The organism is Sphingobacterium nematocida (genome assembly GCF_900168125.1).
Lineage (GTDB): Bacteria > Bacteroidota > Bacteroidia > Sphingobacteriales > Sphingobacteriaceae > Sphingobacterium > Sphingobacterium nematocida.
Window position 1 is genome coordinate 403,700 of sequence record NZ_FUZF01000001.1, and the last position, 115,343, is coordinate 519,042.

The following is a 115,343-nucleotide window of genomic DNA, read 5'->3' on the forward strand; positions in this document are numbered from 1 at the left end:
GAAGAAACCTCGGTACGCAAAAAGTCGTATACCTCTCATCGATATTTTAGCTAACAAGGGACAATCAAAATCAGAGTATGCGCAGTTTGGGCCGATTTATGAGTTATTTATATATTCTTTTGTTTTAGGCTTGAAAAGAAAATCCTTTTTGCCATTACCAGGAAACAACCTTACCAAGGATTTTGTAGAAATAGCTAAATGGAAAGGAGGTAGTTCATTAGTCGATTTTCTCTTAATGACCGTACTTATTCACACAGATGAACTGGGTTTTACTTGGAACGAATTAGAAGATATGCAAGAAAAAGACCTTGATAAAGCTGTCAGTCAAATCATTTCTTTCTTAGAGGGCTATGCTAATGGTGGATTAGAGTACCTACAAGAACTATATAACACTAACCAGTTAATCAATAGTCCGTACTTATTTGTGGACTTATTAGCCGAAAACAGTACTCTTAAAGAGGTATTGGATGAAGATAACATTAGCTTAGAGTCTCAGGAGGCAACGGAAGATACTATTGTAAACACCAAAAAATTAATCGAAGGAGGAGAATCTCCAAATGTAGAGTTTAAGTCTACACTTAGAGTAAATATGCATACTATCCAAGCTGATGACAAAATGGAATTATCTTGTATTAAAACGATAGCAGGATATATGAATACCAAGCCGGGCACTTTATTGATTGGCGTTTCTGACCAAAAGGAAATTTTAGGACTTGAAAAAGACTTGGCTTCGTTTGGAAATAAACCAGACCCCATGGATGAGTTTCAAAAGCATCTTGACAATCTTATTGAAAGTTATTTAGGAAACTCTGCTTATTCATTAATTACATTAACGTTCCCAGAAATTGACGCTAAAAAGATCTGTCGATTAGACGTGCAATTCAGCAAGAAAGGACCTGTCTACGCAAAGAATAAGTCGAAGAAAATAGAGGAATTTTACATCAGGAGAGCTGCTTCTACTGTTGCATTAAATGCAAGCGAAATGATTGGATATATAGAAAACCATTGGGGGTAAGCTCCTTAATTTATAATGACAAAAAGATCCAAAATTTAAGCTAACTTTGTCTATGGCATTTTACAAAAAAGAGCTTATTGAAGAGATAAAAGAACAATTCTTGGAAGACGATAATCGTCGGCCATGGATTGTCGCTTTTAGTGGAGGGAAAGACTCTACAGCTATGCTGATGCTGGTCTGGGAAGCCATAACCCAGCTGAATGAAATTGAAAGAAAGACGCGACAGATATATGTAATCTGTAATAATACATTGGTCGAAAACCCGCGTGTATTACAGTTCGTAAACAAACATCTTAATAAGATCCAAGAGAAGGCTCTTGAGCTAGACCTACCATTTAAAGTGGACCATACAACGCCTCAGCTTGAGAATAGTTTTTGGGTCAATCTCATAGGTAAGGGATACCCTGCTCCGAATAACATGTTTCGCTGGTGTACGGAAAGATTGAAGATCTCTCCTACGACACAGTATATCAAAGATAAGATATCTGACTACGGTGAAGCTATAATATTAATAGGAACCCGCTCGGACGAGAGCTCTGCAAGGGCAGCGTCTATAAAAAGACATGAGGTGAAAGGTGAGCGCTTACGTGCCCACCCCCTACCGAATGCAAATGCTTATGCGCCTATTAAGGATATGACTACGGATGAAGTGTGGACATACCTGCGCATGGCTCGTAACCCTTGGACGGAAGACAAGAACCTAGAAATCCAGACGTTGTATACCAATGGTAGTGGTGGTGACTGCCCTATTGTGATGGATGTCACTACGCCAAGCTGTGGTAATTCACGATTTGGCTGTTGGGTCTGTACTGTGGTAAAACGTGACCGTTCTATGGAAGCTCTTGTGGAAAATGGCGAAGAATGGATGCGGCCGCTAATCGTAATACGTGATTTCTTGTATAAGACTATTGATCGCGATCGAGAAGACTATGACCCTACGGAATTCAGAATGCCCATCCGTCGTAACAAGGCAGAAGGTATAGGTCCGTATTGGCCAAAATGGCGCTATCATGTTTTAAAAATGGTATTGGATGCACAAAAAGCGGCTTCCAAGGAAGATGAAAATAATCAATTAATATCGCTACAGGAACTAGCCGCGATACAGGTGATCTGGAATAGGGATTATATCTATGAGTATTCGGTATCTGATGCCTATAAAGAGGTGTACGGACAGGCGGTAGAGTTTGGTCAAAAAACGCTGGATACAAATTATGAAAAAGATCTCCTCAAGGAGGTGTGTGGTGAGAATACGAAAGATGTGATGTTGATCAATCAATTATTGAAGGCTCAAAAGATGAAAGGTTTGTTGGTTAAGAAAACAGGCCTTCAAAATGATATAGAGAATATATTGCAAGAGGCTGTACGACCGACTTTTACAAACTTTGATAAATACAACGAGAATGCTGATCAGTAAAATTTCCCTTTTTAACTACAGAATATATAAAGGGGAAAATCAGATCGTATTTGATGAAGACCCTTTTCGTAATATCCATATCGTATCAGGCTACAATGGATTCGGCAAAACTACTTTTCTCACCTCGCTGGTATGGTGTCTATATGGCGCCCAAATGCAGGATGTAGATGAGAGCTTCAAAAAGCGTATTAAAGATATAGGCGGATATCCTAGATTTTTAGAGGATTCTTTAAATAGAAATGCCTATCTAAGCCTTGAAACGAAATACTATGTAGAGATTTCGTTTTCGGGTGTAGATGTGCCTGGAATCATAGCTGAGGAACTGAAGATACGTCGGTCCTTCCATAGTGGAGACAAAACAGATACGGTCCAAATATGGCTAGATGGACAGCCGAATGAACTCGTACAGGAGGTCGGCTTCGACTTGTTTATCCAAGATTTTATTCTTCCTAAAGAAATAGCCAAGTTCTTCTTCTTTGATGCGGAAAAAATCACGGAACTAGCTGAAATACAAACGCTGGACCAAAAGCGTCAATTGGCAAAGGCGTACTCTGAGGTACTGGGTATAAAGAAATATGCGGATCTAAGAGCTAATCTCCATGAACAGCGTCTTAAATATAGACGTGAATCTGCTAATGCGACCGAGGTTAAAACATTTGAAGAACTAGAAGGCCAGATTGAAACACTGGTAGATCGTATACAGCAAGAAAATGAGCTGCTGAATGAAGTGAATCTAGATATCGATCGCTCTAACGAGATCATCGATGAGCTCCAAGAAAAGCTTATCAGAGCGGGTAATGTGATATCCGTAGAGGACCATCAGAAGCTGAAAGATAGGAAGGCTCAGCTGCTAGTACAAACGGAGGAATTGAAAGAAAAATTCAAAAGACACCTCGATCTAGCGCCATTTGCTATTGCTGGCAAACTATTTCATAATATGGTGGCGACTGCCAAAGAGGAGCTTTCTCTAGCGGAAGACAATCATCTGGAACATATCTTGCCACTGATAGGTGAATTGGGTAAAAAGGCGGCATTGCTAAAAACGAGTATCAGCAAAGAACAGCTCGGGGAGTTGATTCGTCCATTATTGGGTGAGTATGAAAACCTCATCGAAAATAAAGAATCTAAAGAGAATGCTAGTAAAATAGGCTTCTCTCCTAAATCGTTTCATATTATCGAGCATCTCGAAGAACAGCTACATCATGTGTACCAAGATGAGGTGAAAGAGGTAACTCGTGACATGAAGCGCAATCGATATGACATGAATGAGGTCAACCGATTGCTGTCTCATGCGGAAGCTAAAGGTAATGATGTAATCGTAAATAGAAATAGGGAGAATCTCCACCATAAACAGGCGGAGCTTAATAATCATCTAGTCTCGAAGGGAAAAGTAGAAGAACGGATTTCTACATTCACGAATGAACTGAACAATAAGAAGAAGGTTCGTGAAGAATTACAGAAAAAGGTACACCTACAGGAAGACTTACTAGAGAAAGACGCTACTGCGAAGAGACTGATCGATCAGCTGGATGAGTTTATATTGAAAATACAGCAGCAAAAGAAGACGACGCTACAGAGTCGTATTCTGGATACGCTACGTAAACTGATGCATAAATCAAGTTTTATACATGATGTAAAAATCGTTATCGAAAATGAGATTATAGACATTGACCTCGTAAATAAGGCTGGTAAGCTCATCAATAAAGAGGGATTGTCTATGGGTGAAAAGCAGCTTTACGCTACTGCTATCCTACAGGCACTGGTGAAAGAGTCTAATTTTGATTTCCCGGTATTCATTGACAGTCCAATGCAAAAGCTGGATGCAACGCATGCAACAAATATTATCAAACACTTCTACCCTAATGTCTCCAAGCAGGTGATCTTACTTCCTCTTTTGCAAAAGGAAATGTCTGAACAGGAGTTTGATCTTTTGGAGTCTAATGTAAAAAGTACGCATTTGATATATCATAAAGCGGATGAGTCCTCGTCTACGTTTATCCATGTAGACAATAAGGAGCTCTTTAATACGGTAAATTCTTTAAACGCAGATAGTCATGTTTAACTCGGTAACGACCTCGGAAAAAAGTAGAGAGATAATAGTTCAGCTTACTAATAAACTGGCTTTGGGTACGGAGAATGTGATCGCTCGTATTGCTTTTGCTTATTCGCTATCTAAAAATGAGAAATTAGACCTTAAGAGTATTGCAGACGGTAAAGGTAAGTTGTATCCCGCTAAGGTATTGTTTGGAGACTATCAGGAAATCTATCTGGGTATGTTGTGCGAACTGTACGGTATAAAGCTTATCGATATTAATCTACCTAAGTATGTAAAGCTACATATCGATCATGGACTCGAAATTATGGCTCCTTATGCCAATAATGATGGTTATGATTTCTTGATAAGATGTATACAAGAAGGATTAGCAGAGGTATAGAACCTCTGCTATTTTTTTTATTGATAGGCTTGTAACTCTTCTAGGGCTTCTTCGAAAGCTCGTATAATTTCATTGACTTCTGCTTCTGTAGTGAATCTACCAATACTGAGACGTAATGTGGCGTAAGCAATATTGGAGTCTCCTTTCATAGCCATAAGTACATGGGAAGGTTTTATTTCTTTGGAGGTACAGGCTGAGCCATTTGACAGGGCTATGCTATTTTTTGACTGAATGATGATCGCCTCTGCATCGATATCCCCAAAGCGGAAACTAATGATGTTTGGAAGCTTATCGACAGGATCTGTATTCAACGTAAAGTCGGAGATCTTGCTTAAGCCTTCTACAATACGTTGGGTTATGTTAGAAATTCTGGTTGCCTCCTCTCCCATTTCTTTCTTAGCTATCGAACATGCCGCACCAAAACCGACTATGCCTGGGGTGTTTAAGGTGCCTGAACGGAAACCGCCCTCGTGACCTCCGCCATGTATGTGTGCCATGAGTTGACTCTTGTTTACGTAAGACCGGTTGATATACAAGGCTCCAACACCATTGGGCCCATACAGCTTGTGCGCGGAGCAAGCAAGAAGGTCTATTCCCATTTTACGGACGTCGATCTCAATCTTGCCTAAAGCCTGCGTAGCGTCTGTAAAAAAAAATGCTTGGTGTATGTGTGTTAACGCGGCAATCTTTTCTATAGGTTGTATGATACCTGTCTCGTTATTAGCGAACATGATGGAGACTAGTTTTGTATTGGGCTTGAAGCTATTTGTCAACTGCTCCAAGTTGATCAATCCATTACTATCAACTCCTAAATAGGTAACCTCTGCTCCCTGAGATTCGATGTAGGCGCAGGTATCTAGTACTGCCTTATGTTCTGTCAGTGCAGTAATCATATGGAAGTCCTTGCGGCCGCATGCCTCGAAGGAACCGATTATGGCTAGATTAATGGCCTCTGTAGCACCTGAAGTAAAGATGATATCTTCGCTTTTCTCGGCGCGAATGAGATCTGCAACCTGCTGTCTGGCTATTTTGACAGCATCTGATGCTTCTTGCCCATAGAAGTGTGTACGACTAGCTGCATTACCAAATCGCTGTGTAAAGTATGGTAGCATAGCTTCCACCACCCTCGGGTCTGTAGGTGTGGTGGCTGCGTAATCAAGGTATATTATCTCTCTGTCTTCGGTCATCTTTATACTCCCTTTTGGAAGTATAAAGATAGCCTAAGATTAATGATTATGAATGTAAAAGTTTTCAACTTAAAACTTTTACATTGAGATCATAAATAATTATTATAAATTTCTACTACATTATTAAAAGCTTTCAATTGCATCTGAAACCTATAAAATTGAGATTTTTTTTCTCATATGTTCTGGATCAATGACTAATTTTCTTTTCACTATCTATTTTCTTAAAATATTCAAAGAAATCATCAATCACTTCGTCATTTATATAGGGATGAATAAGGTTAAAATAAAGAATGGCTTGACCACTTCCTAGATGCGAATTAAAGTTCTCAAACTCGTAACGGTTTTTATAATCACCAAAAAAATTCACATCTTTTAGTACGTTTAAGAATTCTGTTGATTTAGAAGTACAAATCAATCTACTCCAGTTCAGCTTATCTTTATACTTAATTAATATTTCTGATTCCCATTTGATTGACTTATTGTCGCTTAACCTTTCCCAATCCCAATAATTCTCGTATTTAACAATCAACTCTGTTGACCATTTAACATTTGAAAGTTCACTATAAAACATTAAACAAGTTAAATCATTACAATAGCGCAACGTATACAGGGATATGTCAACATGATCGTAAATTGAACTTAAACGACCTAATTCCCACCAGTTTAACTTATATCCAAATTTAGATAAAAGATCTTCAGACCAAAAAATAGTTGTATTTTTACTTATGCTCTCCCAATTTAATTTATCGTGATAATTTTCTAATAACTTAGGAGTAAGTTGAATGCTATTACCCAAACTTATAATTTCCCAATGTACATTCTCTACGAACTCTTCTAATAGTTCTTCTGTCCAAACTATGCTTTCATTTCTACAAATTCTTTCCCAATCAACTTTATCCCTAAATCTTTTCAAAAGTGATAAATCCCAAGGAAAATTAAAGTTTTCACTTAATACATCCCACTTTATTTTATTTTCAAAACAAAGTATCAATTCCAATCTCCAATTAATGTTAGACGAAGAACTTAATATTTCCCAATCAATAAAATTATCAAACTCTGTTAGCAAACCTTCCGTCCAGACGATAGAATTGCTAGAACATATCTCTTTCCAGTTTAATTTGTGTTTATATTTTCTTAGTATATTAATATCCCATTTTATCTTAAGGTTATCCCAATCAATATAACTCTCAAAAATAGCTAACTCCTCAAATTTGAATTGATAATTTAAAGACACCTCCTTCCAGTCCCATTTTTCTGCGTAATTTAACAATATCTCCGGAGATATATTTTCAACATTTCTACTCAACCAATAAAAGGAAATTTCCTTATTTATATTGTTCAATAATTCGGTGTTCCAATCAACTAATCGGTTAAGCGTTAAATAACGTATAGCCTGTGGTTCATTAATGCTTTTCCAGTAGAGTTTATCTTTAAACGTAATTATAAATTCATTAGACCAACACATTTGTCTATTTTTGCTCAACTCTTTCCAATCCCACTTATTCTTAAATTTAGAAACCAATTTGATGGACCAAGGTAATGAGGTGTTTTGACTTAAAGATTTCCAATCCCATTTGTTCTCAAATTCTTCAAGTAAGTCTATATACCAATTATTGTATCTATTTGTCGTCCATGGTATTGTTTTACATTTACTAACACCTTGCCATATGTAGTCTCCATCAATTACTTTTAGTATGCTCTCGAATTTCAAAACATCATATTCATTCTCGAACATCAAATTCTCGAGATTTATATATTGAAAATAATAATCGTCTATTCTTGACTGGAGTCTAAATATAGAATCTAAATCCCACACATATTTTTCGTTTTTCCATATTGCTTCCCTCCAGTTTAACTTATCGCAGTATTTAATTATAAATTCAATGGGCAACACATTTTTTGAATTAATAAATTCATATTGATTTGCAAAGATTATTTCTGCTATCTCAAAATTTATTTTTAAACTGTTGTTCTTTTTTATTATACTGGGAAGTAAGGTCAAATACTTTTTAAGCTGGCTTTCAGAAAAAGGGTAATATTTAGCCAACATCGAAGTAATCATATATATATCAGTATTCTTAAGAAAATCTATCACATTTTTTTCCATTTTGCAATATACAATATTGACTCAATCATTTGTAATCCTTTTGTTTAAAACGAACCTATTCATATGATAATCAGGCTTTTTGAAACAAACCACAACATAATATTGAAGCATTTAATATTTAGAAACTCCGGTTCCTAATTACATATCAAAAGAAAATCTAAAGTGGTAATCAACTTATTATAGTGGATGGAGAGTTCTGGGATGACTGTATAAACCGCGCGCTACGAGATATGAGCTATACGGTATTCCGATTCTTGTCGCAGGATGTGCTGAAGAAACTACCTACAGTGCTGAACCAGATTGAACTGTTCTTGGAGACGAGAAGATTGTGGAGGTAAGATTTTCATTGTTTTTTGTATCGTGCCTTTTCTAGTGCTTTTATAATCTTGAGGGAGCAAGAATCTCCTTTTTTTAATCTACATTAGGAGCAATGAAAGATATCGCTATAGACTTTAACTCCACTTCCTCTATTGAAAAAGGCATTGAAGCCATCAAAGACTACTTAAAAAGCCATGCTTTAGTAATAGGTAATTCTAATTATGTAATTACAGAATTTGAGTTTTATATCATGACGCCTGAAAATGGAGTTCATCATGATCAATATACCTATAAGCATGAGCGGCATCTAACAAAAGGTAAACTTTTCTTGCATGCATCGGGACTGGATATCACCTTTGGGAATGATACTACCTACGCTGGTGTGCTATTAAGAGGAGCAATAAAGCTTTCTTCTATTGATACTCCGACAGAAGACGCGATAGAGAAATACATCAACGGCCCTATCAACCTGGCTGACGAGCTGGTACATCAGATCGATATAGAGAACGGTATCACGATTGGATTCCAACCTGTAAATCTAGAAAACATCTCATTTGTAGATACTTGGGGCCCACGTGTGGGATTGAAAAAAGGCAAATTTGAAGGTTATAAAAACTTTATAGATAGAAATCTTCGGTATCTACGCTCGCTATCTCCTGAAACTATGCTGCGCATTGATCCAGAGAAAAAAATAAAGATAAAGAAGATAGTAACAGTCTAATTGTTTTGCTAAATAGGCTCCACAAAGCCTATATCGGCATCCAAAGCCGCTTCAATAGCGACTATGGTCTTGGTTGTAAAAGTATGTTGGCCAGAGAGCCATTTGGAAATCTCTGATTTTTGCTTGTCCATCAATGTCGCTAAATCTGAGGCCTTCATCCCTTTGCTCTCCAAAATAGCGGCAATCTTGTCCGAAATAGCCAAATTTTTCTTGACTAATCTTTCGACTGTGGGATCTCCATGTTGCTCCAACCACTGGTCTATCATATTCGCTTCCAATAGACCCTTTTTCTCTTGATTGGCTTTTCTTCGTGAAAGTTTCATATGTGAATAATTACTTCGTGAGCTCGCAAGCTCGGTTTTATTTTTAATGGTCGTTTATAAGTACAGCATCAAACATACAGAAATATACTTTCACAACCAACAACAACTATCTATCAACTAACGCTTTAAGCGAATAACCTACAGGACCTTTTACTTAACAGGCAGTACCATCCGATAATCCGGTAGTTTCAACAACTCCTCTACCCTAGACCTCTGCAGGTCGACACCTACCAATAGATCTATAGAGACATGAAAGTAACGCGAGATACGCTGCAACAGCTCTATAGGTGGCTCGGAAGCTCCCTCCTCGTATTTGGCATACCTCGACCGGGTGATAATGAGATCATCGGCCACCCGCTGCTGGGACAAACCCCGTCGCCCACGCAGAAAACGCATATTATCAGCTAGTAATGACATACCCTTTTATATTGCTACAAATATTAGCAACAAATATACAATTCTTGGCTATAGTTTATACTAATTTTGTTAGCAAAATTAAATAATTGGTGATGGAGAGGCATATCGTACATTGTGACCTGGATACATTCTTTGTATCGGTAGAGCGGTTGGTAAATTCGGATCTGGTGGGCAAGCCTGTACTGATCGGTGGTAATGGCGACCGTGGCGTGGTGGCTTCCTGCTCGTATGAGGCGCGTAAATATGGGGTACACTCGGCGATGCCGATGAAGCTGGCGCTACGCATGTGCCCCGAGGCGGTAGTCGTACGGGGTGACCATGACCTGTACTCGAAGTATTCGGGCACGGTGACGGAGATCATCGAGGAGGTGACGCCTATCGTGGAGAAGGCATCTATCGATGAGCACTACCTCGATATCACGGGGATGGACAAGTTCTTCGGTTGCTGGAAATGGACGCAAGAGCTGCGCGGAAAGATCATCAAGGAAACGGGACTGCCTATTTCTTTTGGCCTATCGGTCAATAAGACGGTATCGAAGATAGCAACGGGCGAAGCAAAGCCCTGTGGGGAAAAGCAGGTGGTCGGCGGTACGGAGAAGCGGTTCCTCGCACCGCTCTCTATCCGTAAGATCCCTATGGTAGGCGAAAAGTCATACCTGACGCTGCGCAATATGGGGATCTCGCAGATCGAAACCCTGCAGCAGATGGAGGTATTTACCATGCGCAGGGTACTGGGCGAGAACGGGGTGTCGATATGGACCAAGGCAAACGGGGTAGACAACAGTGCAGTGGTACCCTTTCGGGAGCAGAAGAGCATGAGCAAGGAGAATACGTTTCTAGCGGATACGATCGATATGGATATCCTGCGCAAGACGCTGGTGGCTATGGTGGACGAGCTGGCTTATGATCTGCGTAGCCAGCAGAAGCTGACGGGCTGTATCACGCTGAAGATACGCTACTCGAACTTTGACACGCATACGCAGCAGCTCGCGATACCCTATACCAACTCGGATCGGGTGATAACGGACCGCGTGCTGGAGCTGTTCAAAAAACTATATAGCCGTAGGATGCTGATACGCCTGATCGGTGTCAAATTCAGCAAGCTGATCCATGGCTCGTATCAGGTGGATCTATTCAACGATACACTGGAAGAGATACGCCTCATGCAGGCTGTAGATCGGATAAGGAACCGCTACGGGGTGGATCTGATAAAAAAGGGTATCTGTCTATTGGATAAAAAAGGAGGTGCGGATGATGCTCAACGTGCATAGTTATTTCAGCCTGCGCTACGGGACGCTGAGCCTAGAAGATCTAGTGGAGGGGCTACTGGCTGCAGGGCATGATACCGCGGTGCTGACGGATATCAACAATTCGTCGGGCTCTTTGGATTTTCTACGGCTGGGTATGAAGGTGGGACTGAACGTACTGGGTGGTATGGAGTTTAGAAATGGCGACCGCCTGCTGTATATCGGTATAGCGCGCAATAACGAAGGATTTCAGCAGTTGAATGAACTGATGACTGCGTCTAATAAGGCGGCTACTGCCCTGCCTGAGGTGGCGCCTTATCTTGATCAGGTGTATTTTATCTATCCCTACGGCAGTAGGTCGGTGAAGGAGCTACGGGAGAATGAATATATCGGTATCCGCCCGACGGAGCGTAACCTGATACGTCTGGAAGCTGCGGCCAACTGGGAGCGCTATGTGATCCTGTCGCCGGTCTCCTTCATCCCTGAGGATTATAAACTGCACTGCCAGCTGCGGGCTATCGATCATAATATCCTTTTCTCGCAACTGGACAAACAGATGGTGGCGGATAAGGAGGAGGTGCTGCTACCTAAGGTGAAGCTTCTGGAGCTATACCGTGACTTCCCGATGCTGATGCGCAATACGAACCGCCTGCTGGCTTCCTGTTCGTTTGATCTGGATTTTAAGAAGATGAAGAATAAGGCTTCCTTTACAGGTAATCCTGTGAACGATAAGCAGCTGTTGCACAAGTATACGCTTGACGGATTCAGGCACCGCTATGGCCGTACGGACAAGGTGGCTATGGAGCGTATCGAAAGGGAACTGGAGATTATCGAGAATCTTAACTTTTCGAGTTATTTCCTGATTACGGATGATATATGCCGCTATGCACGCGGCAGGGATTTTCACTATGTGGGGCGTGGCTCGGGGGCCAACTCGGCGGTGGCGTACTGTCTGGGGATCACAGATGTGGACCCTATCGAGCTGAAGCTTCCGTTTGAGCGATTTCTGAATCCGAAGCGGCAGTCGCCCCCGGATTTTGACATCGACTTTAGCTGGAACGAGCGCGACGATATCTACGACTATATCTTCAACCGCTACCAGACGGGGCATACGGCCCTGATGGGCGCTATGAGTACCTTCCGCTCGCGGAGTATCCTACGGGAGCTGGGTAAGGTGTATGGCCTGCCCAAGGCGGAGATAGACCGCCTGGTGCACGAACCGGAGCATATGCTGAATAAGAATGAGGTGACCAATACCATACTGTCTGTATACAACCGCATGGCGGACTTTCCGAACCAGCGCACGATCCACCCGAGTGGGGTGCTGATATCGGAGCTGCCCCTCACCTATTATTCGGCGCTGGACTATCCGCCCAAGGGATTGCCGACGATGCAGTTTGACATGTATGTGTCGGAGGATATCGGCTTCGAGAAGTTTGACATCCTCTCGCAGCGCGGTATCGGGCATATCAAGGATTGCCGGGAGATCGTAAAGCAGAACCGGGGCGTCTCGATCGATACCTCGAACCCGAAGCGCTTCTTTGAAGATCCGAAAATCGCGGATCAGCTGCGCTCGGCAAATACGATAGGCTGCTTTTATATTGAATCGCCTGCGATGCGGCAGCTGATCACGAAGCTACGCTGTGATGACTACCTGACGCTGGTGGCAGCATCGTCGATTATACGTCCGGGGGTGGCTTCGTCGGGCATGATGGCGGAGTTTATAAAGCGCCACCATAACCCGGAGACGGTGGTATACCCGCACCCGGTATTCAAGGAGCAGCTGGAAGAAACCTACGGGGTAATGGTCTACCAGGAGGATGTGATGAAGATAGGCCACGCCTATGGTGGGCTGGATATGTCGGATGCGGATGTGCTGCGCAGGATGATGTCGGGCAAGTACCGCAACAAGGAGCATCTACTGGAGATCGAAGATAAATTTTTTGACCACTGCCGGGCGCAGGGCTATCCCGAGGCGGCCAGCAGGGAGATATGGCGGCAGATGGAGAGTTTTGCGGGGTACTCGTTCAACAAGGCGCACTCGGCCTCCTTTGCGGTGGAGAGCTACCAGAGTCTGTTCCTGAAGACGTACTACCCCAAAGAGTTTATGGTGGCGGTGCTGAACAACTATGGCGGCTTCTATAACCGAAAGGTGTATGTGAATGAGGCGAAACGGGCGGGCGCAGTGATCAATCTGCCTTGTGTGAACAGGTCGACATTCGTGGCTACCATCTATGGGGATGATATCTTCCTGGGGTTTGACTGTCTACAGAACCTGAACGATAAGCTGGCACAGTGTATCCCGTCGGAGCGTATGGCTAATGGTGACTACACGAGTCTGGAAAATTTTGTACTGCGCACGGGTGCCCGGTTGGAACAGCTGATCATCCTAATACGGACGGGGGCTTTCCGCTTTATGGGGCTGGGTAAGAAGGAGCTCCTCTGGGAGGCGCACCTATTGCTATCGAAGGATAAGCGGGCGGAAACTGTTCCGCTGCTGTTTGAAACGACTAGCCGCAAGCCGGTACTGCCGAAGCTGTCGAGCTCGGTACTGGAGGACTATTACGATGAGATAGAGCTGATCGGCTTTGGGGTGTCGGGGTCGCTATTCGATCTGGCGCGGAGTGACTATCGAGGGGATGTGAGGGCTGCGGAGCTGATGGCGCACGAAGGGAAAACGATACGTATGGTGGGCGATTTTGTGGCGGAGAAGTACGTGCGTACGAAGAACGATAAGCTGATGAAATTTGGGACTTTTCTGGATATGGAGGGGGACTTTTTTGATACGGTGCACTTCCCTCCTTCGCTGGCCAAATCACCACTGCGGGGCAATGGCCTGTACCTGATCGAGGGCAAGGTGGTGGTCGAATTTGGATGCCCGGCCATCGATGTGAGTCGATGTGGCAAGATGGCGCTCAAGGCTGATCCAAGGAGTATTTAAAACGGAATGAAATTGGAATACGCAATTGTAGATATTGAAACGACGGGCGGTAATGCCCGTGGGAGCCGTATGACGGAGATCGCTATCCGTATACACAATGGCAAGGAGGTGATTGACTCGTTTGAGTCGCTGATCAACCCGGAGAAGGATATTCCGCTGGCGATATTTGCGCTGACGGGAATCGATAACGAGATGGTGCGGCATGCGCCTGTATTTGGCGACATCGCCAAGCGTGTTTATGACATGTTGGAAGGCCGGATATTTGTGGCGCACAACGTGAACTTTGACTATTCGTTTGTGAAGCATCAGTTGGCGGAATGTGGCCTGAAATGGACGGCAAAAAAACTATGTACGGTGCGGATGGCGCGTAAGATAAAGCCTGGCCATCGGTCCTACAGCCTCGGCTATCTGTGCGACGATCTAGAGATACCGATAACCAACAGGCACCGTGCTGGTGGCGACTGTGATGCGACGGCTATTCTCTTCACACGTTTGCTGGAATGGGACGAAGATGGCGTAATCGCTGAGATGGTGAAAAAGTCTTCTAAGGATCAACGCCTCCCGCCTAACCTTCCGGCGGATCAATTTGAGGCTTTGCCGGAACGCACGGGTGTCTATTATTTTCACGACAAGAAGGGTAAAGTGATCTATGTGGGCAAGGCGCTAAATATCAAGAAGCGGGTGGGTCAGCATTTTTCGGGACATAATATCAATCCGCAACGACAGAACTTCCTACGGGAAATACATGCGGTGTCTGCGGAGATATGCTCGACGGAATTGATGGCGCTCCTGCTGGAATGTGCGGAGATAAAAAGGCTATGGCCTGCGCACAATCGCGCACTGAAGAAATACGAGCCCAAGTTTGGTGTGTTTGTGTACGAGGATATGGCGGGCTACAAGCGTCTGGCTGTTGGGAAGATTTCTAAAATGCACACTTGCTGTATGATGGTAAACCGGCAATATGATGCCGTGAAGTTACTGTCGGGACTGGTGGATCGGTATGGCATAGATACGCGCTTGTGTTCGTTTACCAATACGAAGCTGTCACGCCAGGATATCGCACAGACGGCCATCGCTACTCACCTGCCTCCTGTAGCTGAACATAACGCTATGGTGGAGTCGGCTCTCGAGGAGCTGCAAGGTTGTCGACCTACCTTTGCTCTATTTGATAAGGGGCGCGACGGCAACGAGAAAAGTTGTGTATTTATGGAAAAAGGTAATTTCTACGGTATGGGATACATCGATAATGGGTCTCAGCTCAGCGATATCCAGGATGTACGCGACAACCTGACCCGCTATGCCGGAAACCACTATATGGCGCAGCTGATCATCAACTATGCGGAAAGGTACCCTAGGAAGGTGATGAAATTGGGATAGACGCTATGGTCTAAAAACATCCTGACTACATTCAAGGAGATTACGATTGTTCTAGGCTAAAACATTTTCCGAAAAGGTTTGTTAGTTAAATGACGCTGTTGGTAGCTCAAAACAACGGAGAATATCAATCAATATTTACATACTGTGATATGAAAAGTAAAAGCCCAAATAAAAAAACGGAAATCATCGACAACCATGTTGTCGACAACAGTCAACAAAAAATGACAACTAACGACGGCGTCTATATCCATGACAACAACAACACTCTGAAAGCGGGAGAACGAGGGCCTTCACTATTAGAAGATTTTATATATCAGGATAAACTCGCCCACTTTGACAGAGAACGGATCCCAGAAAGGGTGGTACACGCCAGAGGATCCGGAGCGCATGGAGTTTTTGAAGCCACGGCAGATATGTCGGCTTACACCAAGGCTCAGTTTTTACAAAAAGGAACTAAAACTCCTGTATTTACTCGGTTTTCGACAGTAGCCGGTTTTAAAGGCTCTACGGATCTAGCGCGCGATGTGAGAGGTTTTTCAGTAAAATTCTATACAGATGAGGGTAACTATGATCTGGTAGGAAATAATATTCCTGTATTTTTTATACAAGATGCTATGAATTTTCCAGATGTAGTACATGCAGTTAAACCAGAACCTAACAATGAGATGCCCCAAGCAGCATCAGCTCACGACACTTTCTGGGATTTTATATCTTTAATGCCAGAGGCCGCACACATGTCGTTATGGATAATGTCTGACAGAGCCATCCCAAGATCTTTACGCATGATGGAGGGATTCGGTGTGCACACCTTTAAATTTGTAAACGAAAAAGGAAAAGCCACTTTTGTAAAATTTCACTGGAAACCGAGGTTAGGGGCTCATCAGGTGGCGTGGCAGGAGGCGCAAAAGATATCGGGATACGATGCAGACTTTCATAGAAGAGATCTGTGGGAAGCTATCGAGAAAGGAAACTACCCACAATGGGATTTAGGCGTACAGCTTATACCTGAAGAAGATGAGTTAAAGTACTCGTTTGACATACTCGACCCTACCAAACTCATCCCAGAAGAACTCGTCCCGGTAAAGTTGATAGGGACCATGACACTGAATAGAAATCCAGAAAATTTCTTTGCCGAAACGGAGCAGGTTGCTTTTGACCCAGGCCGCCTCGTACCAGGAATCGACTTCAGTAACGACCCTTTATTGCAAGGACGGATATTTTCGTACGCAGATACGCAGAACTATCGTTTGGGCGGTCCCAACTTTCACGAATTGCCCATCAATAGACCTGTGAACGGCAAATTCAATAACCAAAAAGATGGCTTTGGTAGACAAGATATATTAAAAGGTAATGTATCGTATTTTCCGAACAGTCTGGGCGGAGGATGTCCCTATCATGCTATGCTAAAAGGTGAAACAGGTTTTGAATCTCATAACGAAAAAATCGATGCTAAAAAAATACGGGGAAGAAGCTTATCATTTGCTGATCACTTTACACAAGCCCGGCTTTTCTTTCAGTCGCAGACACTTCCTGAAAAAAAACATATAATCAGCGCCTTTAGCTTTGAGCTATCTAAGGTAAAAGACGTCAACGTAAGACGGAGAGAACTAGCGATACTATATCAGGTGGACCCCGACCTCGCGTATGCGGTCGGTAAGAACCTACAACTAGAACCCTCAAAAACCTTGGATGATCTGACTCTGCAATTTGCTAAATCCAACCACGCTGAATACCCCATCGAAGCTCCAAAGCCGGAAGTGACAACATCTAAAGCACTCAGCATGGCTACGCCTCCTGGACAAGGGACAATAGCGACAAGAAAGGTTGCTTTTTTAGTTGCCGATGGTGTCAGTAAAAAAAGCGTGGACGAATTAAGATTACCTTTGGAAAAAGAGGGCGCAGAGGTGGTATTAGTGAGTATAAATGTAGGAATGCTTACTTATAAAGAGGGTGGACAGGAAGAAATACAACACACCTATCTCACTGATGCATCGGTATGCTTTGATGCTTTCTATACACCAGCGGGAGATTCTGTAGAGATATTGGCCAAAGAACCTGATTATGTCCAGTTTATAAATGAGGCTTTCAGGCACTGCAAAGCTATCGCTTTCGCAAAACAAGCCGAAGATCTAATAAAGATGACATTAATTACACCGAAGAAAATAGATAAAGGAATTGTTCTGGAATCAGAGGGAAAAATGGCAGAGCGTTTCATCACCGTCATGAAAGGTCACCGTATATGGGAACGTGAAGACGAACGTAAAGTTGCTGTTTAATACTTCTACGAGCTGAACAATCTGTACAAGTCGCTTCACGGCGAAGAGTTTGATGAAGACTTCGTTGAAGAAAATGACTGGTACGACTACTATAGCAGTCTAGACGAAAAGGCATTGAAAATCGAGATATAGAAACTAGAAACGGAGATTAGCGCAGATTGCTATGAAAACTTCTATCGCTTGATAAGAGATGAGCTGATCGAAATTCTTTAGATTGGTAACTCATCATCCTCGATGAGGAAACGGTAATGGCGGCTATCCCCACTCACGTAACAAGAAGCTAGGATGTGTTTATACGCGGTCATTATGAGAGATGGGCCGTAATGGGATGGCTATATGAGTGAGGTATACCTACGTGATATGGATCTGGCTGTGGATGTAAATCGATAAGAGCTAGATTAATAGTATTTTTTGCTACTATAAATACAAACCTTATTTTTAATCCAACATTGTATACACTAAAGTATGGACGACTTATTTGGACATGAACTCCCAGAATGGGACAATGATAGATTTCGGAGAGATGACGATGAAGACTGGAAAATACGACCGAGATGGGAGACGGCAGAACGGCTCTATGCGCAGTGTAGCGAGATTTTCAACTTATGCAAGTTGCTGACAGATTCCCTATCGGGAGAATGGCAAATAGCAGAACAACAAATGATTATGAGTAACATCAGCATTGTGGGTGCAAAGATCGTGGGAGCAGCATCGGCTGACCTTTATATCCTACATGTGGAGAAGGCTGCCATTATCCGCCAGAATATGCGAGAACTCCGTGAACAGCTTATTATGCTTGAAATGATGCAGACGGGAAATAGCCGTTACTGCCAGCTGATACTACAGGAGATTGAAAGATTTAAGGGAGTGTTCAAAATATGGGTTTCCCATTTCAAACGGGACGACGTCGAAGATGACTGGGGGTTATTTTAACTTTAAAAACTCCATTACGTACTACAAAATCTTTTTGTATTTGCGCGATACTGAACTTGAATGACGTAGGCAGTCTAATACAGCCTCAAGTTCTGCTGGAAGTAGGCAGTCGACTACATTGTAATGAACGCCTTGGATGGGATATTGATGCGCGATAGAGGCCCGATCGTAAGTATCGATCTGCTGGCCATAAATAGCGGTGAGTACAGGAAATGAAAAACCTTGCTGACCGATAACTTGATCCCGAACAAAGAGATAGCAGTTGATGCAGCCCTCGGGTACTTCGATACAGCCGTGATCTTCGGCAATACGGTGTGGTAGATAAATCTTGCTGGAAGGTAGTGAGGCCAAAATCAACTGACCATCTACGTCTTTGAGTACGATAAAGTATTTGTTCTTGCTGGGAGAACCATTTTTGAAATAGAATGGTGTAAAATAAAGTATGTTGCCTGCGGTAAACATAAGGAAACTACTTTAGTGATCTTGAGGCATGCAAATACTCTAAATGCTGAGCATAGGCTTCTTGCCCTGCCTCATCAAGGAGGGTATTAAAGTCTATCTTATAGTCTGTGGTAAGAACACTACCATCAGACAAGCCTTCTAGTATGCCTTTCTCCTGTGCTAGAATCGTCCAAGGGGAGTGTGGGCTATGGGTGATATCTACCAGTTGTTTCGCAGAAAAATGCCCAAACTGTTTGATGACATCATCCAGAATATTCAATTCTGCATCCGAAAACTCGTCATCATTGAATTCTCTGACTGCTGATATGTATATTCTCCCCTCCTCTTCGGGACGCGCAGCTATATAGTCTTGAAAAATATATTGTTCGGTAGAACTGAAATCAAAATAGAGATCCTTGGCGACAGGACCTAACCGCCATACCTCAAAGTCTAAATTCAAGAAAGGTCTGGCACATCGACGAATCGTAGTCTCTTCTAATAGATAGACTAGCTTCAATAACTTGGTCTTGGAAAGATCAGACACCCGCTCGGCTATATATACCAGTGTATTGCCAATTTTGGCGATATCATCTTTCGTATAAATGTGGGGCTGACTCATGGTGTCTGGAATAAATAGTGTTTGCTGATACAAAATACGGAATTTTAAATGATAAAACAATGATTTTGATAATAAAGCCCCTCCTAAGCGAAGGGGCAGTCAGATTGCTTTCATGAAATTGGGTTTAAGAACTAACCTACGAGGTATGGCATGATGGACTGCAATATTTACAGCCATTGGACTGGCGATAAATAGTTCTAGCCCTGGCTACCGCTGTATAACATGCACTATGCTCTCCTAAATAGGTCGTGCTTGCTGCTAAAGCTAACCAACTACATTCCTGCTTGTGCACCTCATGGTCCCCATTAGTCTGTGCACGATTGTTAACGTAATACTTTGTCATTCTTACTTCTCCTTTCGAACACCCTTGAATGGTGTTCCATCTTTTTTAACATCCATAAATCTCCCTGTGTCAGCATCGCGCTTGACCCATTGTCCTGTCGTCGGGTTCTGTACCTGACTACGGCTTCGTACTGCTCCATTACGATGTCCATCTCCTTTTGGCGGATTTGTTGCCATATGCTATTGTTATTAATGATAGCCTCCATTGACTATCTATATCCAAAAGTAGAACAGCTGTATGCAGTGTATCTGCACAGTAATTTATATCTTTAGAAAACTTTGATTTCGACTGCAATATGGCTACTAATAAACAGGCTTCGATTCGCTATAGAATACTGGATAACTGTCTCTCTAACCCTCAGAAAAGATTTTCTTTTCAGGATCTCCTGGATTGCCTAGATACTGAGCTTTCGGAAATCAATGCCAACCATAAAAAGATAAGCGTACGGACCCTACGGGAGGACATAAAGTATATGCGTAGTCGGGAAGGCGGTTCTGCTCCGATAGAGGTATACAAGCAGGATGGTAAGTCTTACTATCGATATACTGATAAGGGGTTTAAACTCTATAATCAAGGTCTGAACTCGGCAGAGGTGCAACAACTGAAAAGTGCCATAGATATGCTCTCTAAAATAGAGGGATTGCCGCAGATGGGATGGCTCCAAGAAATGGGGGCTAAACTGGAAGAGGTGTTTTTTTTGGAGAAAACGGAGCAGCTGATCATGAGCCATGACAACAACCGCTACCTGAAGGGAATTGAATATCTGGGGACATTATTTCATGCTATACTCTACAAGAAATGTGTGCTGATAAGGTACAAATCTTTTAAGGCAAGCAACGAAACGGTATTTGAAATTTCTCCATACCATTTGCGCGAGTTTAATAATCGATGGTTTTTATTTGGTAGAAATTCTGAATATCAAAACCTAACAAATCTTGCTTTGGATAGGATTATCGCTATTGAAGAGACTTCACTTGATTATATTGAAAATACAGAATGGGATTTCTCGGATTACTTTGAAGATATTGTAGGTGTTTCATTTAGCTCTTCTACACTAGAAGAGGTCCATATTTGGTTTAATGAAAAAGCTGCCCCTTATGTGCTGTCTAAGCCTCTACATGGTTCTCAAAAAGTGGTGTCAAATGATGCGAATGGACTGGTCATAAAGCTCGATATCATCCCTAACTATGAACTGGAAACCTTAATTCTATCCTTTGGCGAACGAGCTAAGGTACTATCTCCTGATTCTTTTAGGGAGTCCTTGTATGCTCGTGTGAAAGCTATGTATGAGGGCTATGCTAATAAATAATCTGTAAATACTTGAATGACGGTAAAATGAAAATAGAATACACAAAGGGTGATGATACGTAGATAGCAAACATGATCGGGCAGCATAAAATATATAAGGATGAAATGGGCAATCCACCTATCCGCTATGAAGCTGTAAGATCTGCCTTAGAAAAAGTGGCTGATCATGCTCTACAGTACGATGCTTCAATACATATGCCCCGTATAGGCTGTGGCTTGGCGGGCGGCACCTGGGATAAGATAGAGCCGCTGCTAATGGAATGTTTGTCCAGTAAGGGTGTGCAGGTGACTGTGTATGATTTTTAGTATCTTAGGTAAGAATAAGGATATAAGAATATGGATAGACGTAGGATTTTAATCTTCTTGGTCTTGATTTTAATGCTACTATTAGTGGAATTTGTTATTCCATTTCAAGATCTGGTGATACCAGCATGGAATACGCTGATAATCCCAGCGAATGTAGTAAAATCAATAATAGCCCTTATTCTCCTTATGCTGATAGGAATATATCTTTACGTACAGATCAAGAAGATTCCGAAAAGGTAGATAGCATAATAATAAGTGAAGGTAACCTTTATGACGACTTAGTGTTATAGGCGATCTAGATACTTACCTAGATAACTAGTGGACATGAGCCTTCGATTTCATCTGTACTAACACTGGATCCAAGAGTTTCTTTGTCTTTGTATGACCATACGCTCGAACTGCATACTTTAATTTATTAGAATCCATCGATTTAGCTTTGACAATAACATTTTTCAGAACCATCTCCCGATCTTCTGCAAGACTATCTAGATGATTGACTAAATCAACCAAGAGAAATTCGGGAGTAGCCTTTTTAGGGAAATACGGTGTTTTGCAAAAAAAGAATTTCTTCCCATTTAAATCGACTTCACCATGCCGTTTGTGGTTGTAAACTACACGTTTGTTATATAGCTGAGTGGTACCTACACGTAATGCATTATAATTCCATATCTATACCCTTTACGGTATAAATACACGTAAAATAATTAAAACAATACCCTTAAGGGTATAAAATATGGATTAAACCGACGTTTATACCTTTTGGGGTATAATACCGGCTCTTGGATGGTTTCATAGCTCATCATCTAAAGTCTATTCTGTATCTGTTATGGCTTTCGCTTTTGCAGTTTCGTCTCTCTGATAGTTCTTATACATCCAAGGGATACCTAACCTCCCCTGATAAGTCAAGAACTCGACACGTTGGCTGCTTTTCTTAATTTCTCCCCAATTCAGAAAAAACAATCCCATGTAATGGCTGCCCCATTCTTTGTTGTCAAACTCGACAAAATCGGGATCGGAACCTGGCATGATGAATAATAAGAGTGGTGCCTCTGCTGTGGCTTTCTCCCATACGGATGGTTGTTCTGAAAAGACGATATTGCCAACTTTGAGAAATGCTCCACTAAATAAACTAAGGAGCACAAAATAAGTTAAGAAAATGCCTAATGTAATCCCGCGGTCTAAAGTTAAAACCCTAGGTCTATAGAAATAAACGAACACGAATATACTGAGGGTCAAAACAGCACCAAATACTATCCCGCCTGTAAAAAAGAACTTTTCGTCCTTGAAGTGTACATTATCAAACATAATGAAGGAAAAGGCTACGATCGCAATAATGCAGGTCGCGATTTGCTTTAAACTATTTTGAACGGTCAATAAATCCCAATATTGTACGCTGATGGCCAACTGTATGGCCACGATGATGCAGATGGCTAATGCTATGGGTGGAGTAAAATAAAACATATCGAAAATAACCACATAGAGGACTAGCAGTACCGTGGTGATCCTAAAAAAATAATAGGCGAGGTATAACATATTCCACTTGTTGTTCGTAAGAAATCGGTAATAGGCCTGTCTGCTTTGTTCTATTAGTCGGGTGTGATCTATCTCTTCTAATAGGACATGCTTTAATTGTCTCTTGACTAGAAAGGCGACCTGTGAATCCACGATCTGTTTATGGCCTATCAACCATTTACTGATCTTAAAGCCACTGTATGTCCTGCTCATTCGCTCGGGCGAGCCGTAGTGACCTTTTACCATACACAGATTGAATGATTCTATTATAACGATATCTGTATCCCAATAATAATCTAGTTGGCCCTTTCGTGGATCAAAAATACGAAGCCCCTGATCGCTGAGCGAGGCATACCACTGGAGTACATAACGACTGTACTGTATCAATCGATAATAAAGGAAGATAGATAATCCAATTAGGCTGATAAGGATAGCGAAGGGTACGTCGAGTGCGGGAGTGCTAATATATAACCTGTTGCATAAAAAAATAATAATGGCTAGCAATAGTAGATTCAATATCCCTAAAATAACTTTATAGGCTATTGAATACCTTAGCTTCTGTACAAGTGGTTTAATCATAATCTGGTATTCTTTCAAAAAATAATGGTAACTAAAGTTAGGGAAGATAAATTACAATATCAAATTGTATTGTAGATGTAAAGGAATGGCTGCATTAGAGCAAATAAACTGCTGTAACTTTTATGTTATTATCAGAATATTGTATACTATCGGCATAGGTTTTGCCGTTATATCAGTATTCATAATTTAGGTTAATAATTGGTTAGTTAAGAAATACCTGAAGCTCCCCGCTTCAGGTATTTTTTGTATGAACTTTGGCTATCTGCCTAGTTTGTCAGATATAGACCCTGTTATAAAAATCTACTATCTATTGAACACAAAATCTTGTTCTAAAGCAAAGCCATATTTATCTGTGGCCTTAAATCTGAGTTTGACAGGTCGCTCTTTTTGAAAATGCAAACCATCGAGCCGCCAAATATGTGTTGATTTTCTAGCGCGTAAGGGCAAAACGGTACTGCCTATGGTAGGATAGGTTTTTAGCTTATTCTTTTCGATGATATCGGCTACTAGGGGGTCTATATCATCTACTTTGCGCATAGTAACCCAGTTGCCTCCGTCGATCTGGACATCTACAACACTGCTGTCGCTGCTCCCGTATATATTGGCAATGAGGGATGTGCTATCGAGTACTGCATGCATCTGTCTTTTTTCATCTTGCCCAACTCCTTTAAACTTGAAGGAATAATCGTCTCCTTTAAAACTAACTTTAAAGTATCCTCTAGGGGCACCACATTGCATCAAGGCTAGGGGAATACCGTACATGTCTTTCTCCCCCCTCCACCAGGTGCCACAGGTGGCTCCGGCTCCCAGTTCGTGAATATTGCCATTTGCATAGAAGCTACGGCTCACGACATGGGTGTGTCCGGATAAAATCAAGACATTGGTGTAGCCTTCTAGAAGCTCAAAGATTTTATCTCGATTTTTGGTAGCGAACATGGGGATATGCTGACATATTACTATGGGTGCAGATTTCTTGAGGTACTGTAGATCGTTCTTGATGAAAATCAATTGATCATCATCAATCCTCCCCTCGTAAGATTTTTCGCCTGTAGAAAAAACGTTGTTAAGAACAATGAAGTGCGCTTTACCATGATTAAAAGCATAGGTAGAAGCTCCCATAAATTCGTTAAACTGATCTGTCAAATTTAGTTGATTGGCTGTATTCCGATCGTGGTTGCCCACTAGTGTAAAAGATGGAGTTGATGTCAGATCTATGTTGTCACGAACTCCGGCCATGATATCCATTTCATCATTTACCAAATCTCCTAAAAAGATATTGAAAGCATGGTCGTGTGTATTTGCTAACTCGCTAAATATACTCTGTGCAGCATAATCTAACTCTTGCTCATTGTCGACCTGTACATCGCCTATGGCTCCAAAGCTGAAGTTGTACTGTACCGACTGTTTACGGACTGGAAAATCTATTTTGGAAACTCTCTGCAGACTATCTGCAGTAGGAACTGTGGTATAGAGTGCATTGATGATTTTTGTCGAACGTGAACCTATATGTTCTAGGTTATTGGGCAGAATCGGGAAAATAGATTGGCCTACACGAACGACAATTGTAAAATGACCTTTGTTGTCGGTTTTGACTATGTCAACTCCATTGGATACTAAGATGTCCTTTAGTCCTCTTTCTTGCTTGTTGTATATACCGTCTTCGTTGCGATCAAGAAAAATGGTTCCTGTAATCTGTTTGGATGCTAAATCCTGCCCAATGGCCCGAATTGAAAGGAAAACTAAAAAAACAACATAATATATGTTTCTCATCTGTGGAATATCTTTGATAAAGGCACCGTGTTCAATACGGTGCCTTTGTTAATATTTACTGACCTGGTATATCGTACTTAAACAATGCAGGTTTACTATCTATGATGGTGATCAGATAAGGTATACCCTGTTCGGATATTCTTAACTCAAACTTATTTCCGTTGGCAGTGGTCAACTGACTTGGCGTATTCCAGTTGCCGGTATCGGTATTGAAGGTAGTCACCTTCACTCCGTTATTGGCATCGCCAAAAGCAACAAAAATTCTTCCATCTGGGTGTATACGTATGGCGACATTGTCCCTATTAGCAGAAGATGAAGTGGTCTGCGGAAATCCGTCTCCGAGCTGAGCCCACCGCTGTCCGTCCCAGTGCATGACATAAGTCACATAGGCTGGATTGTTCGATTGGTAAATTAGATATAATTCGCCATTCTCATCTGCATCAAGATCAATGTTAAAGCCTCCGGAGGTCGAGTTATTGGGGCCAACTAAAACTTGTCCTACCAATTTCCAAGTACCATTATCTAGCTTGTAAACAGAAGGCTTGCGCACGCCTGCTCCGGCAGTCAAATCCATGGTTACGTAATATAACTTTCCATCACGACCTTTGACCATCTTACTGTAATAACCTGTAGTCGATTGAGGTAAAGTAGTTCCTTTCCAGACATTATTACTAAACGACTCAATATATGTCCCGCGATTTGGATAAGGTGAAGCAGCGCGAGGGAAAAGGTAGCCTAAATAAGGTATATTATTTTCATCCAATTGAAGAGATAGGTAATTGACACGGTTAAAAGTCCCTTGCTGTGGTCCTACATAGTTCCACTGATTGTTCGAGTACTTTAACAATGAACCGTACTGCTCATTAACTCCTGGAGTATAATCTTTATATGCTGCGTATGGTTCTCCACTATTTGAAAATGTAAACGATACGCCATCTATCCTACCTGCTGAAAATCCGCTTTCAGCACCTACGGCTTTCCAGGTCTTGTCTTCAACATCATAATATCCCATTACGGCCTTACGATCTCCTCCTGACTGTTGAAGCATCACATAAGGTTGATAGCTTATAGGATTAATCTCGAGAGTAGCTGCGCTGGAATTAACGGATAAAAAGTCTGGCAGGTTCATCTCACTCCATACAGGAGCCGTAAGTCGGCCAACTGTCACTGTAAATATCTCTGGCTGTGTCATCTCATCGTCTATCAATTCGAGTTCGATAGGTTCGGAATAGTCAGCTACAGACTGGCCTGATACAAAGGCTGCACCTTTATACTTGACACTGGCACCGTTAGAAAGGGTAAAACGCGCTGTCAGTGCGGTAATATCTGCATCGACAGGTAAATCGACTTGAACGTCAAGTTTGGTTATAGTACCTGTATAATCTTTAAACAGCTTTCCCTCATTGTCCTCAGCATAGAAGCCAAAGGTCAGAATAGATGCATTTTTTAAACCAATAAGGTTGTATTCGGAAATTGAATTGGGACTATTGAGACGTAGAACGGAAGGTGACTCCAGATTAATACTGGTCAATCCTGACTCTACCACTTGTGTACCAATAAAACCGACGACCTCTTGTCTATCTGTTGTAAATGATGGTACTGCTGCTTTGATATCGATGGAGTTGGGTACACGTATATACACGTCCTTTCCTTCGATAATCGCTGGCGTGCTCTTGGCTAACCCTGGATTGGCGCTCGGCTCCAAGCTAAAAGAAAGCAGGGAGATATTATCCGCTAATTCATACTTGTCTTTTTTACAGGCAAAAAAGACGGAATTGCATAAGATGAATGCTATAAGAAACAATAATCTTTTCATAATTCTATTTTTTTAGGTTTTCGGGCATTAATACTGCCTTGATATTTTTAGCTTTTAAAATTTTGTCAGCAACCATATGGCTTACATCTTGAGCTGAAATGCTTTGTAACATATCTGTATAAGAGGTGAAGTAGTTCCAGTTTGAAAACTTGTAATATACATGGTTCCTTAACTCGGCACTCCAAAATGTATCTTTATCATACTGTTTGTCATAAGACTGCTGCATTTGTTTTTTGATGTTATGCAGCTCTTCGCTGAAATAACTGCTGTCTTGAGCAATTTTTCTAAGCTCTGCATAGGCTTGTTCGATCAAAAAATCTTTACGGGCAGGCTCGCAAGTGAAGTTGATCCGGGTACGAAGCAAAGTGGTCGGTTCTGAAGTAGCACTGACACTGACTCCGACCCCGTAAACTCCCGAATTCTCTTCGCGAAGATTCTTTCTCAACTTAATCTTGATAATATTTTCGACAACCTCGTTAAGTAGGATACCGGGATACTCGTAGCGGTAGTCGGTAGTCTGAAAGAAAATATTAACGGTAGCCTTATCCGCTTTGCCAGCGAACATGAGTATATCCTGATTCTCGACATGATCGTACGAAGGTAGACGCTGAGCTGTCTTATCTTCCTTGGACTGCGGTAGACCTCCGATGTATTTTTCAACTAAATACTTTAAACTATCGTTGGTGAAATCTCCTACAATCACAAAGTCGAAACCTTCTGGAGAACCGAACCTACTGTTGAAAACGGGAATAATCCGGTCGATCTGTAGGTCTTTTTCTATCCGTTCTGCACTCAACGTGTTTTCATCAAAACTATCAGCTCCGATTGCTTTGCCCAATGCTTCGGAGTACGTGCCAGTGACATTATAGGTTGCATTTTTCGCTGCATCTATACTTTTCTTCTTAATGCTACTAAATACGCGTTCATCAACTCTTGGTTGGGTCCACTTGGAATATAGCAACTCAAACATTGTCTGTACGTCTTTCATATTGGCACTAGCGGAAAGCCCCTCGCGATGATTGGAAATCATAAAAGTAGCTGACGCTGAATTTCCATTTAGATATTTGGTCAAAGCTTGTCTTGAAAAATCGCCGGTACCACTCGCCCCTAGAACATTTTTGACAAATACACCAGTCACATAATCTGCGGTATCCAATGCCAAATATCCTCCTTTACGAAATCCTGTGAGTTGGATATACCCTTTGCGTGAGGTGCTATTTTTCAGATAAACATTGACTCCGTTGGACAGCTCCCATTTCTCGACTCCAATAGCGGATAAGGTGGAGCGATTCGTCACACTGCCTGATACGGGTTCCTTTGCCAGGAGCTTAGACGGGATATGAAGTTCGTCTTTCCAGGCTAAAACAGGAGTCTGCTCAAACTTGCTGAATAGTTCCTTTAACTGTGCCTCGGTAGGCAACTCGCCTTTCAACCGCTCGGGTGCTGATAATAGAACAACGGTATTGCCCGGTTGGAAATACGTAGCCAGATGTTCTCGTAATGTTATAGAGTCAATACTATTAAGAAGTTTAGTGGTCAACTCTCTACGTTCCACCTTGTCCAATACGCTATGTCCGGAAAAGAAATCGTCTTTCAACTGGCCTAAGAGTAGCGCTGGATTTAGATTGTTCTCTTGATTTACCGAGCGTGCCAGCTGCGCATTGAATTGCTCCTTGTAATCGTCTATTTCGGATGATGTGAATCCAAAACTTACTAACCGTTCTTTTTCTGTCAAGAACTTGCTGATGCCCTCAATGATATGCCCATCGAACAAAACAGCTCCCCCAATGGAAAGTCCATTGTTGATCAGTAAATCGGAAAATGACATAGAAGCACTTTTGTAACTGTCGTCCAACTGTGCAATGCGATCGAACCGTTTCTTGATCAGCGCATTTGTTAAGCTACGTGACAGTTGGAATTTAAAATCGGCCTCAGTCACTATAGGGCGCATAGCTGGCAGCTTGGTGATATATGAAAAATCTATGCTCGTCGCCTCCTTGTCTGTATAGATGTTGAACAGGGTGTCTTGATGCGCTGCAAGACGGTAGGATACGCGCTCCTTGGCACCTTTTACTTTTTTCGCTCGTGAAAAAAGTCTTTTTATAGTTTGCTCAGTACGCTTTACATCTTGGTTTGTCACTATAGCTATACCCATCAGATCTGGACGATACCAAGTTTGATAGAAGTCTACTATGGTAGGTCTCTGAAAATGACGCAGAATATCTAAACTTCCGATAGGTCGACGATCGGCGTATCTCGAGTTATAAAATATCAGGGGTAAACTCTGATCGCTCATACGGCTAGATACTCCTTGTTTGGTCCGCCACTCTTCGATGATGACACCGCGTTCTTTTTCAATCTCAAGAGAATCAAACGACAAGTGGAAACCCCAATCATACACGATATCTAGTGCTTTATGGAGGTGCTCTTCGTCTTTGGTATCGATCGTTATTTTGTAGACTGTCTCGTCGTAGGACGTGTGTGCATTCAAATCGGCCCCGAATTTTAATCCTAAAGACTCTAAATAGGTAATAACTTCATTCTTGGGGTAATTTTTACTCCCATTGAATGCCATGTGCTCTACAAAATGTGCCAGTCCAAGTTGGTCTTCGCGCTCTTGTAGGCTACCAGCATTTACAAATAACTGTATGTAGCTCTGATGGTTGTTGCCATTATCCGGATAGATATAGTATCTGAAACCGTTTTTTAGCTGCCCTTTCACCAATTTGGAATCTTGAGGCAATACCTGTCCATTGACAGAGGTTACACATGCCACCCACAACGCAATAAGTACTAAAAACTTATATTTCATCCACCTCAACATGTTTTAGATTTTATTTATTTTTAACTCTGTCTGTTTTTTGTCCGGTCCTGGCAAACCAACAGTAATTCCTTTGTCGTTGTTCAGCAATCTAATAATTACATAATTATTAGCAGATGGGTTCAATGGATTTGCTTTCCACCTAATCGTAATCGGTAATTCAAAATATCCCGGTTTGAACACAAGCTCTGATCTATTGGACAGCACCTCGAAATCTACTCCTTCTTTCAAACCATCTCCAACAATGATTTCATACTGAAGCTTGATTGGTTCATACTGGAGCTTGGTACTGAAAAAGACTTTATAATCGACAACCTCATTGCGACTAGCCTGTACATTGATCTCAGATGCCTGCGCTACATGTATATAGAAAAAGGGGTGATCATAGGGTTTTACTAACTCTTTGTTACAGCTTATCATCATCACTGATAATAGCAACACAACTATAACGCGACTTATTTTTTTCATCTTATTAATTATTTACGGTAGGGTTAGGTATTATTAAATCATTAGCATCCAACTCTCTCTTTGGAATCGGCATGATAAATAGATCATTCGGATAACTCAGCTTACAAACCGGAGAAGTACAACCTGTGCCACGATCTAATGACTCTTTATAACGCATAATGTCAAAGATACGCTGTCCTTCAAACCCTAGTTCTTTTCTACGTTCCAACTTGATCTGTTGTAAAAGTTCGTCCGGAGAAGTATAACTTATTGTGACAGACTGAGGCGAAACATTGTAGGCACGAGCACGTATCTGCTTGATATCCGCGACAGCTAAGTCATACTGTTTGCTGTGGAAATAGGCCTCAGCCCTATTCAGGAACATTTCTGAAGAACGAACGACCTTAAATACGATAGGAACATTAGCTTCAACAACGCCATCATATTGGGCATATTTCAGTGATAGATAGGATTTAGATCTTTCGTCAAATCCAAACATAGACTTACGAATATCCTGATCATCAAACAAATCAATATAAGAAGGTCGAACGGCACCTATGGACTCTACACCGAAATAGAAAATGTTTATCGAGTTGGGGCGTAATTTGGTCAGATTGAATTGCCAAATTACCTCTGCATTAATACTCGAAAAATCTTTCCGTTGCGCTGTAGCTCTAAACATATCCATATACTCACTTGGTTTAGCTAGTGGGTATTTTCCTCCATCCAATACCTCTGTAGCATATTTGATAGAATTATCATAATCGCCCATGTAAAGGTATATACGGGATAATAGCGCTTTGGCTGCATCTGCAGAGGCAAATACGCGCTCTTTCTTGGTCGAGCCCAGGGCTTCGATTCCAAATTTTAAATCGGAAATAATCTGTTCGTAAGTCGCTTTCATTGAAGCTCTAGACATTTTCACGCCAGGTTTGGGGGTAACTAAGGGTATGGGGATGCCGAGATGGGAAGCATCAGCTGTATAGGTATAATGCTGGGCATAAATATTTGATAATGCAAAAAACATTAAACCCCGAAGTATATGCGCCTCTCCTTCTATCATTTTTATACGAGCTAAGTCAACTCCCCCTTTGTCGCGAATGGGGTCTGCTGCGTTAATAACATTATTGATATTATTGATAGCTGCGTATCCTTCACGCCACAAACCTAGCGTCGGCCCTACGTTCTCCTGATCGTAACTGTAATTGTATTCATTTAACAACAGATTGGACCCCGTAACGGTATTTCGAATCACGTCGTCCGCCCGTAAGTCTCCGTATATCGAGTATTCGGACTCGAAGTAATCTCCTGCCAAACGATAACTGCCTATTAAGGCATCAGACATGCCCTGTACATCCTGAAACATCTGCTCCGCCCCTAGCTGTCCGATAGGTTCGACCTCTAAAAAGCTTTTGCCACAAGAACTAAGGCTTAGTGCACAAGCTAAAATGGTATATTTTATTATTTTCATGAATTTATCTCCTTATTTAAAATCTAACACTAACCGAGAACGAATAATTTGAGATACGAGAATTGGAATCAAACATCTCCGCATAGGTATTATATAGGTATTTCGTGTCTTTTAGGAATTCGAAACCTTCCATGTTTTGAAAACTCCTCGCTGTCCCTTTTTTTCCAGAATAGGGACTCCATAATGCCAGTTTACTAGCCATGGCTGTAAATGTCATATTTGACAGCTTTATTCTCTCTACGATATGCTGAGGCAATCGGTAACTCAATGATACATTATCTAAGGCTAAATATGTCTTGTCCAACAAATAACGCGACGAAGTCATAATAGAGGAATTGGATATATTGGACAATCGAGGTTCTGAAGACAAATAACCAGGCAAATACCAAGCGTTAAGAACATTGATGGATTGATTGCCATCTAAAATATTGAGTCCATCCTGACCAATACTTCTTCCCATCTGATCGAGGGTATAGCCTCCTTTACTGTATTTGATAAATATTGAAAGAGCGAAATCACCATATGTGAAATTATTGGTCAAACCTCCATAAAAATTGGGGGTTGGATTGCCAACAATAACGCGGTTATTGGTATTAAATGTTTTTGTAATATTACCGTTGGCATCGTACCACATAGGATCCCCAGTTGAAGGGTCTACGCCCGCCCATCGAACTAGATAAAATGACTTTGAGTTGTACCCCTCACGCATAATCGAATTACCGGAAGAAATATCAACGCCTTCAGAAAGCTTCAATACTTTATTTCTATTTGAGGATATAATTGCTGTAGCATTCCAACTAAATTTCCCAAAATTAACGCCATTAGACTTTACCGTCAACTCTAGCCCCTGATTTTGTACCTTGCCGACATTCTGATATACGCTTCGGAATCCGCCAACCATTGATACATAGCTGTCGTCAATCATATCGTGTGTAATATTGTTATAATACTCTAGCGCTATATTGAATTTATTGAATAGACCAAAATCAAGTCCGGTATTGAACATATTGGTGTTCTCCCACTTTAACCCCGGATTGACACCCCGTGTCATGATGGCACCTGCATGCCCGCCATAGCTATTATCTTCTTGATAAGCATAAACCCCATTAGCATAAGAAGAAGAAAACCGGGAATTCCCGTTATTACCATAGGAAGCTTTGATTTTCAGAAAGTCAACTATTTCATTTTCTGGCCAAAAAGATTCGTTATGCACCGTCCATGCCGCCCCTAAAGATTTGAAAGTTCCCCATTTGACATCTCTTCCAAAATTGGACGAGCCATCTTTACGCATAGTCACATCTAGCGCATAACGACCTCCGTAAACATAACCGACACGTCCAAAATAACTTAATTCTGTGTTCTTAGCTCGGGAAGTGGTACCTGTACGATTGTCTTCAGCAACAAAACTGACCTGGCGTATATTATCGTTAGGAAAACCACTGCCTTTGGCAGATACTGAGTTTCGGTCTACTTGCCGTGCCTCTGTACCTATCATAACGTCAAATTCGCCGCCAAATATAGATTTATTATAGCCCAGAATATTAGATGACATCAAATTGATTACTTGGTTTTGATTTCTATAAGCTATCCCGCTGGACGAAGCCCCTGTATGATTATACATGGAGAGATATCTATCTTCATTGACGGAAGAAATGTCAAAACCATTGCGATTTACAAAGCTTAGCCCATCTAACAGGCGTAGACTAAACCCGAAATTACCCATGATCCAAACCGCTTTTTGTTTATGATCATTTTGATCGGCCAATCCTGGCATATATTGTAGCAATCGGCCATTAGGGTCGCGCTCTATGTACTCACCACGGCGTCCAAAAGGTTCAATCAAAGGGGAGTATTGATAGAAGGATGATCCAGGATTAAACAACTTGTCGGCAGTATATGCCGCTGTCACCCCTCCATTAAGACTTAATATACGACTGATGTCGGTAGATATTGTTGTACGTAGTGAATACCGCTTTGTAGTATTACCTATGGTCATTGATTTTTGATCGAACACATTTCCTGATAAGTAGTACGATGTGTTCTCTTTGGCCCCTGACACGCTGATATTGTGCTGCAAAGTCGTTCCGGTACGGTAATAGTAGTCTGGCCAGTAGGTATTCACCCTAGGGTCAATATTACCTAACTGGTCTTCTAGTCCCATCCTTTTGACAATAGAAAGATACTGAGGACCATCTAAGTACCTAAAGTTTGTTTTAGACCGGTTATCAAAACCGCCACGAAAAGAATAGTTTAATTGAGGGGTTCCTTTACCTCGTTTGGTCGTTACCAAGATAACACCATTGGAACCATTTGCCCCATAAATCGTCGTAGCACTCGCATCTTTTAATACGGTGACCGACTCGATATCATTCAGATCCAAATAGGTTAAAGGGCTAATACTGACTTCTACACCAGGTATAGCATTGGTCGTGCTTCCTGTATACAGAGGTACCCCATCGATAACCCAGAGTGGCTCATTAGAAGTCGCGCCACCTAGTGCTGAAGCATCACCACGTACACGAGTGCTGAAACGAGGCCGAGCGGAACTATTGGTTCCTCCATCCTGAGATTGGAACTCTACCCCAGGTACTATCCCCTCTAGTAGGGCATCCAAACGCAATGCTGGTTTGTTCTCGAAATCTTTGGATGTAACCATGTAGGCACTACCTGTTTGATTTTCCCGGACTTCTTTTTTGCCGTAAGCTGTGACGATAACCTCATCCAAATAAGAAGTACTTTTCTCTAATACAATCTTACCATTCGAAAGTAAAGTCTCCGCTTTGATTGTCTGAGAAACATACCCTACATAGGAAATAGTAATCGGTGTTCCTTTGGGAACGACCAATTTAAACTCCCCGTTATTATTGGTAGTAACGCTTTTATTGCGTGTTTTGGCTAAAAGAGAGACTCCTGATTCGGTTCTTAAAGCTCCGCCTTCTAAATCATCCAAGTAAACTTTACCAAAGACTGTGATGTCTTCTAATTGTTTCTCTTTTTTATTTGTCAAGGTCACGGTTTTATTGACAATGGAGTAGTCTACATTTAATTGTGTAGCCAGGTTTGCCAGAGCCTTGTCTATGTTTTCAGCATCTAGGTCTAAATTAATAGACCGACCGTTGGCCAAGATTTTTGAATCATAGATAAACGAGTAACCGGACTGTTCTTCAATCTGTTGTAACACAGTCTTGACGGGCTGATTTCGGACATTCAACTGAATCCGTTGGGCAAATGTGCTTGCCGATGTAAGGGTGACCATACCTATCGTCAACAAAGTCGTGACTCGGATAGGTAAGAGATCTGCTTTAAGAAAGGTTGATCGCTTTCTAAAACAAGAATTATTCATACGTGTTAAAATATTGGAAGTTAATTATTATTAAATTTGACCTGCATCACGTTATCCTTTAACTGATACTGGGCTTGGGTTAGATTTCCTAAGATCAATTGTAAATCTTTGAGTTCGGTACCGCGCGGAATCTTTCCGGAAATCATTAAATCCGGAATTCTATTTTTGAAAACTATTTTAAGGCCATACCACCGTCCAAGTTGTTGCAATACCTCTTCGACCTGTTCGTTGTCAAACTCAAAATTGAGTTGACGCCAGCCTACATTTGGAATGACTTCTTCGGACCTGACCGCAATATTTCCGGCTGTATTGTACGCTATGTCATTAGGTTTTAAAACCTGTAGCTCATCGTCACTCTGTAAACGTATACTCCCCTCGATCAATGAGGTGACTATCTGTTTTTGATTTGGATAGGCTTTAATATTAAACTTGGTACCTAGAACCTCGACTCTTTGACCCTTGGAAGCCACAATAAAGCCGCGTCCAGCAATCTTGCTCACGTCGAAAAATGCCTCTCCTTCGAGATAGACAACCCGATTCTGACCTGTTCTAAAATCGTCTGCAAGGTGTATTTTCGTACCGGCATTTAAAGAGACCTTAGAGCCGTCTGGTAGTTGAATTTTAATAAATTGAGCCTCACCCGTAGATATATCACCTATTTTGTCCCCATTATTCAATTCCTTTAAATTGACGTATTTGGATGTGTCTAAAAAATCGGCGACCGAAGTATTGATGGTTACATGATCAAAGGCATTGCCTCCGAGTTTTACGGCGTTGGATAGTTCTAATGGTTTTTCATTGGTGCCGCTGTAATAAAAGAACGCAAAAGACGATGCTCCTACTATGGCGAATGCTGCTGCAATACGAATAAATCGTCTGCTATCCCAACGACGTACTTTACGCTTACCTTCGATTTTGTCCCATATCGACTGATGTAATGTCTCGACATCTCCCAGTCCATCTACTTTGGTCTGTGTATCATCCCAAGTGTGATACCACTTTAAAAACAAAGATTTCTCGTCTTCTGTAGCGTTCCCAGCATTTATCTTCGCCAAAATTTTCTTTATTTCTTCATCTTTTAGCATACAGTCATGGTTTGTTGTATATAGATATGTACAACAACTCGGCAAGTACGCACGACTTTTTTTTTAAAAAATCACAAAAAAATTAAGATTATTTACAAACTTTCGCAATACTTTCAGGGCTTTGCTTAATTGATTCTCAACTGTACGGGGTGAAATATTTAACTTTTCGGCTATTTCTCGACTGTTTAGATTTTCATTTCTAGAGTAGTTAAATATGATCTTAGTCTTTTCGGGGAGACGCTCGACTTCAGCCTGAAGCAAGTCCTTCAAAAACTTGGCTTCCAGCACCTCATCAAGGTCAAGGTCTTCGACTCGGTCCAATACTCCAAAACCGGTGGAATCCAAAGAATCATAACGAGCGGATTTATGATACTCTTTAATAATAGCAAATTTACATGCCTGATATAGATAAGATTCAATATTCTGAATGGAGCTCAATTCCCTATGGTTCCAGAGCGACATAAAGATATCCTGCACAATATCTTGTGCAACGTCCATGTTATGAATCCTATTATGACAAATGACAAAAACTTTATCCCAATAGCGATTATAAAGCTCGCGGAAAGCTTTTTCATCTTTGCTTTGAATGCGTCTTTGTAATTCGATATTACTAAGCGTAATATAGTTGTTCTGCTGCATCTTATTCAACTCACACAAAATTAGTAATTAAAACTTCATTTTTTTTAACTAGCTGATATTAAAACGAAACAACATGCAGCTGATTTAACAAATCCAGCAAAAACAAGCAAAAACCTTCGTCAAGAAGATTCTGAAAAGTTAGGTAGCGTAATAACAAGTGAATGTAACCTTTATATTATTATGACAATCTGATATAATATCGGCATAGGAATTGACGTTATATCGGTATTCATAATTTAGGTTAATAATTGGTTAGTTAAAAATACCTGAAGCTCCCCGCTTTAGGTATTTTTTTTGTAGGGTCTAACAATACTTATATTGCTACTTCCGGCTCCAAGACATGAAGAAACCCTCCGTAGTAATCAACCAGATAGAGCTATTCTAGGAAACGAAACGGTTGTGAAGGTATGGTTTTGATTAGTGATCCTCATCCTCGATAAGGAAACTGTACTGGCAGCTATCATTCACACGAGTATGATGCTGCACTAGTTTCTATTTGCTAATACCCTAATACGGGCTGCCTATCGTGATTTTTTGCAATGGGGAGAAAGTATAGAGAGCATGGTGGAAACGAAATCCCGCTTTGCCTCCTCTCCGGTATACTGCTTGAACAGTGCATTGTGGGATATCCAAAAGTCGCCGACGATAAATAGTTTTTTTACCAGCTGCTCCTCCTCCAGATCGTCGAGCGGAAGCAAAACACCTTGATCTTGAAGGTTTCGTAACCATGTTTTAAATTGTCCCTCGCGCTTCGCAATCAATTTCGCGTAGTCGTTTTTTATTTCGGGGATCCAGATACTGATCTCCACAAAATGGATAAATAAGAAACGGAATTTGTCTACCTGCTCGTATACAAGCTCTAATGTGGAGGTTAGATCTTCGAGACGTTCCATTGGAAGCTCCTGCACCTCATCGACAATGCCATCATACCAGTCGGTGAGCTGCCGGAAAAGCGCAATGACAATATCTTCGGTATGTTTAAAGTGATAATGAAGATTGCCCGGACTGATGGACATCGAACTGGCTATATGTCTGGTTGTGGTATTTCGGATTCCGTTTTCGTTGAAAAGGTTCCTCGCGGCATCCAATATCTTATCGCTGGTGTTCATAGTACAAAATTAGAACAATTGTTCTAATTTTGCGTTAAATATTGTAATTTTGCCACAAATAGTTGCTGTTATGACAAAGAACTCAGGAAGTTGGTTATCGAGAAATATTTACGAAATACGGCAAACGTTATTTGCCCCGGATCCAAATGATTCGCCCTTAAAAAAGAAACAGAAAGCCGTTGGTTGGTACATGTTCTTAATCTTACTACTATGTGGAGGCTTAGCTATGCTTATCGCGGTTTCTTTCGTTCATTAGTATACCTAGTAGACGACTGTTATTTCCAATTCTATTGTATCAGTTGGTTTTTGATCCGTTTTACTAGAATTTCCGGACACCCGATTCCAGTTCTGAACAACTGGTTAACGGATTTTGTATTCGTACCGCTGATTATCCATGTAGCTCAATCGCTAAGTCTTTGCATACTGGGGACCTCCAAACCATACCGCTATCCCCTATTTCAAATCCTCCTGATCCCGGTTTTAACCGCTTACATCTTTGAGTATATCATGCCACGAGCTACGCATCACCATACGGCAGATATCTGGGATATTGTCTGTTATTTTGCGGGCGGCTTTTTCTATCGCTTTATTCATCAACGCTACTCGATAAAAAAGTATAGTCAGGTATAGAGCGCGGCCTGCCACACCTCCCATCCCATATCCCAGTTCTTGTGTCCAAGCATCAGCCAACTCAAGCTCGATATAAAGATAACATTTTGAAATAACTAAAATAATTAGTGATTTCATTCGAAATCATTATAAGCTCTCAGGATTATGAGTAATAGCAAAAAGATAAATGTTCAAGAAATAGATGTTACTTTTAAAGTAATTGATAACAAAGATTACATATCGCTAACAGATATTGCCAAATACAGAAATCAGATTGAGCCCTTTTCAGTTATCAACAACTGGTTGCGGACGCGGAGTACCATTGAATACCTAGGTCTATGGGAGAAACTAAATAACCTTGTTCTTAAACCTATCGAATTCGAGAGGTTTAGAAGTGAATCGGGAAGCAACTATTTTACACTATCACCCCAACGGTGGATTGATGAAACAAATGCCCTGTCTAGATATTTGTATCTTTCAAATCCATTTGTAGCAATAGAAAGTAATAGCTATCTTTAATGTACCACATCAAATAGTTGATATCCATCTACTATATTTCTGTGCAGGAGAAAATATAAAAGATATGAATTTTTTAAAGATATGCTGCATAGCAGTAATAATACTTCTCAATTCTTGTGCGACGTCAATGTCTCCAATAATGGTGCATAATACCTTGCCCAACTACACCAAGTCGAGATATTTATCACAAACAGATGCAGATAAAGCTGTAAACGCAGGAGGCTGCAAGTTTCTGGTTAAGGACAGAAGCTACACCGCACCTGTGGGGCTAGGCACACATAACGATCTCAGAAACGGAGCCAGAGGAATTGATGAATGGGTGACATTAGATAAGGGAAATGCCTATTCATTAAAAAGCTTCAAGTGGGTGCGGGTTGATCAAGATGGTACGACACAATTGCAGCTAGACTTTGACACACTGCTGTGTGAGTAATTTTCAATTAAGCATAATAGGTGAAACCGTAAAGTTTTAAAAAACCATTTTGATATATGAAGAGACTAGCAACAACTATATTCTTACTTTCACTGATTACAGTAGTATCTGGACAGGAAGTAGTCAACAACACCACAAAAACTGTAACGCAATCTGGAGTCGGTCTTGGATCGATCATCGCAGTCGTCACCTCGTGGGACCGTAACAAGTCCATCATGTGGGCAATACTACACGCGATATTGGGATGGTTATATGTGATATACTTTGCTTTTACGAGAGATAGCTATAATAAACAGAACAAAGGGCAACAACAGTCGCATTTGTTTAAAATTGGTGATGATCAGGATAAAGACGATAGGGCTAGATAATAATGGGATAGTATGCTGAGGACAAAACTGTATCTGAAGAAAGTGATCTACAACGTGATCTCAAGCGATATTATCAACTTAAAAATGATTAAGTCAATAATGTATCTATGTTTGCTTTTAATATACTCAGCCACATTTGGACAATCAAAAATGAGAAGTATTAATAAATTAATTAGCAAGGAAGATCCTGCTTGGCCGCTGGTACAAGAGTGGATTCTCGCAGCAAAAAACAAAGTTGAGGTATTGCCTGTGGATAATAAACAAGCGCAGGATGCATTATTTAAAACGCAGGTAACAACACGCTCTCCAATGGGAGCAATTGTATACATGACGGGGGGAATTCTGATAGACGACGGCTGGATACGAATATTGGGATCTGGGAGCGAAAGGCTCAATAGATCATTACCGGATTGGAATAAAGGAAAAGCATTTGATGATTTTGGAAATCTATCTCCGTACCTGTTAATTGCCGATGATGCAATTGGTGGTTTTTACTTGCTAAATGGTGGTGGATTGGGGGAAGATTTGGGAATGGTATATTACTGGGCGCCCGACAACCTAGAGTTTGAACAACTAGGCCTAACCTATACAGAGTTTCTATCCTTTTGCCTCAACCATGATCTTAATGATTTTTATAAAGAACTGAGGTGGAGAGATTGGAAGAAAGACCTCAAAAATCTTAACGCGGATAGTATGTATAGCTTCTACCCGTTCTTGTGGTCTAAAGAGGGAAAGGATATCAATAAATCTAAAAAAACGATTGTGTCAGTAGAGGAGCAATATAAACTCAATGCAGGGTTTAGAAAGCAATTTTTTGGTAAGTAAACAAACGAAACCTTTATATTATTATGACAATCTGATATAATATCGGCATAGGAATTGACGTTATATCAGTATTCATAATTTAGGTTAATAATTGGTTAGTTAAGAAATACCTGAAGCTCCCCGCTTCAGGTATTTTTTGTAAAAGGATAGGTAATATTATATAATCAATAGCTTGAAATTCTACATCTATCATTATGTTATAGAGAATGACAACTCAAGGGTTATCAGATAATTTGCTATCTTTACCCGTATGTTATACTCCAATAATAATAGGACTATGATGGCAAAACCTTGGTTTTGCTAATCTAATAGTAGCCTAGACGGCTTCAATAGGACAGTAATTCTACTGCCCTTCAATTCATGTATCAGATTTTTTTCCTCTGATAGGAAACAGTGTATCCATTTAAAAAGAATAGGGATAAAGTGCTATACCGATATATAGCATTCTGAATCCTTGTCTGGAAACTGATTCCAATTTAATAACTACAAAATACGATAGAAATGACAATCAAAGATATTCAAACATTAGCCCTAGAACACGGACTGACAATTACAGAAGATATTAGCATCAATGAGATGGGCATCGATTTTAGGGTCGCTTTTGTAAAGGAGGCTACCGGTCAGAACTGGGTGCTGCGTGTCCCTCGAAGAAACGGTATGATCGAACAAATAGAAAATGAAAGTAGAATATTGGATCTAGCCAAAAGAAACTTGTCTATCGATGTTCCTGACTGGAAGATTATATCGGAGCGTCTAATTGCCTACCCGCTGCTCAAGGACACCCCTGCTCTGACATTCGATGCGATAACGCATGAGGTCTCCTGGAACATGGATCGCAATAGTGTGGCTTATGTGCCGTCTCTTGCAAAATCACTGACTGAACTACATGGTGTCGCAACTGATGATGTAAGAAAGAGCAATTTGAAAATAATGACTCCTGGTGAACTGAGAACTGAAATAGCGGACCGTATCCAATTGGTGAAATCTGAAATAGGTATAAGTGAGGTGTTGGAAAGCAGATACCTGAGATGGCTGGACAATGATCTTCTTTGGCCGGAATTCACGTGTTTCATCCATGCTGATCTCTACGCTGGGCATATCTTGACCTCAAAGGATGGTAAGGTATCTGGTATCATAGATTGGTCTACTGCGCATGTAGGGGATCCTGCTTTGGACTTTTCGGGTCATGTATCGATTTTTGGCGAAGACAGCCTAAAGCTTTTGATAACTGAGTATGCTAAACAAGGTGGAAGGATATGGGACAAACTCTACGAACAGTCTATAGAGAGAGCCGCAGCAGCACCATTGGCATACGGCGCTTTTGCACTAGAATGCAACGAAGATAGCCATATCAATGCCGCCAAAACAGCATTAGGTATCGATCAAAGAAGTTAAACTGTAACTTTCCTATTTAATCCAAAAGCTGTGCACACGACCTGTGTCACAGCTTTCTTTCTGAAAGCAAAAGTTAGTATCTTCGGAAAGCTGATTATTAAGAATACTCTAGGTTATGAAAGAAACAATTTATTCTGCGCTATATACCATTGTGACAACTAATCATATTCTGTCATGAAAATAATATTCTTTGTACTAAGTTTAGTATGTATTTTATCTTGTAAACAAGTAACAAAGGATTTTGGGCCATTTACTTTAAATATTCCTTCTTCTTGGACATATGTACCGCAACAGGGCATTGATTCCTATGTCGGACTCATTGCAATAGATCAAAAGGATACATTATTCTTTGATTACGGTCCTTACTCAAACACTCTAATATATACGCAGCTAGACTCTCTTTTTAATCTAGATACGATACCCTTCTCTTTTGAAGATTTTCAGAAGCTATCGGATTTTAACTTCAATTTCCAGTACGGTAATCTCAGTGATTCTGTTTATTTAAAACCGTATCTAACACAATATTACACGGATACTACCATACAGTCATTTCCCGCTCATATAGTAATACCTAGAAATATTGGACATGGATGCACAGGAATATTTGTGGATAGTATCTGGTACAGAAATACAGACAGCAACTCGGGAAAACTCGTAAAAAAACTAGCTTTGTCAGGTTGGAATCTCAGTGAAAAGAACCATAAAACTGTAATGGAGGTTATTAAATCTCTTAAATTTAAAGCCCTACCGCTAAAATGAACATTTTCTCATACCATCTGGTAAAGACCTCTGCCCTATCGGGCTTAAAAACTATGATAGCACCACCTAACCCTGACCGGGTGTCTGGACTGATCCACGCCGAATGCATGACAGGGATGGTACTGGGTTCGCCCGTATTTTCATTTTCGCGTATGCTGATCGGGCAACTGGTTCTATTTGCGCAATGGGAAAATGAAGCTGCACTGGATCGCTTCTTAGCAAAGGATAAGATAGGCAATATATTCGCCAACGGCTGGCATGTGAGACTTATGTTGGCAAGGCAATGGGGTAGCTTTTCTAAGTTTGATATCCCGAAGGATCTTGCAGAAATAGACCTATCGGACAGTCCTGTGGTAGCTGTAACTGTGGCACGAATGAAATTACCGGAGGTGCCGCGATTCATCCGCTGGGGCAGACCTGTAGAAAAGCTTGTACGAGACCATCCTGGTGCGCTGCTGTCGTTGGCTTCAATACGCCTACCGCAGACTGTATCCACATTCTCCATATGGCGATCCCAAGGGGAAATGACGGATATGGTACGTGGCCATAGCGATGTACCTCGTCCTGAAAGACACTTGAACGCTATGCAAGAAAGGAACAGGAAAGATTTTCATTTTGAATTTACGACTTTAAGGTTCAAAGCTGTTGCCGAATTTGGTGAGTGGAAGGGAAAACACTATCTGACATGGGACTAGCTTATCCAATTCAAAAATTTCAAGATTGGTGCACACAGCAATGGGTCATCCTATGGGGGAGAAAGATAGAACCTCAACATCACTCGTGGTTAATGGGCCCTTTTGGTGACCTCAACGGCATAGGTGAACAGTTTATCAACGAATTGGTTGAAAAGGAAAACCTTATTATTGAAAGGGACAGTGTCTCGAGGGGACTGATACCTTCTATCGCAGCGTTTGACCTTGCACCGGATGATCTATCCAGACTACCGAATCAAGTCGTTTCATTTTACGAAAACACCTCACATTATAACTTGCAGTTCGGATTACAATGGAATCCTATATTTAAGATATTTGGCACATTGGTGAATACACTATTCAGTAGTAGGATCAATCAGCTAAATATCCCAACGGAAAATATAGAGGCGAAAGAATCGATAACGAGTGAAATAATCGCGCTTCGGAATCCAAATACGAATGGGGTGGTGTATACGATTTGGCTCAGGAAATTTAAATCCAGTGGTAAGGTTATTTATTCGGGTCTATATGGCACGTGCAGGCTGCCATCTGGGGAAACTTGTTTGAAAGCTACCTTTCCCCTACCCAAGGGCAATGCTACGGTGATCATGTCTATCGAAGTCGGGGCAGATGGAGAACTGATCCTGAACTCTTCGGGAAAGAATTTTGGAGATGCAGGTTTCTATTTCTTATTACAGGATCGTAAAGGTGCGTACTGGAGCCAGTATATCCGCTCATTTCGTGATAGATTGACGGTATGTCAAAAAGAGGATAGCCTGATCGCCAAACAGGTGTTGACGCTTTGGAATCAAACCGTCGTTCGTTTCAACTATAATATCAGAATGAAGTAAGGGACACTTAAAAGACATAAACAAAATGTAACCTTTATGTGATTTTAACTATCAGACATACTATCGGCATAGGTTTTGTCGTTATATCAGTATTCATAATTTAGGTTAATAATTGGTTAGTTAAAAATACCTGAAGCTCCCCGCTTCAGGTATTTTTTTATGGATCGATCTTATAATACCAACTCATACCGTACGGACCGTCCCGCCCCCAGTAAGCTTAAGGCTCCTATTTCGCTTAAGTGTTGTAAATCTCGGGTGGCAGTAGCTTTAGAAGCTTTTGTTATGACAACATACTTTTTAGCGGTCATCCCCCCTTCAAAACCTTCTACTCCTGATGCAAACATTCTATTGATAGCTTTCAGTTCTCTTTCATTTAACTGTGCTTTAAATTTGTCAAAGAATTTGGCTTTTTTAACGATAAACTCAACCAACAGCTTTGCTTCAATCTGTGCTTCTAGAATAACCTTTGCGAAATACTCAATCCAAGCAGAGATCTCTAGAGTGGACTGCGCAGATTTTAACGCATTATAATACTGGGTCTTATTTTTTTCTATGACCTTAGAAATCGATAATAAAACGGGACTTTGTAAGGTATACGACAAAGCATATTCGGCCAAAGCTCTACCGATACGGCCATTTCCATCTTCGAACGGATGAATACTTTCAAAATACAGGTGCGTAATAGCTGATCTTACTAAAGATTGACTCACTTTATCCTGTATTGAAAAGACCGTATTATTAAACCATTCTACGAAATTGTTCATTTCTTCAGCTACTCTAGCTGAAGGGGGGGCTTCATAATGTACTATTTCTTTACCGTGGGCGCCTGAGATGACCTGCATCGGTTCATGTCCAGCGCGCCATTGACCAGCTTGTATTCGGGTAAATGATTCCATCAACATCTTGTGCCACTCCAAAATCATTGTTACGGATAATTCTTTTTTATAAGCCTGCCGAACATTTGTCATCAACTGAGCTATACCGGCTACACGTATATCACGCACTTTGGTATCATCCTTTAATCCTAGATTGCGCTTGATAGATGACATCACATCTACTCGGCTCATATACTCGCCCTCTATCTCAGAGGTTTTTATTGCTTCAGCGATTAGAATCTCAATGATGGTTTCTTGCTTTAAACCATCATTTAAAGCAGTTATTAGGCCAGAGGCCTGTCCCAGTTCTTCTGCAAAAGCAACTGCAATAACTTGAATATTTTCAAGTGTATAACTAAACTCAGGCCAGGCTTTATATTGCCAATTATACATAATGAGCCGATTAAAAAAATTATTCAACTCAAATATAGCTAAAATTTGAGCCGATTAACAAGATTAATCGGCTCACGTTTTTTAAAAATAAAGTAATCATTATATTGTTATGACTATCGGCATAAGAACTGCCGTTATACAGTATTCATAATTTAGAGAAGCCCTGTCTGAAGGCAACCTAGATATCGTTACATTGTATAAATTATTTTAACTCTGAAAGTATCAGCTTTTTTTGTTTGAATGTATTGATTATGGCTTTCTCTCTCACGACAGTATCTTTGCTGTGTATCAAGTCAAAATACTCAACAGGCACCACTTGCCAAGATAAACCGTACTTGTCTTTACACCAACCGCAGACTCCTTCTTCTCCCCCATTAGTGGTGAGAGCATCCCAATAATAATCTACTTCATCTTGATCTTTACAGTTTATAACAAGTGACAAGGCTTCGTTGAATTTAAACATTGGTCCTGCTGCTAGAATGGAAAACTCTATTCCCGCTAGTTCAATCAATGCTGTGTCAAAACGGCCGTCACTGCCGCTACCATCAGCTCCCGGCATGTTTTCGAATAACTGATAGTCTTTTAACTTACCACCTTTAAATATGGAAAGATAATATTCTGCAACTATCATTGCGTCTTTTTCCACCCAAAGACAAGGGGTTATTTTTTGATTATTCATGATATTTAATAATATGTTTTATCAAATCGTTTATTTTTAAAATTAAGTACGCGCTTATTTAATCTATTCTAACGAAATCAGCAAGCTTTTTTGGCGCAACCGTGCAATATGCAGTCATCAACAAGTCGATAAATAAGTCTTTATGAACTTTATTCATTTCAATACCTGTCCAGCCTTGCTTACCCCATTTATTGTCAACGGGGAAAATGATCGTTCTATCGCCAGAAGAGAAAACATCTTGGTCAATTTCGGTTAGCTTTACACATGCTCTTTTATTTAGCCCATCATAGGTCGCGAATATTTTATTTTTAACTCGGAAAGATAATTTCTCGAAATGAGGCTCTTCTGTCACCTCTGGAAATGAAAGTGCTAGTTTTCTAAACGTGTCAATAGTTACCATCGGACCAATTATTTTTTTAATGTTTATATTATAAATTTATCATAACTTTCATTGGGTAAGGTTACCTTATGGCAAGATTTTTTTCGATAAACTATTTTAAATGACACAAGCAACGAAATAGTTTTAATGTAACTATTTCGTTAATTCAATAGTTCGGCATACTATCGGCATAGGTTTTGTCGTTATATCAGTATTCATAATTTAGGTTAATAATTGGTTAGTTAAAAATACCTGAAGCTCCCCGCTTCAGGTATTTTTTTTGTGTTAGATTATCTGTAAATGTGCTCACGACTAGAACATTTTTAGGTCTTGGTATATAAAAAAACGGTACAATAAGGTATCTTGTCTAATTGAATGTACAGCGTAATGAAAAAAAGATACTTTTGGCTTATTGAAGCTGCCTGTTTATTACTTTTCCTGTCCATACCTTCTTTTCACCTATTGAAAACAAAGTGGAATGAGAACGGAACAGAAATCGAACTCCCGCAGGGATATACGAATGATGCTAGTCAGTTGAACCTGACAAAGATGGATACCATTATCGCCATTCCAGCAGATAAAAACCAAATTGAAACGCAACTTAAGGACATCTTTAAATATGCTGCTGAGAAAGGCCTGAAGGTCTCGATATCGGGGGCTAAACATAGCATGGGAGGCCATACGATATCTCCTGATGGTATCTTATTGAATATGCTCCCATATAAACATATGGAGCTTGATACGGTGAATAACATCTTGTCAATAGGCGCTGGCGCTTTATGGGAGGATGCTCTGAAATATCTTGACAAACACGGTAAATCTATCGCTATAATGCAGGCTTTTAGCTCTTTTTCTATCGGAGGATCGATTAGTGTAAATGGACACGGCTGGCAAAAAGACCTGCCTCCTATATCGAAAAGTGTTCACTCTTTTTTGATTATGCTGGCTGACGGCAAGGTATTGAATTGTAGCAGAAACGAAAATCAAGAACTATTCAAGCTGGTGTTGGGTGGCTATGGCTTATTTGGCGTAATACTGGATGTGAAACTCCACGTTGTCGACAATATGGCACTGACCCACAAGTATATGAGTCTCTCTCCTACAGACTATGTAAGCTACTATAAGAAATATGTGTCTGACAACCCTAAGGTAAATCTTATATTTGGAAGGCTGCGGATATCGGATAAACACTTTCTTGAGGAGGCTACACTTAATTATTTTGAGGAGGTAAAGATGGATGTGCCTCGGCTCCAACAAACCAAGAGTACAGAAGCCCAACGTTTGGTATTTAGAGGTAGCGTAGGTAGTGAGTATGGAAAGAGACTTCGATGGGACCTGGAAACGGGTAAGAATAAGGTCTCTAAGAATACGGTCTACTCGAGAAATGAACTCTTAAATGATCATGTCTCGCTGATTGAAAACAAAGATACGGCTTCTACGGATCTGCTACAGGAGTACTTTATCCCGGAGAGACACTTCAATCATTTTGTACAGGATATCAAACCGATCTTAAAAAAATCTAAGATTGATCTATTAAATATCACCATACGTGGTGTCCGTGAGGACAAGGATAGCTACCTAAACTATGCTAAAGAAGATGTATATGGCTTTGTAATCTTGTTCAATCAAAAGAAAACTAAAGAACAGGAAAAAGCGATGAAGGAGCTGACGAATGAACTTGTGGATGCTGCCCTGAAAAATGAAGGAACGTTTTACTTGCCTTATAGGCTGCATATCGACAGGGAAAAGATGCGTAAATCGTATCCGCAGGTAGATAGCTTTTTTCGTCTGAAACTAAAGTATGATCCTACAGAGCTATTTAGTAATAGGTTTTACGAACATTATAAGTAGGCTGACTTTATAAGTTATAAGTCTCTAGCCCAATTTCTATCAGGCAGAAATTGGAGAGCGATGAGGGAAGAAAACATCGAATAAATTCCTAAATTTGCAATCTTCCATGTACCACACATAGGGAAACTGAAATGGCTGATAGGAATTACAAGGTATACAGTGATATTGAAATCGTTGCACTGCTCAGGGATAATGACGAGCGTGCCTTCAAAGAGGTCTATGAACGTTACTATCCAGTATTGCATATCCATGCCTTCAAGAAGATCGACAATAATGAAGCTATTAAGGATCTGCTGCAGGATGTTTTTGTATCATTTTGGAAAAACAGAGACCAATTGACCATTAGCCATTCGCTGTCTGCCTACTTGTACGCTGCGGTCCGGTACAAGATCAGTAATTACATCTTGCAGCAACAAACAGCGAACAAATACTTGGATTCACTGCAAGGCTATATCGACCAACAGGACTCCATACAGACCGATTTTTTAGTTAGGCATAAGGAGTTGAATCAGATCATCGAGGCGGAGATCAATGCACTCCCTCCCGCCATGCGCAAGATTTTCATTCTAAGCCGATTTGAAAACCTCTCCCACAAAGAGATAGCCTCTACATTATCACTCTCTGACCAGACTGTACGCACGCAGATAAAAAATGCGTTGCGCATCCTGCGCAAGAAACTTCCTCTCGTCGCATACCTGTTTTTACTGGTCAGGTAATTTTTTTTAAAAATTTATACCCCCTCCCCCCTACTTATCTGACTTAATACATAACGACGTCTAAAGGCCAACGTCTCAATACTAAATTTATGGAAGAAAGCAAGGCTAAGATATTAGCTAAAAAATACAAAGATGGTACCTGTAGTCCTGAAGAACGGGCGCTGGTCGAAAACTGGTATAACCAGCTACCAACTACAGATACGCACCCCGATCTGCAACAGATCCAATCGTCTATGGATGAGGTATGGGGCAGAATACAACAGGGGTATAACACCAAACAGACCGATTGGCGTCTTTATGCGGCAGCAGCCTCGCTTCTCGTTGTCGGCTTGTTCTCATTCTTTTACTTTAAAAGCTACAACTCAGTACCTACCGAAGCTGTACAGGATGCACTGCCGGGGCAACAGGAAGCACGTCTAACATTGGCCAATGGGCAGCGGATCCAACTTTCCAGAACCCATAGGGGGATCTCCTTTGTTGGATCTGAAATACGTTACAGCGATGGGCTGCGCCTGTATAATAGTGTAGATCCGCTCTTAACGGGAGCTGTGCCATGCAGCTATATCCTGCAAAACGACCTAAATAGTATAGAAGCTCCCATCGGTGGTAACTACCAAATCATACTGGCCGATGGTAGTACAGTATGGCTCAATTCAGGTTCCAAGCTGACCTTCCCATCCGATTTCCAATCCGGCACCGCACGTGAGGTATCTTTATCTGGCGAAGCGTTCTTTGCCGTATCTAAAGATCCAAAACATCGCTTCAGTGTATATACCAAAGACCAACAGATCAATGTACTGGGCACCAAATTCAATGTAAAATCATATCCAAATCAGGAACCTAGCAAAACGACATTGGTAGAGGGTTCAGTAGAAATTGTCAACACGCTATCGGGCGAACATTATGGCAAAAAAGTAATACTAAAACCTAATGAACAGGCTGAGCTGAACAAGGTTGGGCTGATCAAATCGACAGCCAACACCGAGAAAAACGTCGCATGGAAAGAAGGTCTTTTTATCTTCAATGACGATCTACTGGAAGATATTATGTTGAGTTTATCCCGTTGGTATAAAGTAGATGTAGACTATGCGAGCCTACCCCGCCAACGATTCAACGGTTACATCAGTAAAGATGTCAAGCTATCAGAGGTATTGAACATGCTGGAAATAACAGGACGATCGACTTTTAAATTAGAAAACAATACCATTAGAGCATACCCTAAACTCAAATAATAAACAACCGATCTGTTTGCAAAAAAGCTAGCAGTGCGTCAACACTACTAGCAAAAAAAAGGCCAACAAACATTTCATGCGAAAAATGTAAAAAATTAACCCTTAACTCATTTCAAATTTATGAATTTACACAAAGTGAAACAATGTGTAAGGAAGAATTCTATGCTATCGCATAGAAAAACTTCCTTTCTACCAAAACCCGCAACACTCATGAAGCTATCTACAGCTCTTTTGACCTTTGCTTCTTTGCAAGTAAGTGCATACAGCTACTCCCAGCAAGTTAGCGTATCCAAAAAGAACAGTTCGCTTAATCAGGTCTTACACGACATCCGCCAGCAGAGCGGTTACCATTTATTATACGATTCTGATCTGATCAGAAGCAAAGGATCAATTTCCGTAAATTTTAAATCAGCTACGCTGGAAGAGGCACTCCGTCAAACTTTAGAGGGGCAAGGCCTTACCTTTTCTATCAAAGACAAAACAGTGCTCATCCACGAAGCAAATACCAACTTGACCACCCGATCCAATGTTGACCAGGAGGCAAGACCGGTAAGAGGTCGTGTACTTTCAACGGATAAGCAACCTATTCCGGGCGTCGTGATTGCACTAAGTGGTAGCAATACGAAAACACAGACGGATAAAGATGGCTATTATACCCTACTGAACGTACAGGGATCTGGAAGTATGACGGCATCCTTTATCGGCTATGAAAGCATAACGGCATCCTTTGAGGCTAAGCAGACCGAAGTGAACTTTACACTATCCGTCAAGGAAACCAAACTTGATCAAGTCGATGTTATCGTCTCTACGGGGTATCAAAAATTGCCTAAAGAACGTGCGACGGGCTCATTTAGCTTTGTAAACGAAGATAAGCTGAAGCTTACCAATATGGGGTCTACCGACTTTGCGAAAGGACTTGAAGGAATGGTACCTGGACTATTGGTCGGACCCACCGGTTCTTTGGAAATCCGTGGTGCCTCATCGCTCAAACCCGGAACACGCAATGTACTGATCGTAGTTGATGGTTTTCCGGTAGAAAGTGGCAACTTCACCATCAACCCGAACGATATACAAAACATAACCGTACTAAAAGATGCGGCAGCATCTTCTATCTGGGGTGTTCGCGCCTCCAATGGTGTAGTCGTTATCGTAACTAAAAGTGGTATGGCGACCGAAGGAAAGGCCGTATTCGAATTGTCGTCCAACCTTCGAATAGATGATATGCCTGACTTTTCTTTTCAGCGCCCTGCCAGCTCAACCGATTACATAGATTTTGAAGTAGAAACCATTAAAAAAGGCTGGGTTAACTTTAATAACATGGGTAATAACTATTATTCCCCTGTGACCGAATTATTTTATAAAAAACACCTCGGTCAACTGACCGACGAACAGGTGGAACAAGGCCTGAACACACTGAAATCCTACAACAGTATGGACCAGCAAAACCTCTTCTACCGTAAGGCGGTACAGAAGCAGGTTAATCTATCGGTACGTGGTGGAACCGAGAAATATAACTTTTTTCTTTCCTCTTTTTATACCGACCAAAAGGCAACTTTGGTAGGTAATAACAGTGAAAGTTTCAACCTGAATTTTAAAAACAGCCTACAGGTATTACCCCAATTAAATCTATCCTTGGGCGTCAACTCTACTTTTATCAAAAGTAAAGAGCCTAATCCCGGATACGGCTTTGCCGACAACAAGCCTTACCTACGTTTCTTAGACGAGAATGACAATTATGTGCAACATGCTTCGCGCATTGGCAATCATCTTTTGCCCGACTATTACAGTAAAGGCTACCTCAACTGGGATTACAATCCATTGCAAAATATGCAGGGGACTACCAATAAGACAAATACCTTTGCTACCCGGATCAATGTAGGTGCAGAGTACAAAATCATGGATGGCTTGCAATTCAATTCGCAATACCAGACGGAGCTGCGCTTTATCAACAAAGATAACCTCCAAAATATGGACAGCTACTATGTACGCAACCTGGCCAACCTATGGCGTGTGTACGATGCTACGCGTAAAGTGTATGACCAGAAGTTTCCTATAGGTCCTATCTTTGATCAGGACAGAAACAAGCAGAACAGCTGGACTTTTCGGAATAGCCTAAACTTTGACCGTCAATGGGGTACCGATCATGCTATTTCGGCTATCGGAGGGATCGAACTACGTTCTATATTTGTGCGAAGCAATACTGACCGTTACTACAATTACAGCCCGCAGGCCCTGACGGTAGATAACTTCAATGCGCTGGCTCTTTCTACCTATACACTCAACTCTATAGGTGGCTATGACTCCTACACCTGGACACCAAATTTTGTGGAACGAGAGAATAAGTTTTTTTCGGCATTTGCCAATGCAGCCTACACCTACCTATCTAAGTACACGGTTTCAGGAAGTATCCGTACGGATCAGTCCAACCTGTTTGGCACTGACCCAAGGTATAGGTATCAACCGCTATGGAGTACCGGTATCAGCTGGAATATAGGTCGCGAAGACTTTATGCAACAAGCCGACTTTTTAAACCGGCTTATTGTACGTGCTACGTATGGCCTTAATGGTAACATTGGTAATTCTAGCCCTTACCCAATTGCATCAACAGGCAAGAGCCATTTGACACAAGAGAACATGCTGACATTCACCAACCCAGAGAATCAGTACTTACGCCCTGAGAAAACAGCAACCACCAATTTCGGTGTGGACTTTGCTTTATTCAACAGACGTCTGAACGGTAGTTTTGATTATTACAACAGAAGAAGTTTTGATCTGCTGGGCAATGCCTTGCTGGACGCCACGACAGGCTTCTTATCGGCCGAACGCAACACCGCAAAAATGACTAATCATGGATTGGAGCTTAACCTAACGGCTCAGATTCTAAAAGACGCACCTTTTGATCTGGATGTGGATATTAATCTAGGCTATAACAAAAACAAAGTGAGCAGCGTAATAGCACCAAACAAGACAGCTGTAACCTACATCGCTGGTAATGCACCAGTCGAGGACCTACCTTTAAGCTACCTGTATGGCTACCGCTGGGCTGGACTATCCGACAAAGGCGAGCCGCAGATCTTCGATGCGGAAGGTAATATCCGTAGCTGGTCGCAACCACGTCTTACCGATGTAAATGCGCTATATTACGCTGGTACGATGGTACCTCCTTTCCATGGTGGTATGTTTGTACACCTACATTATAAAGGGTTTACGCTAAGTCCACAATTTACTTTTAAGGCGGCACACAAAATGCGCCTTTCTACGCCACGTATGGACATGTACGCTGGTGTGACCAGCGATATTGCAAATAGATGGCAGCAACCTGGAGACGAGGCCTTCACGGATATTCCAAGAACGTATAATACCGTGACAGCAAACGCTGTATGGACCGATTATTATCAAAAATCAGATCGTTGGATAGATGATGCATCATTCATACGTTTGCGTTCGGCAACATTAAATTATAAGTTACCAACTAAATGGACGCAAAAAGTGTTTAACGAAGTTAATGTCTCTTTTCAGGCCAATAACTTCTTGTTATGGTCGGCCAATGAGCAAGATCTAGACCCTGACTATGTAACACTTAGTTCGGGATCGATCAACTTTCCTCCGGTAAAAAGCTACCTTCTTTCAGTTAACTTAAAATTCTAGAAACCATGTCATTATGTAAAATATTTAAGCTTGCCCTTATCCCAGCTCTATTGTCACTGGGATCGTGTGATAACTTCTTGGACGTCGTTCCCAAAGGTGTTGTAATTCCACAAACCTTAGCCGATTACGAAGCTCTACTCAGTGCGCCACTCGTAGTAACACGCACGTCGAATAATGCCATCTATGCAACAGACGAAATCATTCTTCCTGAGGCAAACCGTGCGGCTGCAGGTGGTTATCCAGGCAGACACGCTGTAAACACCTACGACTACTTACCAGAACACTACGATGTCAGTGAAAATGATGAAGACTGGAATGCAGCTTATAAAGCTATCTATACGTTTAACACCGTTATCCAAGGTATAGCAGATAATAAAGAAGCCGATCAAATCAAGAAAAACCGGTTAAAGGGAGAATCTCTGGTACATCGGGCTTTTACCTATTTATCGCTTGTCAACCAATATGCAAAACATTACAGCAGTGCGGCCAGCGAAGATTTGGGTGTGCCCCTACCGCTTAAACCAGACATCAATGCCCTGCTACCTCGTAGTACAGTAGCCGAGGTGTACCGACAGATTGAAAGCGATCTGTTGGAAAGCATAGGCCTTTTGCCTGAATCGCCTACCTACAGACAGCGTCCAAGCAAAGGTGCGGCACTGGGACTTTTAGCACGTATGTATCTCTACGAAGGCAATTGGGAAAAATCATTCGACTATGCCAATCAGACCTTGGCTATTAATAATTTTGTGTATGACTATAATACATTTTCTTATGCCGATCCGAATAACCGGAGGGGGGCACTCAATGGATACCCTACGTCTATGAATGACAAAAAACACGTTATTTTCAACAAATACCTGCTTAAAGTTGGTGCCTTAGATTTCCAGTTTCAGATTGCTCCTGCCCAATATGCATTGTACAAAACAGGAGACCTGAGAGAACTATTCGGCACAAGCCCTAAAGGCTATACGAGCGCATTACTTGCTTTTCAAGGGGTGTTAGAGACAAATGGCGCATACGAATACAATAACGGAGGAGTCACTACACAAGAGATCTACCTGATCCGCGCGGAAGCTGCTGCGCGCCTCAACAGAATACCTGAGGCATTAGAAAGTTTGAACTACTTACGCCAGCGCAGATTCACAACTGCTACTTTTAAAGCTTTAGCCAGCAACGATAAGAACGAGGTTTTGGATTGGGTACTTAACGAACGTCGTATAGAATTGGCTTTCTTATGTCATCGCTTAATCGATATTAAACGCCTGAATCTAGAAGGTCGCAATATTGGGATTAATCGCGGAGAGAAGGTAATACAGCCAAACGCCCCCCGTATGGTATTTCCAATACCGGCCAAAAATATAAGCGTTAATCCAAATCTAGTACAAAACCCCAGATAAATGGGATCAGCGTCCGAAAGCTATCTTTCGGACGCTGTCATTATAGCAAAATTTAATTATGAAGCACATTACCTTACTTCTTACAGGTTTATTGTTTCTGAGCTTTAGTCAGGCAAAAAGCATTGTAGAAGGCAGTTTTCCAAAAGCCACAGGAAAGCAGTATACCATTTACCTCAAGTCTCTAGAGACTGCTGTAGGCGACCTTATTCCTATCAACGAAGAGATACGGGTGGGGGCTGACAACAAATTTAAATTTGAGATCGACCTTACAAAGGCTACTTTACTAAACCTTATTGTAATCAGCGAGTCTGCAGAGGGCAATAAGTCCAACATCGTATCGGTTGTTTACCTCGAGCCGGGTAAAAAATTAACAGTTCCCTACACCCTCATATGTAATCATTGGGTACAGCCTAATTATTCGGCTATTAAGGATAAAAACAATCGGGCGCTCTTGGAAGTACAGGCAAAGGCGCTTATGTTAAACAAGGAATTGTATGATCTACCTTTTGATCCGATAAAGACCAAAGCTGTTATGTATCAGTTTTACACAGCGAGTGAGCATATTCTAGCATCTAGAAAGATCCATAAATCCGTACAAAAATATATCCGCTTTTACAGCTTTGATCAATACAATACGGCACTATACCGAGCTGGCATGGAACTTAATAAATCTTCGGATAGCGCTAAAAAAAACTATTACCAGCAGCCTAAAGACCCTATTCCGTTTTTCAATGATGAACTTACTTTATCATTTTATAATGGTGTCAGCAATATTGTCAATTACCTCAATCTTGCTACTGGCCTGGCGCCTTATAGCCGTCGCAAATCGTTAGCACAGATCGAACAGCAAAACCAATTGCTGCAAAATGATATTCGTAACATACAGGTAAAAGACAAGGTGCTGGAGCGCATATTAAGTTCCTTTAGCGCTAGCTACCGCGCAGAAAACAATTTTGAGGAAGACCTGAAGATATATACGCAACTCGCACAACATATTCAAGATACCATCGTGAGGGACGAAACGGTTAAAGCCTTTGAGAACCTACGTTACACTCTAAAGGGAGCCAAATGGCCAGACCTACAATTCCGTTCCGCCTCAGGAATCCCCATTCATTTAGACCATTTTAAAGGGAAGTACGTTCTGATTGATGTATGGGCGTCCTGGTGTGTGCCCTGTATCAAAATGCTACCCTATCTACATACGCTGGAACAGCAATACAAAGATCAAAATATTACATTTATCGCTATATCCATAGACGCCGATAAAACAAAATGGGAAAATAAGATAAAAGAACTAAAGCTTGAAGGGCATCAGCTTTTAGATCAGCAAGGAGAGTTTGCGAAGAAGATGAACATCACGGGTATTCCTCATTACATCTTATACGATCCTGAAGGAAAACTGGTAAGTTACAAAACAGCATTACCAGATAATCATGAACTGAAGAAACTACTGGACACCCTACTATCAAGACCGTAACCAGTTAACTTTTGTTAAACACTGCTGACAAGCTCGGCTATGGCACGATAATGGTTACTATTTTAGTATTCATAATTTAGGTTAATAATTGGTTAGTTAAAAATACCTGAAGCTCTCCGCTTCAGGTATTTTTTTGTTGGGTAATAGGCTATAATCGAGAACTTAAAATGTTAAATTTGCTATTATGAGGTCATTCAGCTATTTAATCGTTCTATCGAGTATTATTTTTCTTTCGTTCAGCAACCTAGAGCACCCTTTACATAAAAAATGGCAGCTCGTGGCCGAACAAATAGCTTACCTGAATATGGATCTTACGCCATATGACGGAGCTAGAGATAGGCTGGATTCGGTCAAAAACGTGACTGTACAATTTCTACCTGATGGGGCTTTTAAGTCGCCCGAAGGCGATGGTAGCTATACTGTAGCGAAGGATTCTATACATTTAAATATCAATGGTAAAAATGCTGCATTCAAATACGAATTGAATAATTCGAAACTAATAATGGAGAGTTATATCAAAAAGACTGATTATATAGTTAGATCAAGACTTTACCTGGAATAGTAGCTAGCGAAAGGAAATTGCAACAACTTGAATGTTTTCAAGTGTATAGCCAAACTCAGGTCAGGCTTTATATTGCTAATTATACATAATGAGCCGATTAAAAAATCGCTTTACTTTCTCTATCTTTGAGTTATCATGCTACATAACGATTAATGGATTCCCACAAGAGGTGTCCTGTCTGACTCGTTAAACTTAAAAGGCATAAGATATCAGGTATTTCATAATTGCGGTTATAATAATTACACTTTTGATATAGAAAGTGTAATAAAAGTATCAAAAGACATATGGTAGAAAACTTAACGATCATCCCCCATATACTTACGGGATCAATAAAGAGCAAACCTACCGCCAAAATGTACACAACAGCTCGCGCCTGGCCTAATCTTTCTTTTAAAATCTCTACCATATTTGATTTTTCTCTTAATAAAGGTTCCCAAAGGTAGTTTTATCAGATTACGTCATTATTAATGAACTGTTATTCTTTTTGACTATAACGCTTTGTAATAGTTATTCATAAGCACCACTGAACTCTTAAATAGCCTAAAAGCCAGTAGAAATGCATGTACCACTATGTTATGTTCAAAGCCTCTGCTAGATGAGGGATAATTATAGAAACAGGATATGGTGTGCAAAAAAAATTGTACGAATAGAAAGTTATAGCTATCTTTAATGTGTTTGGATTAGATCCATATAAAACCAAATCATAAAACAAACTAAAATATTATGAACCTATTATTCATTGGCTTACAGGAATTATTTGTCTTAATCCCATTGTTTGGATTTTTTATTTACACGATCTATCACGCTGTAAGGAACCCTGTCCTTATTGAAAACGAACGTCTAATTTGGATATTAATTATACTACTTGCGAATGTACTGGGTACGATTGCTTATTGGGGGTTCGGTAAAAATGGTAGAAATAAACTCGGAACATAACGTTTACAGAGGCAGCTTAATCTAAACTTTATATTATTATGACAATCAGATATACTATCGGCATAGGTTTTGACGTTATATCAGTATTCATAATTTAGGTTAATAATTGGTTAGTTAAAAATACCTGAAGCTCCCCGCTTCAGGTATTTTTTTTCTGAAAGTGTTTGTACTCAATGGCCATCAAGAACTTTCATGTCTGTTGCTGATCCAAAGGCATCATGAAAGTTTTTTCTGAAAGTTTTTATTCTGTAAAGGATGGGCTTAATACTGTTCTAAATCGGAAAAACCTAAATCTTGGATTTTGGGAAGTGAATTGATTTTTATCGCTTTTTTCCTTTTGTTAAATATTTCATCTGAGCCCAATTCTTGCTCAAACTGGATTTTTGTTTTTGCTATTAAATCAATCTCTGTTTCGAAGGTGGTGTTTTTGCCATTCCAGTATACGCGCGATATCTTGACTAGTTCAAAATTATTTTGCCTGAATCTAAATTCATAACAGCTTTTTCGACCGTCGATGTCTGTAAGCATTCTTAACTTACCTTCTTCAATGAAAAAATCGGGTATTGTATTACCATTATGTTCTCCGTGTTTGTTGGGTGGATATTGGCTCTCCATTATCTGTGTAGAGGAAACGGCGAGCCGAAGCTTCCCGTTAGGCTGCGAAAGAAATATCTGTACACGAAGAGGTCCGGTCTCGTCTTCCACATCCATCTCTAAAACAATTATGTCATCGCGTTTGTCATTGTTCAAGTCTCCTACCTCTCTTTGCACTAGTTCTGAAAAATTGCCTTTAGGGACACTTTTTTGTGCGTATAGATCGGCTGTTGCCAAAAGAAACAGAAATATAGAAAATAGTGTCTTCATAGGTGTACAAGTTAAAGATGCGAACGTTGTTTAGCATTTTTCTTCTTTTTGTAAAAGTATAAATTTAATGTGGTGTATAGGTAGCAATCAAGATTTAAACATAGTTGTTATGAAATTGATATGTGTTTAATGTAACCTTTATATTAATATGATAATCGGATATACTATCGGCATGGGTTTTGCCGTTATATCAGTATTCATAATTTAGGTTAATAATTGGTTAGTTAAGAAATACCTGAAGCTCCCCGCTTCAGGTATTTTTGTATTCAAGATTTTTGAAAGCACATTCAATCTCTCTAAATTCAATTACTCAAACAACGCTGTAGCATTTTGTCAAGTCGTCTCGTTATTAACCCAAAACTAAATTATAAAAAATAGAAACCATCTAGATTATGAAGAAATACCTAGCTTATCTCGTTGTATTAGTATTTGTTTTAGGATGCAAAAAAAATGAATCATACGAATACTACTACCAAAAGGCCGAAGAAAAACGTATCGAAATTGAAAATCTTATCAAAACATTCCCTTGTGGCGATCTTTCCAATTGGAAAGTGGATGCATTTCAAAGCTCAGGCTTGGGTTCATTATATTTCCCTATTGCAATGAACCCTAACCCGCAATATTTACGTCTAAAAGGGGAATATGAGGCGCTTATTCAAAAAGCCAAGAAACTTGACGACAGAATGGCTTACTATGATTATCTCCACAACCCAGCAATAGCTATCGAATGTGTGGATGTCCATCCTAAAGTGATGACTGCTCAAGACTATAACCTGGAAAAAGCTACTATTGCACTAAATTCAAAAATAGCTGAAATAGAAGCGCTAACGGCGAATAATACTTGCACGGGGAAGGAGGATTGGCAGCTTTTTCGAGTGATGAAAGATTGTAAATCGCTGTATATTCCGATAAACAAGCTTGACAAAGCTTTGGTTGGAAAACTCAACGAACTGCAGCAAATAATTTGGGTATTACAAATGCGTATTGTTTTTCTAGATAACACAAAACAAGACTGCTTTAAATATGATAATAGTGACAAGCCTTTTGAAGTTGTATGTGAAAATAATAAACCTGTCATTAAGTTCAAGTAAAAAATATGTATCTAGAATCTAAAACTGGAACGGGTCTCGGAGGGAATAGTCAGATATAGGTATAACCTTAATATCCAATAGTAGTTCATTTGATCCCTTAGCTTTTTCTATCTTTAGAACATCATGATACATGTAACCTGTACTATAATAGTAAATAATAATAAAATTCTGATCTGCCAGCGCTCGGCCGTAATGAAAATGCCCTTGAAATGGGAATTTCCGGGAGGGAAAATTGAAGAGGGGGAATCAAAAGAAGATTGTCTGCGTAGAGAGATACAAGAAGAGTTGGGAATAGATATTGGTATTGGCGAGGCTCTGACGCCAGTAGAGCACCACTACTCTACTTTTTCGATCTGCCTCTATCCTTTTGTCTGTATAATGGAATCGGGTATGGTGCAACCTACGGAACATGCACAAGCGATACGGGTAGACGCTATTGAATTATCAAACTATGACTGGGCTGAGGCGGATGTGCCTATTGTCAAGGAATATCTAAACCGATAACCTACGGAATAGCAAATCGGCATGAGTTTTGTGACTATACTGGTATTCATAATTTAGGTTAATAATTGGTTAGTTAAGAAATACCTGAAGCTCCCGCTTCAGGTATTTTTATTATTGTAGGCCCTATTTATGCAATAATCGATCATATTCATAAACATACTATCTTAGACTTAAAATCCGTGAGGTCATGCGACCCGATCCCTGAATGATAATCTTGTCTGAAAATAGTTCCATCTGACCAAAAGCATTTTGATCTTCGGTCTCAATCATACCTTCTAAGGTGATACAAGGAAGATCCTGATAGAGCATAAAGTTTCCGGCATGATTATGACCAGATATGACCGCTTTCACAACTTTGTGTTTTGTAAATAACACCAACAGTTCTCGATTATTTAGTGCTTCGTAACCAATCTCTGGATACAAAGGATGGTGTGTAAATACCAACACCGGCTTTGATTGCTTGGCAGCACGGTTGAGTTGCTTTATAATCCAGGCCATTTGCTTGTTACTGACTCCTCCATTCCATGGCTTAAGATGTGTCCGTCCTAGGTTTGCTGTATGTGTAGTTAAAGCAAGATACTCTTTTGACAAAGCTGAACCTTGCTTTGTAGCGTAAGACGAGAGCTCATTTGTATTTAAAAATAGAAATATCCAATTGCCCTTATCTATAGCGTAGTATTCGGCCGGCATCCCAAATTTCTTAAAAACATTGACTTGGTATTCTTTCGGGTAATCATGGTTCCCTAAAATAAGATAAAAGGGCATTGTAAGCTTTTTCAGTCGATCGATAATAGGTTTTGCATCTTTAGGGCCTTCGTCGACCATATCACCTAAGACAATTGTCATATCTAGGGAAGCTGAGTTGAACCGCTGTACAGCATCGTCCAGTTTCTCAAGTGAATTTCTGTAGAATCGTGTTTTGCCATCTGCTTTGTCTGCATACTGCGGATCGGCAATAAGGCCAATTCGTAAAGGATTCTCCATTTGCTGCGCATAGGTTATACACATTAATAATCCCTGAAGAAGGGAAATAATTATAATCTTTCTCACTATTTGAATCTTTGATTTTGCTTTATCATCGTTAATGTAACTCTAATATACTTCCATCGCTAAAACCACGGAAGAACTTACCATTATCGTACAGAAGGATCTCTCCTTTGTTTCCTCCTTGCAAGTAAGAATCAATCGCTATAACTTTGCCTTGCTGCAGGGTTCGGACACGATCTCCTGGTGTATGACCAATGATCATTCTTTCTGTTCCATAGTATTGAAGTGCGCTATCTATTTCTGCTAAAGGATTCCTGTCTTTTTTGAAATAGCCTCGGTACCACAATGGACCATCTGTAAATCTCAATAAATCTAATCTCTGATCGTCTATACGGATTAAACTATCCACTGTAAAGAGTTTGTTTCGAAAAGAGCTATTAATCTCATCCTTGCTATAAGAATTTTGTAGAATAGCATTAGATACGCCTGCGTGTACAAACAAGTTATCATTGATCGTGATCATAATAGGCCTCTTTCTTAACCAGACTCCCAGTATGCTACTATGTCCAAACCATTTTCTGAATTCTACTCCCATAATATCTGCTGCCTTAACATATTTGGGGTTTACGTAACGTACGTCATTATACAAAACCATACTCTCGTGGTTACCAGCAAGAAAATGCACTCTGCCTCCCAATCTCAACGCCTGCTCTTCTAACTTAAAGGTGAGCCACAATGCTTCGGTAACGGCATCGCCCCTATCCAGAATATCTCCCAAAACGATCAAGTGACCATCGCCATATATCCAATTGTCCTTTGAATCTATCACACCATGACTGCGCAGAAAATGTCTATATGTGGAGTCATTACCATGAATATCGCTGATTGCTAAAAAGCGTTTTATGCCATTAAATTCAGACTGCTGAACGTATTCCTCTGTTTGTAGATACTGAAAATGGGCATAGGGTGAAAACCCTAACAGATGGGCAGCAGTCGACTTATCGTTTTTACTGTCTGTAGCCTCTCGTCTAACGCCAGCCTCTACCCAGACAAGCTTAAAACTACCACTGTCTTGGATAAAGATATGGGGAGCTTCTGATAATAAGCTATCTGGCTCACTCTCTCTTTGTAAATAAGATGTAAAACCAGTTGAGGGATAAATGAAATTCAAAACAAGGAATAAAACCGTATAGATATAATAACCCGATCTCTTTGTCATTTGATTTATTATTTTAGGATTGCAATATATGTTAAGTCTTGTAATCTAGGGATGGTGATAATGGATTGGAGAGATGCGATGCTATAATCTCGTCTATGTACTTCTGTCTGGTCGCAGGGCTCTTGGAAAATACAAGTTTATGTAGCCACATCTTCTTTTTTGTCTTGCTCTGGCGCTGAAAATAGTCTCTCAGCGTATTGTCTTTTTGAAAAACTGCTTCTAGATCGGGCGGCACGATCAATTCTTCTACACTATCTAAGATGGTCCATGAACCATTTGATTTGGCAACTTCGATACTTCTATAACCTGCTTCACACATAAGCCCCAGTGCGATCAGTTCCTGTACTTTTTCCTTATTGATCTTAGACCAAGTACCTTTCGGTTTTCTCTTACTGAAGAACTGGTGGGAGGTCTGATCATCTACTTTAATCTTCTTACTATCTATCCAGCCAAAACATAAAGCGACATCCACCGCTTCTCTCCATGTGATAGATCGCTTATCGGACGTCTTACTGTGGAAAACGACCCAAACATTGCTTTTGGAAAGATGGTTTTCTTCTAGCCAAATCCGCCATTCGGAAACAGTAGCTGGGTAAAATATTTCTTCGATTGTACGGAGCATATATTGTATATTATCAAGGAAAAACTATTGTGATGGTTAAATTATTAATCTAAAACAAAGCTACAAGGGGCTCTTGACAACCCTATGTCAGGAATAAAAAACCGATTCTCCCATAGTCTATTTCAGTCGCTCTAACACCCCTTTCCGTTTTACAATATTCTTATAATCCCATTGAATTTCCTCCGATTTTTGAAGCCATCGTCTTAAATCTTCCAAATGGATCTCATCTGTTGAATTGTAGAAAATGGAAGCGTCTTTAAACTTGCCCCCTCGTATACTTAATTGTTCTTCGTCAAAGCCTTGTCCGCTCCAAAACATCAGTCTTATGCCTTTTTTCTCTTTACTATATCCTGTTATCGGATTACCGTCTAAAAACCATACCGGATGTCTGTGCCAGATTTTATTTTCGGATTCGGATAGGTACTTTGTTATTTCTATGGCGAGTAAATCACAGATAGCCTTGTCCGGAACGGACTGGCTATTGTTATATTCAAGAATATCTTTTGAAATTAATGTTGTCATATTCTGCTACTAAACTACAACGAGCTATCTGTCTTACTCCATCTTACCATCTGTAAGTGACGGCATTGATATTCATACCCGCACCTACCGATGCAAACATGATCAAGTCTCCTTTATTCAATTCGAATGATCCGATCTCTTTGTTCAAAACTTGATGTAGTAGTGTAGGTACTGTAGCGACCGAGCTATTGCCCATATGGGATATGTTCATCGGCATAATATTTTCAGGAAGGTTTTCTATTCCGTACAGTTCAAAGAACCTTTTGACAATCGCTTCATCCATCTTGTCATTTGCTTGGTGAAGGAAAATCATCTTGAGGTCACTTATCTGTTCACCGCTTTTGTCAAAGCATTCTTTCATAGACTGCGGTACGTATTTGAGCGCATATTCGTAGACTTTTCTCCCCTTCATCTTGATGTATTGTGGCTCTCCTGCTTCACCACTATTCTTGCTGGACGAACTTATATAATCGAGTTCGTAGCCCGTGTCTGACCGTACAGCAGCATTTATAATACCTGATGTTGCTGTTTCAGCTGCGGACAGAATACATGCTCCAGCTCCGTCCGAAAAAATCATACTATCTCGATCTGTAGGATCCAGTACACGCGAGAGCGTCTCTGTACCGATCACCAGACAGGTCTGCGCATCGCCGGAACGGATCGCCATATCTGCCTGAATCAATCCCTGTACCCAACCTGGACAACCAAATATGATATCATAAGGAATACAAGCTGTATTTTGGATACCCAGTTTATTCTTAACACGCGATGCTATCGATGGGACCATCTCGCGGGGAGCACCAGGATATTTCATCTCCCCATAATTGTGTGCTACAATAATCAAGTCTATAGATTCACGATCTATTCCTGATAGTCTAATCGCCTCATCGGCTGCTGAAGCGCCCATGTCGGACGCAGCAAGCCCCACGGGGGCATATCTACGTTGTTCAATACCAGTGATAGCCTTAAATTTACGTATTATCGTCTCGACAGGCTGCTGGATCTCCGTATGCTCATCGGTGAAAAATGTATTGTTTAGAAAAAACTCATTGTCTACCACTTCTGTAGGAATATATGCTCCTGTACCGATTATTTTGGATCGAATCATGTGTGTTATTAGTTTAATAGAAAACGCTAAAAAGGGTTAATCTATTTGAATGTAGGAATAAATAACCGCATTTAGTTGTTACTATCAAAATATTTTGGTCAATATATTTATAAAATAAAAAATAACAGGTGAATCGGATTAACTCAATCTACGTAAAAACCTGTTGAAGATCGTGTCATCACTTTCTTGATAAACTGTCAAGAATATCAGAAAAGCATTTAGCCCCCTCAGCTTAGTTATAGAATTTAGTAATTTTACCCCGCGATACTAAGGAATTAAATATGAAGACAAATAATATGCAGGGTAAGATCAAAAATTCGCTTACACTCTTACTTCTAATGGTCACTGTAGCTCTTTCTGCACAAACAACGAACAATAAAATGGTATCTTCATCGATACTGACTTCCATACTTGAAAAAAATAGGCATTACTATCATGATGGAAAAGTAGCGGATTATATTCCGGAGCTGGGTAAAATGGATGCCAAGGCTTTGGCACTATCTGTAATTGATAAGGAAGGTAATATCACGAATGTCGGCGATGTCAACACGAAATTTACCATGCAAAGTATATCGAAAATCATAACGCTAATGCTTGCGGTTATCGAACGTGGTGAAAAATCGGTCTTTGAAAAAATGGGGTATTATGGTACTGACAAACCCTTCAATCATTTTGCCAATCTAGAAACCATGGGAAAGCCTCTAAATCCGATGATGAATGCGGGTGCGATCCTAACCACCTCATTGATAACCGGATCGGGTGATATACCTTTCCAAAAGACATTAGAACTAGTCCGATACATCACCAATAACCCTTCAATAGACTATAATAAATCAGTTTATCAATCTGAAAAAGAGACTGGCCACCGAAATAGAGGTATGTTTTATCTCTTAAAAAACGTAGGGTTAATCGCTGGAGACGAAGAGCAATTGGACAATTACTTCCGTCAATGTGCTATAGAACTAACGACTCAAGATCTGGCAAAAATAGGTTATTTCTTTGCTCATCAATGTGTGCGTTATGATGGTGACCGTAACTACGAAAATGCAGATCTTTCTAAACTTATACTTTCTCAAATGTTGATTGCGGGCATGTACGAATTTAGTGGCGAATATGCGCGTACAGTAGGGATGCCCAGTAAATCTGGGGTGGGCGGTGGAATCACCGTAAGTATGCCTGACGGAATGGGGATCGGTGTCTTTAGTCCAGCTTTGGATACGCATGGCAATTCTTCTGCGGGATACCGTATAATTCTTGATCTAGTCAAAGAGTACAATCTGGGAGTATTTTAAGGCCTTTATATGGAAACAGATCAAGACTATTGTTTCATCCTAAGCCTGCAGGAGTGCAGGCCTTTTCATTTATTTTGATACCTTAGCAATTGAAATGAAAAAAGTAACGATCCTCCTCGCATTAATATTCCATATACTGATGCTACACGCACAAAACAGTGTATTCTATAAAGGAGTTATTATATACCAAGGTGATCTTCTCTTTGTCGGCGCTGAATCTAAAAATCTCTCTGGCGCGATCAATAGGGTCACACAACAAACAGATAGCATTTCTTTTGATCATGTAGGGTTAATAGAAATAAAAGAAGGCGTCCCCTATATCCTCCATGCAAGCAGTAAAAAAGGTTCTGTAAAAGAACCTTTGGACAGCCTAGATAAGGAACAACTATATGTCTTATACCGGATAGACCATAAGTACGATAACGCTATTCCTGAGGCAATAAAAAAAGCGAATCAAATGCTGGGGAAGCCTTATAACTGGAGCTATAAACTGAATGATAGTTCCTATTATTGTTCGGATTTTGTAGAACGGGCCTTCAGACATATCAAACTATTTAATCTGGAACCTATGACTTTTAAGAATCCTAAGACGGGTAATTTTGATGAGTTTTGGATAAGTTTTTATACGAAACTGGGATTAAAAATTCCTGAAGGAGAGCTAGGATGCAATCCTAACGGCATGGCGAGCAGTCCAAAACTACATCGTGTAGCTACTCTTTATTATAAAAAGTAATCCGATTGTATCTCTCTTAAAACCACCTATCTATTTGTACAAGTAGTGAAAATCAAATGAATGAGGTTCATTTTTATATTACGCTGCATTTGTATTGCGTGTAAAAGCGAATTTATGTAGGTTTGGTAAAAAAAGGATTGCTTCAAGCGTCGTTCGATAAGACCTACATGATCAATCGAATCGCTTAAACAAATAATCACGTTTTTATCCATACTTTTGGGAATTGAATGATAGACCTATGAAACGTATCCGAAACTCTTGGAAAATGCTAACGCATATCGGTACCGACCCGTCTATGTCCTATATGGACTTTAAAAGAGCACACATGGTCAACATGATTGCTTTGCTATGTATTCTCCCAGCAATATTCTTCTCGATCACCAACTTTTTCGAAGAGCGCTATCTATTGGCAATGATTAATTTTTCAAATGGATTATGTGACATAGGGGTTCTTCTCTTTCAGTATCGTGGTAAACATAACCATGCTAAGTTAATGCTCCTGACGAGCAATTTCATCTTCTTCTTTTTGGGGGCTATTCTTTACCACAATTGTGCTGAGTATTTCTTAGTGTGCATTCTAATATCGTCCACACTGCTCTACGACAACCGCCGGACTCATATCTTTTTTGGACTAGCGGTTACTGCAGCAGTAGTATTGATCTATACTTTTCCTAACGTTAACTCTTTTGAAGAACCTGTACCTGTGGTTAGGGTACTTTACAACATTATTTGTTCGCTGATATTTATCGTGGCTTCTGTAAATTTTTTCTTACAGATAATATACAGCAATATGAAAAAAATTGAAGATCAACGGCTAACACTACAGGCGATCAATAGGGACAAAGAAAAAATATTCTCTATTATTGCGCACGATATCAAAAGTCCTTTTGCTTCTTTAGAAACCATGGTATTGGCACTACGAGACCAAGTAATGAACAACAGCATATCAGCAGATTTCATCCAACAACTACACCTTCGGATCGTTCAACAAAACCAAGTATTGGATGATCTTTTGCAGTGGGGAAGCAGCAGTCTGCAAGGCATCTCTAACCCTCCTGGACGGGTGGCTATCAAACCAATAATTCAGGATATCTTAAGGTTTTTTGAGGAACAAATAGCTGTTAAACAATTAAATATTACTTTAAATATTTCAAACACGGAACAGGTTATTGTTAATAAAGATCACTTTGTCATCATTTTGCGTAATCTGATCAGTAATGCGATAAAATTCAGCTATGTGACCGGCGACATCAATATTTTCACATCAAGGGATCAGAGCTTTACATTCGTGCATATTAAAGACCAGGGGATAGGTATAAATCCCTCAAGATCTGCCTTGCTATTTAATGTGATACAACGCAAATCGCTCGGCACAGTTGATGAACCCGGAGCTGGCCTGGGCTTAGTTTTGTGTAAAGACCTTATCGAACGTAACTGCGGAATCGTACATATCAATAGCATACCTAATAAAGGCTCGATATTTACCGTTGGACTTCCTACTCCTACAGCTGCCGAAAATGATTTCAATGTAAAAAATGAACAGCAGTACTCGAAGAAGAAATGGGCTTACGAAGCTCCCCACTCCCAAACGCTGTGATAACCTCCAATTGATTCGACATAGGTAAAAAATCCCTTATAAAAAGGATACCCACCTATTGTACTACTATCCCCCACCACAACCAGTTTCTTCTTAGCCCTTGTCAAAGCGACATTCATACGACGAATATCCGATAGGAATCCTATATTCTGACTATCATTACTACGTACGAGACTTATATAAATGATCTCTTTTTCCTGTCCTTGAAACCCATCTATGGTATTGACTTGAATCCGACTATCGACCAAACTTGCCTGTTCCGAGAACAGGTCTTTTAATAATGTTGCCTGACCACGATATGGTGTAATGACCCCAATATTTGGTCTGGTTTCATCATGATATTTATCAGAAAGTTCAGAAACTAGATGACTAAGATGATTCGTCAAAAAAAGTGCTTCTTCTCGATTTGATATTGCCCCTTCTATTTCGGACTCTTCATACCCGGCTCCTGCAGTATCAATGAAAATGATGGGTTTAGTATCCCCAAGTAATGTCCACTCTGACACCAATGAATCTGCTTTTAACATACTGTTATATAAAATAGACGATGGATAAGCCATTATCTGCTCATTCATACGGTACTGCGTATCCAAGAATGATACTGTCTCGGGATATAATTGGATCAGCTTCTCGAACAAGGTGTGAAACAACGGATTACTCTGTCCCTGGCTTGACTTGACTGTAGGTGGCAGTTGACAATGGTCTCCAGCCAAAATCAAATTATCGGCTTTTAGAATAGGTATCCAGCAAGCAGGCTCCAGTGCCTGTGCAGCCTCATCGATAATAACGGTATTATAATGTCTATCTCTAATGTGCGGATTATTAGCCCCCACCAGTGTCGCTGTGATAACTTGAGCTTTGTTCAATATATCTTCGACTACATAATCTTGGACTCTATCGATTTCCTTTCTGATCTTGCGTGCTTCGTTTAATAATGCTTTGCGTTGTTCATATTCGGCTCGTCCAAAATTACGTTTATATTTTTGGGCCATATCCATATAAGCACGGGCCTGCTTATTCAATGCCTTGACTTCTCGATAGGCCTGATGTTTATTGGCCTTCTCGTCTAAGGTCAACCCCAATAGATGATCAGATATCTTTACAGGATTACCTATCCGCAACACGTTTAATCCTGCTAGATCGAGTCTTTCCGACAACACATCAACAGCTGTATTGCTGGGGGCGACCACAAGCACTTGCTGTCCTTTCCGTTGTATAAACTCATATATGGCTTTGACTAAAGTCGTGGTCTTGCCTGTACCAGGAGGCCCATGAAGTATTGTAAGTACGTCCTGGGCTAAAACCTGCGCTACTGCTCTATTTTGGCTTGCATTGAGACTTTTATCCTCAAATAAAGGAACTTTCAATCTACTGTTTAACGATTCAATTCCTATAAGTTGGCGTATTAAATGCCCATTGGATACATCTTTGACACGGGACTCGGCTTCAACCAATGCCGCATTCATCTCCCGATAAGAATTCTCATCAAATAACAGGTCTATTCCCAGTTTTCCCCTGCGACTCCATTCTGGAAGCTCTTCAGTACGAAAAGACACACGCATCAAATGCTGATTAACAAAGGCTATAGTCCCTGAAATCCGATCCTTTTGGGGATCATGATTAGAGAACAACGAGACAGGCATACCAAACCTGAACTTATGGCCGTTTTCTAAGTCTGTAGTCTTATTGAAAGTTATAGTAAGATAGTCTCCTCGTCCCAATTCACTATTTGTAATCTGAACCGGAAACCAGGAAACGCCCAAAGATTTACGTGCATTCACTCCGAGCTCTACGAGCAACGATTCATGTTGTTGTCTATCATATGCCAACTCCTGTTGCAATAAAGCTGCTAGGTTCTTAAAATAATCCATCAATGCTCGTAGTTATCTATTATATCTGCAAATTAACCGCTTTTTTCTGAAAGTGTCCGTACTATTGATCCGACATTACTTTTCAAGGTCTCTTCGTTCGGTTCAATGGACATCAAGAACTTTCATGATCCGACAGCTGGTGGATCATGAAAGTTTTTTTAGCACCCAAAGGTTATGTACGTACAATTATATTTCAACGGCTGAGAATCTCATTATTTATATGGCTGACTATGGATATATGACAAAGTTTTTTTAGTTTTAGCTATTGGCTGTATGATCATACAACAGTCTTGAAAAAATGGAAAAACAAGTTAATGCGGATGAATTCGTAGAGCGGTTCATGATAGGCAGTCAGGAACATCTAAAACACAAACAGTTTCCTGTTAAAATGTTTAAACTCAGCGAAATTGCCCCCTATATTAAATTTCCTACTCCTCCTATATTTTTGGGTTATAATCTGCTTGTACACTTGACGGAAGGGTATTTTACACATCAGATTGGTCCTAAAGAGTATATTGTGAAGGCTCCTGCTATCCTTATAAGTAGCTACGGTAACATCTCTGCAGTAAAGGCTGCAGATAGATCTGTAAAGGGACATTGTATCCTAATCAATGAAACAGCAATGACTTCGATTTTTAGAGCACAGGAGATTTTGAACATATTTAGTATCTCCCCTCTTATAAATCTATCGGTGGAAGACAGTAGGGATATCCACCAATTATGTAAGCTTCTGCACAAAGAACTCTACGCAGACCATCCCTATAAGGAACTTAATGATAGTCTGTTAAAATCTGTGCTTCTGAAAGTAATAAAACTATCTTCTTCCAATAAACTGCTGAGTAGAAAGCAAGAAATAGCGATGATGTTCAAACGTCTTGTACACAAGAACTTTAAAAAACAGAAAAATATTGGATTTTATGCGGACAAACTCGCCGTCTCCACCAATTATTTAAACCGATGTGTTTTTTCTGTTTTCAACAGTTCGTCGAAGGAAGTAATACTTGAGGTATGTATTATGCATAGTCAATTACTTCTTTTCGAATCCAACAAGAGTATTTCAGATATCTGTTATGAATTGGATTTTTCTGACCCATCTTACTTTTCACGTGTCTTTAAAAAGGTAGTAGGACTATCTCCAACCGAATATCGCAATAGTGCAAAATAAAAAAACATGCACGATTTGTCCTAGTATTAGTACAAGATCAGACACATGATTTAACGTATTATCCTCTATTTTTGTAATAGAAGGAAGGAACAAAGGAAATTCCACACGCCAACACTTACCAACAATAGCAAGAACACTGTTTGGTTTTGTGCTAGACTTGTGCTCCAATTTGTCCCTCCATATTTTCAATTAAAAAACATTTGTTATGCTTAATCTTATAGAGCAACCCGGTGTACATCAAGACTTCAATGTGTATATTTCTTCTTTCAAGGAGCGGTTGTCTAGTTTATTCAATACTGAATATGATTATAACTCTATCAGCTTGTCTAGAGGTTTGCCTCCTACTTTCTTGAGTGAGATCATGGCGATGAACCCCCTATCGGTAGCTATCCCCAAAGAACATGGCGGTAGAGGTCTACATGTTAAAGAATGTCTAGGCATATTATCGGCCGCATCTTATGAGTCACTATCGCTCTCGCTGATGTTTGGTATTAACATCGCTTTGTTCTTAGAGCCTTTTGCCAAATATGCAGCTCCCTCCTTACACCCTAGTGTATTCAAACGGTTTCTAGAAGATAAAGCAATGGGTGGCTTGATGATTACAGAACCGGGCTATGGTAGTGATGCGCTAAGCATGCGCACCGCCCATGAACAACAAGGAGACATATACAACATCAAAGGACAGAAACATTGGCAAGGATTGACGGGTGCAGCTGACTTTTGGTTGGTTACGGCCCGCAAAACTGTAGCGAATGGAGAATTGGCTAGAGATATTGATTTCTTTGTAACGGATAACAGTATCGAAGAACAAAGGATCATCGTTCAAAAGAAGTTTAATAACCTAGGCCTGTATGCTATTCCGTACGGTTTGAATGATATCGATATTAAAGTACCTTCTGAACAAAAGCTGATTGCAGAAAGTACAGGTATCAAATTGATGCTGGATACATTGCACCGTAGCAGACTGCAATTTCCAGGTATGGGAATGGGATTCATAAAACGTCTTTTGGATGAATCTCTACTGCACTGTAAAACGAGACGCGTATCTGGACAACCATTAAGCGAGATAGATGCTGTAAAGTTTCAATTATCCCGCATTCAAGCTGCGTACACAATATGTTCGGCAATGTGCTCTTATAGTAGCGGCATGAGTTCTATAACAGCAGACTTATTTGGTAACGCCGTCGACGCCAATAGTGTAAAAGCATTGGTTACTGATCTGATGCAGGAATCTGCACAAATAGCATTGCAGTTAGCTGGGGCCAACGGGTATCGTCTAGATCATATTGCTGGACGTAGTGTCGTGGACAGTAGACCCTTCCAAATTTTTGAGGGCTCTAACGAGATGCTGTATTCACAGGTTGCTGATGCCATTGTTCGTATAATGCGCAAAACCAAAGTCAATAATCTACTCGAATATCTAAAAGGCTACGAGCTTACAAAAAATGCCACTGAAATATTTGGCACTATATTAAGCATCAACCTTCCTGATCAACCGAAACAACGTCAGATGGTTACATTAGGCAGAATGATTGCGCGTGTGGTGTGCTTCCAGTTTGTGGTACAATCTAACCACCTCGGTTTCAGCAATGACATGACTGAGATAACACGGCAGCATATGCAAATGGACCTGACCATGTTGGCAGGACAATGGTCTGCAGGTACTCAGGCTGATCCATTAATGGATTATGAGGAAGGAAGCGATTGGTCAAATTTTATACATGAATAACAATTGGATTCGACCTTAAAACAAAGAATGCCTGTAAGCTATAGAGCTACAGGCATTCTTTGTTTCATATATCCGAGCCATTATAAATTGAAACAACTTAAAATCAACTGAGATGATAGCTTTGGTTCTTAAACTCCATTGAAATGTAATACTGATACTTTTGTTTATCGAGTGGATAATCCCAACAACCTAAACGATGATAAATATCCCCTCCAAATCCTGATTTGAATCGATAAAGTCCATAAAGAGGATGAGAAGGATCCGCTTGAGGAGCAACTCCAAAAAAATCATATTCAGTACACCCTAGTTCTCTTGCAATTTGCATTGCTCTCCATTGCAGGGCGTATGTAGCCATATAATTTCTATTCTCGGTTGCCGATGCTCCGTAAAGATAGGTCCCCCTATTTGCTGCTACTACCAAGAACATCGCAGCCAATGGTATTTCATCCACTTCAGCAACTAAAAGATATACATCTGCTGGCGACAGTGTATCGTTTGCACGCGCAGAAAGTACTATCTTAAAGTAATTAATATCGTGAAGAAAAAAGTTATTACGTTCGGCCGTTTGTCGATATAAATCATACCAAACATCGATACTTTCTAAACCAAGGGACTGGATACGGACTCCCTTGCGGGCGGCAAGATGGATGTTGTATCGAGTCTTAGGTTTCATCCGAGCGAGCAACAAGTCATCATCTCTCTTCAAATTCATAAATATAGTATTTGAAGGCAAAATGTCGGTATTCGCTTTATGTAGATTCCAATGCGTTGTATTAAAATTAAGTCGCATCTCTTGAATACGTCGATCTGGTACTCCCAACCAATTGCCATGTAGATCGTAACAGTCGTCATCTTTTGCCCAATGAGATTCCCAAGATAAATCATACCGAATCATAATACAATTTTGTGGTAGATAAGAACGTAGGCTCTCGGAAAGCTGTTCTAAGAAATAACCTTGATTTTCTTCTGATGGTTCCACTTCTGGGCCGTACGGTACATACGCGATACAGTGCTCTCTATCTATTGCTTGTATAATAACCAATAAGTCACCTATCAAATAACTGGTATCCGCCGTATCGACATACAAATCAGACAACTTGGTCTGAAAATTAAAAGCTTTGGACTGTAATCCCTGTAATTTCTTAACTGCTGACCAATACGCTGTTTGCTGAATAATCCCTGTTTTGTATAACTCTTCTACTTCCTTGTCTTGAATATCTGCTATCATGTCTCTTTTTTACTCCATTTGGAATAAAATATACCGAACAGACTATAATCGATATCAATATTCCAAAAGTGGCAAACATATCCATTAATAATGGATAAAACTAGATCGTATTGTTGATTGAATGTTAAAAACCCCTTCAATCACAATTTCAAACCTGATAGTAAACGGAGAGAACGTTATTTTGTCGTGGTTTTGTTTTTTGCTCCTACATAACGATCAACACCGATCATCAATAATAATGACAAAACAACACAAACGGATACGACATAGCCTACAACATCATAATGCTCTAACATAGATGTTGGTGTCTTTTGGTAAACTATAAGGCCTGCAATTGTAGCTGCAATTCCTCCTGAAATTTGTTGTAAGGAGGACTGGATACTCATGTATGCCCCCCTGTCATGATTATCCGGTACCGCAGACAATAATGCCATAGACGGCACCATACGACAAAGAACGCCTATTGTAATACAAGTATTCAATATCAAAACCATATAGAAAGGAATGGCTGTAAGATTAGTGTAAATTATACAAAAGACAATAAGCCAAACACTACCGACACCAAATAATTTAAGTTTATCAATTTTGTCGCTCATCCTACCAATTAATGGCATAAATAGCAGCGATACAACACCCGAAACCATAAATAATACAGGGAGATGTTCATCATCTACATGTAGATTGTTGACGGCAAATATGGTGGCATATGGCATCATCATAAACCCACCTAATGAGAGCAATGATGTAGTCAAAAAACCGCGTTGATAAGCTGATCGCTTAATCGTGGCTAGCAAATGATTCATCACATTTCTATTTCCACGATCCAATTGCAAATGCTCCTTGACCGGTTTTAATAGGATGATAATACCTATCAGGATTAGTGCTGAGAAAGCAGCTATATACATAAAGGGTGCTTCCCATCCGAGATGATTGGCGATGTATAGACCAATAGGGATTCCCAAGACCTGACTAGCACCAAACCCCATCTGAACAAAGCCCATTACACGACCACGTTTTTGTAATGGAAAAATATCAGCAATTATTGCCATGGAGATAGAGCCTATCACGCCACCGAACAGCCCTGTAATAATCCGGGCAGTAATTATTGTTGTATAACTATCCGCTAAACCACAAAATACGGTCCCCAACACAAAGCCAACATAGAAAAAAACAAGTAGTCTCTTCCGATCAAACTTGTCTGCAAAACCTGCTGTCAACAAACCAGATATACCGGCACTATAGGCATAGGCCGATACAATATTTCCAAAAGAAGAAGCACTGATATCCATCGATTTGACAAGCATATCCCCTAAAGGAGACATTACCATAAAATCCAGAACAACAGTAAACTGCGTCAACGCTAACAGAAAAATAACAGTTTTTTCGTAACTTGAAAAATGAGATTGTATAGAAGCGTCTGACATAGAGTAAGCTTTTTTGAAAGCTCAAAAGTAAGGAATATTTCGAAATTATTAGTGGAAGCTTTTCACCCCCTTTTTACCAAAAGACTATCACAAACCAACGATGTCAACATAACTGCTTCGCGCTCCAGGTAACTCACATGCATACTCTTATCAAAGTCCTCGATATCCTCGATACGAATGATCACTCCCAATCCCAGCTGTCTTGTGTTAAGATATTTCAAAAGAGAAGATGATGACTGACCAACGGCCATCAATTCGACCACATCTCCCACCTGACAATCACTAAGCTTCAAATAAGGAGCAGCTTCGATGTCTCCCTCTTTATTAGGAATTGGAGAACCATGTGGGTCTACGGTAGGATATCCCAGGAGTTCATCCATCTTATTAAAGAACTCGGGGGCATGTATGTGCTCTATCTGCTCAGCAATATGATGTACCTCATCCCAACCAAATCCCATTTTTTCAACCAAATACATCTCCGTCAAACGGTGCTTTCGAACTACTAGCGCTGCTTGTAACCGTCCTTGGTCTGTCAGCTTGAGAGGTTTATAGTTTTCATGGATGACAAACCCTTTTTCTGCGAGCCTTTTCATCATGCTATTAACAGTCGGCATCTTTATATCGAGAAAGCGGCTAACCTCATTTACAGTTGCCTCCCCTTTTGTCGCGGACAACATAAATAGAGCCTTCAGATAGTTTTCCTCTATGGATGTGTTCATACACAAATCTACAAATTATTAGAGTATACAAACATTTTTGTTGATAAAATTTTGTTAGACTAATCTAACTTATTACTTTTGATAAAATAAATTAACACAGGTTAAGCAAATTACGTCATGTTTGAATCCATTATTTCACTTTTAGAACAAACCAATCCAATATGGGCTGCATTTTATGCAACTATGTTTACCTGGTTGTTGACCGCCTTAGGTGCTGCCTTCGTATTTTTCTTCAAAGGAAACCATAAAAAATTTATGGATAGCATGCTCGGATTTACTGGAGGGGTAATGGTAGCAGCCAGTATCTGGAGTTTGCTTATACCCGCTATAGACATGAGTGATGGCGAAGGATTTACAAAAGTGTTGCCTGCGGTTATTGGCTTTTTGGCCGGAGCAGCATTCCTGTTCGTATTAGACAAAGTATTGCCCCACCTACATGTCAATTTTAAACAAGTAGAAGGTATAAAAACACCGTGGCAAAAAACAACACTACTCGTATTAGCTATTACCTTACATAACATTCCGGAAGGATTAGCTGTAGGTGTATTATTTGGTGGTGTCGCAGCGGGTATTCCTGAAGCAAGTATCGGAGGAGCAATAGCACTCGCCATAGGTATAGGATTACAAAATTTTCCGGAGGGAATTGCTGTGGCCATGCCGCTACGTCGCATGGGGATGAGTCGTCGAAAGAGTTTTTTTTATGGGCAACTATCGGCTATTGTTGAGCCTATTGCAGGAGTTACGGGAGCAATTGCCGTAGCAGCTTTTACCCCCATGCTACCCTACGCATTGGCTTTTGCTGCCGGAGCAATGATATTTGTTGTTGTAGAAGAAGTCATTCCCGAAGCACAACAGAATAAGAATTCCGACATGGCCACAATGGGGTTTATAGGAGGATTCATTATAATGATGACACTGGATGTGGCGTTAAGCGGCTAGAAACATTAAATCAATCTAGCTTTATTATCTTAAATTCGACAGGAAACATCGGGTAATCTAAGCTATCGGTTTTCAATTTACTGATTTCAAGTAGAACATCCATTCCTTCATACACTTCTCCAAAAATGGTGTAATCTCCATCCAAGCGAGGTTGTCCACCGAATTTAAGATAATTTGCCCGTTGCTTTTGAGTATACTTATGGCCTTTCTTTTTTTCCAATTGGTCCAACTCTTCTTCCACGACAGCTTTACCTACAACAAAATAAATCTGATTTAAAAACGAAGCTTTTTCTGGATTATCATCTCTTCCAGCTCCTAATGCACCGACTTTATGAAAAGCTCTCTCATCAAACTCAGGACTTAGTCTCGGCTTTACTCCTGAAAGATTAACAGCCTCTCTCCTTGCGATATCAACATCATGCTCCCCTCCTTGGACGACGAAATCGGCTATAACGCGATTAAAAAAAGATCTTGCATAAACATCATCCTTAACAGCTTTTAAAATTAAATCCCTATGTTTCGGAGTGAAATCATAAAGTAAGACTTTAATATCTCCAAATCTCGTTTGAAACACTAATCGATTGGTTTGAGCAGTTAGAGATATTGCTGAAAACAAAATAAATATCAAAAGTGGAATTATCCTCATGTATCAAATAAAATTTAAAATTAGCGATCAAGTGTCAGCAATATGTCATTTCGAATAAAATATTTCAGAGAGCCTTGCATAGTGTACAAATTACACCTATATTTGTGCTATCATAATTTAGGTTTATAATTGGTTATAAAGGTTTTCATTCTCCCCGTTTGAAAACCTTTTTTGTTATCTTTCTGATATGCCTGTTATTCAACAATACGGTCATAAATAGCGTCCCATAAAGCGATTCTTTTATTTAAAGCCTCTTTTGAGACCTTCTTTATAGCATCCCATTTTATTTCATCCATTCCAGCCAATTCCAAAATCATCTGCATTGCTAAAGGTCCATGCTCATCACCGTCTAATTCAATATGACGTTCAAAATAATAGATAAATTTTCTTAGATCTGTATCGGGGAAACGAACTTGAATCTCTTTTAGTATAGCACTAAACATCCCTGGAATCAGATCCTCTCTTCCAAAAGTAAAAGCAGCAGCGACTTCGTGATCTCCTCCGTTAAAAATAATATTAAAGGTATATTCCAGAAATTCTCTTACTCGTGGATCAGCCTCTAATTGATCTATAGCACCCCCAAGCTGCTCACCCCGCTTGATAGCAGACACAAATTGATTGATAGCAGATGTATCAGCTCCCATTGAAACCATCGCGTCCAAATACATTTCAAAATGACTTAATCTTCTCCCGTCAATGTATTCATCTGATTCTTCGGCCAATACAATCTCATTAATAAGGTATCTTGTATTTGGATACTCCGAAGCTATCCATGGTACCTGTGTACATGTCAAACGTCCTTGTAAACTTTTCAATAAAGACATAAAATCCCATACAGCGTAGACATGCACTTCGGTAAATAGACGTAAGTCTTTAATACTATTAATTTTGGAGTATAGCGGATGTGCTAATAGTTGCGCACGTTCATCTTGGATATACGCATTAATCTCTTCGATCTTATTCATACACAAAAGTAGGGATTCGCAGCCGTATCGCTAAAAAAAACAGTAAACTAAATTACCACTTTTTAACTCTTTAACACTCCCCTAATCACAATATTTTGATTCATAGAACAATAAAAATTAGCTGTTATCGGGGATGAAAAATACATAAAACTATTAGCATCTTTGTGCAAGTAATGGAACTAAAAATGAAAAAAATAACTTTATTTATTACAGCAGTGGTATTAAGCTGCACAAGTGCATGGGCACAATCCCAGAAGTTGTTTCGTATTGACTACCGCGTATCGACAGAATCTAACGCTACGACAACAGACAACAACAATCCACTCATGACTGCTTGGGTCAACAAAGAATACTTTAGAGTGGACAATGCTGCGTTAAGCGGAGTTATATACATCACCCATAAAAATGAAAATTCTTCCTTTGCATTAATACCAGATTCAGAGGAATATGTTATTAATGACACCGATTCGGAAGAGGAAGAAGAACTTCTGCCTATCGAATTAGTCGCTGGAAAACAGAAAAAAATAGCTGGCTATAATTGTAAACTAGCTCAAGTAAAAGTAGATTATGGAACAGAAGATAATGAACAAACTTTGATAGAAATCTGGTATACCGAAGATATTCCTAATCTATATTGGGGAGAATTTATGTTTTTCAAACAACTGAAAGGAGCTGTATTATCACTAACGGTTGGGGGCAATGGATTTGTTGCCGAAAAAATACAAAATGAGACGCTGGACAACAGTTATTTTGAAGTACCAGAAAGCTACACAGAAATGACTGGTGAAGAACTAGATGCGGCCAACACACAATTAGCTGAAGACCGTTTTCTGTACAGTGACGAGTCTGAAGCACTCTTCGGAATGAAAGATGAATCTGATAATATAATAATAGAACCATTGTATACTTACATTGGCATATTCACTGAGGATAACGTAGCCCTGGCAATCGATAAAAACGACAAATATGGTGCAATTGATAAAAATGGCAAAGTGTTAATCCCATTTAAATATGAATACCTTAGCTATGACGAGAATACAAAACAGTATTTATATGGTCAGAGCGAAAAATACGGTTTATTGCATAAAGATGGTAAAATCTTTATACCTGCAAAATACGATATGATTTCTTTTTTCAACCACGGGATGGCTATTGTCACAATTGGTGAGAAAAGCGGTCTAATTGACCAAAACCAAAAAATAATAGTTCCCGTTGAATACGCTTTAATTTTTGATTATAACAAAACCAATTTTGCCACCATCGTAGATGAGGAATACGTTCTATACAACATTGCACAAAAGAAAAAAATAGGTGAAGGATATGAATTCCTCTCTCTATCCACTGATAGTAATTTGATACTAGCACAAAAGGCTGGAAAATATGGATATATCGACGAGAATGGTAAAACGATTATTCCTTTTAAATTTACTTTTGCTAATACGTTTTCGGAAAATATGGCAGCTGTAGCAGAAGACGCAGATGCTGTAGAGATATATTATATCGATAACAAAGGTCAACGCATTAACATGTCCGAAGACTAATTAATATTTAAATCTCCACTATGCTATTCTTATTAAATAGCATAGTGGAGATTCTACCCCATTTCAACAGAAAGCTTTATATTCGTTAACTTATTTTCACAAAATCGGGACGACTTTAGCATGGGACAAAAGCTATTAGGGCAATTTCTTCGGTGGACTATATATGCCTTTGGTATCGCCTATCTATTCTGCTTCAATATAGTTCAGGCTCAAGACCTGCTTAATCGGCTAAAAAAAGAATACAACAAAACAGGAAAAGCTAGTGTAGAGCGATTTCAACTAACCGGAAAATACGCCCAAGCACTTTTCTTTAATAACCAACAAGACGAAGCAATAGCTCTTCTAGAAGAAAATGTATCACTAGCATCTAAACTCTCCGACGGTAAGTATGCAGCCTACCTATATACAATTCTTGCCATAAACAATCGTATCCTTGAAAACACCTCTATTTCAGCGGATAATATTGGTAAGGCCAAATTGTACGCAAAAAAGACAACCGAATTAGAAACCAAAGGCTATGTCAAATATGGTGAAGGCTGGTTAGCTACAAGGAACAACAAAGAAGCCGAAGCCGTACGTAACTTTCTACAGGCATTACAATATTTTGATTCCGCTCCTCCCTCGCCTACACTCGATACTCGAAAATCTTCGGTATATAAAGAACTAACCTCTATATATGCTAATTGGAATGAATATGAGTCACAGGAGAAGTATGGGAATTTGGCCCTACAGCTTGCTGTAAAACAGAAAGACGCTAGCGCTATTTTCGAAGCTTATATGTCTATGGGTTATATGTATGAACAGCAATTTATACTGAATCCTCATATACAGCAACACCGAAATTTAGCCGAAAAATATTATTTACAAGCGATAGACCTCTATAATAAAAATAAACATACCATTGCCATTGCTTCCAATCTGTCTTTTGTTGCCAACAATCTGGCAAATCTCTACTTACGCTTCTACCCAGAATCTTACAAAGGGAAAGTCCAGTACTACGCACAATTGGCCGAATCGAAAGGACTGGAAACAGGACAACATAATCATGTTGCGTCAGCATACGGTATACAGGCTGAACTCGCTATTCAAGAGCAGGACTTCGCAAGAGCCAAATCTAATTTATTGGCTTCACTAACTGAGATTAATAAGGAACCTGTTACTGACCAACATATATTATTAAGTATTTACGAGAACCTTAGTGATATATGTGAGCGTGATGGCGACTACAAAGAGGCCTTACGTTATTATAAACTATATAGAGAAGTCTTTGAGTCGATTTACAATAAGGAAAAACTTGGACTTAGTAAGCGGCTCGAGGCCCAATATGAAAAAGAGAAGCAGATGCAGGAGGTCAAAAACCTGCAACTGGAGTCTGAGAAAAAGGAACAACAATTACAACTCATGCAGGTTCTTGGTACACAACAAAGGCAGGAACTTGAAAATCTTCGACTCCGAGAGGAAAACAACTTAAAGCGGTTGGAGCTATCCCGAATGGAAGCCGATCAACAACGACAAGCATTACGCCTTTCGAAACTAGAAAGTGAAACTCGCGCCGGCGAAGCTTTAAATTACAGAAAGGAACTTTCTTACAGAGAAAAAATAAATCGGTTTTACACCATTCTAATTGCGGCGACATTCATACTCCTACTCGTCCTATTCTATGCCTATAGGCAACGTACTAAGCACATGAAACAGCGGGAAAGACTGCACGGCTTAGAATTAGAAAAGGAGAGACAACGATCAAATATTGCTACATTAACGGCCATGCTTGATGGGCAGGAGCAAGAACGAGGTCGCTTAGCAAGAGACCTCCATGATGGATTAGGTGGTTTACTGTCAGGAACCAAATTACACTTATCTCATATCAGTGAACAATCGGACGTTTTTTCAAAACGACAATTATCAAAGTCGATCGAACAAATTGATATTGCAGTAGACGAATTGAGACGTGTAGCACATAACCTGATGCCTGATCTGTTGCAGAACTATGGCTTGGAGGAAGCGTTGACAGACTATGCTTCACGCATGTCCAACGATTCGACAGAAATCCATGTGCAGTTTTTACACTACAGAAATCCTATGGATAAAGATCAGGAATTGATCACCTATCGAGTCATACAGGAATTAGTCAACAACGCCGTTAAACACGCCTCTCCCCATCAAGTCATTATTCAGATTGTAGAAGAGGAACTTCGCTACATGGTTACCGTGGAAGACGACGGTAAAGGATTTGATATCGATAATATAAAAAACACCAACAGTGCAGGTTTACACAATATTAACTCTCGAGTTCGCTTTCTGAGTGGTAATCTACATATACAATCAAGTGTCACTCTCGGAACTAGTGTAGAGTTTGAATTTCCAAAAAAAAATAAAGATGATTAAAATAGCGATTGCAGACGACCATCCCTTATTATTAGAGGGCTTAAAAAATATTTTATCCCAAGAGCCAGACCTTCAGATTACAGCTTGCTATCAAAGTGCTGAGATCTTAAAACAAGGTATACAAGAGACACCAATAGATGTCTTACTACTCGATATTAACCTTTCCGATAGCAATGGAATAGATTTGATAAAACCCTTACGTGCAGAATTTCCTTCAATGTATATCATTATCTTAAGCGTACACAATGAATATGCGGTTATCAATACAGCTTTTCAAGAGGGTGCACAAGGATACATACAAAAAAACGCAGGCGTTGATGAGATCCTAAACGGAATAAAAACTGTACTTCATGGACAACGATTCAGTTGTTCACAAACGAAAACCGTCGTAGACAAAAAAGCAAAGGACGGTCTTAGTAGCGTACCCAAACTTACACGTCGCGAAAAAGAAATTTTAGTTGAAGCTGCTATCGGTCTTACTACCGTTCAGATAGCGGAGAAGTTGTTTATTAGTCCGCATACGGTAGAGAGTCATCGCAAAAATCTAATTGAAAAATTTAAAACATCAAACCTTAGCTCTGCAATAAAACTCGCTATCGAATATGGCCTGATTAGAGCTTAAGATATTAAGCTTTTTTGAGATCGACGAAAAGTTTGTTTGCAATGCTGCTCGTCGATCCATACTTAATATTTCGTAAACAACCGAGAAAAGTGGTTGAATCCAAAATTATTGGCACATGCAACAGGGGACAAAAGCAGGACAACAGGCACCCTATAAACGTGTAAAGAACTAATTTAAAAACACTAAAAATCAACACATTAACCAAACAAAAAACAACAAACTACTCTAAATACAAGTTATACTACCCGTTTACTACCCTCTTCAAAAAACGTATAATACCGACGTATTTTGCACCTTTGCTTAACAGAAAGACCAAAAGAAAAGCCAATCATGAAGATACACTATAAACTGACTATTTACAGTAGATTAGCAGGTAAATTCAAAGAAGAATACATACTTACCTCGAAGGAGATTTCTATTAACCCGCTGCATTTTGTATCAGCAGAAAAAAAAGTAACGTGTCATAATGGGCTACCATTAAGACACAATAGCCAAACAAAAGAAAATCGAGAAGCTGTGTTATTATAGCGTCTATTTCCAGTTCAATTGAGCTTTAAATATGCACTTCTGATCTACTAGGTTATAGTCCTCATCATAGACAGGAAGATAGAAGAAAAAATATAAGGGCTTTTTTACTTTCTCAACGGAGACAGATTCCTCTGTTGAAATATGATAAAAGCTATTGATCGTTCGGAATGCTTCCCAGGAGCTAACACTCCCATCTGCACCTAAATCAAAGCGATGGTCTTCTGTCGATGTAAAATACCAATAACTAGGCGCTTCATCATTTACAAAAACTTCTTTATCATTATTAAATAAAGACTCCGCCATTCCGGTTTCATCAAACCACATTACCTGCAGATCTGCATCTCCCAATGCAGACTTATAAATATATTCGTCTGTCGTTATCCCAACCAAAAACCCCTCTACTCCAGCAGACTTTATCTGGAATGAAAAGGTTTTTGGTGACAGTATATACCTATCACCCTTAGGCAATACCACTTTACCATCCTGTATGATCTTAAAATCGACTTCTTGAGCTTTGAGAACACTTAAGGTCCATATAAAAGCAAAACAAAAAAACAGTCCTTTAATACACATTTTATAATCTTTCTTACTTTAATATTAAAACTACCCGACACGACTCACACCCAACAGGTTTCGATTGCTTACGATAAACATCAAAATGTATTGTATTCAACATTTTATCCACAAGCGGATCTCCCGTTGGCACCCTATCGGCTTCAATACCCTGTATTCTGAGCTCGTTCTCCCTTTCCATTTTCAACAAATAATAGCCAAAATAACCTCTCGACTCGACCACCAATGTGTCTCCGTTCAACCTCCATTTGTAAGTCTCCACATCCGCGGCATAGCAAGTATCTAGATCCCCCTCATAATATGTGTAATCCACCGTATTATCCAATTTGAAAACAAAATTTCTTAACAACTGACAAGGATTAAAGTCCTTAATCACTTCGCTCCTCTCTTCGATAAAACCAGACCGTTCTAACTTCCACACACCTATTAACTTAGTCGTGTCTATTTCTTGTGCGATTGCATCACTATAAAACACCACCATCAGTAAAAAAATCGTCCTTAAATATTTCATATGTATATAATTTGACCTTCAATGGCCATTAACTTATTCCCATTGTCTTCGACGAGCTCCTTGCGTCGGTTTATCGGATGGAATATCCAACCCATATTATGCACGCTTGTGTTGCGAAATGATGTGCACGCTGCTTCACGGTCATTCGTGTTTGTGCAACCATTGCTATATGAATATTTCATATAGCGACAAAAGTAATAATTTCCGTAATCTTCTCTCTCCCTGCTTCCGGGGATTTTGATGCCCTCTATTCATTCTTAACTGACGCCAATATGACAGAGATTAGTTTCCGCTCTTTTCAAAAAAGACTATCTTTACATTGGCTTTAGGGGTGTCCTTTGTAATGGACTGAGATAGACCCTTTGAACCTGACACGGTTTGTACCGTCGTAGGGAAAAGCAAGAACCTATCCAGGCACAATACAGCTGTATTGTTGTCACACCCTCCTTTAAAGTCTTTAGATTATTTATTTTAATAAGGCTTGCACATGTCACATTCTATCATTAAACAATTAGAAGAACTAAAAAAACTTAACCCTCTAGTTCACAACATCACAAACTTAGTTGTCATGAACAATACAGCTAATGCCCTACTTGCATTAGGTGCATCTCCAGTTATGGCACACAGTCCAGCCGAGATCAAAGATATCTTAGCAATATCCAGATCCTTAGTCATAAATATAGGAACACTTAGTGCTTCCTGGATAGAATCGATGTATCAAGCTGCTTCTTACGCAACATCAATAGGATGCCCTTGGGTCCTCGATCCTGTAGGCGCTGGGATCTCAACACTCCGCAATGGCGCACTCAAACACCTTTTAAGCCTACAGCCAACCGTCATTCGTGGTAATGCCTCAGAGGTATTAGCGCTAGCTGACTTTAGCCTGGCGACAACAAAAGGTGTAGATAGTACGGCTCCTAGCTCAAGTGCGCTTCAAGCCGCCCTCAAACTTCAGGATAGCTACAAATCCATTATATGTATCTCTGGAGAAATAGATTACATCGTTTCATCAAAGGAAATTATTGAAATACATAATGGCCACATTCTGATGACAAAAGTCACAGGATTGGGCTGTACATCTTCAGCCTTAATCGGTGCATTTTTAGGCCTACGCAAAGACACACTTGAGGAAACTATTGCTGGAGTGGCTGTATTAAGTTTGGCAGGGGAACTAGCAGCAAAAACAGCTAAAGGTCCTGGAAGCTTACAAATGTACTTATTGGACGTTCTTTATAACCTTGACACCCCTACATTACAACGAGAACTTAGTATACAACGTTATGGACGTAGAGACTAACTTTCCATTTCCACTTTATCTGGTAGTTTCAGAGCAGGACTGCATACACCTACCATGGCTTAAGGTAGCCGAGGAGGCAATTCTTGGTGGAGTAGATATCATACAGCTGCGCGAAAAAAAAACGGATCACAGGGAGTTTCTCAAAAAAGCGATGGCGCTAAAAGAAATAACGGATCATTATCAAATCCCGTTGGTTATCAACGATGCTGTAGAAATCGCTACGTCTATAGACGCATGGGGAGTACACGTCGGGCAAAATGATATGCCTCCTAGCCAAATTCAAGAAAGATATGGCACTCGGCTAAATATAGGTTGGTCAATAGAATCTCTTCTACAGTTAGATTCTCCCGAAATAAAGCATGTACAACACCTCGGTGTGAGCCCTGTTTTTCGTACAAAGACGAAAACAGATACTATTACTGAATGGGGTATCTTGGGGATACAACAGTTACGGTTATTAACCGCTTTGCCCCTAATAGCAATTGGCAATATAAACGAATCTAACATCGCTGAAGTACAACTGGCTGGAGCATCTAGTATGGCTGTCGTATCTGCCATATGCCACAGCACCAATCCTAGAGAAGTCGCATTAGTCTTAAAGAAAAAAATCAAAAACAATCTATTGTAATGGAACAAGAGAAATACACTGTAGCTTCTGTACTCTCCATCGCCGGTTTTGACGGAAGTGGCGGAGCGGGGATACAAGCTGACACAAAGACAATTTCAGCCTTGGGCTGCTATGCCATGAATGTACTCACGGCTCTCCCCGTACAGAATACACAAGGTGTAAAGAAGATATATGAAATACCAGCACAAGCGATTAGAGACCAGCTTGAAACGATCTTTGAAGACATCACCCCTACAGCAATCAAAATAGGGATGGTACACAGCACAGCGCTGGTTGAGCTTATCGCCGACTTCTTAAAAGACTACAATGGTCCTATCGTATTTGATCCTGTCATGGTTTCTACCAGCGGCCACCGTCTCATACAACAGGATACCATCCAAGCCTGTGTAGACCATCTATTTCCTTTGTCCACGCTAATCACGCCCAATCTCGATGAAGTCGCTGTGCTTCTAAACGAAAAAGTAGACAGTCTTCAAAAAATGCGCACAGCTGGTACCAAGCTTTTAGAAATGCATCCAAAAGCCGTTCTTGTAAAAGGAGGACATCTCCCTGGCACAGATCTATCATCCATTCTATTGTACGGAGACCAAGAGTTCCAATTTGACACCACAAAAATAGAGACACGTAACACCCATGGATCAGGCTGTACTCTTTCTTCAGCCATCGCTAGCTATTTAGCTCTTAAAAAGGATTTAAAAACTGCCGTAGGCCTATCGTTAGATTACGTACATCAAGCCATACTCGGCAGCCAACACCTGTCTATAGGACAGGGTAGCGGGCCGCTCAATCATTTTCACAACCCTCAAAAATTAATAATATCACATGAAATGGACTAATCACGCCTGGCAGCACATACAGCCACTATACAGCGATATCCTAGCGATGCCCTTTATACACGAACTAAAAAACGGCACACTCCCTTTAGACAAATTTCAGTTCTATATGCAGCAAGATGCCCGCTATCTCGAGCATTACGGTCGTGTTTTAGCTTACCTAGGGAGCAAAACTCCAGACAATGATCAAGCCTTGGACTTCTTCGATTTTGGCAAAAATGCACTGATTGTTGAACGCGCTCTGCATGAAAGCTATTTTACCCAATTTGGTATCCACGAAGTCAGCGATGCGGCAGATCTCGAGCCCGTATGCCATCACTATGTACATTTCCTCAAAAGCACAGCAGCATTCGACCCGCTAGAAGTCGCTATGGCAGCAGTACTCCCCTGTTTTGTGATTTATAAAGAAGTAGGAGACTACATTATTGCCACACAGACCAATCGGGCCAATCCATACAAAAACTGGATTGATACCTACAGCGGTCCCGAATTTGCAATCGGTGTTCAAAAAGCAGAAAACTATGTGAATGCCATGGCAGAAAACACCACCGAAGCCATCAGAGCGCAGATGCTGGACGCCTATGTCAAAGCCTCTCAAATGGAATTTAAGTTTTGGGAAGCGGCCTACAACAAGACCGCTTGGTAAACTATACCGTCCTATCGACCGTAGCGGAGACCTCAGTAGAGCTTTCCGCTACGGTCAGGAGGACGTTTGCTATCATCGCTTTCCTAGATAATTAAGAAAAACTCAACTCCTCACAAAACGCGTTTTCAGCTCAATAAAAAAACTTTTTATTCAACACTATAGCTCTAAACACGTTTTAATACCATAGCAGAGGCACCACCACCGCCGTTACAGATTGCTGCCAATCCGTAAGTTCCGCCTTCTTGAGCCAATACGCTAGTTAAGGTCACTAGAATACGGGCTCCCGAACAACCTAGCGGATGCCCTAAAGAAACAGCACCTCCATAAACGTTTACTTTATTAAGATCTAAATTTAGGATCTTCGCATTAGCGAGTGCTACTACAGAAAATGCTTCATTAAACTCAAAGAAATCGATATCATCGATTGAAAGTCCAGCCTTCTTCAACACCTTCTCTGTCGCTATGCTCGGCGTCGTGGTAAACCACTCTGGAGATTGCTCCGCATCAGCGTAGGCAATAATTTCAGCTAAAGGTATCAGTCCCAGCTCCAACATTTTCTCTTCACTCATCAACATCAAAACCGCTGCACCATCACTGATAGTTGAGGCATTGGCCGCAGTGACAGTACCGTCTTTTTTAAAAGCAGGTCTCAGTGCTGGTATTTTATCGTAGTTAACCTGATTAAACTCTTCATCCCGGCTAATTACTTGTTCCCCCTTGCGCGTATGTACGGTCACGGGTACCACTTCGTTCTCAAATTTACCTGCTTCCCAAGCTTCTTGACTACGTTTATAGGAAGATATAGCATAGGCATCTTGTTGCTCTCGGCTTATTTCATATTTATCGGCACACAGTTCAGCAAATACTCCCATTGCGTCCTGACTATACGCATCAGAAAGCCCATCTTTCTGAAGACCATCTACCAATGTCTGATCGCCATACTTGGCCCCCCATCTGGTAGACACAGCATAATAAGGCACTTGGCTCATACTTTCCATTCCTCCCGCCAATATAACATCCGCATCACCCAAACGAATGGCCTGTGTAGCCAAAGCAACAGCTTTCATACCGCTTGCACATACTTTATTGATTGTCGTAGCAGGGATATTATCTGGCAAGCCACTTTTTTTAGCAACCTGTCTTGCGGGTGCCTGCCCAACATTTGCTTGAAGTACATTTCCCATCAACAGTTCATCCACATCACCTCCTTGTAGACCAGTATCACGAACTATAGCCCCAACAACTTCTGCTCCCAGTTGACTGGCTGACAAACCCGAAAGCCCTCCACCAAATCCGCCAATAGCGGTTCGCTGTGCAGCAACTATAAAAACTTTTCTTCCCATAATTTAAATGCATTTTGTAATCATATACCTGTTTATAACTTGGGGTTCGATAAAAAATCACAGACCCCTAAAAACTTCACTCACTGTGATAGATAGCAAATTTAGTATTTAATATCAAAATAAATATGAAATACAAAACCTTTTTGGTTAAATTAGCAGATATCCCGAATAATTGCTAGAAACGAACGGGAAACTATAACCAGTAAACTTAAACGTATATGCGTGCATCAATTTTGACAGCAGAACACGAGACATTTAGAGAAACACTACGTACATTCATACGTAAAGAAATCCTTCCCCATGTAGATCTTTGGGAAAAACAAGGACAGATAGATCGACAGATATGGAAAAAAATGGGAGACATGGGCTTCATGGGGCTAAACTATCCCGAAGAATACGGAGGCCTTAATCTAGACTTCTATTTCTCTATGATTTTTTGCGAAGAAATGTCGCATTGCTTTTCCGGCGGATTTACCATTTCCGCGCTCGTTATACAGTACATGTCGGCCCCTTACTTGCTAAAACACGGCTCTGAAGAGTTAAAGCAAAAATACCTCCGCCCTGTCATCAGCGGAGACCTCGTTAGTGCAGTTGCCATCACCGAGCCGGGTGCAGGATCTGATGTACAGCAAATCAAAACTACCGCAATCCAAGAGGGCGATTATTACATTGTAAATGGCTCCAAAACTTTTATTACCAATGGCTACTACGGCGATTTTTTTATAACAGCCGTAAAGACTAATCCCGAAAAGGGAAACAAAGGCATAAGCCTATTACTTATAGATTGCAACAGTCCGGGAGTTACCGCCAATAAAATCACCAAAATGGGTTGGCTGGCCTCAGACACTGCCGAACTGGGCTTCGATCAGGTCAAGGTGCCCGTATCTCACTTAATAGGAGAAGAAGGCAGTGGCTTCAAATACCTTATGGGTGGACTACAACTAGAACGCCTTACCGCAGCCATACACAGCTTAGCGACTACAGAATCGGCACTAAACTACACGTTAGACTATATGCGTCAACGAGAAGCTTTTGGTAGAAAGCTACAGGACTTTCAAGTGTTAAGGCACCGTGTTGCACAACTTGTGGCCGATATCACCACTACCAAAGCTTTTATTCAACACTGTTGCGACCTACAGGAACAGGGCGAGTACGCTGTCAAAGAATGTTCGATTGCCAAACTACAGGCCAGCGAACTAGCCGTACGCGTGGTCAGCGAATGCCTACAGCTTTTCGGCGGCTACGGTTTTACCGAAGATTACAAAATCGCCCGCCTATATCGTGATGTCCGTGTAGGCACTATTATAGGCGGAACGTCCGAAATCATGCTCGAGATCATAGCCAAAATAGCGATCGATGACATTCAATACCAACCAAAGGAAAACAAATAAAGCTATGCTATACGACCCATTTAATTTTTCCCGAATAGGCATTATTGGTGCAGGCATGATGGGAGCAGGAATTGCCTTTGAAGCGGCAAAAGCGGGCATCAAGGTCTTGCTCAAAGACATGACTATCGAGCAGGCACAACAGGGCAAGTTCTATTCCGAACGAATTTGTCTAAAACTCATAGAAAAAGGAAAGATGCACGACGAGCAGATGAAACAGCTCCTTGCCAATATCGAACCGGTTTGTGACTATGATACATTTCATGATTTAGATATGATCATAGAAGCTGTATTTGAAGATTTAGATCTTAAAAAAACAGTTATCCAAGCATCCCAATCGGGACTTCATCCAGAAGCTTTTTTCGCATCCAATACAACATCCCTCCTTATCAGCGAATTGGCAAAGTCAAGCCAGGATCCAGCTACTTTCATTGGTATACACTTTTTCTCGCCCGTAGATCGCATGAAACTGGTGGAGATCATCCGTGGCAGAGAAACCAGCCCACAGACAGTAGAGAAAGCAAGACAGTTGGCCCACAAGCTAGGCAAAACCGCTATTGTTGTCAACGATGGTCCCGGCTTCTATACCTCCCGAGTCTTTTTCAACTACCTACTTGAAGCGATCACGATGCTGCTGGAAGGTATACCTGCAGAGCAGATCGAAGCCAAAGCACGGGAAGCGGGTTTTGGTGCCAGTCCATTAGCGGTATTAGATGAGATATCTCTTCCTCTAATGCTGCATGTATATGATCAGTTTCCCTCATTGAGTGCCAGCCAACAGCGGGCCTACCGCTATATAAACACCTTGGTATCAGAGGGTCGATCGGGACGTAAAGCAGGTAAAGGGTTTTACACCTACGGCGAATCAAAAACACTATGGAAAGATCCGGCATTACCGTTTACCGCACCTACTATCGAGGAAGGGATAATCGCCAAAAGACTCTTACACGTAATGGCACTCGATAGTTATCGCTGCTTGGAAGAGGGCATTTTGGACAACAAGAGCGATGGAGATACAGGCTCTATGCTCGGCATCGGATACCCACAGCGTACGGGAGGTGTCTTCGGTCATATCGACCAAGTCGGATTACCGCAGTTCGTCCGCGAATGTGAACAATTTGCCGACAAAGGCGAACAGTGGGACATTCCGGAATCTTTACAGAAGTGAGGTTAAGATGTGAAGGTGTTATCGAGTTATCAAGTGAACATGTTATCTAGATAATGATGCTTGATAACCGTAAAATTAACGTCACCCTGCTGTGTCCCGAGAATCGGGGAGTGGAGTGCAACGGAATCGAATACGGCTATGGACTATATTGAAGTCATGTATAGCTTTTAGATCCCTCTATTCCGCTATGCTGCAATCGGGATGACGAGATAGTTAACAAATCCGTCATTGCAAGAGGTAAGTTTTTTAACAAACACTAAGGAGATCCCATGACAGTATACGTCATTCCGCAAAGGCGGAACAGGCTCTCGCGGAGTTCCGAGTTTACCTCGGGAACCTTGCGGAGTACTTGTTCCGATACATCGGAAGGTCTACAAACTGTATAGTATTAATATTATAGCTTCTAGATACTCCGATACCCGGAGCAGGCTCTCCACTACGCTCGGCATGACAGCACACTCTGTAAACCATTCATTCCAAACGAAATAGCACGAAGCGAAGCAATCCCCCCTATAACAAGGAGATTGCTTCATTTCATTTGCAATGGCGCTTATCATCTACCGCCTCCTACTTCATCATCAAGTCTACCAAATCATTGACATCCATCGCGACGAACGTATCGTAATCCAAAGTGGATTCGCAAATTAACCGCTGTTGCTTTTCGGAGAAAATGCGAGCCAGATTACGCTTGTACTTTTCAATAAGTTTCGGAATTCCCTCCTCTCTACGTCTTGGGTGCCCTATAGGATATTCCACGAGCACCTCCGGCAGAACTGTACCATCGTTCATTACAATCGTAATAGCATTAGCAATCGCCCGCTTCTCCGGATTGTGATAATCCACAGTAAATTTTTTGTCCTCGATGCAGGTTATTTTATCCCTTAATACATCTATTCGGGAATCCAATGCCACGGCATCTTCATAGTCTTCTGCAGTAAGCTGTCCAAATAGTAATGGTATAGCCACCATATATTGAATACAATGATCCCGGTCTGCAGGATTATATAGCGGCCCTTTTTTATCAATAATACGGATAGCAGCTTCGTGTGTACGTATAGTAATATGCGCAATATCTTCAGCTGTATTCCCTCGCGATATGAGTTCTCGGTAGAGCTGCATGGCACATTCCACGGCAGTCTGTGCGTGAAACTCGGCTGGAAAAGAAATCTTAAAAAGGACGTTCTCCATCACATAAGATCCATAAGGCCGCTGAAATTCGAAAGCTTGACCTTTAAACAAGACATCGTAAAATCCCCATATAGGCGCAGATAGTACCGAAGGATACCCCATTTCACCTGTTTTCGCGATCAATGCCAAACGGACAGCCCTAGAAGTGGCATCACCTGCAGCCCAGGATTTACGACTTCCGGTATTCGGGGCATGCCTATAGGTCCGCAAAGCCTGCCCATCGACAAATGCCAAAGACACTGCATTGATCAACTCCTCTCGACTAAGCCCTAAAAGTCGGCCTACTACAGCCGTTGAGGCTACCTTTACCAAAATCACGTGATCCAGCCCCACTTTATTAAAAGCATTCTCTAATGCCAAAACTCCTTGAATTTCGTGGGCCATAATCATAGCATCGAGGACCATATCCATTTTAAGTGCTTTTTGCCCCTTGGCTATGCCGGTACGGCTTAGCCAATCTGCAACAGCTAAAATGCCTCCAAGGTTGTCAGACGGATGTCCCCATTCGGCAGCTAGCCAGGTATCATTAAAGTCCAACCAGCGAATCATAGCACCAATATTAAATGCAGCCTGTATAGGATCCAGCTGAAAGTTTGTACCAGGTACCTTTGCTCCATTAGGTACGACGCTTCCCTCGACAATGGGGCCCATCAATTTTGTGCAAGCCGGATAAGTGAGTGCCTCAAAACCACAACCGATAGTATCCAAAAAACAATAAAAAGCAGTTTTACGTGCTAGCGTGCTATCTATATTAAAATTTAAAACATAATCGGCTATATCGCTCAACACTAGATCAGGTTGAGGTCTTTCATTTGATGGTATTGAAGACATTTCTTAAAATATTAGTTTTACAGTAAATAGTTTTAATTAGCGTTGATTTAATGGAACAAAAGCTCTGTTTTCGGGTCCCACATAATTGGCACTTGGACGGATTATCTTGCCATCCTGTCGTTGTTCGAAGACATGTGCAGACCAACCTGTAATCCGAGAAAGCACAAACAAAGGTGTAAACATCTCTGTAGGTATGCCCATCAGGTGATAGGATACAGCAGAATACCAATCCAGATTAGGAAACATTCGTTTTTCCTCCCACATCACCTTTTCCAATCGTTCGGCTATATAGTACAGATTCATGTCTCCGGCTTCTTCGGATAACTCTCGCGCTACACGCTTGATGACCTCATTGCGCGGATCTGAAATCGTATACACAGGATGCCCAAAACCGATAACCACCTCTTTATTTGCCAGCCTTCTGCGTATATCGGCTTCGGCTTCATCAGGATTAGCGTAACGGGTCTGTATTTCGAAAGCCACTTCGTTAGCTCCACCGTGTTTTGGCCCCCGCAGAGCCCCTATAGCACCTGCTATGCAGGAATACATATCCGATCCTGTCCCAGCAATCACGCGTGCTGTAAAGGTAGATGCATTAAATTCATGTTCCGCATAAAGATTCAGCGAAATCTGCATGGCGCGCACCCAAGAATCAGGAGGTACAGTCCCGTGTAATAAATGTAGAAAATGTCCGCCCAACGTTGCATCATCCGTTTCTACAGCAATCTCTCGCCCATTTTGACTAAAATGGTGCCAATACAACAAAGCTGATCCCATGGAAGACATCAGTCTATTAGCTATATCTCGTGCTCCAGCCAAAGGATGGCTCTCCTTTTCGGGCTGTAAGCTTCCAAATACCGAAACGTAAGTACGCAGCACATCCATAGGATGCGCTGTTGTGGGCAATTGTTTCAATACCTTCTGTATAGCGATGGGCAAGCCCCGTTGACTTAATAATTGTGTCTGATAAGTATTCAACTGTGCCTGAGTAGGTAGAGCACCATATATCAGCAGATAAGCAACCTCTTCAAATGTTGCACGATCAGCTAGTTCGAGTATATCATATCCCCTATAATGCAGATCATTCCCACTCTTACCCACCGTGCTCAACGCTGTATTTCCAGCGGGCACACCAGATAATGCCACACTCTTTTTAGGCTTAAATCCTATTTCGTTAGTCTCATTCATCGTGCTTCGTTTTAAAAAGGTTATCTAATCGGTTCTCGTAGGCATAATAATCTATACTACGGTATAGCTCTTCTCTTGTCTGCATATGCTCCAAGACAGCAGCCTGACTTCCGTCCTGACGAATATGGGCATACACCTGCTCAGCAGCTTTATTTGCAGCTCTAAATGCAGATAGTGGGTATAAAACGATAGAGACTTCTGCATTTCGCAATTCTTCAACAGTAAACAAGGGAGTCTGTCCAAATTCCGTTATATTGGCTAATATGGGAAGCCCTGTACGCTGTGCAAATGCTGTATAATCGGACAGGCGGGTTACCGCCTCGGCGAAAATAAAATCTGCGCCGGCTTCCTTATAGGCCATTGCTCTTTCTATAGCACCGTCTATCCCTTCGGAAGCTATAGCATCTGTACGGGCGCCGATTACGAACTTATCATCCGTCCGGGCATCTACAGCAGCTTTGATACGGTCGACCATCTCAGACAGAGAGACCAATTCTTTGCCTGGTCTATGGCCGCATCGTTTGGCCCCGACTTGGTCCTCCATATGCACCGCCGCAGCTCCGACTTTAATAAGCGACTTGATAGTACGCGCTACATTAAATGCAGAAGGGCCAAAACCGGTATCTATATCTACCATTAACGGTAGATTACAGACATTTGTAATTCGGTCTACGTCAATAAGAACATCCTGTAAATTGGTTATTCCTAAATCGGGTATACCCAATGAACCAGCAGCTACACCACCTCCAGATAAATAAATAGCTTGAAATCCTTCTTGTTGGGCAAGTAATGCGTGATTGGCATTTATAGCACCGACCACTTGTAAAGGTTTTTCCTTTTCAATAGCTTCTCTAAAAAGAAGCCCAGGGGAGTTTATCATATAATTGGATATTGAATAACTATACGCCAGCATCAGTTACCAGCGTATAGTCTTTAATTCGCAAACACCCTACTACTACAGGGATTACTTATTCAAAGGATAAGATACGAATTTAATTTAATCAATACCAAACGATTAGGCTTTATTTATATTTAAAACTGATAGACTAGACCCGCTGCAAGTCCACCATGAAATGTATTATTATTCGTATTACTTTTCCACAGATTCCAGACAGGTTTTGCATCTTGGTCTGAAACCTCAGCCGCCTGCGAATAATTTATAGATGGTGCTATGTAAACACGGATATGTGAGGATAGTAGCAACGATGGAATAACTTGTAATGAGGTACGAGAGGCGTCCTTCCATCTCAATTCCTTGTCCATATGCATTCTTTGAGTTAATTCAGCAGATAACACAAACTTATTCTTTTCCATCAGATTAGCACCTAGACCGACATCTACTGCATACTTAAAAACATCATGATCAAGATAAGTCCCTGCACCTAAAATACTGTACAAAACCCTCCCACCGGACTTAAAGCTCATCCCCAGATAACCACTCTCATCAACAGTCAAAGCAAGTTGCTTCTGTCCATTCTTTATCCAATTGAAGATTGCTATCGGATAGTCACTACTATCTGCAATATTAATTAAGGAAGCCAACTGTATCCCCCTCACTTTCTTTGCAATATTCATCACGCCTGCTACTTGATTACCAACAGATTTATGCGCGATATTAATTCCACCTGCCATTTGTATTCCAATCGCCTCGTTTGCCCTATTCATCACACCGGCAAGCTGATATTGTACCGTGTCTTTTATATAATTTATACCCCCTGCAATCTGCCCTCCTCTAGCCTCGACTCCCATGTTCATAACACCTGCCAACTGTATTCCCCTTACGGTATCTACCTTATTCCAACCGCCAGCGAGTTGCACACCGTTTAGATTCCGCAACACGACGTTGCCTACGCCCCCCATCTGGACGCCAGATACATCTCCTCCGACAACATTTACCCCCCCAGCCATTTGCAGTCCCTTAACCTTATATTGGTTTAAATTAAAAACACCAGCAAACTCTACTCCATCCACACCTGCCGTCGCGCCACCAAGTATATTGATGGACACTTTATTCACAATCTGAGAATTGAAAAAACCGTGTGTACTTAACCCCGGAGTCAATGACATCTGATACGGACTATAGATAAAAAAACCGCCGAGATTTGCACTCTGTATACGTTGAGATGTATTGGTAAAAGCCGCACCTAAAAACGTTCTATAAATATTCCGATTAGAGTCGACCAACACATAATACCCCTCCTTTTTCATTTTATATTTTTTTGCTACATCGATCGGCAACAACAAAATAAGTGTCGTATCTCTGTAGTTCTCTTTATTAAGGCCAATAACGACTCTGTTATCTGGTCTTTTAACATCTAGTTCAAAGAATCCATCTCTATCGGTAAGCGTTGCATTCAAGTAAGTTTCTTTGTCGTAAACACTGGCAAAAGACAGGGGCCTGTTACTGCGAAGATCCCTCACATACCCCGAAATCATGGTTTTATGGTTTTGCTTATGATCTATATCGACTTGATCCACCACCATACGCCAGTCCGAGCGATTGATAATAATGTGGGTAGCTGTTTCTTTAAATGAATACCGTTGTCCCAAAACGGATTCCAAATAATCAATCAATATGCCTTCGTATGCTTTAGCCGAAATCACACTATCTGGATTTAACAGTTGACTATTATACGAAAACAACAGCCCCTCATCCTGTCTCAATTCTTCCATAAATTGTCCTACTGTTATTTTTTCATAGGGAGGAACCTGTATCTTCCGGGCTAGCTTTGCCTGGGAATAGGCAGAAAGTTGTATCAAAACCAAGATAGAAAAAGTAATAAAAAGCTTCGTCCTCGATATAAAATAGATGATCAACTTGACACTCCTAATAAACTGGCACATAATATAGTTATCCTTTAATATAATATACATTTCCTTTTTTTTCTATTTTCAATTCAAAAGTCTTCAGTATCACATCCAACATCTCATTCAGTGTCTGCTTTTCGAACGTGGCAGTGTACCTCAAAGCTTTATTACTTTCGTTGACCAACACGAATTTTTTATCAAATGCCTTCCCCAACACTTCAAAAACCCTATTTAACGGTGTATTTTCAAAAATAAATTCTTGGTGGAGATAGTATTTGTACAACTGATCAGGCACAATATCTACCTTAGGCTTAGTACATAGTGTGTCTTTGATTACAACTCTTTCATTTGGGCGTAACCGTACACTATTTAACCCATGATCGACTTGTACCGAACCTGTCGAAACAATCACTTCTGTCTCGTCATCTGATCTTCTTACATGAAAACTGGTGCCTAACACCGTAATCGTACTCTTACCACTCTGAATGACAAAAGGTTGGGTTGTATCTTTTTTTACATCAAAGAAAACCTCCCCTTTCGACAATCTTACTTTACGTTCCTTATCCAACCAATCCTTCTTGTAATCCAATACGGTTAGCTTGTTGAGGTACACCCTACTACCATCTGGAAGACTAGCTTGCTGAAGTGTATGATCTGAACTAAGGGACAAATCTGCTGACAGTGTCCATCGCAGCACGGCCCAGGAAGATAAAAACAAAACAATAACTGCTGCACCAAGCCCCCACGAGTAACCGAGATTACGTCTTTTTGCTTTTTTCAGTTTCACGACATTATTCCTAGCCTGGTCTCTAAGTTTTACAAAATCTGACCAAGCTCGATCCACATCCACCTCAGGACTAACATTTGAGCTACCACTCCACTCCCATATCTTTTTCATATCTGTAAACTCTTTTTGGTGGTTAGAATCCTCTTTAATCCAAGCTTCAACAGCCGATCGCTGTTCTTTATTCAAATCCCCCGTTATATACTTTACTAAATGTTCCTTATTCATAATCCATTGATTAACAAAATGACAATGATATTCAAATAATCTGCTAGATGAATACGTAGATGCCGGAGAGCTTTCGTCATGTGCCCCTCTACTGTTTTTAGCGACAGCTCCAAAACCGCTGCAATCTCATGGTACTTCAATTCCTGAAAACGACTCATCTCAAATACGACCCTACTCTTTTCGGGCAACTTGGACAGCGCCACATGCAATTGATTCTTCAACTCCTTGTCAGCCCCATCGATATAGGTTTCTACATTTCCGTGCTGCTGTTGGTGGGTCGCATAGCGCTGCTTTAAGTGTCCTCTTTTTATAACATTCAGACATTCGTAATAAACCGATTTATACAGATATGATTTAACTGAGGTATGGATTACATTCTCCCAATCTCGCTCCCAAAATCGCAAGAAAACTTGCTGTACAGCCTCTTCTGCCGTGTCCGAATCATCAAGAATCTTGTAGGCATAACCATGCAAAGCTTTAAAGTGCTCCCTAAATACCTGTTCAAAATTTGTTTCTTTTTGCAAAGACATACATTTAATTAATTAACCATTAACTGTCATTTATACTAACAAGACAGTTCTATCGCGCTATACCCTTATATTTTTTTTCTTTTTTATCATTCTTTAAAAGAAAGAAACTAGTCCTAAATTAAAAGCAAGGGTATAATCACTTTTAGTTGTCAAAACTATAAAAAGTAATGTTATGCTACTACTCTTGTTATTCATGATTCCTCTCTTGCTGACAGCAATCGTTAGTTACGTCCTTATGACTTTAATCCGATTAGTACATGAACATACCGAAGACTAAATCAACCATGAACAAAATATATAATTTTTCAGGATTTCTCATAGGCAAGGTATTTCGATACCGGAGCGAAGTGGTCACTCAGAATCTAGCTCGTTCTTTGCCTCTGAGCAAATACAGCGAGTTATCGTATCAATACCAACGTTTTTATCGAAACATGAGTCGCATAATACTCGAAGTATTATTTCCAAATCGCCCTCAATTGATTATTAGTTCCGAAATGTACCGTACCCTGCACCAGATCCACCAACAGCAACGGAATATCATTTTGATGCTGGGCCATTATGGCAATTGGGAAATCTTAGGTAAACTTCCATTACACCTAGATATCCCAATACAATCGCTCTATAAGCCGGTAAAAAACAAGTGGATCAACCGATTATTGCTAAACAGGCGTCAGCAATATGGAGTACAACTCCTCCCTGCCGATCAGGCTGCAAAAAAACTTCTTGGCTCCCGTTCCTCTCCCGCCATAACGTTATTCATCGCGGATCAGTTTCCCGGAAAAGGAAATGGCTTGGAAATCGATTTCTTAAGCCAGTCTACTCATATGTTTATGGGGCCAGAACGAATAGCCCGTCGGATCGATGCCTATGTCGCTTATATAGAACTCCGCCCTATAGACACTTACAAATGGAAAGCCTATCTGCATCCAATCTCCACGCATGCTGCCAAAAGCACGGTAGGACAAATTACCCGATCTTTTACCCGAAAACTGGAAAGCAGTATCCTTCAAGACCCCACCTGGTGGTTATGGTCTCACAAGCGATGGAAATAAATATAAAAAAGTTAAGGGTATACTTTAGTTAGACTATCATATTAATAAAGAAACTACAAAAATATATTAAAACAATAACAATGAAAAAACAATTAACGTACGGTCTGCTTTTAGCAGCAATGGGATTCGGTCTTAATCAGGAAACTAAAGCACAAGAGGTTGACTTTGGCATCAAATTCGGTGGCCAGTATCATATGCCATCTTTTGGAGCAGACATAGTGAAAACTTCTGATTCAAAATTCGGTTTCGAAGCAGGCGCATTTGTACGCACTAAAGAACGTCTCTATGGTCAGGCAGATTTAGGAATGTCTTTCTACAAATATGCTTACAGTATCAACAATACCAAATACACGCCAAAATTCTATCAGTTGAACTTGCCTATCCAACTTGGATATCGTGTGATAGAATCAGACAAGCTCACGTTGCGAACAGCCATCGGAGCACAGCTAAACTATCAGTTAAAGAAAAACAAGGCATATACCAATAATTTCAATACAGTAACCTACGATGGGTTAATCAATATCGGCACCGATATCAAGCAATTTTCCATCGATCTGAAATACAACCACGGCATCAACAAGCTGAGCAAAGAGCTTGACGCCAAAAACAGATTCCTAGGTCTATCTGTTGGTTATAGATTTTAATACAAAAGGGAGGCGATATTAACGCCTCCCTTTTGTATTAAGAAGTCTCATTTTTTTTTCCAAACTTTACCTGTGTTAAATTAAACTCAGGTATTATATGTTTTCTGCACACACTTATCAGTCCCGAAGGACTGAGCTTCAAAAACAGGTTTCAGAAGGTATCCTCCTTTTCTTAGGGAATATTGAAAACCCTATCAATTTCGAACACAATGTATATCCTTTTCGCCAAGACAGTACGTTCTTGTACTACTTCGGCATTCAAGCTCCTCGCATAGCAGCTATTATAGATATCGACCAAAATAAAACCATTATTTTTGGAGATGAACTATCCATAGATGCTATTGTATGGATGGGACAGCAGGAGTCTTTATATGAAAAGTCATTAAAATCAGGGGTGCAAGAGACCTTGCCATTCCAGCAACTATCTTCCTATGTACAGCAGGCGCAAAAAGGCAACCGAACGGTACATTACCTCCCTCCCTATCAAGCCATAAACAAACTATTACTTAGTGAATTACTCCATATAAGTATCGCAAGCATTACACCTTCAGCACCTTTTATTCAGGCAGTGGTAGCACAACGGTCCATCAAAGAAGTACAAGAAATCAACGAAATCGAAAAAGCACTGCATGTATCTGCGGAGATGCATCTATTAGCCATGCGCATGGCAAAACCAGGAATGCAAGAATTGCATGTTGCTAATGCTGTACAACACTATGCTTATGACCAGAACTGCCGCTTTGCCTACCCTCCCATTGTAACCGTACATGGAGAAATTCTCCACAATGCTTATCAACAACATTACTTAAAACAAGGAGATCTCCTACTTAATGATTCAGGTGCCGAGACCGCTATGGGCTATGCCGGAGACCTCACCCGTACATTTCCGGTAAGTTTGAGTTTTTCCGCTCGGCAGCGCGACCTATACAACATCGTACTCAAGGCCTTTGAAGAAGCAAGAGACAGTATGAAACCCGGAGTAAGATTTAAAGATATACACCTACTCGCTGCCAGACATCTTGTCGAGGGACTGATAGGTGTCGGCTTAATGAAAGGTAACCCCGAAGAAGCTGTACAGGCTCATGCGCATACCCTATTTTTTCAATGTGGTCTAGGACATATGATGGGGCTTGATGTACACGATATGGAAGATCTAGGCGAACAATACGTAGGCTATACCGAAGATGAGCCCAAAGATACCCATACTTTTGGTCTAAAATCCCTTCGACTAGGCCGCAAATTAGAAACAGGGTTTGTATTGACTGTCGAGCCTGGAATCTACATCATTCCTGAACTAATTGACATCTGGAAAAAGGAAAATAAACTTTCCCAATTTATCAATTACGACTTGTTGGAGACCTATCGCGACTTTGGTGGTATACGCATCGAAGACAACTTCCTGATTACTGCCGATGGTTTCCGTTTATTAGGTCCAGAATTAATAAAATCAGCAAAGGATATTGAAAACTATAGATCAAATCATGCGCAATAAAACAAATTTACTTTTTATAGCCGTACTAACCATCCATCTCTTACAGACGCTATCTACCGCTGCACAGACGCAGTGGACTGACGACGGCAAAGGTTATTATGACTTCTCTAAAGATGGTGTCGTAGTCATTAACTTACTTAACCCACAAAAAAAAGAGGTATTTCTTGCAGCAAAAGACCTTACCCCCGCTGGACAAGGTGCGCCATTGGAAGTTCAAAGCTTCCAGCTATCTCCTGATAAAAACACCCTGCTTCTTTTTGTAAATACCAAGCGAGTGTGGCGTGAAAATACACGTGGAGATTATTGGTTATACAGCTTAGACAAAAAGACCTTGACACAGGTGGGTAAAGGGCTAGCCGAATCGTCCTTAATGTTTGCAAAGTTCTCTCCTGATGGAAAGCAGGTGGCTTACGTATCTAAACATAATATCTACATCGAAAACATTAAAACACAGCAATACCAACAAATAACAAAAGACGGTACCGAACGTATGATCAACGGAACCTTTGACTGGGCTTATGAAGAAGAGTTTGGAACAAAGGATGGATTCCGCTGGTCGTCAGACGGAAATAAGATTGCTTTTTGGAAGCAGGACGCCAAAGACACCCGGCATTTTTACATGATCAATAATACAGACAGTCTTTATTCTTTCATCATTCCGGTAGAATATCCAAAAGTAGGTCTTAAACCTTCGGCAACTTCCCTTTGGGTTTACGATCTAAAGAACAGCTCTACAAAGCAACTTCGCGTACCGGGAGATCCTAGCCAACACTATATTCCACGTATGGAGTGGACATTAGATTCAAAGTCAGTTATTTTACAACAGTTAAACCGCAAACAGAACGAAAGCAAGATCATCCTTGCAGATGCAAACTCTGGAGAGACCCACACCATACATACAGAAACTGACAAAGCATGGGTTGATATCAAGGCACGCTGGAACAATGGCGATCCGAGTGGTTGGGATTGGGTTGACGGAGGGAAAGCGTTTATTTGGCTATCTGAAAAGTCAGGTTGGAGACAGATTTATAAAATAGATCTACAAGGAAAAGAGACGCTATTGAGTAAAGATGATTTTGATATCATTCAGATAGACCGCATCGATCCGCTATCCAAAAGCATTTATTTTAGCGCTTCACCAGAAAATGCCACGCAAAAACACCTATACCTACTTCCTTTCTCAGGCGGAAAGGCAAAACGTCTTACCCCCAAGGAACTAAAAGGTACAAATAAGTACAATATATCTCCAAACGGAAAAATAGCGATCTTGACAAAGAGTAGTAGTACCTACTATGGTGAAGGATCGATCATTTCACTTCCCGATCACACAGAACTCGTACCGGCACAACAGGAGGTTTATGCCGATAGTCAATCTGCTAAAACTGAATTCTTCCAAATCACCACTATTGATGGAATCACGCTCGATGGCTGGATGGTCAAACCGAAGAACTTTGATCCGCAAAAGAAATATCCTATTGTATTTTATGTGTATGGCGAACCGGCCTCACAGACTGTCACAGATAACTTCTATACGGGCAAAAACTTTCTCTATGCCGGAGATATGGCCGAAGATGGCTATCTCTATGTCTCACTGGAAAACCGAGGTGCACCGGCTCCCCGCGGAAGAGATTGGCGCAAGTCAATTTACAGAAACATCGGTATAATCAATATTAGAGATCAAGCCATGGGTGCCAAAGAGGTCTTCAAATGGGGATTTGTAGACACAACCCGAGTTGCAGTATGGGGATGGTCTGGCGGTGGTGCGTCCACACTAAATTTGCTGGGGCAATACCCCGAAATCTACCAAACAGGAATCTCAATAGCACCGGTTACCAATCAATTGCTCTACGACAATATCTATCAGGAACGCTATATGGGCCTACCACAAGAAAATGAAGCAGACTTTATAAAAGGATCTGCACTGTCGTATGCAAAAAATGTTAGGGGCAATCTGTTGTTGATCCATGGGACTGGCGATGACAATGTGCACTATCAAAATGCTGAAGTATACATCAATGAATTGATCAAACATAAAATTCCATTTGATATGATGGCCTACCCTAACCGTAGTCATTCGATCAACGAAGGGGAAGGTACCTCGGCACATTTGTCTCATCTATTTACCCGATATCTACGACAACACTGTCCTCCTGGAGCCAAGCAATAACGATTATAAAACTTGTCAGATGGCAAGTTTTATTTGCTTCAAACTGATTATTATTGTCTTGTCAAAAATTTCATAACCATGAAAAAGCTATTTAAGGAACAATGTCGGAACTGTCTAAAATTGGTAATTGCTGTATCCTGCTTGGCAACCATGTCATTACCAAAGTCTTTTGCGTCTTCTAATAGAGGCGATCTAAATCGGATAATCCAAAATCAAACTACACAAAAGCTCGTCACACAAGATAGTAGCGATTTAAGCAAGCTTATACAATACTATCAGGAGACCAGCATTGCTTTGCAAAACAGTATTTCTGGGCTGAGTAACGAACAATTACGATTCAAAACCGATGAAAACCATTGGTCGGTTAGCCAATGCCTAGAGCACATTATCCTAACGGAGAGAATGCTTTTTGGCATGATCCAACAACAACTAGAAAAAGATTCGCAGCTGGATTCTAAAAGTCAGCGTAGTCAGACTGATGAGGAAATTGTAAAGACAATTACTAATCGAAGCCAAAAATTCCAAGCACCGGAAACACTACAACCCAAAGGGCAATACGAGACCACAAATGCAGCTTGGGAAGATTTCAGCAAAGAACGCAATTTGATAACTGATTACATAAAAAAAGCCGATATTGTTAAGTTACGTAGTCATTTGAGTAAATACCCAACTGGCGTTGCAGATGGATATCAAAGTCTACTATTTCTTGCTGCACATACAGCAAGACACACAGCACAGATTCAAGAGATAAAATCTAATGCTAATTTCCCAAAGTAATTTAGAGGTTATACTTGCTATTTTGATTTAAAGCTTGTAACTTTATTATCAAGGTGGTATAACTATCCCAGTGTTATCACCTTGCTTATAAATCTAAGTACATGAGAAAATTCAAATTAGACCAAACGTTGGTACCTGTAGCAATGTTATTATTAATTGTTGGGATGACAAGTAGTGATACCTATATTAAGTTTACATTGATGGGAATATCTATACTCCTAAATTTCACAGCGCTATTGATCAATACCCAGCAGATTAAAAACAAAGAATAAAACTTCTTCATAGGAGAAAGCATACGTGCAATAGTTTTTTTTAGCTTATTGTCTATCTTTGTTATCCCAATGGAAACAGCACAAAAAAGAACCATAGCACAGCAGAAACAACGCAGCATTCTTCTACTTATTGGTATATATATTACCCTATTCTTTCTTCTCATTCTCTTATTTCCAAAGGAGAATGATATGGTTTACATTCCGCTCTACTATCTTGCGGCCGTTACCGTATTACAGTTCAGTTATATTCTGTATTACAAGTTTCCCTTTAAATCCTGGCCTGTAGGATTATTAATTGTACTTATATTACTATTATCCCTTTTCATAGCTTTTAGTGTTTATATTACGGGATTAGCAGCTGCTTACCAACATTAGTACAATGAATGCATTAAACAAAGTTTATATCTTTCTGATAGCCATCATTCTTGGCAGCACGGTGTTCCAGATACAAAGAACAAATCAAAAAGTTAATTATCGGACCGGTTGTTTCTCCGCAATTCCACTCCACGTACGAAGTCTATACTTTTCGGACAAGCGCACGGACGAACTCGGTCATTTTTATGATCCGTATTCCGATTATTTTGCATGGGGGCAGGTCAATCAACATTTTGATAACAACCGTATCGACATTCCCGACAGTCTACATATCAAGTACCTTTCCTACACAGATTCTTTGTTTTACGGCACCACGATTCCATTAAATGCAGCTAGTCCCATTTGGGAGAAGTACAAAACCTCTCCGGAATTGCTCATTTTCACACTAGGAATAGCAGACAAAGGAATAATTAAGCTATGGTGTTCGAGCAAATCATTGGGCACACGACTTATTCTTTCCAAAAGACTGCCTGTCATCCGTCCTCAAGCAGAAGACCTATATTACAACAAGCCTCTTTCTGAAACACAGTATATCTCTGAGATCTTTGGTCTACTCGATGATAGCATCAAAAATAATATTAGACAAAACCTCTATAAAAAAGATTACAGTGATAGTATTAATTATCAAACTCCTGACTATTTTTTAAAATAGAACCTTTGATTTACCTATAAATATTCGCTTAATGCGAGTAGCTTTTAAGGAAGATTTTGTAGTTTTATGGCCAATAAATAAGCGAATCAACTATGCAGGGTTCGTGTCATCGGTAGCCCATACAACTACTTATAATATAATAAGAACTGCATGCCTTAAATATGCCTATAGGGAGCAGATTATACATTCCCTAATTTTGAAAATTAATGATCGTGATTGTTGTTCAATCTGTAATGATCGTTATAAGGTAAACACTTATGTCAATTAAAAATACCAAAATAGCTATTCCAGCTGCACTTCTCTCTATGGCCTGTGTGCAGGGAGGGGCCTCTATCGCAAAACAATTATTCCCAGCCATAGGTGCCATCGGCACCAGCACTTTACGCATCGGATTATCAGCCCTATTGCTTACGTTGATCAATCGACCCAAGTTTTCCAAATTCACAAGACAGCAATGGTTATATGCCGCCTTATATGGAATTGGTATCGCGGCAATGAATCTTATTTTCTATATGGCCATACAACGTATTCCGCTAGGGCTAGCAGTCACGGTCGAATTTGTAGGCCCGCTTTTTCTGGCTTTGGCTCTTTCACGCAAGCTTCTCGATATCGCATGGGCCCTCTTGGCCTGTATAGGGATATTGTTAATTGTCCCCTGGACAAACAGTGACATCGATCTAATAGGTCTAGGACTGGCATTGCTGGCCGGCATATTCTGGGCAATGTATATCGTTATGGGCGGTAAGGTATCAAAAGTCATGGAGGGCAAAGATGCTGTCACCACAGGAATGCTATTTGCAACTTTGATCATCATTCCATTCTCTCTTTGGGACGGAGCTATTTTCCATGTTACACCATTACTATTACTTAAGGGATTGGGGGTAGCTATCTTCTCCAGTGCTCTTCCATTTTCTTTAGATTTCATAGCACTAAAACGTCTTCCCGCCAAAACCTTCAGTATCTTAACAAGCTTACAACCTGCTTTTGCGGCCTTCTCAGGATTACTTTTTCTTCATGAAGCCCTTACTTTCTCACAATGGATATCCATCTGTTGTGTAGTAGCAGCTAGTATGGGTACGACCATTTTCAGCAAGGAATAGGTAGTAACTCCCCTATTACAAGTTTTACTATTATTATGGAAAAGATACCACAATCACCCAAAGTCGTGATTACCGGAGGGCCGGGAATGGGCAAAACAACCATCATCACGGCAATGTCGGCTCAAGGATACAATTGTATTCCTGAAGTGGGTCGCCGGATAATACAGCAACAAATATGCGTTCAGGGCAACAAACTACCTTGGGTAGATCCACTTGCTTTTGCTCAGACCATGTTCGAACATGCGGTGATTGATTACGAAAACTGCAATCAAAGCCATATCAATGCACCTATTTTCTTTGATCGGGGTATACCAGACGTCATGGGATATTTAACGCTCTCCGGTTTAGAGATACCCGATCAGATCTTAGATGCTGCAAAAAAATATACATATTTCCCCAAGGTGTTTATTACTCCACCTTGGGAAGACATATATGTCAACGACACCGAGCGAAAACAAAGTTTCGACGAAGCAATAGCTACCTATCTCACTATGGAACAAACTTATATAAAATTAGGATATACCCTAATTAATATTCCCAGAGTCAGTGTTAGCGAACGTGTTCGATTCATCCTATCCCAGATCAGCCAAAATTGAATCACCTAATCAAAATTTGAGCGCTGTATACGCACCGCATTCAGAATTGCAAGCAAAGCTACCCCTACATCTGCAAATACAGCCTCCCACATCGTGGCCAAGCCCCCAGCCCCTAATACAAGAACAATAGCCTTTACAGCAAAAGCCAATACAATATTTTGCCATACAATCCGCTTTGTCTTCTTTCCGATACGTATTGCTATTGGGATCTTACTTGGTCTATCATCCTGTATGACTACATCAGCAGTCTCAATAGTAGCATCGCTACCCAATCCCCCCATAGCTATCCCGACATCACTGAGTGCCACTACAGGAGCATCATTGACACCATCACCGACGAATGCGACAGATTCGCCCTTATCTTTAATCTCCTCGACCCGCTTCACTTTGTCTTCTGGCAACAAATCCCCGAAAGCATGATCTATCCCCAGTTCTTTAGCGACATACTGTACTACCGAGCTCTTATCTCCACTCAACATCGTTGCTTTCACCCCACTATTGTGCAGCTGTCTAATCGTTGTTAAGGCGTCATCTTTGATCCGGTCTGCGATAGTGATATAGCCCACAAACTGTTTTCCATAAGCGATAGCGATAACCGTAAAGACGATAGAGGCAGGATTTATATCATAGTCGATGGCAAACTTGTCCATCAATCTAAAATTCCCTACTAGTAGCTCTTTCCCTTTCACTGTTGCCTTCAGGCCATGTCCGGCTATCTCTTCGACATCTTCGAGTATTAAAGTATGATCCAGCTCGCCTACGTAATTATGAATAGCTGTTGCTACAGGATGTGAACTTTTACTTTCTAAGATATTGACCATAGCCAAAATTTCCTTTTTGTCAAATTCATCTGCAATCTCCACCTCCTGTACCTCGAAAACACCTTCAGTCATGGTACCGGTTTTGTCCATCACCACATTTTGTATATCCGCTAGAATATCCAAAAAGTTGGATCCTTTAATCAAAATTCCGTTACGGCTAGCGGCCCCAATTCCGCCAAAGTAACCTAAGGGAATAGAAATCACTAAGGCACAAGGGCAGGAAATCACTAAAAACACCAGTGCTCTGTATAACCAAGTTACAAATTGATAGTCCGCGACAAATAGTGCCGGTAATAATGCGATACCTACAGCCAAAAAGACGACAATGGGTGTATATATCTTTGCAAACTTAGAGATAAACAATTCCGTGGGGGCCTTTTTGCTACTGGCATTCTGCACCATCTCCAAGATTTTACTCAGTTTACTATCTGCGTATGCTGTAGTAACCAAGACATTGACCAAAGTATTTAGATTGATCATACCTGCCAACACCGGTTCGCCCTCATACTTTGTATCTGGTTTACTCTCTCCCGTCAATGCAGCAGTATTAAATACCGCTTGTTCACTCATCAAGATGCCATCCAAGCCCAATTTTTCCCCGGGTTTAAGTTGTAAAACATCGTTTATTTCCACGTCTTTCGCTTTGATCTGTTGTGCTACCCCGTTGCGTATCACCGTAGCCTCATCTGGTCTTTGATCCAATAAAGCCTTTATATTGGATTTGGCACGAGAGACTGCCAATGTCTGAAAGCTTTCTCCTACCGCATAAAATAACATCACAGCTACCCCTTCTGGATATTCGCCAATAGCAAAAGCACCAAGCGTCGCGATCCCCATTAGAAAAAACTCCGAGAAAAAATTACCCCGGAGGATATTTACGAGAGCATCCTTTAACACCGGTAGACCGACGGGTATATAAGCGACCACATACCAGAGTAACCTTATCCAGCCCTTGAACCATTCCTGCGGAAAGTAATTATCGATTCCCAAGGCAATCAATAGCAAAACCAAACTAAGGATAGAGGGCATAAATAATTTTAAATAATTGCCATCCGTAGTGTCATGACTATGATCATGTCCATCATGATCGTCAACCTCCGAATTCTTAATTACATCATGTGAACAGCAACCTGTGACCTGTGCATTTTTATTAGTCCGTACCATAGAGGCTGCCCCTGCGTTATCATATATCTTTTCAGTCTGGTTACAACAAAGCTGTCTCCCCATTTCATCATACCTATGTTTATGTTCTTCCATACTCTAAATTTATCAAATCAGTTTACATTAATGTGAATGGCCACCTGTGTTGCTTAATTTAGCATTGATAAAGAATGCTCCTTTTGTGACTACCTGCGTATCTTTTGCCAATTCAGATACCGGTGTTATCGCTGTGTACCCAAGCTCTGAGACTCCTTTAGCTACTTCGATCTTCTCAAAATTGATTGATTCTTCCTTCTTGGTATCCGCTGCATGACTATGCCCGTGACCTTCTCCTTCTGCATGCGCATGCCCCTCTTCATCGTGATGCGCCTCCCCTTCTTTATCTGTCAAGACAAAAATATAATACTTACCATCTGCCTCGACGATGGCATCATTAGGTACTGCTAACAGCTTTTCTCCACTAAGGTCCAATAAGCCAATCGTATTCATACCATCGATCAATCCATCCTTATTACCTAGCACATTACAATGCACGGCGACAGACTTACTCTCATTTTCAAACGAAGCACCTATTCTAAAAACCTTTGCCTTATAAGTCATCCCCGGATTATTAGTCAATGTAAAATCAATTACTTGACCTATTTTCACTTTTGGAAGATCCTTTTCAAACACCTGTAGATCCAAATGAAGTAAACTATTATCCACGATCTCTATCACCGGCGAAGAGACATCAACATAACTACCGATTTTTGCAAACACATTGCTTACCGTTCCATTAATAGGACTTTTAACCAGCAAAGAAGATCTTAAATTCCCATTAGAAAGGTTCCCCACATCAATCCCCATTAATTCAATCTGCTGCTGCAGAGACGCTCTTCTAGTACGCAGTGTGTTCATTGTCGTTTTTGCTGCCTGTAGATTCTTCCCCGCTCCCGCATTCGAAGCGTTTAGCTCCTGCTGCCGTTGCAATTCCTGCTCCGCCAGTACGATCTGACTTAACACCGTCAGGTACTCTTCCTGCAACTGGATAAACTGAGGGTTAGTGATCGTGGCTATAGTCTGTCCCTTACGTACATAATCTCCCAATTGTACCGTAAGACTTTTGATCACTCCGCCATACAATGATGTTGCATTAGCCTTGTTATTATTAGGCACACTCAATTGACCATTGACCTTGATCGTTGAAGATAGATTTCGAAACTCCAGTCCCGACCAAATGATCCCTACTGAAGCGATCTGTTCCTTATTCAGCGATGCTATATTTGATTCCTCTTCTTCATGGCCAGCGGCTTCTTTCTCTTCTGTACCGGTGGGTTCTTTTCCGGTGTCCCCCGATTTATTACCTTTACAGGCAACAGTCAGAAGTAAAACTGCGATAATCGGTAGTATCTTTATATATAATTTCATCAGTGAATCTATTTATTCGTCAAATAATTAATCTGTATAGCCGACTTGTTGTACAGGTTGAGCACATCGAGGTGATTTTGCCGAATGCCAATGGCCTGTCCTAAAAATTGACTAAGCTCTGCAAAAGCAATCTCTCCGGTATTATAGCTCAATGTCGCCGCTTTAATAATCTCATCGGCCTGTCGAAGCCCCGAGGTTTCGTAAAACTTCAATAGTGCCTTGTTTTTCTCCAATTCGGCCAATGCTATAGATTGATCTGTCTGCAACTGCTGCCTATTATAACGCAAAGCCTCTTCCTGGACTTTTACCTCAGCCTGCGCTGCACGTACCTTATTTCGGGCGGCTGTAATGCCAAATAGCGGAAAAGAGGCACCTATCGAAAAACCCGTTATTGGATCATTCATTCCTAAAAACCGTTGTGAGAAGAACTGACCTGAAAAATCCGGCATATTACTATTTTTTTGTACCTGCACATTAGACGAAGCAACGGCAATATTTTGCTGTTGTATCGCCAATATTGGGTGTAATCCTCCATCTTCCGCAGATTCCATCTTTAACTTCTGCATAGGTTCTTCAATAGGAAGCATCCATTCATTAAGGTTGGTCAACAGCATTAACTGTTGTTGCTGTGCTACCATATCTTTCTTATTCTGTTCAATCTGTGCGCGGAGTTCGTTCAGCTTGGCCTCAGCTGCAATTCGATCCAACATAGCGACATCCCCCGTTCTTACACGCAAATCAGTCGCTTTGAAGAGATTATCATAAATGCTATCCAATTGAAGGAATAGTTGCTGTCTGTCCTGCAAATACCACAGTTGAAAATAGGCTATACGGACGTCCCTTTTTATTGTTGCAGAGAGTAGGTCCTTATTTAATTCCACATACTTCAACTGCTCGGTAAAATACTTCCTTCGGGCGGCATACAATCCAGGCCAAGCAATATCCTGCGATACGCCAAGATTAAAATTACCCTTTCTATTAGAAGGTTGTATTTCTTCGTTTTGTGCAAATACGTTGACCTTTGCGATATCATTTGCTGTTTTTACCGTATATCCTGCCGCTTCTACTTCGGCCTGGTTCATTTTATACTGTAGATTGTTTCTTAACGCGCTATCGATTAGATTATCGACAGAAAACCTATGCTGAGCATTTGCAAAGAGCAATCCCATCCCCAGGAGCACGATAGTCATAGTCGCTTTCATAATATCTTGTTTGCGTAGTTTTAATTTCGAATTAAAGATAATGTACAATAGTGGTAGTACAAATAACGTAAGGAAGGTCGCTGTGATGAGCCCTCCAATCACGACTGTAGCCAAAGGCTTTTGAACTTCGGCTCCAGCACTTGTACTAATCGCCATCGGTAAAAAACCAAGAGAGGCCACCATCGCAGTCATCAATACAGGACGTAATCGAATTAAAGTTCCTTCTCTAACACGTTGCAACACATCTTTCACCCCCTCTTTTTGCAATTGATTGAATGTCCCTATGAGTACTATCCCATTTAATACCGCTACACCAAACAGGGCTATAAAACCAATACCTGCACTGATACTAAATGGCATATCCCTAAGTAAAAGCGCAAATACCCCGCCGATAGCACTCATTGGAATTGCAGTAAATATTAAAATTGCTTGCTTGAAGGAGTGAAAAGTGAAATACAACAGCA

At 40.6% G+C, this 115,343-nt stretch carries 102 protein-coding genes and 1 riboswitch (2 of these 103 running past the window's edge); of the genes, 56 read left to right on the top strand and 46 right to left on the bottom strand.

Annotation, left to right across the window (positions count from 1 at the left end; translation table 11 throughout):
• The 4 genes in view from B5X76_RS01690 to B5X76_RS01705 are tightly spaced (at most 52 nt apart) and all read left to right on the top strand, a layout consistent with a single transcriptional unit that may run on beyond the window.
• A protein-coding gene (locus B5X76_RS01690) for an AlbA family DNA-binding domain-containing protein (protein ID WP_079640696.1) crosses the window boundary here: on the top strand, positions 1-1,015 show its 3' portion. The gene continues 35 nt to the left of window position 1, outside the view; only the last 1,015 of its 1,050 coding nucleotides appear in the window; the start codon falls outside the window, past its left edge; its stop codon occupies positions 1,013-1,015.
• Between the two features lie 52 nt (positions 1,016-1,067).
• Entirely contained in the window at positions 1,068-2,429 is a 1,362-nt protein-coding gene (gene dndC, locus B5X76_RS01695) for a DNA phosphorothioation system sulfurtransferase DndC (RefSeq protein ID WP_079640697.1), read from the top strand.
• On the top strand, positions 2,416-4,491 hold the full coding sequence (dndD, locus tag B5X76_RS01700; RefSeq protein ID WP_079640698.1) for a DNA sulfur modification protein DndD: 2,076 nt from the start codon (positions 2,416-2,418) through the stop codon (positions 4,489-4,491). The genes dndC and dndD overlap by 14 nt, the downstream gene beginning before the upstream one ends.
• Positions 4,484-4,864: a DndE family protein gene (locus B5X76_RS01705; protein ID WP_079640699.1), complete on the top strand. Its 381-nt coding sequence runs from the start codon at positions 4,484-4,486 to the stop codon at positions 4,862-4,864. Before dndD ends, B5X76_RS01705 begins: the two co-directional genes overlap by 8 nt.
• Before the next feature lie 17 nt (positions 4,865-4,881).
• On the opposite strand, the gene B5X76_RS01710 is transcribed toward B5X76_RS01705, so the two are convergent.
• Both B5X76_RS01710 and B5X76_RS01715 read right to left on the bottom strand, forming a co-directional pair.
• On the bottom strand, positions 4,882-6,051 hold the full coding sequence (locus tag B5X76_RS01710; protein WP_079640700.1) for a cysteine desulfurase family protein: 1,170 nt from the start codon (positions 6,049-6,051) through the stop codon (positions 4,882-4,884).
• A 187-nt stretch (positions 6,052-6,238) separates the two neighbouring features.
• The gene (locus B5X76_RS01715) at positions 6,239-8,158 is read right to left on the bottom strand and encodes a hypothetical protein (RefSeq protein ID WP_079640701.1); all 1,920 of its coding nucleotides are present in this window, start codon (positions 8,156-8,158) and stop codon (positions 6,239-6,241) included.
• A gap of 430 nt (positions 8,159-8,588) precedes the next feature.
• Here B5X76_RS01715 and B5X76_RS01720 point away from each other — a divergent pair, with 430 nt between their 5' ends.
• Positions 8,589-9,197: a hypothetical protein gene (locus tag B5X76_RS01720; RefSeq protein ID WP_079640702.1), complete on the top strand. Its 609-nt coding sequence runs from the start codon at positions 8,589-8,591 to the stop codon at positions 9,195-9,197.
• 8 nt (positions 9,198-9,205) lie between these two features.
• Here B5X76_RS01720 and B5X76_RS01725 read toward each other — a convergent pair whose 3' ends face one another.
• Both B5X76_RS01725 and B5X76_RS01730 read right to left on the bottom strand, forming a co-directional pair.
• Positions 9,206-9,520, bottom strand: a complete 315-nt coding sequence (locus B5X76_RS01725; RefSeq protein WP_079640703.1) for a helix-turn-helix domain-containing protein — start codon at positions 9,518-9,520, stop codon at positions 9,206-9,208.
• A 150-nt stretch (positions 9,521-9,670) separates the two neighbouring features.
• Complete coding sequence (locus B5X76_RS01730; RefSeq protein ID WP_079640704.1) at positions 9,671-9,937, bottom strand: helix-turn-helix domain-containing protein; 267 nt, start codon at positions 9,935-9,937, stop codon at positions 9,671-9,673.
• Positions 9,938-10,029: 92 nt separating this feature from the next.
• Here B5X76_RS01730 and dinB point away from each other — a divergent pair, with 92 nt between their 5' ends.
• From dinB to B5X76_RS01755, 5 genes are all read left to right on the top strand, one after another.
• Positions 10,030-11,208: a DNA polymerase IV gene (gene dinB / locus B5X76_RS01735; RefSeq protein ID WP_079640705.1), complete on the top strand. Its 1,179-nt coding sequence runs from the start codon at positions 10,030-10,032 to the stop codon at positions 11,206-11,208.
• Positions 11,189-14,125 carry a DNA polymerase III subunit alpha gene (locus tag B5X76_RS01740; protein ID WP_079640706.1) on the top strand — a complete coding sequence of 979 codons (2,937 nt, stop codon included), beginning with the start codon at positions 11,189-11,191 and terminating at the stop codon, positions 14,123-14,125. The genes dinB and B5X76_RS01740 overlap by 20 nt, the downstream gene beginning before the upstream one ends.
• Before the next feature lie 6 nt (positions 14,126-14,131).
• Entirely contained in the window at positions 14,132-15,502 is a 1,371-nt protein-coding gene (locus tag B5X76_RS01745; RefSeq protein ID WP_079640707.1) for an exonuclease domain-containing protein, read from the top strand.
• Between the two features lie 149 nt (positions 15,503-15,651).
• Positions 15,652-17,778 carry a catalase gene (locus B5X76_RS01750; protein WP_079640824.1) on the top strand — a complete coding sequence of 709 codons (2,127 nt, stop codon included), beginning with the start codon at positions 15,652-15,654 and terminating at the stop codon, positions 17,776-17,778.
• 465 nt (positions 17,779-18,243) lie between these two features.
• The gene (locus B5X76_RS01755; protein WP_079640708.1) at positions 18,244-18,711 is read left to right on the top strand and encodes a hypothetical protein; all 468 of its coding nucleotides are present in this window, start codon (positions 18,244-18,246) and stop codon (positions 18,709-18,711) included.
• A 21-nt stretch (positions 18,712-18,732) separates the two neighbouring features.
• Here the strand turns inward: B5X76_RS01755 and B5X76_RS01760 are convergent, their stop codons facing one another.
• The 4 genes from B5X76_RS01760 to B5X76_RS21915 all read right to left on the bottom strand — a co-directional run bounded on the left by B5X76_RS01760 (position 18,733) and on the right by B5X76_RS21915 (position 20,290).
• Positions 18,733-19,173 carry a hypothetical protein gene (locus B5X76_RS01760; RefSeq protein WP_079640709.1) on the bottom strand — a complete coding sequence of 147 codons (441 nt, stop codon included), beginning with the start codon at positions 19,171-19,173 and terminating at the stop codon, positions 18,733-18,735.
• Positions 19,174-19,180: 7 nt separating this feature from the next.
• On the bottom strand, positions 19,181-19,804 hold the full coding sequence (locus tag B5X76_RS01765; RefSeq protein ID WP_139375172.1) for a Panacea domain-containing protein: 624 nt from the start codon (positions 19,802-19,804) through the stop codon (positions 19,181-19,183).
• Between the two features lie 103 nt (positions 19,805-19,907).
• Positions 19,908-20,114: a hypothetical protein gene (locus tag B5X76_RS01770; protein ID WP_079640711.1), complete on the bottom strand. Its 207-nt coding sequence runs from the start codon at positions 20,112-20,114 to the stop codon at positions 19,908-19,910.
• A gap of 2 nt (positions 20,115-20,116) precedes the next feature.
• Positions 20,117-20,290 (bottom strand): hypothetical protein, encoded by a 174-nt coding sequence (locus B5X76_RS21915; protein WP_176140965.1) that lies wholly within the window; start codon positions 20,288-20,290, stop codon positions 20,117-20,119.
• A gap of 119 nt (positions 20,291-20,409) precedes the next feature.
• On the opposite strand from B5X76_RS21915, the gene B5X76_RS01775 reads away from it, so the two are divergent.
• Both B5X76_RS01775 and B5X76_RS01780 read left to right on the top strand, forming a co-directional pair.
• Positions 20,410-21,423, top strand: a complete 1,014-nt coding sequence (locus tag B5X76_RS01775; protein WP_079640712.1) for a helix-turn-helix transcriptional regulator — start codon at positions 20,410-20,412, stop codon at positions 21,421-21,423.
• A 104-nt stretch (positions 21,424-21,527) separates the two neighbouring features.
• Positions 21,528-21,728, top strand: coding sequence for a macro domain-containing protein (locus B5X76_RS01780; protein WP_139375173.1), 201 nt, complete (start codon positions 21,528-21,530; stop codon positions 21,726-21,728).
• Between the two features lie 810 nt (positions 21,729-22,538).
• Here B5X76_RS01780 and B5X76_RS01790 read toward each other — a convergent pair.
• The 11 genes from B5X76_RS01790 to B5X76_RS01845 all read right to left on the bottom strand — a co-directional run bounded on the left by B5X76_RS01790 (position 22,539) and on the right by B5X76_RS01845 (position 39,067).
• Complete coding sequence (locus B5X76_RS01790) at positions 22,539-23,819, bottom strand: hypothetical protein (protein ID WP_079640715.1); 1,281 nt, start codon at positions 23,817-23,819, stop codon at positions 22,539-22,541.
• A 303-nt stretch (positions 23,820-24,122) separates the two neighbouring features.
• On the bottom strand, positions 24,123-25,589 hold the full coding sequence (locus B5X76_RS01795; RefSeq protein ID WP_079640716.1) for a calcineurin-like phosphoesterase C-terminal domain-containing protein: 1,467 nt from the start codon (positions 25,587-25,589) through the stop codon (positions 24,123-24,125).
• Between the two features lie 55 nt (positions 25,590-25,644).
• Positions 25,645-27,405, bottom strand: a complete 1,761-nt coding sequence (locus B5X76_RS01800; protein WP_079640717.1) for a hypothetical protein — start codon at positions 27,403-27,405, stop codon at positions 25,645-25,647.
• 4 nt (positions 27,406-27,409) lie between these two features.
• Positions 27,410-30,217 carry a M16 family metallopeptidase gene (locus B5X76_RS01805; RefSeq protein ID WP_079640718.1) on the bottom strand — a complete coding sequence of 936 codons (2,808 nt, stop codon included), beginning with the start codon at positions 30,215-30,217 and terminating at the stop codon, positions 27,410-27,412.
• Positions 30,218-30,232: 15 nt separating this feature from the next.
• Positions 30,233-30,694, bottom strand: a complete 462-nt coding sequence (locus tag B5X76_RS01810) for a hypothetical protein (protein ID WP_079640719.1) — start codon at positions 30,692-30,694, stop codon at positions 30,233-30,235.
• A gap of 4 nt (positions 30,695-30,698) precedes the next feature.
• The gene (locus B5X76_RS01815; RefSeq protein WP_079640720.1) at positions 30,699-32,144 is read right to left on the bottom strand and encodes a RagB/SusD family nutrient uptake outer membrane protein; all 1,446 of its coding nucleotides are present in this window, start codon (positions 32,142-32,144) and stop codon (positions 30,699-30,701) included.
• Between the two features lie 16 nt (positions 32,145-32,160).
• A complete protein-coding gene (locus B5X76_RS01820; protein WP_079640721.1) occupies positions 32,161-35,487 on the bottom strand; it encodes a SusC/RagA family TonB-linked outer membrane protein in 3,327 nt (1,108 codons plus the stop codon).
• A gap of 20 nt (positions 35,488-35,507) precedes the next feature.
• Positions 35,508-36,572 (bottom strand): FecR family protein, encoded by a 1,065-nt coding sequence (locus B5X76_RS01825; RefSeq protein ID WP_079640722.1) that lies wholly within the window; start codon positions 36,570-36,572, stop codon positions 35,508-35,510.
• Between the two features lie 63 nt (positions 36,573-36,635).
• Positions 36,636-37,211 (bottom strand): RNA polymerase sigma-70 factor, encoded by a 576-nt coding sequence (locus B5X76_RS01830; RefSeq protein WP_079640723.1) that lies wholly within the window; start codon positions 37,209-37,211, stop codon positions 36,636-36,638.
• A gap of 521 nt (positions 37,212-37,732) precedes the next feature.
• Positions 37,733-38,320 carry a TetR/AcrR family transcriptional regulator gene (locus tag B5X76_RS01835; protein WP_079640724.1) on the bottom strand — a complete coding sequence of 196 codons (588 nt, stop codon included), beginning with the start codon at positions 38,318-38,320 and terminating at the stop codon, positions 37,733-37,735.
• A 480-nt stretch (positions 38,321-38,800) separates the two neighbouring features.
• Positions 38,801-39,067, bottom strand: coding sequence for a hypothetical protein (locus B5X76_RS01845; RefSeq protein ID WP_079640726.1), 267 nt, complete (start codon positions 39,065-39,067; stop codon positions 38,801-38,803).
• Between the two features lie 27 nt (positions 39,068-39,094).
• On the opposite strand from B5X76_RS01845, the gene B5X76_RS01850 reads away from it, so the two are divergent.
• The 8 genes from B5X76_RS01850 (at position 39,095) to B5X76_RS01885 (ending at position 44,771) form a co-directional block, all read left to right on the top strand.
• The gene (locus B5X76_RS01850) at positions 39,095-39,448 is read left to right on the top strand and encodes a KilA-N domain-containing protein (protein ID WP_079640727.1); all 354 of its coding nucleotides are present in this window, start codon (positions 39,095-39,097) and stop codon (positions 39,446-39,448) included.
• A gap of 64 nt (positions 39,449-39,512) precedes the next feature.
• Complete coding sequence (locus B5X76_RS01855) at positions 39,513-39,881, top strand: hypothetical protein (RefSeq protein ID WP_079640728.1); 369 nt, start codon at positions 39,513-39,515, stop codon at positions 39,879-39,881.
• Between the two features lie 56 nt (positions 39,882-39,937).
• Positions 39,938-40,249 carry a hypothetical protein gene (locus B5X76_RS01860; protein ID WP_079640729.1) on the top strand — a complete coding sequence of 104 codons (312 nt, stop codon included), beginning with the start codon at positions 39,938-39,940 and terminating at the stop codon, positions 40,247-40,249.
• A gap of 150 nt (positions 40,250-40,399) precedes the next feature.
• On the top strand, positions 40,400-41,074 hold the full coding sequence (locus B5X76_RS01865; protein ID WP_079640730.1) for a DUF2625 domain-containing protein: 675 nt from the start codon (positions 40,400-40,402) through the stop codon (positions 41,072-41,074).
• A gap of 501 nt (positions 41,075-41,575) precedes the next feature.
• Complete coding sequence (mph, locus tag B5X76_RS01870) at positions 41,576-42,469, top strand: Mph(E)/Mph(G) family macrolide 2'-phosphotransferase (protein ID WP_079640731.1); 894 nt, start codon at positions 41,576-41,578, stop codon at positions 42,467-42,469.
• Positions 42,470-42,643: 174 nt separating this feature from the next.
• Positions 42,644-43,228 carry a hypothetical protein gene (locus B5X76_RS01875; protein ID WP_079640732.1) on the top strand — a complete coding sequence of 195 codons (585 nt, stop codon included), beginning with the start codon at positions 42,644-42,646 and terminating at the stop codon, positions 43,226-43,228.
• Complete coding sequence (locus B5X76_RS01880; protein ID WP_079640733.1) at positions 43,225-43,923, top strand: hypothetical protein; 699 nt, start codon at positions 43,225-43,227, stop codon at positions 43,921-43,923. Before B5X76_RS01875 ends, B5X76_RS01880 begins: the two co-directional genes overlap by 4 nt.
• Positions 43,914-44,771, top strand: coding sequence for a hypothetical protein (locus B5X76_RS01885; RefSeq protein WP_079640734.1), 858 nt, complete (start codon positions 43,914-43,916; stop codon positions 44,769-44,771). Before B5X76_RS01880 ends, B5X76_RS01885 begins: the two co-directional genes overlap by 10 nt.
• A gap of 170 nt (positions 44,772-44,941) precedes the next feature.
• Here the strand turns inward: B5X76_RS01885 and B5X76_RS01890 are convergent, their stop codons facing one another.
• The 3 genes from B5X76_RS01890 to B5X76_RS01900 form a co-directional block, all read right to left on the bottom strand.
• On the bottom strand, positions 44,942-46,039 hold the full coding sequence (locus tag B5X76_RS01890; RefSeq protein WP_217699609.1) for a DUF4172 domain-containing protein: 1,098 nt from the start codon (positions 46,037-46,039) through the stop codon (positions 44,942-44,944).
• Between the two features lie 202 nt (positions 46,040-46,241).
• Positions 46,242-46,718, bottom strand: coding sequence for a VOC family protein (locus B5X76_RS01895; protein WP_079640735.1), 477 nt, complete (start codon positions 46,716-46,718; stop codon positions 46,242-46,244).
• Between the two features lie 58 nt (positions 46,719-46,776).
• On the bottom strand, positions 46,777-47,118 hold the full coding sequence (locus B5X76_RS01900) for an MmcQ/YjbR family DNA-binding protein (protein ID WP_079640736.1): 342 nt from the start codon (positions 47,116-47,118) through the stop codon (positions 46,777-46,779).
• A 366-nt stretch (positions 47,119-47,484) separates the two neighbouring features.
• Between B5X76_RS01900 and B5X76_RS01905 the strand changes: the two genes are divergently transcribed.
• The 8 genes from B5X76_RS01905 (at position 47,485) to B5X76_RS01940 (ending at position 58,916) form a co-directional block, all read left to right on the top strand.
• Positions 47,485-48,948 (top strand): FAD-binding oxidoreductase, encoded by a 1,464-nt coding sequence (locus B5X76_RS01905; RefSeq protein WP_079640737.1) that lies wholly within the window; start codon positions 47,485-47,487, stop codon positions 48,946-48,948.
• Between the two features lie 131 nt (positions 48,949-49,079).
• Complete coding sequence (locus B5X76_RS01910) at positions 49,080-49,664, top strand: RNA polymerase sigma-70 factor (RefSeq protein WP_079640738.1); 585 nt, start codon at positions 49,080-49,082, stop codon at positions 49,662-49,664.
• Between the two features lie 89 nt (positions 49,665-49,753).
• Positions 49,754-50,896, top strand: a complete 1,143-nt coding sequence (locus B5X76_RS01915) for a FecR family protein (protein ID WP_079640739.1) — start codon at positions 49,754-49,756, stop codon at positions 50,894-50,896.
• 210 nt (positions 50,897-51,106) lie between these two features.
• Entirely contained in the window at positions 51,107-54,544 is a 3,438-nt protein-coding gene (locus B5X76_RS01920; protein ID WP_176140966.1) for a SusC/RagA family TonB-linked outer membrane protein, read from the top strand.
• Between the two features lie 5 nt (positions 54,545-54,549).
• Entirely contained in the window at positions 54,550-55,941 is a 1,392-nt protein-coding gene (locus B5X76_RS01925; RefSeq protein ID WP_079640741.1) for a RagB/SusD family nutrient uptake outer membrane protein, read from the top strand.
• A gap of 58 nt (positions 55,942-55,999) precedes the next feature.
• Positions 56,000-57,418 (top strand): TlpA family protein disulfide reductase, encoded by a 1,419-nt coding sequence (locus B5X76_RS01930; RefSeq protein ID WP_079640742.1) that lies wholly within the window; start codon positions 56,000-56,002, stop codon positions 57,416-57,418.
• Positions 57,419-57,602: 184 nt separating this feature from the next.
• Positions 57,603-57,980 (top strand): hypothetical protein, encoded by a 378-nt coding sequence (locus B5X76_RS01935; RefSeq protein WP_079640743.1) that lies wholly within the window; start codon positions 57,603-57,605, stop codon positions 57,978-57,980.
• A 723-nt stretch (positions 57,981-58,703) separates the two neighbouring features.
• Positions 58,704-58,916 (top strand): PLDc N-terminal domain-containing protein, encoded by a 213-nt coding sequence (locus tag B5X76_RS01940; RefSeq protein ID WP_079640744.1) that lies wholly within the window; start codon positions 58,704-58,706, stop codon positions 58,914-58,916.
• 261 nt (positions 58,917-59,177) lie between these two features.
• On the opposite strand, the gene B5X76_RS01945 is transcribed toward B5X76_RS01940, so the two are convergent.
• Entirely contained in the window at positions 59,178-59,780 is a 603-nt protein-coding gene (locus B5X76_RS01945; protein WP_079640745.1) for a hypothetical protein, read from the bottom strand.
• 392 nt (positions 59,781-60,172) lie between these two features.
• Between B5X76_RS01945 and B5X76_RS01950 the strand changes: the two genes are divergently transcribed.
• Together B5X76_RS01950 and B5X76_RS01955 are read left to right on the top strand one after the other, a co-directional pair.
• Positions 60,173-60,871: an amidohydrolase family protein gene (locus B5X76_RS01950; protein ID WP_079640746.1), complete on the top strand. Its 699-nt coding sequence runs from the start codon at positions 60,173-60,175 to the stop codon at positions 60,869-60,871.
• 123 nt (positions 60,872-60,994) lie between these two features.
• Positions 60,995-61,375 (top strand): (deoxy)nucleoside triphosphate pyrophosphohydrolase, encoded by a 381-nt coding sequence (locus B5X76_RS01955; protein ID WP_079640747.1) that lies wholly within the window; start codon positions 60,995-60,997, stop codon positions 61,373-61,375.
• Positions 61,376-61,534: 159 nt separating this feature from the next.
• On the opposite strand, the gene B5X76_RS01960 is transcribed toward B5X76_RS01955, so the two are convergent.
• The 5 genes from B5X76_RS01960 to B5X76_RS01980 form a co-directional block, all read right to left on the bottom strand.
• Positions 61,535-62,425, bottom strand: a complete 891-nt coding sequence (locus B5X76_RS01960; RefSeq protein ID WP_245800900.1) for a metallophosphoesterase — start codon at positions 62,423-62,425, stop codon at positions 61,535-61,537.
• 31 nt (positions 62,426-62,456) lie between these two features.
• A complete protein-coding gene (locus B5X76_RS01965) occupies positions 62,457-63,581 on the bottom strand; it encodes a metallophosphoesterase (protein WP_079640749.1) in 1,125 nt (374 codons plus the stop codon).
• Between the two features lie 31 nt (positions 63,582-63,612).
• The gene (locus B5X76_RS01970) at positions 63,613-64,203 is read right to left on the bottom strand and encodes a YdeI/OmpD-associated family protein (protein WP_079640750.1); all 591 of its coding nucleotides are present in this window, start codon (positions 64,201-64,203) and stop codon (positions 63,613-63,615) included.
• Between the two features lie 117 nt (positions 64,204-64,320).
• Entirely contained in the window at positions 64,321-64,725 is a 405-nt protein-coding gene (locus tag B5X76_RS01975) for a DUF1801 domain-containing protein (RefSeq protein ID WP_079640751.1), read from the bottom strand.
• A 43-nt stretch (positions 64,726-64,768) separates the two neighbouring features.
• Positions 64,769-65,833, bottom strand: a complete 1,065-nt coding sequence (locus B5X76_RS01980) for a 3-oxoacyl-ACP synthase III family protein (RefSeq protein WP_079640752.1) — start codon at positions 65,831-65,833, stop codon at positions 64,769-64,771.
• Positions 65,834-66,114: 281 nt separating this feature from the next.
• On the opposite strand from B5X76_RS01980, the gene glsA reads away from it, so the two are divergent.
• The 3 genes from glsA (at position 66,115) to B5X76_RS01995 (ending at position 69,455) form a co-directional block, all read left to right on the top strand.
• On the top strand, positions 66,115-67,125 hold the full coding sequence (glsA, locus tag B5X76_RS01985; RefSeq protein ID WP_079640753.1) for a glutaminase A: 1,011 nt from the start codon (positions 66,115-66,117) through the stop codon (positions 67,123-67,125).
• A 94-nt stretch (positions 67,126-67,219) separates the two neighbouring features.
• Positions 67,220-67,858 (top strand): YiiX/YebB-like N1pC/P60 family cysteine hydrolase, encoded by a 639-nt coding sequence (locus B5X76_RS01990; protein WP_079640754.1) that lies wholly within the window; start codon positions 67,220-67,222, stop codon positions 67,856-67,858.
• A gap of 238 nt (positions 67,859-68,096) precedes the next feature.
• A complete protein-coding gene (locus B5X76_RS01995; RefSeq protein ID WP_079640755.1) occupies positions 68,097-69,455 on the top strand; it encodes a sensor histidine kinase in 1,359 nt (452 codons plus the stop codon).
• Here B5X76_RS01995 and B5X76_RS02000 read toward each other — a convergent pair.
• Positions 69,425-71,326 carry an AAA domain-containing protein gene (locus B5X76_RS02000; RefSeq protein WP_079640756.1) on the bottom strand — a complete coding sequence of 634 codons (1,902 nt, stop codon included), beginning with the start codon at positions 71,324-71,326 and terminating at the stop codon, positions 69,425-69,427. The two genes, B5X76_RS01995 and B5X76_RS02000, sit on opposite strands and share 31 nt — an antisense overlap.
• Positions 71,327-71,624: 298 nt before the next feature.
• Between B5X76_RS02000 and B5X76_RS02005 the strand changes: the two genes are divergently transcribed.
• Together B5X76_RS02005 and B5X76_RS02010 are read left to right on the top strand one after the other, a co-directional pair.
• Positions 71,625-72,491: a helix-turn-helix domain-containing protein gene (locus B5X76_RS02005; RefSeq protein ID WP_079640757.1), complete on the top strand. Its 867-nt coding sequence runs from the start codon at positions 71,625-71,627 to the stop codon at positions 72,489-72,491.
• A 205-nt stretch (positions 72,492-72,696) separates the two neighbouring features.
• A complete protein-coding gene (locus B5X76_RS02010; protein ID WP_079640758.1) occupies positions 72,697-74,220 on the top strand; it encodes an acyl-CoA dehydrogenase family protein in 1,524 nt (507 codons plus the stop codon).
• Positions 74,221-74,323: 103 nt separating this feature from the next.
• Here the strand turns inward: B5X76_RS02010 and B5X76_RS02015 are convergent, their stop codons facing one another.
• The 3 genes from B5X76_RS02015 to B5X76_RS02025 form a co-directional block, all read right to left on the bottom strand.
• On the bottom strand, positions 74,324-75,448 hold the full coding sequence (locus tag B5X76_RS02015) for a lipid II:glycine glycyltransferase FemX (RefSeq protein WP_079640759.1): 1,125 nt from the start codon (positions 75,446-75,448) through the stop codon (positions 74,324-74,326).
• A 176-nt stretch (positions 75,449-75,624) separates the two neighbouring features.
• Complete coding sequence (locus B5X76_RS02020) at positions 75,625-76,872, bottom strand: MFS transporter (protein ID WP_079640760.1); 1,248 nt, start codon at positions 76,870-76,872, stop codon at positions 75,625-75,627.
• Between the two features lie 62 nt (positions 76,873-76,934).
• On the bottom strand, positions 76,935-77,591 hold the full coding sequence (locus B5X76_RS02025) for a metal-dependent transcriptional regulator (protein ID WP_079640761.1): 657 nt from the start codon (positions 77,589-77,591) through the stop codon (positions 76,935-76,937).
• A 117-nt stretch (positions 77,592-77,708) separates the two neighbouring features.
• Here B5X76_RS02025 and B5X76_RS02030 point away from each other — a divergent pair, with 117 nt between their 5' ends.
• Positions 77,709-78,530, top strand: coding sequence for a ZIP family metal transporter (locus B5X76_RS02030; RefSeq protein WP_079640762.1), 822 nt, complete (start codon positions 77,709-77,711; stop codon positions 78,528-78,530).
• A gap of 10 nt (positions 78,531-78,540) precedes the next feature.
• Here the strand turns inward: B5X76_RS02030 and B5X76_RS02035 are convergent, their stop codons facing one another.
• Positions 78,541-79,176, bottom strand: a complete 636-nt coding sequence (locus tag B5X76_RS02035) for a peptidylprolyl isomerase (protein ID WP_079640763.1) — start codon at positions 79,174-79,176, stop codon at positions 78,541-78,543.
• 194 nt (positions 79,177-79,370) lie between these two features.
• On the bottom strand, positions 79,371-80,141 hold the full coding sequence (locus tag B5X76_RS02040; protein WP_079640764.1) for a DUF3050 domain-containing protein: 771 nt from the start codon (positions 80,139-80,141) through the stop codon (positions 79,371-79,373).
• Positions 80,142-80,326: 185 nt separating this feature from the next.
• On the opposite strand from B5X76_RS02040, the gene B5X76_RS02045 reads away from it, so the two are divergent.
• The 4 genes from B5X76_RS02045 to B5X76_RS02060 all read left to right on the top strand — a co-directional run bounded on the left by B5X76_RS02045 (position 80,327) and on the right by B5X76_RS02060 (position 85,217).
• Entirely contained in the window at positions 80,327-81,682 is a 1,356-nt protein-coding gene (locus B5X76_RS02045) for a WG repeat-containing protein (RefSeq protein ID WP_176140967.1), read from the top strand.
• Positions 81,683-81,802: 120 nt separating this feature from the next.
• On the top strand, positions 81,803-84,067 hold the full coding sequence (locus tag B5X76_RS02050) for an ATP-binding protein (protein ID WP_079640766.1): 2,265 nt from the start codon (positions 81,803-81,805) through the stop codon (positions 84,065-84,067).
• Positions 84,060-84,689 (top strand): response regulator transcription factor, encoded by a 630-nt coding sequence (locus B5X76_RS02055; RefSeq protein WP_079640767.1) that lies wholly within the window; start codon positions 84,060-84,062, stop codon positions 84,687-84,689. Before B5X76_RS02050 ends, B5X76_RS02055 begins: the two co-directional genes overlap by 8 nt.
• A 330-nt stretch (positions 84,690-85,019) precedes the next feature.
• Complete coding sequence (locus B5X76_RS02060) at positions 85,020-85,217, top strand: hypothetical protein (RefSeq protein WP_079640768.1); 198 nt, start codon at positions 85,020-85,022, stop codon at positions 85,215-85,217.
• Positions 85,218-85,220: 3 nt separating this feature from the next.
• Here B5X76_RS02060 and B5X76_RS02065 read toward each other — a convergent pair whose 3' ends face one another.
• Positions 85,221-85,790 (bottom strand): hypothetical protein, encoded by a 570-nt coding sequence (locus B5X76_RS02065; protein ID WP_079640769.1) that lies wholly within the window; start codon positions 85,788-85,790, stop codon positions 85,221-85,223.
• Positions 85,791-85,803: 13 nt separating this feature from the next.
• On the bottom strand, positions 85,804-86,301 hold the full coding sequence (locus B5X76_RS02070) for a lipocalin-like domain-containing protein (RefSeq protein ID WP_079640770.1): 498 nt from the start codon (positions 86,299-86,301) through the stop codon (positions 85,804-85,806).
• Positions 86,302-86,618: 317 nt separating this feature from the next.
• A riboswitch (TPP riboswitch) is annotated at positions 86,619-86,713 on the top strand.
• A 75-nt stretch (positions 86,714-86,788) separates the two neighbouring features.
• On the opposite strand from B5X76_RS02070, the gene thiM reads away from it, so the two are divergent.
• The 4 genes from thiM to tenA are packed head-to-tail and all read left to right on the top strand — an operon-like array spanning position 86,789 to position 89,705.
• A complete protein-coding gene (thiM, locus tag B5X76_RS02080) occupies positions 86,789-87,598 on the top strand; it encodes a hydroxyethylthiazole kinase (protein ID WP_079640772.1) in 810 nt (269 codons plus the stop codon).
• Positions 87,582-88,226, top strand: coding sequence for a thiamine phosphate synthase (gene thiE, locus B5X76_RS02085; protein ID WP_079640773.1), 645 nt, complete (start codon positions 87,582-87,584; stop codon positions 88,224-88,226). The genes thiM and thiE overlap by 17 nt, the downstream gene beginning before the upstream one ends.
• A complete protein-coding gene (gene thiD, locus B5X76_RS02090) occupies positions 88,226-89,062 on the top strand; it encodes a bifunctional hydroxymethylpyrimidine kinase/phosphomethylpyrimidine kinase (protein WP_079640774.1) in 837 nt (278 codons plus the stop codon). The genes thiE and thiD overlap by 1 nt, the downstream gene beginning before the upstream one ends.
• Positions 89,049-89,705: a thiaminase II gene (gene tenA / locus B5X76_RS02095; RefSeq protein ID WP_079640775.1), complete on the top strand. Its 657-nt coding sequence runs from the start codon at positions 89,049-89,051 to the stop codon at positions 89,703-89,705. Before thiD ends, tenA begins: the two co-directional genes overlap by 14 nt.
• A 164-nt stretch (positions 89,706-89,869) precedes the next feature.
• On the opposite strand, the gene B5X76_RS02100 is transcribed toward tenA, so the two are convergent.
• The gene (locus B5X76_RS02100) at positions 89,870-91,048 is read right to left on the bottom strand and encodes a thiolase family protein (RefSeq protein WP_079640776.1); all 1,179 of its coding nucleotides are present in this window, start codon (positions 91,046-91,048) and stop codon (positions 89,870-89,872) included.
• 218 nt (positions 91,049-91,266) lie between these two features.
• Between B5X76_RS02100 and B5X76_RS02105 the strand changes: the two genes are divergently transcribed.
• Both B5X76_RS02105 and B5X76_RS02110 read left to right on the top strand, forming a co-directional pair.
• Positions 91,267-92,439 (top strand): acyl-CoA dehydrogenase family protein, encoded by a 1,173-nt coding sequence (locus B5X76_RS02105; protein ID WP_079640777.1) that lies wholly within the window; start codon positions 91,267-91,269, stop codon positions 92,437-92,439.
• Positions 92,405-93,604 (top strand): 3-hydroxyacyl-CoA dehydrogenase family protein, encoded by a 1,200-nt coding sequence (locus B5X76_RS02110; RefSeq protein WP_079640778.1) that lies wholly within the window; start codon positions 92,405-92,407, stop codon positions 93,602-93,604. The genes B5X76_RS02105 and B5X76_RS02110 overlap by 35 nt, the downstream gene beginning before the upstream one ends.
• 567 nt (positions 93,605-94,171) lie before the next feature.
• Here the strand turns inward: B5X76_RS02110 and B5X76_RS02115 are convergent.
• From B5X76_RS02115 to B5X76_RS02140, 6 genes are all read right to left on the bottom strand, one after another.
• Positions 94,172-95,623 carry a bifunctional 2-methylcitrate dehydratase/aconitate hydratase gene (locus tag B5X76_RS02115; RefSeq protein ID WP_079640779.1) on the bottom strand — a complete coding sequence of 484 codons (1,452 nt, stop codon included), beginning with the start codon at positions 95,621-95,623 and terminating at the stop codon, positions 94,172-94,174.
• Positions 95,624-95,659: 36 nt separating this feature from the next.
• Positions 95,660-96,811 (bottom strand): bifunctional 2-methylcitrate synthase/citrate synthase, encoded by a 1,152-nt coding sequence (gene prpC / locus B5X76_RS02120; protein ID WP_079640780.1) that lies wholly within the window; start codon positions 96,809-96,811, stop codon positions 95,660-95,662.
• Entirely contained in the window at positions 96,804-97,691 is an 888-nt protein-coding gene (gene prpB / locus B5X76_RS02125; protein ID WP_079640828.1) for a methylisocitrate lyase, read from the bottom strand. The genes prpC and prpB overlap by 8 nt, the downstream gene beginning before the upstream one ends.
• A gap of 152 nt (positions 97,692-97,843) precedes the next feature.
• Positions 97,844-99,685 carry a peptidase associated/transthyretin-like domain-containing protein gene (locus B5X76_RS02130; protein ID WP_079640781.1) on the bottom strand — a complete coding sequence of 614 codons (1,842 nt, stop codon included), beginning with the start codon at positions 99,683-99,685 and terminating at the stop codon, positions 97,844-97,846.
• Complete coding sequence (locus B5X76_RS02135) at positions 99,663-100,631, bottom strand: FecR domain-containing protein (RefSeq protein WP_079640782.1); 969 nt, start codon at positions 100,629-100,631, stop codon at positions 99,663-99,665. The genes B5X76_RS02130 and B5X76_RS02135 overlap by 23 nt, the downstream gene beginning before the upstream one ends.
• Entirely contained in the window at positions 100,628-101,161 is a 534-nt protein-coding gene (locus B5X76_RS02140) for an RNA polymerase sigma-70 factor (RefSeq protein ID WP_079640783.1), read from the bottom strand. Before B5X76_RS02140 ends, B5X76_RS02135 begins: the two co-directional genes overlap by 4 nt.
• Positions 101,162-101,445: 284 nt before the next feature.
• On the opposite strand from B5X76_RS02140, the gene B5X76_RS02145 reads away from it, so the two are divergent.
• From B5X76_RS02145 to B5X76_RS02185, 10 genes are all read left to right on the top strand, one after another.
• A complete protein-coding gene (locus B5X76_RS02145; protein WP_176140968.1) occupies positions 101,446-102,213 on the top strand; it encodes a lysophospholipid acyltransferase family protein in 768 nt (255 codons plus the stop codon).
• 80 nt (positions 102,214-102,293) lie between these two features.
• Positions 102,294-102,857, top strand: coding sequence for an outer membrane beta-barrel protein (locus B5X76_RS02150; RefSeq protein ID WP_079640785.1), 564 nt, complete (start codon positions 102,294-102,296; stop codon positions 102,855-102,857).
• Positions 102,858-102,954: 97 nt separating this feature from the next.
• Positions 102,955-104,349, top strand: coding sequence for an aminopeptidase P family protein (locus tag B5X76_RS02155; protein WP_079640786.1), 1,395 nt, complete (start codon positions 102,955-102,957; stop codon positions 104,347-104,349).
• Positions 104,339-106,516: a S9 family peptidase gene (locus B5X76_RS02160; RefSeq protein ID WP_079640787.1), complete on the top strand. Its 2,178-nt coding sequence runs from the start codon at positions 104,339-104,341 to the stop codon at positions 106,514-106,516. Before B5X76_RS02155 ends, B5X76_RS02160 begins: the two co-directional genes overlap by 11 nt.
• Before the next feature lie 78 nt (positions 106,517-106,594).
• Positions 106,595-107,293, top strand: a complete 699-nt coding sequence (locus B5X76_RS02165) for a DinB family protein (RefSeq protein ID WP_079640788.1) — start codon at positions 106,595-106,597, stop codon at positions 107,291-107,293.
• 101 nt (positions 107,294-107,394) lie between these two features.
• Positions 107,395-107,565, top strand: a complete 171-nt coding sequence (locus B5X76_RS21920; RefSeq protein WP_176140969.1) for a hypothetical protein — start codon at positions 107,395-107,397, stop codon at positions 107,563-107,565.
• A gap of 69 nt (positions 107,566-107,634) precedes the next feature.
• Positions 107,635-107,940: a hypothetical protein gene (locus tag B5X76_RS02170; RefSeq protein WP_079640789.1), complete on the top strand. Its 306-nt coding sequence runs from the start codon at positions 107,635-107,637 to the stop codon at positions 107,938-107,940.
• A 4-nt stretch (positions 107,941-107,944) separates the two neighbouring features.
• Entirely contained in the window at positions 107,945-108,592 is a 648-nt protein-coding gene (locus B5X76_RS02175) for a DUF2931 family protein (RefSeq protein ID WP_079640790.1), read from the top strand.
• Positions 108,593-108,849: 257 nt separating this feature from the next.
• Positions 108,850-109,692: an EamA family transporter gene (locus B5X76_RS02180; protein WP_079640791.1), complete on the top strand. Its 843-nt coding sequence runs from the start codon at positions 108,850-108,852 to the stop codon at positions 109,690-109,692.
• Between the two features lie 35 nt (positions 109,693-109,727).
• Positions 109,728-110,288, top strand: a complete 561-nt coding sequence (locus B5X76_RS02185; protein ID WP_079640792.1) for an AAA family ATPase — start codon at positions 109,728-109,730, stop codon at positions 110,286-110,288.
• A gap of 5 nt (positions 110,289-110,293) precedes the next feature.
• On the opposite strand, the gene B5X76_RS02190 is transcribed toward B5X76_RS02185, so the two are convergent.
• The 3 genes in view from B5X76_RS02190 to B5X76_RS02200 are tightly spaced (at most 27 nt apart) and all read right to left on the bottom strand, a layout consistent with a single transcriptional unit that may run on beyond the window.
• Positions 110,294-112,366, bottom strand: a complete 2,073-nt coding sequence (locus B5X76_RS02190; RefSeq protein ID WP_079640793.1) for a heavy metal translocating P-type ATPase — start codon at positions 112,364-112,366, stop codon at positions 110,294-110,296.
• A gap of 27 nt (positions 112,367-112,393) precedes the next feature.
• Positions 112,394-113,677 (bottom strand): efflux RND transporter periplasmic adaptor subunit, encoded by a 1,284-nt coding sequence (locus B5X76_RS02195; RefSeq protein WP_079640794.1) that lies wholly within the window; start codon positions 113,675-113,677, stop codon positions 112,394-112,396.
• An 8-nt stretch (positions 113,678-113,685) separates the two neighbouring features.
• Positions 113,686-115,343 carry the 3' end of a CusA/CzcA family heavy metal efflux RND transporter gene (locus B5X76_RS02200; RefSeq protein ID WP_079640795.1) on the bottom strand. The gene runs 2,653 nt beyond the window's last position, so only the last 1,658 of its 4,311 coding nucleotides appear in the window; its start codon lies beyond the right edge, outside the window — the gene reads right to left on this strand; the stop codon is at positions 113,686-113,688.

Bases quoted from the DNA above. Each gene is read 5' to 3' on its own strand.
- dndC (WP_079640697.1), top strand. From the start codon at position 1,068: ATGGCATTTTACAAAAAAGAGCTTATTGAAGAGATAAAAGAACAATTC.
- dndD (WP_079640698.1), top strand. From the start codon at position 2,416: ATGCTGATCAGTAAAATTTCCCTTTTTAACTACAGAATATATAAAGGG.
- B5X76_RS01705 (WP_079640699.1), top strand. From the start codon at position 4,484: ATGTTTAACTCGGTAACGACCTCGGAAAAAAGTAGAGAGATAATAGTT.
- B5X76_RS01710 (WP_079640700.1), bottom strand. From the start codon at position 6,051: ATGACCGAAGACAGAGAGATAATATACCTTGATTACGCAGCCACCACA.
- B5X76_RS01715 (WP_079640701.1), bottom strand. From the start codon at position 8,158: ATGGAAAAAAATGTGATAGATTTTCTTAAGAATACTGATATATATATG.
- B5X76_RS01720 (WP_079640702.1), top strand. From the start codon at position 8,589: ATGAAAGATATCGCTATAGACTTTAACTCCACTTCCTCTATTGAAAAA.
- B5X76_RS01725 (WP_079640703.1), bottom strand. From the start codon at position 9,520: ATGAAACTTTCACGAAGAAAAGCCAATCAAGAGAAAAAGGGTCTATTG.
- B5X76_RS01730 (WP_079640704.1), bottom strand. From the start codon at position 9,937: ATGTCATTACTAGCTGATAATATGCGTTTTCTGCGTGGGCGACGGGGT.
- dinB (WP_079640705.1), top strand. From the start codon at position 10,030: ATGGAGAGGCATATCGTACATTGTGACCTGGATACATTCTTTGTATCG.
- B5X76_RS01740 (WP_079640706.1), top strand. From the start codon at position 11,189: ATGATGCTCAACGTGCATAGTTATTTCAGCCTGCGCTACGGGACGCTG.
- B5X76_RS01745 (WP_079640707.1), top strand. From the start codon at position 14,132: ATGAAATTGGAATACGCAATTGTAGATATTGAAACGACGGGCGGTAAT.
- B5X76_RS01750 (WP_079640824.1), top strand. From the start codon at position 15,652: ATGAAAAGTAAAAGCCCAAATAAAAAAACGGAAATCATCGACAACCAT.
- B5X76_RS01755 (WP_079640708.1), top strand. From the start codon at position 18,244: ATGGACGACTTATTTGGACATGAACTCCCAGAATGGGACAATGATAGA.
- B5X76_RS01760 (WP_079640709.1), bottom strand. From the start codon at position 19,173: ATGTTTACCGCAGGCAACATACTTTATTTTACACCATTCTATTTCAAA.
- B5X76_RS01770 (WP_079640711.1), bottom strand. From the start codon at position 20,114: ATGACAAAGTATTACGTTAACAATCGTGCACAGACTAATGGGGACCAT.
- B5X76_RS21915 (WP_176140965.1), bottom strand. From the start codon at position 20,290: ATGGCAACAAATCCGCCAAAAGGAGATGGACATCGTAATGGAGCAGTA.
- B5X76_RS01775 (WP_079640712.1), top strand. From the start codon at position 20,410: ATGGCTACTAATAAACAGGCTTCGATTCGCTATAGAATACTGGATAAC.
- B5X76_RS01780 (WP_139375173.1), top strand. From the start codon at position 21,528: ATGGGCAATCCACCTATCCGCTATGAAGCTGTAAGATCTGCCTTAGAA.
- B5X76_RS01790 (WP_079640715.1), bottom strand. From the start codon at position 23,819: ATGATTAAACCACTTGTACAGAAGCTAAGGTATTCAATAGCCTATAAA.
- B5X76_RS01795 (WP_079640716.1), bottom strand. From the start codon at position 25,589: ATGAGAAACATATATTATGTTGTTTTTTTAGTTTTCCTTTCAATTCGG.
- B5X76_RS01800 (WP_079640717.1), bottom strand. From the start codon at position 27,405: ATGAAAAGATTATTGTTTCTTATAGCATTCATCTTATGCAATTCCGTC.
- B5X76_RS01805 (WP_079640718.1), bottom strand. From the start codon at position 30,217: ATGAAATATAAGTTTTTAGTACTTATTGCGTTGTGGGTGGCATGTGTA.
- B5X76_RS01810 (WP_079640719.1), bottom strand. From the start codon at position 30,694: ATGAAAAAAATAAGTCGCGTTATAGTTGTGTTGCTATTATCAGTGATG.
- B5X76_RS01815 (WP_079640720.1), bottom strand. From the start codon at position 32,144: ATGAAAATAATAAAATATACCATTTTAGCTTGTGCACTAAGCCTTAGT.
- B5X76_RS01820 (WP_079640721.1), bottom strand. From the start codon at position 35,487: ATGAATAATTCTTGTTTTAGAAAGCGATCAACCTTTCTTAAAGCAGAT.
- B5X76_RS01825 (WP_079640722.1), bottom strand. From the start codon at position 36,572: ATGCTAAAAGATGAAGAAATAAAGAAAATTTTGGCGAAGATAAATGCT.
- B5X76_RS01830 (WP_079640723.1), bottom strand. From the start codon at position 37,211: ATGCAGCAGAACAACTATATTACGCTTAGTAATATCGAATTACAAAGA.
- B5X76_RS01835 (WP_079640724.1), bottom strand. From the start codon at position 38,320: ATGAACACCAGCGATAAGATATTGGATGCCGCGAGGAACCTTTTCAAC.
- B5X76_RS01845 (WP_079640726.1), bottom strand. From the start codon at position 39,067: ATGAAATCACTAATTATTTTAGTTATTTCAAAATGTTATCTTTATATC.
- B5X76_RS01850 (WP_079640727.1), top strand. From the start codon at position 39,095: ATGAGTAATAGCAAAAAGATAAATGTTCAAGAAATAGATGTTACTTTT.
- B5X76_RS01855 (WP_079640728.1), top strand. From the start codon at position 39,513: ATGAATTTTTTAAAGATATGCTGCATAGCAGTAATAATACTTCTCAAT.
- B5X76_RS01860 (WP_079640729.1), top strand. From the start codon at position 39,938: ATGAAGAGACTAGCAACAACTATATTCTTACTTTCACTGATTACAGTA.
- B5X76_RS01865 (WP_079640730.1), top strand. From the start codon at position 40,400: ATGAGAAGTATTAATAAATTAATTAGCAAGGAAGATCCTGCTTGGCCG.
- mph (WP_079640731.1), top strand. From the start codon at position 41,576: ATGACAATCAAAGATATTCAAACATTAGCCCTAGAACACGGACTGACA.
- B5X76_RS01875 (WP_079640732.1), top strand. From the start codon at position 42,644: ATGAAAATAATATTCTTTGTACTAAGTTTAGTATGTATTTTATCTTGT.
- B5X76_RS01880 (WP_079640733.1), top strand. From the start codon at position 43,225: ATGAACATTTTCTCATACCATCTGGTAAAGACCTCTGCCCTATCGGGC.
- B5X76_RS01885 (WP_079640734.1), top strand. From the start codon at position 43,914: ATGGGACTAGCTTATCCAATTCAAAAATTTCAAGATTGGTGCACACAG.
- B5X76_RS01890 (WP_217699609.1), bottom strand. From the start codon at position 46,039: ATGTATAATTGGCAATATAAAGCCTGGCCTGAGTTTAGTTATACACTT.
- B5X76_RS01895 (WP_079640735.1), bottom strand. From the start codon at position 46,718: ATGAATAATCAAAAAATAACCCCTTGTCTTTGGGTGGAAAAAGACGCA.
- B5X76_RS01900 (WP_079640736.1), bottom strand. From the start codon at position 47,118: ATGGTAACTATTGACACGTTTAGAAAACTAGCACTTTCATTTCCAGAG.
- B5X76_RS01905 (WP_079640737.1), top strand. From the start codon at position 47,485: ATGAAAAAAAGATACTTTTGGCTTATTGAAGCTGCCTGTTTATTACTT.
- B5X76_RS01910 (WP_079640738.1), top strand. From the start codon at position 49,080: ATGGCTGATAGGAATTACAAGGTATACAGTGATATTGAAATCGTTGCA.
- B5X76_RS01915 (WP_079640739.1), top strand. From the start codon at position 49,754: ATGGAAGAAAGCAAGGCTAAGATATTAGCTAAAAAATACAAAGATGGT.
- B5X76_RS01920 (WP_176140966.1), top strand. From the start codon at position 51,107: ATGAAGCTATCTACAGCTCTTTTGACCTTTGCTTCTTTGCAAGTAAGT.
- B5X76_RS01925 (WP_079640741.1), top strand. From the start codon at position 54,550: ATGTCATTATGTAAAATATTTAAGCTTGCCCTTATCCCAGCTCTATTG.
- B5X76_RS01930 (WP_079640742.1), top strand. From the start codon at position 56,000: ATGAAGCACATTACCTTACTTCTTACAGGTTTATTGTTTCTGAGCTTT.
- B5X76_RS01935 (WP_079640743.1), top strand. From the start codon at position 57,603: ATGAGGTCATTCAGCTATTTAATCGTTCTATCGAGTATTATTTTTCTT.
- B5X76_RS01940 (WP_079640744.1), top strand. From the start codon at position 58,704: ATGAACCTATTATTCATTGGCTTACAGGAATTATTTGTCTTAATCCCA.
- B5X76_RS01945 (WP_079640745.1), bottom strand. From the start codon at position 59,780: ATGAAGACACTATTTTCTATATTTCTGTTTCTTTTGGCAACAGCCGAT.
- B5X76_RS01950 (WP_079640746.1), top strand. From the start codon at position 60,173: ATGAAGAAATACCTAGCTTATCTCGTTGTATTAGTATTTGTTTTAGGA.
- B5X76_RS01955 (WP_079640747.1), top strand. From the start codon at position 60,995: ATGATACATGTAACCTGTACTATAATAGTAAATAATAATAAAATTCTG.
- B5X76_RS01965 (WP_079640749.1), bottom strand. From the start codon at position 63,581: ATGACAAAGAGATCGGGTTATTATATCTATACGGTTTTATTCCTTGTT.
- B5X76_RS01970 (WP_079640750.1), bottom strand. From the start codon at position 64,203: ATGCTCCGTACAATCGAAGAAATATTTTACCCAGCTACTGTTTCCGAA.
- B5X76_RS01975 (WP_079640751.1), bottom strand. From the start codon at position 64,725: ATGACAACATTAATTTCAAAAGATATTCTTGAATATAACAATAGCCAG.
- B5X76_RS01980 (WP_079640752.1), bottom strand. From the start codon at position 65,833: ATGATTCGATCCAAAATAATCGGTACAGGAGCATATATTCCTACAGAA.
- glsA (WP_079640753.1), top strand. From the start codon at position 66,115: ATGAAGACAAATAATATGCAGGGTAAGATCAAAAATTCGCTTACACTC.
- B5X76_RS01990 (WP_079640754.1), top strand. From the start codon at position 67,220: ATGAAAAAAGTAACGATCCTCCTCGCATTAATATTCCATATACTGATG.
- B5X76_RS01995 (WP_079640755.1), top strand. From the start codon at position 68,097: ATGAAACGTATCCGAAACTCTTGGAAAATGCTAACGCATATCGGTACC.
- B5X76_RS02000 (WP_079640756.1), bottom strand. From the start codon at position 71,326: ATGGATTATTTTAAGAACCTAGCAGCTTTATTGCAACAGGAGTTGGCA.
- B5X76_RS02005 (WP_079640757.1), top strand. From the start codon at position 71,625: ATGGAAAAACAAGTTAATGCGGATGAATTCGTAGAGCGGTTCATGATA.
- B5X76_RS02010 (WP_079640758.1), top strand. From the start codon at position 72,697: ATGCTTAATCTTATAGAGCAACCCGGTGTACATCAAGACTTCAATGTG.
- B5X76_RS02015 (WP_079640759.1), bottom strand. From the start codon at position 75,448: ATGATAGCAGATATTCAAGACAAGGAAGTAGAAGAGTTATACAAAACA.
- B5X76_RS02020 (WP_079640760.1), bottom strand. From the start codon at position 76,872: ATGTCAGACGCTTCTATACAATCTCATTTTTCAAGTTACGAAAAAACT.
- B5X76_RS02025 (WP_079640761.1), bottom strand. From the start codon at position 77,591: ATGAACACATCCATAGAGGAAAACTATCTGAAGGCTCTATTTATGTTG.
- B5X76_RS02030 (WP_079640762.1), top strand. From the start codon at position 77,709: ATGTTTGAATCCATTATTTCACTTTTAGAACAAACCAATCCAATATGG.
- B5X76_RS02035 (WP_079640763.1), bottom strand. From the start codon at position 79,176: ATGAGGATAATTCCACTTTTGATATTTATTTTGTTTTCAGCAATATCT.
- B5X76_RS02040 (WP_079640764.1), bottom strand. From the start codon at position 80,141: ATGAATAAGATCGAAGAGATTAATGCGTATATCCAAGATGAACGTGCG.
- B5X76_RS02045 (WP_176140967.1), top strand. From the start codon at position 80,327: ATGAAAAAAATAACTTTATTTATTACAGCAGTGGTATTAAGCTGCACA.
- B5X76_RS02050 (WP_079640766.1), top strand. From the start codon at position 81,803: ATGGGACAAAAGCTATTAGGGCAATTTCTTCGGTGGACTATATATGCC.
- B5X76_RS02055 (WP_079640767.1), top strand. From the start codon at position 84,060: ATGATTAAAATAGCGATTGCAGACGACCATCCCTTATTATTAGAGGGC.
- B5X76_RS02060 (WP_079640768.1), top strand. From the start codon at position 85,020: ATGAAGATACACTATAAACTGACTATTTACAGTAGATTAGCAGGTAAA.
- B5X76_RS02065 (WP_079640769.1), bottom strand. From the start codon at position 85,790: ATGTGTATTAAAGGACTGTTTTTTTGTTTTGCTTTTATATGGACCTTA.
- B5X76_RS02070 (WP_079640770.1), bottom strand. From the start codon at position 86,301: ATGAAATATTTAAGGACGATTTTTTTACTGATGGTGGTGTTTTATAGT.
- thiM (WP_079640772.1), top strand. From the start codon at position 86,789: ATGTCACATTCTATCATTAAACAATTAGAAGAACTAAAAAAACTTAAC.
- thiE (WP_079640773.1), top strand. From the start codon at position 87,582: ATGGACGTAGAGACTAACTTTCCATTTCCACTTTATCTGGTAGTTTCA.
- thiD (WP_079640774.1), top strand. From the start codon at position 88,226: ATGGAACAAGAGAAATACACTGTAGCTTCTGTACTCTCCATCGCCGGT.
- tenA (WP_079640775.1), top strand. From the start codon at position 89,049: ATGAAATGGACTAATCACGCCTGGCAGCACATACAGCCACTATACAGC.
- B5X76_RS02100 (WP_079640776.1), bottom strand. From the start codon at position 91,048: ATGGGAAGAAAAGTTTTTATAGTTGCTGCACAGCGAACCGCTATTGGC.
- B5X76_RS02105 (WP_079640777.1), top strand. From the start codon at position 91,267: ATGCGTGCATCAATTTTGACAGCAGAACACGAGACATTTAGAGAAACA.
- B5X76_RS02110 (WP_079640778.1), top strand. From the start codon at position 92,405: ATGACATTCAATACCAACCAAAGGAAAACAAATAAAGCTATGCTATAC.
- B5X76_RS02115 (WP_079640779.1), bottom strand. From the start codon at position 95,623: ATGTCTTCAATACCATCAAATGAAAGACCTCAACCTGATCTAGTGTTG.
- prpC (WP_079640780.1), bottom strand. From the start codon at position 96,811: ATGAATGAGACTAACGAAATAGGATTTAAGCCTAAAAAGAGTGTGGCA.
- prpB (WP_079640828.1), bottom strand. From the start codon at position 97,691: ATGATAAACTCCCCTGGGCTTCTTTTTAGAGAAGCTATTGAAAAGGAA.
- B5X76_RS02130 (WP_079640781.1), bottom strand. From the start codon at position 99,685: ATGTATATTATATTAAAGGATAACTATATTATGTGCCAGTTTATTAGG.
- B5X76_RS02135 (WP_079640782.1), bottom strand. From the start codon at position 100,631: ATGAATAAGGAACATTTAGTAAAGTATATAACGGGGGATTTGAATAAA.
- B5X76_RS02140 (WP_079640783.1), bottom strand. From the start codon at position 101,161: ATGTCTTTGCAAAAAGAAACAAATTTTGAACAGGTATTTAGGGAGCAC.
- B5X76_RS02145 (WP_176140968.1), top strand. From the start codon at position 101,446: ATGAACAAAATATATAATTTTTCAGGATTTCTCATAGGCAAGGTATTT.
- B5X76_RS02150 (WP_079640785.1), top strand. From the start codon at position 102,294: ATGAAAAAACAATTAACGTACGGTCTGCTTTTAGCAGCAATGGGATTC.
- B5X76_RS02155 (WP_079640786.1), top strand. From the start codon at position 102,955: ATGTTTTCTGCACACACTTATCAGTCCCGAAGGACTGAGCTTCAAAAA.
- B5X76_RS02160 (WP_079640787.1), top strand. From the start codon at position 104,339: ATGCGCAATAAAACAAATTTACTTTTTATAGCCGTACTAACCATCCAT.
- B5X76_RS02165 (WP_079640788.1), top strand. From the start codon at position 106,595: ATGAAAAAGCTATTTAAGGAACAATGTCGGAACTGTCTAAAATTGGTA.
- B5X76_RS21920 (WP_176140969.1), top strand. From the start codon at position 107,395: ATGAGAAAATTCAAATTAGACCAAACGTTGGTACCTGTAGCAATGTTA.
- B5X76_RS02170 (WP_079640789.1), top strand. From the start codon at position 107,635: ATGGAAACAGCACAAAAAAGAACCATAGCACAGCAGAAACAACGCAGC.
- B5X76_RS02175 (WP_079640790.1), top strand. From the start codon at position 107,945: ATGAATGCATTAAACAAAGTTTATATCTTTCTGATAGCCATCATTCTT.
- B5X76_RS02180 (WP_079640791.1), top strand. From the start codon at position 108,850: ATGTCAATTAAAAATACCAAAATAGCTATTCCAGCTGCACTTCTCTCT.
- B5X76_RS02185 (WP_079640792.1), top strand. From the start codon at position 109,728: ATGGAAAAGATACCACAATCACCCAAAGTCGTGATTACCGGAGGGCCG.
- B5X76_RS02190 (WP_079640793.1), bottom strand. From the start codon at position 112,366: ATGGAAGAACATAAACATAGGTATGATGAAATGGGGAGACAGCTTTGT.
- B5X76_RS02195 (WP_079640794.1), bottom strand. From the start codon at position 113,677: ATGAAATTATATATAAAGATACTACCGATTATCGCAGTTTTACTTCTG.